Raw genomic sequence first — 115,343 nt, 5'->3', positions numbered from 1 at the left:
CATCGCGCTGACCCTTGTTCAGCGTGACCACATCCAGCGCGCCAATTTGGGTAACCCCGCGCGGCACGTCGATGATCAGCCCATTGATCTCGGTTTTTGGCGCACTGGGCATGAAGGCCGAGTTGATGGAGCGCTCTTCACCGCTGAACAAGCGGTCGCCGAGGCGAACTTCCTGAGTGGTGCGTTGCAGCGCCAGGGTAGCAACGTCGCCTTCGGTGGCCACAATTTCGCCACCGCCGATGTCGTCGGCATTGATCCCCAAAAATTCCTTAGTGTCAGGATCGGTATAGACCTTGCCCTGACGGAAGATGCCGTAAACCGGTTGAGCCAGATCGAAATGGCCGCGAGCGAAGATTCGGTCACCGGTGCCACTGAGTACGCGTTCGGCATCGCCGGCGACGATGTAAGGCGCCTTGTCGAAATCCTCGACCTTGTCGACGATGCGGTTGCTCAGCAGAAAGCTGTTGATCGATTGCAGTGGAATGCTCGGGATCGCATCGGCAACCGGGCTGCTGCGGATGCGTGGCGACAGCTTGATGGTGCCCCTGGAAGCGCCGCGGTTGAGGGTCAGACGCGGCTGCCCGTTGACATAGACCAACGACAGTGAGTCGCCGGGGTAGATGAGATTGGGGTTTTCGATCTGTGGATTGGCCTGCCAGAGCTCCGGCCATTTCCACGGCTCACGAAGGTATTTCCCGGATATGTCCCAGAGTGTGTCACCGGATACCACGGTGTATTGCTGTGGAAAACCTTCCCTGAGTTGCACTTGCCCGTGCGCAAAACCGGCCGAGGCCAGAAGGAGCAAGGCGAGTAGTGATTTCCTCATGCGGTGAATCCCTTTATTATGTGCATTCGCGTAGAACGCCAGAGCCCTCGTGGCTCGCTCCTGACCCTTTACCAAAAGAGAAGGAGCTACGTTTTACAACGGTAGCCTGCATCTTCGGACCCGCCAGGCCATCGACCCGACATTACCTCACATGTGCAGCAATTGAGCTTATGGCCATTTTAGACATCCTCGAATTCCCCGATTCGCGCCTGCGCACTATCGCCAAACCAGTGGCCGTAGTGGACGACGAAGTGCGCCAGTTGGTCGATGACATGTTTGAAACAATGTATGAAGCGCCAGGCATCGGCCTCGCCGCGACCCAGGTCAACGTGCACAAACGTATCGTCGTGATGGACCTCTCCGAAGACCGCAGCGAACCACGGGTGTTCATCAACCCCGAGTTCGAAACCCTGACCGACGAGATGGAGCAATACCAGGAAGGCTGCCTCTCGGTGCCGGGCTTCTACGAAAACGTCGATCGCCCACAGAAGGTCAAGATCAAGGCCCTGGACCGCGACGGCCAGCCTTACGAACTGATCGCCGAAGGCCTGCTCGCCGTGTGCATCCAGCATGAATGCGACCACCTGAATGGCAAATTGTTCGTCGACTACCTGTCCAATCTCAAACGCGACCGAATCAAGAAGAAACTGGAAAAGCTCCATCGCCAGAACGCTTGATGCCCTCCTTTCAAAGGCTTGCTGCGGCAAGCCTTTTTCTTTTGCGAGACCTTTTTAATGACTGAGCCACTGCGCATCGTCTTTGCCGGCACCCCGGAATTCGCCGCCGAACACCTCAAGGCCCTGCTCGACAGCCCTTACGAGATCGTCGCGGTCTACACCCAACCGGACCGTCCGGCGGGTCGCGGGCAAAAGTTGATGCCAAGTCCGGTCAAGCAGTTGGCTCTGGAAAACAACATCCCGGTGCTGCAACCGCCAACCCTGCGCAACGAAGACGCTCAGGCTGAATTGGCCGCGCTCAAGCCGGACTTGCTGGTCGTGGTTGCCTACGGCCTGATCCTGCCGCAAGTGGTGCTGGATATTCCGCGTTTGGGCTGCATCAACAGCCACGCCTCGCTGCTGCCACGCTGGCGCGGTGCGGCGCCGATCCAGCGCGCCGTTGAAGCGGGCGACAGCGAAAGCGGTGTGACCGTGATGCGCATGGAACTGGGCCTCGACACCGGGCCGATGCTGCTCAAAGTCACCACGCCGATTACCGCGGTAGATACTGGCGGCAGCCTCCACGACCGTCTGGCGGAAATGGGTCCGCCAGCGGTAATTCAGGCGATCGCCGGCCTCGCCGCGGGTACTTTGGAAGGCGAAGTCCAGGACGACAGCCTCGCCACTTATGCGCACAAATTGAACAAAGACGAAGCGCGCATCGACTGGAGCCGTCCGGCGGTTGAGCTGGAACGCCTGGTTCGCGCTTTCAACCCATGGCCGATCTGCCACAGCACGCTGAACGGCGAAGCCCTGAAGGTACTGGCCGCCAGCCTCGCCGAAGGGCAGGGCGCTCCCGGTGAAGTCCTCGGCGCCAGCAAGGACGGTTTGATCGTCGCCTGCGGTGAACAAGCCCTGTGTCTGACTCGTCTGCAATTGCCCGGCGGCAAGGCGCTGAACTTCAGCGACTTGTTCAACAGCCGTCGTGAGAAATTCGCCGTCGGCACCGTCCTCGGTCAAGCGGCGGACGCTCAATGAATCCACGTCTGGCCGCCGCCAAGGCACTTGCTGCTGTTCTTAACGGAAAAGCCTCACTCAACAGTTCCCTGCCAACACAAATGGACAAGGTCGAAGATCGCGACCGCGGCTTCACCCAGGACCTGGCGTTCGGCACCGCGCGTTGGCAGCCGCGTTTGTCGGCGTTGGCGGCCAAGTTGCTACAAAAGCCGTTCAAGGCAGCCGACGCCGATGTCGAAGCGCTGTTGCTGGTCGGTCTGTACCAGTTGCTCTACACACGGGTTCCGGCGCATGCCGCCATCGGTGAAACCGTGGGTTGCGCCGACAAGCTGAAAAAGCCCTGGGCCAAGGCCTTGCTCAATGCCGTGCTACGCCGCGCCCAGCGTGAAAGCGAAGCGCTGCTGGCCGAGCTGGAACACGATCCGGTGGTGCGCACTGCCCACCCGCGCTGGCTGCAAAAATCACTCAAGGCGTTCTGGCCTGAACAGTGGGAAGCCATTTGCGCGGCGAACAACGCGCATCCGCCGATGATCCTGCGGGTCAACCGTCGACATCACAGCCGCGATGCTTATCTCGCGTTGCTGACCGACGCTGGCATCGCCGCCACGCCGTGTGTTTACAGTCGGGACGGCATCATTCTCGACGCCGCTGCCGACGTGCGTAGTTTGCCGGGGTTCGCCGAAGGCTGGATCAGCGTGCAGGACGAAGCCGCGCAACTGGCCGCCGATCTGCTCGACCTGGCACCGGGCCAGCGGGTGCTGGACGCCTGCTGCGCACCGGGCGGCAAGACCTGCCACATTCTTGAAGCCGAGCCGGCACTCGCTGGCGTGGTGGCGGTGGACCTGGAAGCCAAGCGTCTGGTGCGAGTGCGGGAAAACCTCGCACGCCTGGGCCTGAGCGCCGAGCTGATCGCCGCCGACGGCCGCGATACCGCCACCTGGTGGGACGGCAAACCGTTCCAGCGCATTCTGCTGGACGCACCATGCTCGGCCACCGGTGTCATTCGTCGTCACCCGGACATCAAGCTGACTCGCCAACCAGACGACATCGCTGCTCTGGCGGTGCTTCAAGGCGAGCTGCTCGACGCCATGTGGATAACTCTGGAAGTAGGCGGTGTTCTGCTTTACGCCACCTGCTCGACGCTGCCGACCGAGAACACCGAAGTCATCGAGGCCTTCCTCGCTCGCACGCCGGGCGCCCGTGAACTGGACCTCGCGACTCAAGCCGGCATCAAGCAACCTCACGGTCGCCAATTGCTGGCACAGGACGGCGGCCATGACGGGTTCTACTACGCCAAGTTGATCAAGATCGCCGCCGCACGCGGTTAATGGGTTTTAAGGAGTGACTGGATGAAAATCATCATCCTCGGCGCAGGGCAGGTCGGCGGTTCGCTGGCAGAACACTTGGCCAGCGAGGCCAATGACATCACTGTGGTCGACACCGACGGCGAGCGCCTGCGCGACCTCGGCGATCGGCTGGACATCCGCACCGTGCAGGGCCGCGGCTCGTTGCCGACGGTGCTGCGTCAAGCCGGCGCGGACGACGCCGACATGCTGGTGGCGGTAACCAACAGCGACGAAACCAATATGGTGGCCTGCCAGGTTGCCCACACCCTGTTCCACACCCCGACCAAAATCGCCCGGGTTCGTGAAGCGGCGTACCTGACTCGTTCCGAGCTGTTCGACAACGAAGCCATTCCGGTGGACGTGCTGATCAGCCCGGAGCAAGTGGTCACCAATTACATCAAGCGCCTGATCCAGCATCCGGGCGCCTTGCAGGTAATCGACTTCGCCGAAGGCAAAGCCCAATTGGTGGCGGTCAAGGCGTATTACGGCGGCCCGCTGGTGGGTCAGCAACTGCGTCAGTTGCGTGAGCACATGCCGAATGTCGAAACCCGTGTGGCGGCGATTTTCCGGCGTGATCGGCCGATCCTGCCGCAAGGCGATACGGTGATCGAGGCCGACGATGAAGTCTTTTTCATCGCCGCCAAGGCGAATATTCGCGCCGTGATGAGCGAAATGCGCCGGCTCGACGAGAGCTACAAGCGCATCGTCATCGCTGGCGGCGGGCAGATCGGTGAACGTCTGGCCGAGGCCATCGAAAGCCGTTACCAAGTGAAGATCATCGAGATGAACCCGGCGCGCTGCCGTCATCTCTCGGACACCCTCGACAGCACCGTGGTGTTGCAGGGCAGTGCCTCCGACCGCGACTTGCTGATCGAGGAGAACATTGCCGACGCCGATATCTTCCTGGCCCTGACCAACGACGACGAAGCCAACATCATGTCTTCGCTACTGGCCAAGCGCCTGGGTGCGAAGAAGGTGATGACCATCATCAACAACCCGGCCTACGTCGACCTGATCCAGGGTGGCGACATCGACATCGCCATCAGCCCGCAATTGGCGACCATCGGCACCTTGCTGGCCCACGTGCGTCGCGGCGATATCGTCAGCGTGCACTCATTGCGCCGCGGCGCGGCGGAAGCCATCGAGGCGATTGCCCACGGTGATGAGAAGTCGAGCAAGGTGATCGGCAAGGCCATCGAGAACATCGGCCTGCCGCCGGGCACCACCATCGGCGCAATTATCCGCGACGAAGAAGTGATCATTGCCCACGACAACACGGTGATCGAAGCCGGCGACCACGTGATTCTGTTCCTTGTGGATAAAAAGCATATTCGGGATGTGGAAAAGCTGTTCCATGTGGGGTTGAGCTTCTTCTAACTGATCGTTCCCACGCTCTGCGTGGGAATGCCTCAACGGACGCTCCGCGTTCGGCTTCAGATGGGACGCGGAGCGTCCCGGGCTGCATTCCCACGCGAAGCGTGGGAACGATCACTGACTGAGGGGAAATACCAATGATCGAATCCCTGGAAAAAATGCTCGCCAAGGGTGTGGATAACTCATTGCTGCGCTTCGGCCTGGGCAAGGGTTATCTGGATCTTGGGGAATACGCGAAGGCCGCCGAGCATTTCCAGCGCTGCGTCGAATTCGATCCGAAATATTCGGCAGCGTGGAAGCTATTGGGCAAGGCGCATCTGGGGCTGAAGGATTTCGCGTCCGCACGTCAGGCGTGGGAACAGGGCCTGGACGCTGCTCGCGCCCATGGCGACAAGCAGGCCGAAAAGGAAATGACCGTGTTTCTGAAGAAGCTTGAGCGTCAGGCGCACTGATCTATCCACAGCCAGCATCAGTACCAGCGTTCTTCACCCGGCGGCCGCTTCTTGAAGCGCTTCATGCTCCACATGTACTGGCTCGGATACGCCCGCACATAGCGCTCGACCACCTGGCTCATGGCCGCGCAAGACGTTTCGGTATCGGTGCTGTACATGGCCTCTGGCGCGGCTTCGAGAATCACTTTGTAACCCGAACCGTCCGGCAATCGCAGGGCATGCAAGAACACGCCGACCGCTTTGCCGCCAGCCAGCATGTTCGGTACGAATTTACTGGTCAGCGCCTGAGTGGCGAAGAACGGCACGAAGATCCCGGCGGATTCGGCCGGTTCCGGGTCAGCGGGAATGCCCACTGCTCCCCCTTTACGCACTTCCTTGATGACGCTGAGGATGCCTTCCTTGGTGGAAGCGGCCACCCGGTTGCCCAATTGCACTCGCTGCTTGCGCAGCAAATCATCCACAGCCTTCAGCTTTGGCGGACGATAAAAAATGATCGGTTTGCACTGGTTGCAATAGAAGTGGTTCAACACTTCCCAGTTGCCCAGGTGACTGGTGATGCCGACGACACCTTTGCCGGAGGCGAGGGCGTCCTTCAATACGTCGAGCCCTTCGACTTCACGCACCAAGTCGATGGAGCGCTGGGCCGGCCAGATCCAGGCACAGGCGCTTTCGGTCAGGGATTTGCCGATGTCTTTCAGGCTCTGGCCGACCAGACGCTCACGCTCGGCCGGGTCCATGTCCGGGAAACACTTGGCGAGATTGATCCGCACCACATCGCGGGAACGGTTCGGGGTTTTCCACATGACCCAGCCGATGACCGAGCCCACGGCTTGTACTGCCCGCCACGGAAGCAAGGCAAACAGACGCAGAGCGCCTACCAGCAAGGCGCCTTTCAACTTATCCACAGGTCACTCCTGATCTTGTGCTGTGCGCGAGGCGGCTATTCTAACCGCCGTTCGCCAGCGCCGCGTAGCGATCGCAATCCCGGGTGTGGTCCATGACCATGCCCGAGGCCTGCATCAGTGCGTAACAAATAGTCGGACCGACGAACGTGAAGCCGGCCTTTTTCAGGCCTTTGCTCATCTCCACGGCGGTCGGCGTCACGGCCGGCACTTCGCTGCGATCCTTGAAATGATTGATCACAGGCTTGTCGTCGACGAAGGACCAGAGAAACGCCACTGGGTCCTCCAGCGCCAGCCAGGCCTCGGCATTGCGCCGGGCTGCATTGAGTTTGAGGCGATTGCGAATGATGCCCGGATCGAGCATCAATTCATCGATTTCGGCGTCGCTCATTTGCGCCACGCGCTGTACGTCGAAGCCGAACAGCACTTCGCGATATCGCTCACGTTTGCGCAACACGGTGATCCAGGAAAGGCCGGCCTGGAACCCTTCGAGCAAAAGCAACTCGAACAATCCCTGCGCATCGCGTAGCGGCGTGCCCCACTCCTGATCGTGATAAGCCATGTACAGCGGATCTTCGGAACACCAAAAGCAGCGTGGCATAAGGCTCCAGGGGGCGTGCGCAGGACCGAATCGGGTATACTCCCGCTCTTTAAATCGCAGCCCAAGAAACAGGTGAATTTCGTGAGCCAGCCTACGCCAGCCGTGCGTACCTTCCAAGACTTGATCCTCGCCCTCCAGCAATACTGGGCCGAGCAAGGTTGCGTGGTACTTCAGCCCTACGATATGGAAGTAGGCGCCGGGACTTTCCACACTGCCACGTTTCTGCGCGCCATTGGCCCGGAAACCTGGAACGCCGCTTATGTGCAGCCCAGTCGTCGCCCGACTGACGGCCGCTACGGCGAAAACCCGAACCGTCTGCAGCACTACTACCAGTTCCAGGTCGTGCTGAAGCCGAACCCGGACAACTTCCAGGAACTGTACCTGGGCTCCCTCAAGCACGTCGGCCTGGATCCGTTGGTTCATGACATTCGCTTCGTCGAAGACAACTGGGAATCGCCAACACTGGGCGCCTGGGGTCTGGGATGGGAAGTCTGGCTCAACGGCATGGAAGTGACGCAGTTCACTTACTTCCAGCAAGCGGGCGGCATCGAGTGCTACCCGGTGACCGGCGAGATCACTTATGGCCTCGAACGCCTGGCCATGTACCTGCAAGGCGTGGACTCGGTCTACGACCTGGTCTGGGCTGACGGCCCGTTCGGCAAAGTGACCTACGGCGACGTGTTCCACCAGAACGAAGTGGAGCAGTCGACCTACAACTTCGAACACGCCAACGTCGAGAAGCTGTTCGAACTGTTCGATTTCTACGAAAGTGAAGCCAAGCGCCTGATCGAACTCGACCAGCCGCTGCCATTGCCGAGCTACGAAATGGTGTTGAAGGCGTCCCATACCTTCAACCTGCTGGATGCGCGCCGGGCGATTTCGGTGACCGCGCGTCAGCAATACATTCTGCGTGTCCGCACCCTCGCGCGTTCCGTTGCGCAAGCCTATCTGCTGGCTCGCGCCAAGCTGGGCTTCCCGATGGCGACCCCGGACCTGCGTGACGAAGTGTTGGCTAAGCTGGAGGCTGCACAATGAGTGCTCTGGATTTTCTGGTTGAACTGGGCACCGAAGAGCTGCCACCCAAAGCCCTGAACACCCTGGCCGACGCGTTCCTGGCCGGTATCGACAAGGGCCTGCAAGCCGCTGGCCTGAACTACGAGACCAAAACCGTCTACGCCGCGCCACGTCGTCTGGCCGTGCTGATCACCGATCTGGCGACTCAGCAGCCGGATCGCAGCATCAACCTCGATGGCCCGCCATGTCAGGCCGCGTTCGATGCCGAAGGCAATCCGACTCAAGCGGCATTGGGCTTCGCCAAGAAGTGCGGCGTGGACCTGAGCGAAATCGATCGAAGCGGCCCGAAACTGCGTTACAGCCAGAGCATCGCCGGCAAACCGACCGCGAGCCTGCTGGCGACCATCGTCGAAGATTCCCTGAACGACCTGCCGATTCCCAAGCGCATGCGCTGGGGTGCTCGCAAGGAAGAATTCGTTCGTCCGACCCAATGGCTGGTGATGCTGCTCGGTGACCAGGTCATCGATTGCACCATCCTCGCCCAGAAAGCCGGTCGCGATTCCCGTGGTCACCGCTTCCATCACCCGCAAAGCGTGCGCATCACCTCGCCGGCCAACTACCTGACTGACCTGCGTGCCGCTTACGTACTGGCCGATGCCAATGAGCGTCGCGAGCTGATCAGCAAGCGCGTTGAAGAGCTGGCGACGATGCAGGAAGGGACGGCGATCGTGCCGCCAGCGCTGCTCGACGAAGTCGCCGCGCTGGTTGAATGGCCGGTGCCGCTGGTGTGCTCGTTCGAAGAGCGTTTCCTCGATGTGCCGCAAGAAGCCCTGATCACCACCATGCAGGACAACCAGAAGTACTTCTGCCTGCTGGATGCCGACGGCAAGTTGCTGCCACGTTTCATTACCGTGGCCAACATCGAAAGCAAAGACCCGCAGCAGATCATCGCCGGTAACGAGAAAGTGGTTCGTCCACGCCTGACCGACGCCGAGTTCTTCTTCAAGCAAGACAAGAAGCAGAAGCTCGAAGACTTCAACCTGCGTCTGCAGAACGTGGTGTTCCAGGAAAAACTCGGCAGCGTCTACGACAAGGCCGAGCGCGTTTCCAAACTCGCCGCGTTCATCGCTCAACGCATTGGCGGTAACGCCGCGTGGGCGTCCCGTGCAGGCCTGCTGTCCAAGTGCGACCTGGCGACCGAAATGGTCGGTGAGTTCCCGGAGATGCAAGGTGTCGCCGGTTACTACTACGCCCTCAACGACGGCGAGCCGGAAGAAGTCGCTCTGGCGCTGAACGAGCAGTACATGCCGCGCGGTGCCGGTGCTGAACTGCCGACCACCCTGACCGGTGCGGCCGTGGCCATCGCTGACAAGCTCGATACACTGGTGGGCATCTTCGGCATCGGCATGCTGCCAACCGGTAGCAAAGACCCGTATGCCCTGCGCCGTGCTGCACTCGGCGTGTTGCGCATCCTGATCGACAAGAAGCTCGACCTCGACCTGAATGACGCCGTGGCGTTTGCCGTGAATGCGTTCGGTACCAAGGTGAAGGCGGCCGGCCTCAACGATTCGGTGCTGGAGTTCATCTTCGACCGTCTGCGTGCACGTTACGAAGACGAAGGCGTGGATGTCGGGACTTACCTGTCGGTCCGTGCCCTTAAACCGGGTTCGGCGCTGGACTTCGATCAGCGCGTACAAGCGGTAGAAGCGTTCCGCAAATTGCCGGAAGCCGCTGCCCTGGCCGCGGTGAACAAGCGCGTTTCGAACTTGCTGAGCAAGGTCGAAGGCTCTGTTCCTTCAGTCGTTGAAGCCAAGTACTTCGACAATGCCAATGAGTTCTCCCTGTACTCGGCGATCCAGCAAGCTGACCAGGCTGTCCAGCCGATGGCTGCGGCGCGTCAGTACAGCGAATCGTTGGCACGTCTGGCTGCCTTGCGCGAGCCAGTGGATGCGTTCTTCGAAGCCGTGATGGTCAACGCTGAAGATGCCAAGGTCCGCGCCAACCGTTATGCGCTGCTGTCACGTCTGCGTGGGCTGTTCCTCGGCGTCGCCGACATTTCGCTGCTGGGTTGAGGGGCTGCTGTTGAAACTGCTGATTCTCGATCGGGACGGGGTGATCAATTACGACTCCGACGCTTACATCAAGTCGGTGCAGGAGTGGATTCCGCTCCCGGGTTCGATCGAAGCCATCGCGCAGTTGAGCAAGGCCGGCTGGACGGTAGCGGTGGCTACCAACCAGTCGGGCATCGCTCGCGGCTATTACGACATCGCCACCCTGGACGCCATGCATGAGCGCTTGCGCTCCCTGGTGGCGGAGCAGGGCGGTGAAGTCGGGCTGATCGTCTATTGCCCGCACGGGCCGGACGATGGTTGCGATTGCCGCAAACCAAAACCCGGGATGTTGAAAACCATCGCCGCGCATTACAACGTATCGCTGACCAATGTTTGGTTTGTCGGCGACACCCTTGGTGACCTGGAGGCCGCCAAAGCCGTCGATTCTCAGCCAGTTTTGGTAAAGACCGGGAAAGGCGAAAAGACTTTGGGCAAGACCCTACCGGCAGGCACCTTGATTTTTGACGATCTGGCGGCGATTGCCGCAGAACTTATCCACAATTAGAGTGCTTCGATTGTCCTGACCAGGGATTTGATCGGGAGTGCGCTTTATATAGACGGGCAGAGCCCGCAACGGTAAACGTCGCTATGTCGATACTGCAGGCCATCAGAACTTTCCTCTTTTATCTGTTGTTGGGCACCACCTCTTTACTCTGGTGCAGCCTGAGCTTTTTTATCGCGCCTTTTCTGTCGTTCAAGGCGCGTTATCGCTTCATCAACGTGTACTGGTGCCGCTGCGCACTGTGGCTGAGCAAAGTCTTTCTAGGTATCAGCTACGAAGTGAAGGGCGCCGAGAACGTGCCCGACCAGCCCTGCGTAATTCAGTCGAACCACCAGAGCACCTGGGAGACGTTCTTTCTATCCGCCTACTTTGAGCCATTGAGCCAGGTACTGAAGCGCGAGCTGCTCTACGTTCCGTTCTTCGGCTGGGCCATGGCCATGCTGCGACCCATCGCCATCGATCGCGACAATCCGAAAGCGGCACTCAAACATGTGGCGAAGAAGGGCGATGAATTGCTGAAAGACGGCGTCTGGGTCCTGATCTTCCCTGAGGGAACACGCGTTCCTTACGGCACCATCGGAAAGTTCTCTCGCGGTGGTACCGCTTTAGCCGTGAACGCCGCGCTTCCCGTGCTGCCGATTGCGCACAATGCTGGCAAGTTCTGGCCGAAAACCGGTTGGGCGAAGAAGCAGGGCGTGATTACCGTAATCATCGGCGCCCCCATGTATGCCGAGGGCAGCGGGCCGCGAGCGATTGCCGAGCTGAATGACCGGGTCCAAGCCTGGAACGAACAGATGCAACGTGAAATGGGTTCGCTGCCGGCCGCTCCTGCGGCCCCTTCTGCCAACGATCAAATCGCTGTCTGAGATTCTGTGGATAACCTGTGTACCGTTTTGTTGAAAAGCGTCTAATTTAGTTTTTAACTCTATGATTTATATAGATATTTTATAAACAATTAAAAAACCAAAAAAAGTGCATAAGTTTTTTTCGGATGTAAAAAAACCGGCTGATATAGCCGGTTTTTTTATGCCTTCGGTTCGGCAGCAATCACCGGGTTAACGGACGCAAATTTCGGTTAAAAAAAAGGCCAACGCTCAAGCGTTGGCCTTTTTCGTTTGGCAGGTTTGCTGGATCAGAAGTCCAGGTTGGAAACCGCCAGGGCGTTGCTTTCGATGAAGTCACGACGAGGCTCGACCGCATCACCCATCAGGGTGTTGAAGATCTGGTCCGCGCCAATGGCGTCTTCGATGGTCACTTTGAGCATCCGGCGCTGACTTGGGTCCATGGTGGTTTCCCACAGCTGATCCGGGTTCATCTCACCCAGACCTTTGTATCGCTGGATGGTGTGACGCTTGGTGCTTTCGGCCATCAGCCATTCAAGGGCTTCCTTGAACTCGGTGACCGGCTTCTTGCGCTCGCCACGCTGGATATACGCGCCGTCGTCCAGCAAGGTGCTCAGCTGAGCACCCAGAGAAACAACAGTCTTGTAATCGTTGCTGCCGAAGAAGTCGCGGTTGAAGGTGACGTAGTTCGACAAGCCGTGGGAGATCAGTTCGACCTCAGGCAACCAGACGTTACGTTCACGGTCTTCACGCAGGCTGGCTTTGTAAACCAGACCCGACTTCTCGACTGTGCGCAGACGAACTTCGTACTGGGCCATCCAATCCTGCATCGCTGCGTGATCGGAGAGTTGCTCCAGGCTAACGGCAGGCAGGTAGATGAAGTGCTCGGTCAGCTCCTGTGGGTACAGGCGCGACAGACGCTTGAGCGTCTTCATTACCAGACGGAAGTCATTCACCAGACGCTCGAGGGCCGGTCCGGAAATGCCCGGCGCTTCCTCGTTCAGGTGCAGGCTCGCATCTTCCAGGGCCGACTGCGTCATGTACTCTTCCATGGCGTCGTCGTCTTTGATGTATTGCTCTTGCTTGCCTTTCTTGACCTTGTACAGCGGAGGCTGGGCGATGTAGATGTAGCCGCGCTCGATCAGCTCCGGCAACTGACGGAAGAAGAAGGTCAGCAGCAGGGTACGGATGTGCGAACCGTCGACGTCAGCATCGGTCATGATGATGATGTTGTGGTAACGCAGCTTCGCGATGTTGTACTCATCGCGGCCAATGCCACAGCCCAGCGCGGTGATCAAGGTGCCCACTTCTTGCGAAGAGATCATCTTGTCGAAGCGCGCCTTCTCGACGTTCAGGATCTTGCCCTTGAGAGGCAGGATGGCCTGGGTCCGACGGTTGCGTCCCTGCTTGGCGGAGCCGCCAGCAGAGTCACCTTCCACGAGGTACAGTTCGGAAAGGGCAGGGTCTTTTTCCTGGCAGTCAGCCAGTTTGCCCGGCAGGCCGGCGATATCCAGCGCGCCTTTACGACGTGTCATCTCACGGGCTTTACGCGCCGCTTCACGAGCACGGGCCGCGTCGATCATCTTGCCGACGACCAGCTTGGCTTCGTTCGGGTTTTCCAGCAAGAAGTCAGAAAAGTACTTGCCCATTTCCTGTTCGACCGCGGTCTTCACTTCGGAAGAAACCAGCTTGTCTTTGGTCTGGGAGCTGAACTTTGGATCCGGCACTTTTACCGAGATAATCGCGGTCAGGCCTTCACGGGCATCGTCACCGGTGGTCGCGACTTTATGCTTCTTCGCCAGACCTTCGGCTTCGATGTAGGTGTTCAGGTTGCGCGTCAGCGCGGAACGGAAACCCACCAGGTGAGTACCGCCATCGCGCTGTGGAATGTTGTTGGTGAAGCACAACAGGTTCTCGTTGAAGCTGTCGTTCCACTGCAAGGCGATTTCCACGCCGATGCCGTCTTCGCGCTGGATATTGAAGTGGAACACCTGGTTGACCGGGGTCTTGTTGGTGTTCAGGTATTCAACGAACGCACGCAGGCCGCCCTCGTACTTGAACAACTCTTCCTTGCCGCTGCGCTCATCCTTGAGGACGATGCCGACACCGGAGTTGAGGAAGGACAGTTCACGAATCCGCTTGGCCAGGATGTCCCAGCTGAAATGGATGTTCTTGAAGGTCAGGTCGGACGGTTTGAAGTGGATCTGGGTGCCGGTGGTTTCACTCTCACCGACGATTTTCATCGGCTCTTTTGGAACACCGTGAATGTAGGTCTGTTCCCAGATTTTGCCGCTGCGGCGAACGGTCAAGACCAGTTCTTCGGACAGGGCGTTCACAACCGACACACCTACACCGTGCAGACCGCCGGATACTTTGTAGGAGTTGTCGTCGAATTTACCGCCGGCGTGCAGCACGGTCATGATGACCTCGGCTGCTGAGACGCCTTCTTCTTTGTGCACGTCTACCGGGATACCACGACCGTTGTCGCGAACGGTGATGGATTCGTCCGGGTGGATGATGATGCTGATGTCGTCGCAGTGGCCAGCGAGCGCTTCATCGATGGAGTTGTCGACTACCTCGAAGACCATGTGGTGCAGACCGCTGCCATCGTCGGTGTCACCAATGTACATACCGGGACGTTTGCGTACGGCATCCAGGCCTTTCAGCACTTTAATGCTCGTTGAGTCGTACGTATTTTCTTCGCTCAATGCCTTCACTCCCGATGGTCGTGGGTCTGGGTGATACGGCCCTGTTCCACGTGGAACAGAGCGACTGGCGTTTCCGTCTGCCAGCCTTCCCTCAATAATTCGTGATCTACACAGGTGATAAACACCTGGCAGCGTAAGTCTTCCAGCAAGCGGCAAAGCGCGCGACGGTGGTGCTCGTCCAGTTCGGACGGCAGGTCATCCACCAGATAAATACACTGGCCGCGTCGGGCCTGGCTGACCAAGTGCCCTTGGGCAATCCGCAATGCACAGACCACCAGCTTCTGCTGACCGCGAGACAAGATGTCCGCGGCATTGTGTGCGCCCAATCTAAGACGCAAATCAGCACGCTGTGGTCCGGCCTGGGTATGGCCCATTTGCTGATCCCGCTGAAGGGACCCGGCGAGCACTGCACTCAGCTCTCGGTCTTTGTCCCAACCTCGGTAATAGCTGAGCGTTAAGCCCTCGAGCTCAACCAGTTCGCTCAAGGTCTGTTCAAAGACTGGTTTCAAGGCTTTGATATAAGCGCGGCGGTATTCATCAATTTCAGCGCTGGCCTGGCACAGTTCCCTGTCCCAAACCGCTTGCGAAACGGCGTCAAGTGTACCATGCCGCAGCCAAGAGTTTCTCTGGCGCAGGGCCTTCTGCAAGCGCTGCCAGGTAGACATGAATCGTGGTTCCACGTGGAACACACCCCAGTCGAGAAACTGTCGGCGAATCTTGGGAGCGCCTTCCAACAAGCGGAAACTGTCGGGGTTGATTAGCTGCAGTGGCAGGATTTCCGCCAGTTGCGCTGCGCTCCGGGCGTTCTGCCCGTCGATGCGAATCTGGAACTCCCCTTGGCGGTCGCGAGAGATTCCCAAAGCACTGTGCCCACCCTCCGCCAGCTCCACCTGACCGAACACCGTACAGGCGAGCTGCTCGTATTGGATAACCGGTAACAGGCGGGTGCTACGAAACGAACGGGCAAGCCCCAGCAGGTGAATGGCTTCCAGAACACTGGTTTTGCCGCTGCCGTTGGCGCCGTAAAGAATGTTGATTCGGGGGGAGGGGGAGAAGGTCACCGGGTGCAGATTGCGCACCGCGGTGACCGAGACGCGACTTAAGGACATCTAGCTTCTGCTGAGCATGATTACAGACGCATCGGCATGACAACGTAGGCCGAGTCATCGTTGTCGGACTCTTGCACCAGCGCGCTGCTGTTGGAGTCGGACAGGATCAAACGAACCTGCTCAGTGGTCATCACGCCCAATACGTCGAGCAGATAACTCACGTTGAAGCCGATTTCCAGATTGCCGCCGTTGTACTCAACGCCGACTTCTTCTTCCGCTTCTTCCTGTTCCGGGTTGTTCGCCTGGATCTTTAGCTGACCATTGGCCAGTTGCAGACGAATGCCGCGGTACTTCTCGTTGGACAGAATCGCGGTACGGCTGAAGGCTTCACGCAGGGCCTGACGATCGCCGAGAACCAGCTTGTCGCCACCTTTGGGCAGAACACGCTCGTAATCCGGGAATTTGCCATCGACCAGTTTCGAGGTGAAGGTGAACTCGCCAGTGGTCGCACGAATGTGGTGTTGACCCAGGACGATGCTGACGATGCCGTCCGGCTCGGTCAGCAGGCGCGCCAATTCAAGGATACCTTTACGTGGCACGATGACCTGGTGACGGTCCGGTTGACCGATATCAGCCTTCATCGAGCACATGGCCAGACGGTGACCATCGGTGGCCACGGCGCGGATGATGCCTTCGGAAACTTCCAGCAGCATGCCGTTGAGGTAGTAGCGCACGTCCTGCTGGGCCATGGCGAAGCTGGTGCGTTCAATCAGGCGACGCAACTTGTTTTGCTCAAGGCTGCACGTCAACGAGCCAGGGCCTTCTTCCACCGTCGGGAAGTCATTGGCCGGCAGGGTCGACAGGGTGAAGCGGCTACGGCCGGCCTTCACCACAAGCTTCTGCTCGTCGACCTTGATGTCGATCAGCGCATCGTTGGGCAAGCTTTTGCAGATATCCATCAGCTTGCGCGCAGGCACAGTGATGGAACCTGGATCAGCAGGCTCTTCGAGTTGTACACGACCGACCAGCTCGACTTCCAGGTCGGTACCGGTCAGCGACAGTTGCTGGCCTTCGACAACCAGCAGCACGTTGGAGAGCACCGGCAAGGTCTGTCGGCGCTCGACGACGCCTGCGACCAGTTGCAGGGGTTTCAACAGGGCTTCGCGTTGAATGGTGAAATGCATGGTCTAGTCCCTTGCCTTAATAAGCTGCGCTGGTGTTCATCAAGTGGTCAGTGTACGCAGCAGGTTCTTGTAGTCCTCGCGGATGTCCGCGTCGGATTCCTTAAGTTCATTGATCTTGCGGCAGGCGTGCAAAACAGTCGTGTGGTCCCGGCCGCCAAACACATCGCCGATTTCCGGCAAGCTGTGGTTGGTCAGTTCTTTGGACAACGCCATGGCGACCTGACGCGGACGAGCGACCGAACGCGAACGACGTTTGGACAACAAGTCGGAGATCTTGATCTTGTAGTACTCGGCGACGGTGCGCTGAATGTTATCCACAGAGACCAGTTTGTCTTGCAGTGCCAACAGATCTTTCAGGGATTCGCGAATCAACTCGATGGTGATATCGCGGCCCATGAAGTGCGAGTGGGCGATCACGCGTTTGAGCGCGCCTTCCAGCTCACGGACGTTGGAACGAATACGCTGGGCAATAAAGAACGCCGCGTCATGGGGCAGATCGACTTTGGCCTGGTCGGCCTTTTTCATCAGGATCGCCACGCGGGTTTCCAGTTCCGGCGGCTCGACGGCTACCGTCAGGCCCCAGCCGAAGCGGGATTTGAGGCGCTCTTCAAGGCCTTCGATTTCTTTCGGGTAGCGGTCACTGGTAAGAATGACCTGCTGGCCACCTTCAAGCAGTGCGTTGAAGGTGTGGAAAAACTCTTCCTGGGAACGTTCCTTGCGGGCGAAGAACTGAATGTCATCGATCAGCAACGCATCCACCGAACGGTAGAAGCGCTTGAACTCGTTGATGGCGTTCAGCTGCAAGGCCTTGACCATGTCGGCCACGAAACGCTCGGAATGCAGGTACACAACCTTGGCATTCGGATTCTTCTTTAACAGGTGGTTACCCACAGCGTGCATCAAGTGGGTTTTACCCAAGCCGACGCCACCATAAAGGAAGAGCGGGTTGTAACCGTGCTTTGGATTGTCCGCCACTTGCCAGGCCGCAGCCCGGGCCAGTTGGTTGGACTTGCCCTCGACGAAGTTTTCGAAAGTGAAGGTGCGGTTCAGGTAGCTGGTGTGCTTGAGCGCGCCTTCGACTTGCACCGTACGCTGTTCGGCACGAATAGGAGCTTGTTGCGAACTGGCCCCGGCCATCGGGTCGAAGCTGTCGCGCGATGGCTCTTCATTAACCTCGGCAACTTTTTGTGTCGCACGCTTGGTCGGAGCGGCCTGGGATGGCGCCGGGGCGCTGACAGGTGCTTGAGCGGCTTGCGCCTGCGAAGCAGCGGCGGCCAGCGGAGCATTCGGGGCGGCACGTGGTGCCGAACTGCGTTTGCTACCTATTAATAAGGACAGCGCCGGCGCCAGGCCATTGCCATGCTCATCCAGAAGCTCAAGAACTCGGCCCAGATACTTTTCGTTGACCCAGTCGAGAACAAAACGATTCGGTGCGTAGACACGCAACTCGTCGCCTTCGGCTTCGACCTGTAGTGGACGGATCCAAGTGTTGAATTGTTGGGCAGGCAGCTCATCGCGCAAAAGCTCCACGCACTGCTGCCAAAGTTCCACTGACACGGATATCCCCTAAGTTGAAAGCCGGTGAGGCAAAAACAAGCGGCCATTGTAGCCGACCAGGCCCCGACTTATCCACACGAAGGTTGTTCACCTCCTAGGAAGAATCGGTGATTTATATGAAAAAAAGACGACCAGCGGTCTGTGCATAAGCTCTGTGGATAACCGGGTCTAAGGTCGTTGCACAACTGGGGGGGAAACTCGGTGGATAACCGCCTTGTGGATAAGTACCTCTTTCACACACAGCTTATCCGACAGTGCAGCACAGGGTTACCACTGTTTTCCACCGTAGTTGTCATTCTCTGTACATCACGGCTTTAAAGGGCTAATGGCAGTTATCCACAGATGATCGCGCCCCTAGCTTTTATAAGCTTTACAGAAAAGCTTTAAATACTTTCCTTCTTAATTTCTATATCTAGCCAAGGCGCTCGGCAGGAAAAACGCCTGGAGATCTATTTATAAGGAAACGCTGGTTGGAAATTGACCTAGAGGCTTGCTTTCTCTAGAATCCCCGGTCTCTTAAAACGGGGGCCATTCCGGCCCGTTGTGGACGAACCAGGTAACACGACAATGAAACGTACTTTCCAACCAAGCACTATCAAACGCGCTCGTACCCACGGTTTCCGTGCTCGCATGGCTACCAAGAACGGTCGTGCCGTCCTGTCGCGTCGTCGCGCCAAAGGTCGTGCGCGTCTGGCAGTTTGATAATCCGGCACTGGAGGTGAGTCAGGACTTCAGTCGGGAAAAGCGTCTGCTTACTCCCCGGCATTTCAAGGCAGTCTTTGACTCCCCTACCGGCAAGGTTCCGGGGAAAAATCTCCTGCTCCTTGCGCGCAACAACGATCTTGATCACCCCCGTCTCGGGCTGGTTATCGGGAAAAAGAGCGTAAAGCTCTCCGTCGAGCGCAATCGCCTCAAACGTCTGATGCGCGAATCGTTCCGTCTGAACCAGGACTCACTGGCCGGCTGGGACATCGTTATCGTCGCGCGCAAAGGTTTGGGTGACGTAGAAAACCCCGAATTGATTCAGCATTTCGGCAAACTCTGGAAGCGTCTGGCACGCAGCACGCCGGTACCAGCAGTCAAAACCGAAACTGTAGGGGTAGACAGTCCCGATGCGTAAACTGGCACTCGTTCCGATCCAGTTTTATCGCTATGCCATTAGTCCTCTGATGGCCAGTCACTGTCGTTTCTACCCCAGTTGTTCCTGCTACGCGTATGAAGCCATAGAAAATCATGGTCTTCTGCGCGGTGGCTGGCTGGCCTTTCGTCGTTTAGGTCGCTGTCATCCGTGGAATCCCGGTGGTTATGACCCGGTTCCATCTATCCCTACCTCCCGTTCTTCTTCGATGGCCGAGTAATCATGGATATCAAACGCACGATCCTGATCGTCGCCCTGGCAATCGTGTCCTACGTTATGGTTCTTAAATGGAACCAGGACTATGGCCAGGCTGCCCTGCCGACTCAGAATGTTGCTTCCAGTACTACCGCACCGGGCCTACCGGACACGGCGACTGGCAATAAAGCTTCTGTCAGTGACGACATTCCCCGCGCCCCAAGCGATACCAGTGCAACTGCACCTGCTGAAACACCAGTAGCTGCAAGCAAAGACCTCATCCAGATCAAAACGGATGTGCTCAACCTGGCAATCGATCCACAAGGTGGTGATGTTGCGCAGTTGACGCTGCCGCTGTATCCACGTCGCCAGGACCATCCGGAAATTCCATTCCAGTTGTTCGATAACGGCAACGAGCGGACTTATCTGGCTCAAAGCGGTTTGATCGGCACCAACGGTCCGGACGCAAGCCCGGCCGGTCGCCCGGTTTACTCCTCGGAGAAGAAGATTTATCAACTGGCTGACGGTCAGGACCAATTGGTCGCAGACCTGAAGTTCAGCAAGGACGGCGTCAACTACATCAAGCGTTTCACCGTGAAACGTGGCCTGTATGACGTAACCGTTTCCTACCTGATCGACAACCAGAGCGCGCAGCCCTGGTCTGGTGCGATGTTCGCGCAACTCAAGCGTGACGCCAGCGGCGATCCTTCCTCGACCACCGCCACCGGTACCGCGACTTACCTCGGTGCTGCCCTGTGGACAAGTAACGAGCCGTACAAGAAAGTGTCGATGAGCGACATGGACAAGGCTCAGCTCAAGGAAACCGTCACCGGTGGTTGGGTTGCCTGGTTGCAGCACTACTTCGTGACCGCATGGATTCCGGCCAAGGGCGAAAACAACATCGTCCAGACCCGTAAAGACAGCAAGGGCAACTACATCATCGGTTATACCGGCCCGGCAATGAGCGTTGCGCCAGGTGCAAAAGCCGAAACCAGTGCTGTTCTGTACGCGGGTCCGAAAAGTCAGGCTGTGCTGAAAGAGTTGTCCCCAGGTCTGGAACTGACCGTCGATTACGGCATTCTTTGGTTCATCGCCCAACCCATCTTCTGGTTGCTGGGACACATCCACGCAATCGTCGGTAACTGGGGCTGGTCGATCATCTTCCTGACCATGCTGATCAAAGGGATTTTCTTCCCGCTGTCGGCTGCCAGTTACAAATCCATGGCGCGCATGCGTGCAGTGGCACCGAAACTGGCCGCGCTGAAAGAGCAACATGGCGACGACCGGCAGAAAATGTCGCAATCCATGATGGAGCTGTACAAGAAAGAAAAGATCAATCCGCTGGGTGGTTGCTTGCCAATCCTCGTGCAGATGCCGGTTTTCCTTTCGCTGTACTGGGTTCTGCTGGAAAGCGTTGAAATGCGCCAAGCGCCGTTCATGCTGTGGATTACTGACCTGTCGATCAAGGATCCGTTCTTCATTCTGCCGATCATCATGGGCGTAACCATGTTCATCCAGCAGCAGTTGAACCCGACTCCTCCGGATCCGATGCAGGCGAAGGTCATGAAAATGATGCCAATCATCTTCACCTTCTTCTTCCTGTGGTTCCCGGCCGGTCTTGTTCTGTATTGGGTAGTGAACAACGTTTTGTCGATCGCCCAACAGTGGTACATCACGCGTAAGATCGAAGCGGCTACCAAAAAAGCCGAGGCGTAACTTACTCTGTGGATAACCACTCAAAACGCCCCCTAGTGGGGCGTTTTGCTATCTGTCACTTTTGTCTGGATACCGCTTTATGAGCGTTCCTCGTGAAACCATCGCAGCCGTCGCCACCGCTCAAGGTCGCGGCGGTGTGGGCATCGTCCGTATTTCCGGGCCGCTGGCAAGTATTGCGGCCAAGGCCTTCAGCGGTCGTGAACTCAAGCCAAGATTTGCCCACTACGGCCCGTTCCTCAGTGAGAACGATGAGGTGCTGGATCAAGGCATCGCCCTGTATTTTCCGGGCCCGAACTCATTTACCGGCGAAGATGTGCTGGAACTCCAGGGCCATGGCGGTCCCGTCGTTCTGGATATGCTGCTCAAGCGTTGCCTGGAACTGGGCTGTCGTCTGGCCCGGCCGGGTGAATTCAGCGAGCGCGCGTTCCTCAATGACAAGCTCGATCTGGCTCAGGCCGAGGCCATCGCCGACTTGATCGAGGCGAGTTCTGCACAAGCTGCACGAAATGCCCTGCGTTCATTGCAAGGTGCATTCTCCGAACGTGTGCATAACCTCACCGAGCAACTGATTGGCCTGCGCATCTATGTCGAAGCGGCGATCGACTTCCCGGAAGAAGAAATCGATTTCCTCGCCGATGGCCACGTACTGAGCATGCTCGACAAAGTGCGCGACGAATTATCCACAGTGCTGCGTGAAGCCGGGCAGGGTGCCTTGCTGCGAGACGGGATGACCGTGGTGATCGCCGGGCGGCCAAATGCCGGTAAATCCAGCCTGTTGAATGCACTGGCCGGTCGTGAAGCCGCTATCGTGACCGAGATTGCCGGCACTACCCGGGACATACTCCGTGAACATATCCACATCGATGGCATGCCGCTGCACGTGGTCGACACCGCAGGTCTTCGAGACACCGATGACCAGGTGGAAAAAATCGGCGTCGAACGGGCGTTGAAAGCAATCGGCGAGGCTGATCGAGTCCTTTTGGTGGTCGATGCCACCGCTCCTGAGGCTCTTGATCCGTTCGCGTTATGGCCTGAATTTCTGGAAATCCGTCCCGACCCGGCGAAAGTTACGCTAATCCGTAACAAGGCAGACCTCACGGGCGAAGCCATTGCCCTGGAAGTCAGCGAGGATGGCCATGTCACCATCAGCCTGAGTGCCAGGTCTGCAGGTGAAGGGTTGGAGTTGCTGCGGGACCACCTCAAGGCCTGCATGGGCTACGAACAGACCTCTGAAAGCAGCTTCAGTGCTCGCAGGCGTCACCTTGAAGCGTTGCGTCACGCCAGTGCTTCCCTTGAGCACGGCCGTGCGCAGCTGACCCTGGCGGGTGCCGGCGAACTGTTGGCCGAGGATTTGCGCCAGGCCCAACACGCTTTGGGTGAAATCACGGGTGCATTCAGCTCCGATGATCTGCTGGGGCGGATCTTTTCCAGCTTCTGTATCGGTAAATAAGACTCTCCGTTGTCCACAGACAGGCCATTCGTGCCTGTCTGTTCCCTCCTTTTCTTGAATTCTCTTCCAGTGCCGAGCCGATTCTTTCTGCTTGAGCGGATTTTCCGTGTCCTGGATTTGCTCATTTAGCAGTTTTCTGTGGATTAAGCCCTGTGAATAACTGCCACTAAGGGCAGTTGATAACAGGGCCTCAAAACTGAAGATAACCGCCCCTGTGGATAAGCACCCCTTTCATCCACAGGCTTAAACCGGTTATCCAAGGGCCTCATTGGTACATGACCACAGGGTTTTGAATCTCTGTACACATTGAATATAGAGGCTTGTAGAGATCTATCCACAGAAAGGTGGCTCAGTAGAAATAAACATAAAAACAAAGATTTAATAAATTTCTCTCTTTTTAATTTCTATAACCGCGACTTCTCCACAGCTGGTTAAATTTTGTGCAAAGGGTTCTTTAGGAAGGGCGAAGTCCCTATACTTGCCGACCAGGTCCAAAAACCTGAGACCAACCTATTCCGGATTACCTAACTGAAGCAGGCACGAGGTGCGTGGTGGATTTCCCTTCCCGTTTTGAAGTGATCGTCATCGGCGGCGGTCATGCCGGTACCGAGGCAGCACTGGCCTCAGCACGCATGGGTGCAAAAACCCTGTTGCTGACGCATAACGTGGAAACCCTCGGTGCCATGAGTTGCAACCCCGCTATCGGTGGGATCGGCAAAAGCCATCTGGTCAAGGAAATCGATGCCCTCGGCGGCGCGATGGCCATGGCTACCGATAAAGGTGGTATTCAGTTTCGCGTATTGAACAGCCGCAAAGGCCCGGCCGTGCGGGCAACCCGCGCTCAGGCTGATCGGGTTTTGTACAAAGCCGCTGTCCGCGAAATTCTCGAAAACCAGCCGAACCTGTGGATATTTCAACAGGCTGCCGACGACCTGATCGTCGAGCAGGAACAAGTGCGCGGTGTTGTCACCCAAATGGGCCTGCGTTTCTTCGCGGATTCCGTGGTGTTGACCACTGGCACCTTCCTCGGTGGACTTATCCACATCGGAATGCAGAATTTCTCCGGTGGCCGTGCCGGTGATCCGCCGTCGATCGCTCTGGCTCACCGTTTGCGTGAATTGCCATTGCGCGTCGGTCGCCTGAAAACCGGTACGCCGCCGCGTATCGACGGTCGTTCTGTGGATTTCTCGGTGATGACCGAGCAAGCCGGTGATACACCGATCCCGGTGATGTCGTTCATGGGTTCCAAAGAGCAGCATCCGAAACAGGTCAGCTGCTGGATTACCCACACCAACGCCCGCACCCACGAAATCATTGCCGCCAACCTGGATCGGTCGCCGATGTATTCCGATGCCGGGTTGATCGAAGGCATCGGTCCGCGGTACTGCCCGTCGATCGAAGACAAGATCCATCGCTTTGCCGACAAGGACAGCCATCAGGTCTTCATCGAACCGGAAGGCCTGACGACTAACGAGCTGTACCCGAACGGGATATCCACATCGCTGCCATTCGACGTGCAACTGCAGATCGTGCAATCGATTCGCGGCATGGAAAACGCGCACATCGTTCGTCCGGGTTACGCCATCGAATACGATTACTTTGACCCGCGTGACCTGAAGTACAACCTGGAAACCAAAGTCATCGGCGGTCTGTTCTTCGCCGGGCAAATCAACGGCACCACCGGTTACGAAGAAGCCGGCGCCCAGGGTTTGCTGGCCGGGGCCAACGCCGCACTGCGGGCTCAGGGCAAAGATGCCTGGTGTCCGCGTCGCGACGAAGCGTACATCGGCGTATTGGTCGACGACCTGATTACCCTGGGTACCCAGGAACCGTATCGGATGTTCACATCCCGCGCCGAATACCGCCTGATCCTGCGCGAAGACAACGCCGACCTGCGCTTGACCGAAAAAGGTCGCGAACTGGGTCTGGTGGATGACGCGCGTTGGGCTGCGTTCTGCACCAAACGCGAAAGCATCACGCTGGAAGAGCAACGCCTGAAAAGTACCTGGGTTCGCCCGGGCACCGAACAAGGCGATGCGATTTCCGAGAAGTTCGGCACGCCGCTGACCCACGAATACAACTTGCTCAACCTGCTGAGCCGTCCGGAAATCGACTACGCTGGTCTGATCGCCGTGACCGGTGGCGGCGCAGAAGATCCACAAGTCGCCGAGCAGGTCGAAATCAAGACCAAATACGCCGGCTACATCGATCGCCAGCAGGATGAAATCGCTCGTCTGCGGGCCAGCGAAGACACAAAACTGCCTGTGGATATCGATTACACGAATATTTCCGGTCTCTCCAAAGAGATCCAGAGCAAGCTCGGTGCGACCCGTCCAGAGACTTTGGGCCAGGCGTCGCGCATCCCGGGTGTGACGCCGGCAGCGATTTCGCTGTTGATGATTCATTTGAAAAAACGCGGCGCGGGCCGTCAGTTGGAGCAAAGCGCTTGAGTTCGTTGGTCACCTCGCAACACGCAGAAGAGTTATCCACAGGTGCTCGCCAGCTTGGTGTCACGCTGACAGAAACCCAGCATGCTCAGCTGCTGGGTTACCTGGCCCTGTTGATAAAATGGAACAAGGCTTACAACCTGACCGCCGTACGCGATCCGGATGAAATGGTTTCCCGTCACTTGCTCGATAGTTTGAGCGTGATGTCGTTCGTCGAAAACGGCCGCTGGCTGGATGTTGGCAGCGGTGGGGGCATGCCGGGTATTCCGCTGGCCATCCTGTTTCCAGAGTCCCAGGTGACTTGCCTGGACAGCAACGGCAAGAAAACCCGCTTCCTGACTCAGGTCAAACTCGAACTCAAACTGGATAACCTGCAAGTTATCCACAGTCGCGTCGAAGCTTTTCAACCTGCTCAGCCCTTCAACGGGATCATTTCCCGGGCCTTCAGCAGCATGGAGAATTTCAGCAACTGGACTCGCCACCTCGGCGACACCGAAACACGTTGGCTGGCAATGAAGGGCGTTCATCCCGCCGATGAGCTGGTAGCATTGCCGGCAGACTTCCACCTCGATAGCGAACACGCCCTGGCCGTACCCGGTTGCCAAGGCCAACGCCATCTGCTGATACTGCGCCGCACGGCATGATTGGGAACACAAGCAAGAATGGCTAAGGTATTCGCGATAGCGAACCAAAAGGGTGGTGTGGGCAAGACCACCACCTGCATCAACCTCGCAGCTTCCCTGGTCGCTACCAAGCGTCGGGTGCTGTTGATCGATCTCGATCCACAGGGCAACGCCACCATGGGTAGCGGTGTGGATAAACACGGCCTGGAAAACTCGGTCTACGACCTGCTGATCGGCGAGTGCGATCTGGCCCAGGCCATGCACTACTCCGAGCACGGTGGTTACCAACTGCTGCCGGCCAACCGCGACCTGACCGCGGCCGAAGTGGTTCTGCTGGAAATGCAGATGAAGGAAAGCCGCCTGCGCAGTGCGTTGGCACCGATCCGTGAAAACTACGATTACATTTTGATCGACTGTCCGCCGTCGTTGTCGATGCTCACACTGAACGCTTTGGTCGCCGCTGATGGGGTGATTATCCCCATGCAGTGCGAGTACTTCGCGCTCGAAGGCTTGAGCGACCTTGTGGATAACATCAAGCGTATCGCCGAGTTGCTGAACCCGAACCTGAAAGTCGAAGGCCTGTTGCGGACCATGTATGACCCGCGCCTGAGCCTGATGAACGATGTTTCGGCGCAGCTCAAGGAACATTTCGGCGAGCAGCTCTACGACACGGTGATTCCGCGCAACATCCGCCTGGCTGAAGCACCAAGCTATGGCATGCCGGCGCTGGCGTACGACAAATCATCCCGGGGCGCCATTGCCTATCTGGCATTGGCGGGCGAGATGGTTCGTCGTCAACGCAAAAACTCACGCACTGCCGCTGCTCAGGCAACTTAAGGAATCCCCATGGCCGTCAAGAAACGAGGTCTCGGACGTGGACTGGATGCACTGCTGAGCGGTCCGACTGTCAGCTCGCTGGAAGAACAAGCGGTGCAGGCCGATCAGCGTGAGCTGCAGCACCTGCCCCTGGACCTGATCCAGCGCGGCAAGTATCAGCCGCGCCGGGATATGGATCCTCAGGCGCTGGAAGAACTGGCACAGTCGATCAAGGCTCAAGGTGTGATGCAACCGATCGTGGTTCGTCCGATTGGCAGCGGTCGCTTTGAAATCATCGCCGGCGAACGCCGCTGGCGCGCCAGCCAGCAAGCGGGTCAGGAAACCATCCCGGCGATGGTTCGCGATGTGCCGGATGAAACCGCGATCGCCATGGCGCTGATCGAGAACATCCAGCGTGAAGACCTCAATCCGATCGAAGAAGCGGTTGCGTTGCAGCGTTTGCAGCAGGAATTCCAGCTGACTCAGCAACAAGTGGCCGAAGCCGTGGGCAAATCCCGCGTGACTGTGGCCAACCTGCTACGCTTGATCGCGTTGCCGGAAGTCATCAAAACCATGCTGTCCCACGGCGACCTGGAAATGGGTCATGCCCGTGCTTTGCTCGGTTTACCGGAAAATCAACAGGTTGAAGGGGCGCGACACGTTGTCGCACGGGGGCTGACCGTTCGCCAGACTGAAGCACTGGTTCGCCAGTGGTTGAGCGGTAAACAGGAACCTGCTGAACCGGTAAAGCCGGACCCGGATATCGCTCGACTCGAACAGCGTCTGGCTGAGCGCCTAGGCTCTGCGGTGCAGATTCGCCACGGAAAAAAGGGGAAGGGGCAGTTGGTGATCGGTTACAACTCCCTCGACGAGCTTCAAGGTGTACTTGCGCACATTCGCTGAAACATTTCCTCATGTAGCGTGCAGTCGGAAATACTACCTGACAGTTGAATAGGGGCAGAACCGCCCCTATACTCTGCGCGCATTTTGTCGGCACAAATTATGCCAAGTTATTGAATTCCGGCAGCCGATCATTGGGGAGCAAAAACGATGGAGAGCCGCACGCCAAACCGCTTGCCGTTCCATCGCCTGGCAGTTTTTCCGGTCCTACTGGCTCAATTTGTCGTTTTGGTACTGGCCGCTTTGGCGCTTTGGTACTGGCATGGAGTCGTAGCCGGGTACTCGGGACTCTGCGGAGGCCTGATAGCCTTGCTACCCAATGTTTATTTCGCTCACAGGGCATTTCGGTTTTCCGGCGCCCGAGCAGCTCAAGCCATCGTCCGGTCTTTTTATGCCGGCGAGGCGGGCAAACTGATTTTGACGGCAGTGCTCTTTGCATTGACGTTCGCAGGTGTGAAGCCATTGGCGCCGCTAGCTGTATTCGGCGTCTTCGTGTTGACCCAACTGGTCAGCTGGTTCGCGCCCCTGCTGATGAGAACAAGACTTTCGAGACCTTAGGGCGTTTGAGGCAACCATGGCAGAGACAACCGCTTCGGGCTATATCCAGCACCACTTGCAGAACCTGACCTTCGGTCAGCACCCAACTGGCGGGTGGGGTTTTGCCCACACCGCAGCAGAAGCCAAGGAAATGGGCTTCTGGGCTTTCCACGTCGATACTCTCGGCTGGTCGGTCGCGTTGGGTCTGATCTTCGTTCTTCTTTTCCGCATGGCGGCAAAGAAGGCGACTTCCGGTCAGCCTGGTGCTTTGCAGAACTTCGTTGAAGTATTGGTCGAATTCGTCGATGGCAGCGTGAAAGACAGCTTCCATGGCCGTAGCCCGGTGATTGCACCGTTGGCACTGACCATCTTCGTCTGGGTCTTCCTGATGAACGCCGTCGACCTGATCCCGGTCGACTGGATTCCTCAGCTGGCCATCCTGATCACTGGCGATTCGCACATTCCGTTCCGTGCCGTATCGACCACTGACCCGAACGCTACCCTGGGCATGGCCCTGTCGGTGTTCGCGTTGATCATTTTCTACAGCATCAAGGTCAAGGGCATCGGCGGCTTCATCGGCGAACTGACCCTGCACCCTTTCGGCAGCAAGAACATCTTCGTTCAAGCCCTGCTGATCCCGGTGAACTTCCTGCTGGAGTTCGTGACACTGATCGCCAAGCCAATCTCTCTGGCACTGCGTCTGTTCGGCAACATGTACGCCGGCGAACTGGTCTTCATTCTGATCGCTGTGATGTTCGGCAGTGGTCTGCTCTGGCTTAGCGGCCTGGGCGTAGTTCTGCAGTGGGCGTGGGCTGTGTTCCACATCCTGATCATCACCCTGCAGGCGTTTATCTTCATGATGCTGACCATCGTTTACTTGTCGATGGCGCACGAAGAGAACCATTAAGACCAGTCTCGACTAGTCTGATGTCCCACTCGGTCAAACGAGTGGATGCCCGAACAGGGCTATGAAACGATTTGTTTTACCGCTTTAAAATCTAAAAAACCTAAACCATACGACGTAAAAGTCGGGAGGAAAGATGGAAACTGTAGTTGGTCTAACCGCTATCGCTGTTGCACTGTTGATCGGCCTGGGCGCACTGGGTACCGCAATTGGTTTCGGCCTGTTGGGCGGCAAGTTCCTGGAAGGCGCAGCGCGTCAGCCAGAGATGGTTCCAATGCTGCAAGTCAAAATGTTCATCGTTGCCGGTCTGCTCGACGCCGTAACCATGATCGGTGTTGGTATCGCTCTGTTCTTCACCTTCGCGAACCCATTCGTTGGTCAACTCGCTGGCTGATTGCTCGAACCTTCGAGTAATTGGTGTGATGTGCAACGAACGAGCGAGGTGTTGGCGTGAACATTAATGCAACCCTGATTGGCCAGTCCGTTGCGTTCTTCATTTTTGTACTGTTTTGCATGAAGTTCGTGTGGCCTCCGGTCATCGCGGCTTTGCACGAACGTCAGAAGAAGATCGCGGATGGACTGGATGCTGCCAGCCGAGCAGCTCGCGACCTGGAGTTGGCCCAAGAGAAAGCGGGTCATCAACTGCGCGAAGCAAAAGCTCAGGCAGCTGAAATCATTGAGCAAGCCAAGAAACGCGGTAACCAGATCGTTGAAGAGGCTGTTGAAAAAGCCCGTATCGACGCTGACCGTGTGAAGGTTCAGGCTCAGGCCGAGATCGAGCAGGAACTGAACAGTGTCAAAGACGCGCTGCGTGCCCAATTGGGTGCTCTGGCCGTTGGCGGCGCCGAGAAGATCCTGGGTGCCACAATCGATCAAAACGCGCACGCGGAGCTGGTAAACAAACTGGCTGCTGAAATTTAAGCGAGGGCGATCATGGCAGAATTGACCACGTTGGCCCGACCTTACGCTAAGGCAGCCTTCGAGCACGCCCAGGCCCACCAGCAACTGGCCTCTTGGTCAGCCATGCTCGGCCTGGCTGCAGCAGTGTCGCAAGATGACACCATGCAGCGCGTGCTCAAGGCCCCGCGACTGACGAGCGCAGACAAGGCCGCCACGTTTATTGACGTGTGCGGCGACAAGTTTGATGTGAAGGTACAGAACTTCATTAACGTCGTTTCCGAAAACGACCGTCTCCCGCTGTTGCCGGAGATCGCCGCTCTGTTTGACCTGTACAAGGCCGAACAAGAGAAATCGGTAGACGTTGAAGTCACCAGTGCTTTTGCATTGAACCAAGAACAGCAAGACAAACTCGCCAAGGTTCTCAGTGCACGACTCAACCGGGAAGTGCGCCTGCAAGTCGAGGAAGACAAATCCCTTATTGGGGGCATTGTCATCCGCGCCGGCGACCTGGTAATCGATGGCTCGGTTCGCGGAAAACTCGCAAACCTTGCCGAAGCATTGAAATCTTGAGTTTGAAGGGGCAGCAGAGCAATGCAGCAACTCAATCCTTCCGAAATAAGTGAAATTATCAAGGGCCGCATCGACAAGCTCGATGTGACCTCCCAAGCCCGTAACGAAGGCACTGTCGTCAGCGTATCTGACGGTATCGTGCGGATTCACGGTCTGGCCGACGTCATGTACGGCGAGATGATCGAGTTTCCGGGCGGCGTCTTCGGTATGGCTCTCAACCTGGAGCAAGACTCCGTAGGTGCCGTTGTATTGGGCTCCTACCAGTCTCTGGCTGAAGGCATGAGCGCCAAGTGCACTGGCCGCATCCTCGAAGTTCCGGTTGGTAAGGAACTGCTGGGTCGCGTAGTCGACGCACTGGGTAACCCAGTTGACGGCAAAGGTCCGCTGAACAACACCGAGACCGATGCGGTCGAGAAAGTTGCTCCGGGCGTGATCTGGCGTAAGTCGGTAGACCAGCCTGTACAGACTGGCTACAAGGCTGTCGATGCCATGATCCCTGTCGGCCGTGGCCAGCGTGAGCTGATCATCGGTGACCGTCAGATCGGTAAAACCGCTCTGGCGATCGACGCGATCATCAACCAGAAAAACAGCGGCATTTTCTGCGTCTACGTAGCGATCGGTCAGAAACAATCGACCATCGCCAACGTGGTTCGCAAGTTGGAAGAAAACGGCGCACTGGCTAACACCATCGTCGTGGCTGCGAGCGCTTCGGAATCTGCAGCACTGCAGTTCCTGGCACCGTACTCCGGTTGCACCATGGGTGAATTCTTCCGCGACCGCGGTGAAGACGCACTGATCGTTTATGACGATCTGTCCAAGCAAGCAGTGGCTTACCGCCAGATTTCCCTGCTGCTGCGCCGTCCACCAGGCCGTGAAGCTTACCCAGGCGACGTGTTCTATCTCCACTCCCGTCTGCTGGAGCGCGCATCCCGCGTTTCGGAAGAGTACGTAGAGAAGTTCACCAACGGCGCAGTGACCGGCAAAACCGGTTCCCTGACCGCACTGCCGATCATCGAAACCCAGGCTGGCGACGTTTCCGCGTTCGTTCCGACCAACGTGATTTCCATCACCGACGGTCAGATCTTCCTGGAATCGGCCATGTTCAACTCCGGGATCCGTCCTGCTGTGAACGCCGGTGTTTCGGTATCCCGTGTGGGTGGTGCCGCTCAGACCAAGATCATCAAGAAGCTCTCCGGTGGTATCCGTACCGCTCTGGCTCAGTACCGTGAACTGGCGGCATTCGCCCAGTTCGCTTCTGACCTGGACGAAGCGACCCGTAAGCAACTTGAGCATGGTCAGCGCGTTACCGAGCTGATGAAGCAGAAGCAATACGCACCAATGTCGATCGCTGACATGGCGCTGTCGCTGTATGCCGCTGAGCGTGGGTTCCTGACTGACGTTGAAATCGCCAAGATCGGCAGCTTCGAACAAGCGCTGATTGCTTTCTTCAACCGCGATCACGCCGATTTGATGGCGAAGATCAACGTGAAGGGTGACTTCAATGACGAAATCGACGCTGGCATGAAAGCCGGTATCGAGAAGTTCAAGGCCACCCAAACCTGGTAAGCCGCAGCGGGAGCCGCAAGGCTCCCGCTTGCTAACCTGATAGGTGTTACATGGCAGGCGCAAAAGAGATTCGCAGTAAGATTGCGAGCATCAAAAGCACGCAAAAGATTACCAGCGCCATGGAAAAAGTGGCGGTCAGTAAAATGCGCAAGGCACAAATGCGCATGGCTGCTAGCCGTCCTTACGCGGAGCGCATCCGCCAGGTTATTGGTCATTTGGCCAACGCCAACCCGGAATATCGCCACCCCTTCATGATCGAGCGTGAAATCAAGCGCGTCGGTTATGTCGTAGTGAGCAGTGACCGTGGTCTGTGTGGTGGCTTGAACACCAACCTGTTCAAGGCCCTGGTCAAGGACATGGCGGTAAACCGCGAAAACGGCGTCGAGATCGACCTGTGTGTTGTTGGTAGCAAGGGTGCGGCTTTCTTCCGCAACTTCGGCGGCAACGTCGTTGCAGCTATCAGCCACCTGGGCGAAGAGCCGTCGATCAATGATCTGATTGGCAGCGTCAAGGTGATGCTGGATGCCTACCTGGACGGCCGTATTGATCGCCTGTCCGTGGTGTCCAACAAGTTCATCAACACCATGACGCAACAGCCTACTGTGGAGCAGTTGATTCCACTGGAGGCGACCGCGGATAAATCGCTCAAGCATCACTGGGACTATCTCTACGAACCGGATGCCAAAGAGCTGCTTGACGGCTTGATGGTCCGTTACGTCGAGTCGCAGGTCTACCAGGCGGTGGTCGAGAACAACGCGGCTGAACAAGCTGCGCGGATGATCGCGATGAAGAACGCTACCGACAACGCCGGTGATTTGATCAGCGATTTGCAGCTGGTCTACAACAAGGCGCGTCAGGCTGCGATCACCCAAGAGATCTCGGAAATCGTCGGCGGCGCTGCCGCGGTTTAACGGTTCAAATATTCAGAGGATCCAGCTATGAGTAGCGGACGTATCGTTCAAATCATCGGCGCCGTTATCGACGTGGAATTTCCACGCGACAGCGTACCGAGCATCTACAACGCGTTGTTGGTACAAAGCGCGGCCGGGACTACTCTCGAAGTTCAGCAACAGCTGGGCGACGGCGTGGTTCGTACCATTGCGATGGGTTCCACCGAAGGCTTGAAGCGCGGTCTGGAAGTCAAGGATTCTGGCGCAGCCATCTCCGTACCGGTCGGTAAAGCGACCCTGGGCCGGATCATGGACGTACTGGGCAATCCGATCGACGAAGCTGGCCCGATCGACACCGAAGAGCGCTGGGGCATTCACCGTCCTGCGCCAACCTTCGCTGAACAAGCGGGCGGCAACGACCTGCTGGAAACCGGCATCAAGGTTATCGACCTGGTTTGCCCGTTCGCCAAGGGTGGTAAAGTCGGTCTGTTCGGTGGTGCCGGTGTAGGCAAAACCGTAAACATGATGGAACTGATCCGTAACATCGCCATCGAGCACAGCGGTTATTCCGTGTTCGCCGGTGTGGGTGAGCGTACTCGTGAGGGTAACGACTTCTACCACGAGATGAAGGATTCCAACGTTCTGGACAAAGTGGCACTGGTTTACGGTCAGATGAACGAGCCGCCGGGTAACCGTCTGCGCGTAGCACTGACCGGCCTGACCATGGCCGAGAAGTTCCGTGACGAAGGTAACGACGTTCTGCTGTTCGTCGACAACATCTATCGTTACACCCTGGCCGGTACTGAAGTATCCGCACTGCTGGGCCGTATGCCTTCCGCAGTAGGTTACCAGCCGACCCTGGCCGAAGAGATGGGTACTCTGCAAGAGCGTATCACTTCGACCAAAAACGGTTCGATCACCTCGATCCAAGCGGTATACGTACCTGCGGATGACTTGACTGACCCGTCGCCAGCGACCACTTTCGCCCACTTGGACGCCACCGTCGTTCTGTCCCGTGACATCGCTTCCCTGGGTATCTACCCAGCGGTCGATCCACTCGACTCGACTTCGCGCCAGCTGGACCCGAACGTAATCGGCCAGGACCACTACGACACCGCTCGCGGCGTACAGTATGTTCTGCAGCGTTACAAGGAACTGAAGGACATCATTGCGATCCTGGGTATGGACGAGCTGTCGGAAGCCGACAAGCAGTTGGTAAACCGTGCTCGTAAGATCCAGCGTTTCTTGTCGCAGCCGTTCTTCGTGGCTGAAGTCTTCACCGGTGCTTCGGGTAAATACGTTTCCCTGAAAGACACCATTGCTGGCTTCAAAGGCATCCTCAACGGTGACTACGACCACCTGCCAGAACAAGCGTTCTACATGGTCGGCGGCATCGAAGAAGCGATCGAGAAAGCCAAGAAACTGTAATCCCGGCGCCCGGCAACGGGCGCTAATTTAGGTTGAGGCAATCAGATGGCTATGACAGTCCATTGCGATATCGTCAGCGCGGAAGGGGAAATCTTTTCCGGCCTGGTCGAGATGGTGGTTGCGCACGGTGCACTGGGTGATCTTGGTATCGCCCTGGGTCACGCGCCGCTGATCACTAATCTCAAGCCGGGTCCTATCCGCCTGATCAAGCAGGGCGGGGAAGAGGAGGTGTATTACATCTCCGGCGGTTTCCTCGAGGTTCAGCCGAACATGGTCAAGGTACTTGCCGACACTGTGCAACGTGCTGCCGACCTGGACGAAGCCTCCGCTCAGGAAGCCGTTAAGGCTGCCGAGAAGGCCTTGCATGAACGAGGTGCAGAATTCGATTACGGTTCTGCTGCCGCACGTCTGGCCGAGGCTGCAGCTCAGCTGCGCACCGTCCAGCAGATCCGCAAGAAGTTCGGCCACTAATAGGCCACCGCTTGTTGTGCGATTGATTAAAAAGGGTAGCCTCGGCTACCCTTTTTTCTTTTTAGAATTCAAAACCTGGTCGCAGCCGCTGACCACCCAGGATTGGTAGCCAGTCATGTCTTTAGAAATCGTTATTCTCGCTGCTGGTCAAGGCACTCGCATGCGTTCGGCACTGCCGAAAGTGCTGCATCCGATTGCCGGCAACTCGATGCTAGGCCATGTTATCCACAGCGCCCGGCAACTTGATCCACAACGCATCCACGTGGTGATCGGCCATGGCGCCGATGCCGTGCGCGAGCGTCTGGCCGCTGATGATCTGAATTTCGTCCTGCAGGACAAACAGCTTGGGACTGGCCACGCCGTTGCTCAAGCGGTGCCTTTCATTGAGTCCGACACCGTCCTGATTCTTTATGGCGACGTGCCATTGATCGAAGTCGAGACCCTGCAACGTCTGCTCAAGCAAGTAGCGCCGCAGCAATTGGGTTTGTTGACAGTAGAACTGGATGATCCGACGGGCTATGGCCGCATTGTCCGCAACGCTGACGGCAAAGTGACGGCCATCGTCGAGCAGAAAGACGCCAACGAAACCGAACGTGCGATCACTGAAGGCAACACCGGCATTCTGGCCCTGCCGTTCGCGCAATTGGCTGGCTGGATGAGCCGTCTTTCGAACAACAACGCTCAGGGCGAGTACTACCTGACCGACGTGATCGAGATGGCAGTCAGTGACGGTCTGGTGGTGGCCACCGAGCAACCGCATGACGCCATGGAAGTGCAGGGCGCCAACGACCGCAAGCAGCTTTCCGAGCTTGAGCGCCACTATCAACTGCGCGCTGGTCGTCGGTTGATGGCTGAGGGCGTGACCCTGCGTGATCCTGCTCGTTTCGATGTACGCGGTGAAATCACCGTCGGCCGCGACGTGCTGATCGACATCAACGTGATCCTCGAAGGCAAGGTCGTTATCGAGGATGACGTGGTGATCGGCCCGAACTGCGTAATCAAGGACAGCACCTTGCGCAAAGGTGTGGTGATCAAGGCTAACAGCCACATCGATGGCGCGGTGCTCGGTGAAGGCAGCGACGCCGGCCCGTTCGCGCGTTTGCGTCCAGGTACTGTGCTGGAAGCTCGTGCCCATGTGGGTAACTTTGTCGAGTTGAAAAACGCTCACCTGGGCGAAGGTGCCAAGGCCGGTCATCTGACCTATCTGGGCGATGCAGAGATTGGCGCGCGTACCAACATCGGTGCGGGCACCATCACCTGCAACTACGACGGTGCCAATAAGTGGAAAACCGTGCTGGGTGAAGATGTGTTCATCGGTTCCAACAACTCGTTGGTTGCGCCTGTGGATATCTCTTCGGGTGCGACCACGGCGGCGGGTTCGACCATTACGCAGAATGTGGATAACTTGCAGTTGGCCGTGGGTCGTGCACGGCAGAAGAATATCGATGGTTGGAAAAGACCGGAGAAGATTAAGAAAAGCTGAGTTATCCACATATTTGTGACCTGCTTAAGTTATTCACAGGCAGCACCATCGAATTCGCGGGCAAGCCCGCTCCCACATGGATCTCGCAAAACCTGTGGGAGAGGGCTTGCCCGCGATGCTTTTATCCGCAGGTCTTTTTATCGCCCCGCGCTTGACGTTGTTTCGCCAATAGGTTTTGATTGCTTCCGCTATCTTTCGAATCGAAACTTAAGCCATGTCGAAACGCAATACACCTCAACGCCGTCACAACATCCTCGCCTTGCTCAATGAGCAGGGCGAAGTCAGTGTGGATGAGCTGGCCAAGCGCTTCGAAACGTCGGAAGTCACGATCCGCAAAGATCTCGCCGCGCTTGAGAGCAACGGTTTGCTGCTGCGCCGTTATGGCGGAGCGATCACCTTGCCTCAAGAACTCGTAGCCGACCTCGGTCAGCCGATATCCAAATACAAGCAAGCCATCGCTCGCGCCGCCGTTGGGCGGATTCGCGAGCATGCGCGGATCATCATCGACAGCGGCAGCACCACGGCGGCGATGATTCCGGAACTCGGCCAGCAGCCGGGCCTGGTCGTGATGACCAACTCCCTGCACGTCGCTAATGCCTTGTGCGAACTTGAGCATGAGCCGGTCCTGTTGATGACCGGCGGCACTTGGGACCCGCACTCCGAGTCTTTTCAGGGGCAGGTGGCCGAGCAGGTACTACGCTCATACGATTTCGACCAGTTGTTCATCGGTGCCGATGGCATCGACCTGGTTCGCGGCACCACCACCTTCAACGAACTGCTTGGGCTGAGCCGGGTCATGGCAGAAGTCGCCCGGGAAGTGGTTGTCATGGTGGAGGCCGACAAGATCGGCCGCAAGATTCCCAACCTGGAGCTGCCCTGGAGCAGCGTCCATACCCTTATAACCGATGATCGCCTGCCGCTCGAGGCACGGGATCAGATACAGGCCCGCGGAATCAACTTGATCCTCGCGGCTGTCAGTCAGGAGAAATAGCATGTGTGGAATTGTCGGCGCAGTCGCAGAACGTAACATTACCGCCATCCTGCTCGAAGGCTTGAAACGCCTGGAATACCGTGGCTATGACAGTGCAGGGGTGGCGATCTACACCAATGACGAACAGCTTGTGCGCCTGCGTCGCCCGGGCAAGGTCAGTGAATTGGAACTGGCGCTGGCTGAAGAGCCGCTGGTCGGCCGCCTGGGTATTGCCCACACCCGCTGGGCCACCCACGGTGCGCCGTGCGAGCGCAACGCTCACCCGCATTTTTCCGATGATCTGGCGGTGGTGCACAACGGCATCATCGAGAACCACGACGCCCTGCGCGATCAACTGAAAGCCTTGGGTTACGTGTTCACCTCGGACACTGACACCGAAGTCATTGCTCACCTGTTGCACCACAAACTCAAGGATCTGCCGGATCTGACCGTGGCCCTGAAGGCTACTGTCAAAGAGTTGCACGGTGCTTACGGTCTGGCGGTGATCAGTGCTCGGCAACCGGATCGTCTGGTCGCCGCGCGTAGCGGCAGCCCGCTGGTCATCGGTTTGGGCATGGGTGAAAACTTCCTGGCTTCCGATCAGTTGGCCTTGCGTCAGGTCACTGATCGCTTCATGTACCTGGAAGAAGGCGATATCGCCGAAATTCGCCGCGACAGCGTGCAGATCTGGGACGTGAGCGGCCAAGTGGTCGAGCGTGAGTCGGTGCAGTACCGCGATGGCGCCGAAGCCGCTGAAAAAGGGGAATTCCGCCACTACATGCTCAAGGAAATTCATGAGCAACCGGTGGTGGTGCAGCGCACCCTGGAAGGTCGCATCAGCCACAATCAAGTGCTGGTGGAAGCGTTCGGTCCACAGGCAGCCGAGCTGTTCGCCAAAGTGCGTAACGTGCAGATTGTCGCGTGCGGTACCAGCTACCACGCCGGTATGGTTGCTCGTTACTGGCTCGAAGAACTGGCCGGCATCCCGTGCCAGGTCGAAGTCGCCAGCGAGTTCCGCTACCGCAAGGTAGTGGTACAGGCCGACACGTTATTCGTGACCATTTCCCAGTCCGGCGAAACCGCCGACACCCTGGCTGCACTGCGTAACGCCAAAGAGTTGGGTTATCTCGCGAGCCTGGCGATTTGCAACGTCGGCATCAGCTCATTGGTGCGTGAATCCGACCTGACTTTGCTGACCCAGGCCGGTCGCGAAATCGGTGTGGCTTCGACCAAAGCGTTCACCACTCAATTGGTCGGTCTGCTGTTGCTGACCTTGTCCCTGGGCCAGGTTCGCGGGACGTTGGCCAACGGCATCGAAGCCACGTTGGTCGAAGAGTTGCGTCGCCTGCCAACCCGCCTCGGCGAAGCCTTGGCCATGGACGGTACCGTCGAAAAAATCGCCGAGCTGTTCGCCGAGAAAAACCACACCCTGTTCCTCGGTCGTGGTGCGCAATTCCCGGTGGCAATGGAAGGGGCGCTCAAGCTCAAGGAAATCTCCTACATCCACGCCGAAGCCTATCCGGCCGGCGAGCTGAAACACGGCCCGTTGGCGCTTGTGGATAACGACATGCCAGTGGTCACCGTGGCACCAAACAACGAGCTGCTGGAGAAGTTGAAATCCAACCTCCAGGAAGTCCGCGCCCGTGGCGGCGAGCTGATTGTCTTCGCAGACGAACAAGCTGGCATGACCAATGGCGAAGGCACTCATGTTGTGCAAATGCCGCACATCCACGACATCCTGTCGCCGATCCTCTACACCATTCCGCTGCAGTTGCTCTCGTATTACGTTGCCGTGTTGAAAGGCACCGACGTTGACCAGCCGCGTAACCTGGCGAAGTCGGTGACGGTGGAATAAGTTATCCACAGGTGATGGAAACATTAAAAATCGCAGCCTTCGGTTGCGATTTTTTTTATCTGAATTGAGGACACGCCCATGGACCGATTCCAGGAAATGCAGGTCTTCGCTGCCGTCGCCCAAGACCAAGGCTTCTCGGCGGCGGCGCGGCGTTTGGGCCTGTCGGCTGCTAGCGTCACCCGTGCGGTAGCAGCGCTGGAGAAACGCATCGGCACGGTGCTGCTGACGCGAACTACCCGCAGTGTGCATTTGAGTGAGGCGGGTCAGCGTTACCTGGAAGACTGTCGGAGGATTCTCGCCGAGGTGCAGGAAGCCGAGGATTCGGCGGCGGGCAGTCATACCCAACCGCGTGGGCAACTGACGATTACTGCGCCGGTGTTGTTCGGTGAGCTGTTTGTCACGCCTGTAATGGTGAATTATCTGACGCAGTTTCCTGAAGTCAGCATCAATGGGTTGCTGGTCGATCGAGTGGTCAGCATGGTCGAGGAGGGCATCGATGTCGCTGTGCGTATAGGTGAGTTGCCCGACAGTAATCAGCATGCGATTCGCGTGGGTGAGGTTCGGCGGGTGATTTGCGGCTCGCCGGGGTTCCTGACGGCCCATGGTCGACCTCGACATCCTCAGGATCTGGCTCAGGTGCCGGTTGTTGCGACGTCTTCTATCGGTCAGTCGAGAACCTGGCCGTTCCTCGAAGGGGGAGAGCCGCTGACTGTTCGACCCACGCCGCGCCTGGTGGTGACGGCCAATCAGGCGGCGATTACGGCGGCGTGCCTGGGCTTGGGGCTGACCCGGGTTCTGTCTTATCAGGTCGCGAGCAAAGTCGCTTCCGGTGAGCTGGAAATCGTTCTGGCGGACTTCGAACTGCCGCCATTGCCTATCCATGTGGTCTATCAGGGCGGGCGCAAGGCCCCTGCGCGGATTCGCAGTTTTGTGGATTTTGCGGTGAGCGCGCTGCGTGAGCATCCGTCCTTGCAGGCGTGAGGGTTTATTTCATCAGATGAAATAATGGATTGCGTTGGCTGGTTATTCTGTTGTTTTGGGTGCGGGTGGAAGATAGCGCCCCATCGGTGCTGAACACTGTTCAACAGCGCCACCACCCAGCGGAGTCGACCATGCAAGCGATCAAACTCTACAACTTCCCACGTTCCGGCCACGCTCACCGCGTAGAGCTGATGCTGTCCCTGCTGCATTTGCCCACCGAGCTGGTATTTGTCGACTTGGCCAAGGGCGCGCACAAACAGCCGGACTTCCTCGCGCTCAATGCGTTTGGCCAGGTTCCGGTCATCGATGATCAAGGCGTGGTGCTGGCCGATTCCAACGCGATTCTGGTTTATCTGGCGCAAAAGTATGGCGACGGACGTTGGCTGCCAACCGATCCGGTCGGGGCGGCCAAGGTTCAGCGCTGGTTGTCGATTGCCGCAGGGCCGATTGCCTTTGGCCCCGCCAGGGCGAGGCTGATCACGGTGTTTGGGGCGGCTTACAACGCTGAAGAAGTGATCGCTTATTCCCACACCGTGCTCAAAGTGATCGATCAGGAACTGGCCGCAACGCCGTATCTGGCTGGCGCCGAGCCAACCATTGCCGACGTTTCTGCCTACAGCTATATCGCCCATGCGCCAGAAGGCAACGTGTCGCTGGAGGACTACGCGAACATCCGCGCCTGGCTGGCACGGATCGAAGCCTTGCCAGGGTTTGTCGGCATGCCGCGCACTGTGGTCGGTCTGCAAAAAACCGCCTGATGCTTACGGCCCGTCATTGTCGGGTTGTTCACACTGCGCCGATGGCGCAGGGGAGAAGTCGTTGTGGATCGTTCACCCTGGCACGCCGGCGAAAAACAATTGCAGGTTCATGTGGGCATTGCCGAGCGAATGGAGGTGCTCGGTCGTAAGGTGATTCGTCGCGAGATGCCGGATCAGCACCGCACGTTTTATGAGCAATTGCCGTTCATGCTGTACGGCGCGGTGGATGCCGACGGTAATCCCTGGGCCAGCATTCTTGAAGGGCCACCGGGTTTCGCTCACTCGCCAACGCCGGGTGCGCTGCAATTTAGCAGCCTGCCGGGGGCTGATGATCCGGCGCAATTAACGGACGGCTCGGCGATCGGCCTGCTGGGGATAGAACTGCACACCCGTCGCCGCAATCGTCTCAACGGCCGAGTCGGCGCGATGACGGCGAGCGGCTTCGATGTGGCGGTTGAACAGTCTTTCGGCAATTGCCCGCAATACATCCAATTGCGGCAGTTTCGCTCGGTGCCGTTGGCGGAGCCGTCGACTCGCATCGCGCAACGCCTCAACGGGCTGGATGAAGCGGCCAAATCCCTGATCGCGGGAGCCGATACATTCTTTGTCGCCAGTTATGTCGACGTTGATGGCCAGCGCTCGGTGGACGTTTCCCACCGCGGCGGCCAGGCCGGTTTCGTACAGGTAGAAGGCAATCGCCTGACCATTCCGGATTTCGCCGGCAACCTGTTTTTCAACACCTTGGGCAACCTGCTGCTCAATCCCCGGGCCGGTTTGCTGTTTATCGATTTCAATTCGGGAGACCTGCTGCACCTCAGCGGCCGCACCGAAGTCATTCTTGAAGGGCCGCAGGTCGAGGCGTTTCAAGGGGCCGAGCGCTTGTGGACATTCGAGGTGGAACGCGTTGTGCTTCGGCCCGCCGCGCTTGCTCTGCGCTGGCGCTTCGACGGCGTGTCACCCACCAGTTTGCTCACCGGCACCTGGGAGCAGGCCAACGCCCGTCTGCAAGCCCAGGCCTTGGGCGATCGTTGGCGGCCGCTGCGGGTGGCGCGCATTAAAGAGGAAAGCCACAACATCCGCTCGATCTATCTGGAACCTGCCGACGGCGCGGGGTTGCCAGTGTTTCAGGCCGGACAGCATTTGCCGCTGCGCTTCAACATTGCCGGCGAGGTGCACATCCGCACGTACAGCCTGTCGAGTGCGCCGTCCGATGATTTTTTCCGCATCAGTGTGAAGCGTGAAGGCTTGGTGTCTTCGCACCTGCATGAACAGGTGCGCGTCGGTGATCTGTTGGAGGCCCGTGCGCCTCAGGGGCATTTCACCGTGGCGCCCAATGAGCGTCGGCCGCTGGTGTTGTTGGCTGCCGGTGTCGGCATCACGCCGCTGCTGTCGATGCTGCGCGAGGTGGTTTACCAGGGCCTGCGCACCCGCCGCATCCGGCCGACCTGGTTTTTCCAGAGTTCGCGCACGTTGGCCGATCAAGTGTTTCGTCCTGAGCTGGATCGTTTGCTCGAGGACACAGGGGATGCGGTCAGGGTGTTGCGTCTGGTGAGTCAGCCGGAAGCCGGGGCCTTGGAGGGTGAGGATTTTGACCTGACAGGGCGGATCGACACCGGGCTGCTCAAGACCCTCCTTGAAGTGGAGGACTACGATCAGCTGGATTTTGTCCTATGCGGTCCGGGCAGTTTTACCCAAGGGCTGTACGACGGCCTGCGGGAACTGCACATCCGTGATGCAAGGATTCACGCCGAAACCTTCGGCCCCTCGACCTTGCGCCGAGTGCCGGACCCCGACTCGGTGGTCATCGAGCAACCGCCCGCTGCTACCACCTCGGTGCCGGTGGTGTTTCAGCGCTCGGCTAAAGAGGCGCGCTGGCAACCGGACGGTGGCAGTTTGCTGGAGTTGGCGGAAAGCCGTGGATTGCGCCCGGAATTCAGCTGTCGCGGCGGTTCCTGCGGGACCTGCAAGACCCGGCTGATCAGCGGGCAGGTGAATTATCCACAGCCGCCAGCCGAAGTGCCGGACGACGGACAGGTGCTGATTTGCTGTGCGATTCCGGCGCAGGGATCGCAACCTTTGGTATTGGATATTTGATGATTCAGCACCGGTGATCATTGCCCGCAAGCCACTGGCTAAGTAGGGTAGCGAGCAGAGCGAAAAAGGGCCTTGAGAGGCCCTTTCTGCATTTCAGGGATAAGACTTTTGATGGTTTTTTTCATTCGCATGATCGGTTTGCTGGCGATGATGGCGTTGCTCAGCGGTTGCGAACGACAGGACGCGCCACCGCTTGATCAGCAACTTTACGTCTGGCAACGGCAATGGACACCGGCCCACGAATCAGCGCTGAGGGACAGCCGCGCTGACTTTTCCACCCTGCGGGTGCTGGCCTTGCAGGCATTCCCCGAGGCGGGTTGGAGCCGGGCGCGGATTGACCCGGCGCTGCTCAAACGCGATGGGCGACCACTGATCGCGGTGATTCGTCTTGATGGCCAACTCAAGTCGCTGGATCGGGACGTAGTCACCGCGCAGATCCGGCAAGTCCTCGGCGATTGGCAAGGGCAGGGGTTGAATCTCTCCGGCGTGGAAATCGACCACGATGCCGGTAATGCTCGGCTACCGGCCTACCGCGAATTTCTTATGCACCTGCGCGCAGTTCTGCCTGCCTCTCTGCCGTTGAGCATTACCGCGTTGCCGGCCTGGCTCGACAGCCCCGAGTTGCCGGCATTGTTATCCACAGTCGACAGCAGCGTGTTGCAGGTACACGCGGTGAGCGATCCGCGTCTTGGCTTGTTCGACGCGGATCAGGCTAGGCAATGGACCAAGGCCTGGAGCCGCATCGCTGCCAAACCTTTCTATCTGGCGCTGCCGGCTTATGGCGTGGCGTTGTTTCCGGGAGAGGGCAGTGCGCCGGTAGTGGAAAGCGAAGTGCCGATAGAACGAGGCGGCAAGCGCCGGGAATTGCTGGCCGACCCGCAGCAACTGAGTCGGCTCGCGACCGAGTTCCGCAACGATCCGCCCGCTCATCTTGCAGGACTGATCTGGTTTCGTTTGCCGCTGGCGAGCGACCGCCGGGCCTGGAGCCTGACGACCCTGGGCGCCGTGGCGCGCGGCGATGCCCTCGACAGTCGACTGGCGTTGAAACTCTCGGTGCAGAACGATCTCTACGACATCAGCCTCAGCAATCAGGGCAACCTCGACAGCGCCTGGCCCGAACGCCTGACTCTCGCGGTGCAGGGCTGTGACGGTGCCGATGCGCTGGCCGGTTATGCATTGCAACAGCGGCCGGATCTGCTTACCTTCACCCGCCTGCGCGACGGTCGAATACCGGCGGGCGGGCAGCGCGCCATGGGTTGGGCTCGTTGCGCGCATATTGATCAAGGAGGTTCGAATGTTGACCCGTAACTGGCCCCGCCATCTGCTTTGCCTGAGCCTCAGCCTGCCGCTGGGTTCGGCACTGGCCTGTGGGCCGGATTTCCCGATGCGTCTGCTGGACAACCGCGGTCAGTCGCTGGCGGAACTGCCGGAAGGAAATTTCAGGTTTGAAATCAGTCGCCTCGGGCATGCGGTCGCCGGGCTGAAGAACGTCACCGAAACCGCCTATAACATGGAGGCGCCCGACTACGCAGAACAGCGGGATAAGGCTGAGCAATCCGGTTTGACGGCTGAGCAGCAAGCGCGGGTGAAACAGTTGCGCAGCCTGACCGATGCGCAGGAGGTCGAGAGTCAGGGCGCGAGCCTTCCGCCGGAGCTCAAGCTCTATCTGGCCGGCGCTGTGGCATTCAATGCCGGCGATCATGGACTGGCCGCCGAGTACTTCCAAAAGGTGCTGGCACTGCCGGCGGATCAACGGGTGTTGCGCAGCACGTGGGCGGCTTATTCGCTAGGTCGGGCGCTGTTTGCCATGAGTTCCGAAGCGGACGCTGGCCCTGACGTGTTGGCTCAATCGGCAAAGGCCTTCGAGCAGGCCCGTCAACTGAGCATCGACGGCTTCAGTGACCCTCTGGAGCTGGGCGTCGCCAGCCTCGGCGAAGAAGCCCGCGTCGCCCGCACGGCCGGCGACTGGAACCGCGCTATCGAACTTTATGCCACGCAAAACCTGCAGGGTTCGGCGGTGGGTTACACCTCGCTGAAACTGCTGGTAGCCGACCTCGCGGCACTGCCGGAGGATCAACTGGCCGTGTTGCTCGAGGGCAAACCAGTGCAGCAACTGGTGACCGCGTCGTTGATCAGCCGACTGGGCTGGTCATTCGGTGATCAACCGCCGAACGAATTGAAACTGATCAAACTGCTGCAAAACAGCACCCGCGGCAGCCTCGATAACGCGGATCGCCTGGCGGCGGTGAATTATCAACAGGGTGATTACGCCAGCGCCAAGGCGTTCCTCGAACACGCCGGTGATGGCGGACTGGCGTGGTGGCTGCGGGCCAAACTGGCCGTGCGCGATGGCGATAAAAACGCGGCTGCCGCGGCATACGCCAAGGCTGCCCAGGCCTTCCCGCAGAATGAGTCGTGGGGCGAGCGGCGCACGCCAGACTGGGACTTCGAAACACTTCAGCCCAAGTGCCGGGTCGAGGGTGAAAGCGCGATCCTGGCGTTGCAACGCGGGGATTACCTGCAAGCGTTCGATCAGCTTTATCGCAGTAAGGATATCTACTGGTTCGACGCCGCCACGGTCGCCGAGCGGGTGTTGACCGTCGATGAGCTCAAGCAATACGTCGACACTCAAGTGCCGGCACCGCCCCCTCTGACTCAGCAGGATCGCGACAACTATGTGCAGTTACCGGTGGCGGCGAAACTGCGCAATTTGCTCGGGCGGCGCTTACTGCGCGAAGAGCGGTACGACGAGGCACCGGCGTACTTCGAGAACGTCGAGTTGCAACACAAGGCTACGTGGTACGGGCAGTGGCGCCACGACGCCGAATCCAAATGGTGGCCGACCAAACGGGCATTCGCTTATTACCAAGCAGCGACACTGGCGCGTTTCGACGGAATGGAGTTGTTGGGCTACGAGCTGTCCCCGGATTACGCGACCTTCGGTGGTAATTACAGTCTCGAAAACAGCGAACTCAAGGTCGGTTCATTAGTGGCTGAAGGTGAAGTCAAACGTCAGCTGGCAAGCGCAGCCCTGCCCGATCAGCGCTACCACTATCGTTTTGTCGCCACCGCATTAGCCAGTCGCGCAGCGGACAATTTGCCGCATTCCAGTGCGGCCTTTGCGGCAGTGCTGTGTGATGCGGCGGGGTGGAACAGCAGCCTTGAAGAAGAAAGCGCCTTCTACCAACGCTATGTAAAAGAAGGGCCGTACGTGTATTGGGCAGTGAACTTCGGTCTCCATTGTCCCTATCCTGATTTCCAGAACGCTGACAAACGTTATGTAACCCAGGCATTGGACCCTGTTCGCTCGGCCTTGCGACCTTACAAAAAATGGCTGCAAGCGGGCGGCGTTGTTGTGTTTACAGCGGTAGCGCTGGTGCTGATCAATCGCCGCAAGCGCAAGGCGCTGGCGTAATCAGGCTTGTTGCACAAAGGTCAGCCGCACGGCGAAGCCGATCAACAAGCTGCCGAACAGCCACTGCTGCACGCGCTGGGCTGAAGGACTGCGTTGCAGCCAACGGCCCAGCGCTGCGCCGGTCAGTGCGTAAGCGCTGTCGAACAGCAAACCGACACCGACCAGCACTATCCCGAGGGTCGCAAATTGTGCGAGCACCGGTCCGGCGTGTGGATCGATGAATTGCGGCAGCAGCACCGAACAGAACAGCAAGGCTTTGGGGTTGAGCAGGTTAGTCAGCAAACCGCGCTGGATCGCTGCGCGCCAGCGAGGTTTCTCGGTGGTGGCGTCTGCTCCGCTCAAATTCGGCAGCATAGTGGTTCGCAGGCATTGAATGCCGATCCACAGCAGATAGGCGGCCCCGGCCAGGCGTACCACGTCGAACGTCCAGGGCGCAGCCTTGAATAGGGCCGCCAACCCCAACGCAGCCAACGCCACATGGCAACCACGGGCAATGCCCAGACCCACCGCAGTCGCCAGCGCCGCACTTTTGCCCTGACGAGCGCCGGTCTGCAACAGCAGGATCATGTCCGGGCCCGGCAACAGATAGACCACCGCCAGCGCCATGAAAAACACCCAGAGTCCTGCCACGTTGCACCCCCTTCGTTGTCGATTCGGTACGGCCAGTCTATGGCCGAAGGGCAGGGCAGGTGGTTGCGTAGTTCGCTTCTAAACTGCTTCGGGTTGGCATAACCTGCCACTCAATTGCAGTTAAACCATCAGGATCTGCCAAACCATGAAACTCGACGCCTACGACCGCAAGATTCTCGCAGCCCTGCAACGGGACGGTCGCCTGAGTAATGTGCAACTGGCTGACGAGATCGGCCTGTCCGCCTCGCCTTGCTTGCGCCGGGTACGGATGCTCGAAGAAGCCGGGGTCATACGCGGTTACCAGGCCAATCTGGATCGCGACGAAGTGGGGCTTGGGTTGACGGTGTTTGTCGGGGTCAAGGTCGAACGGCACAACGATGAACAGGCCGAAGCCTTTCGCCTGGCCGTGACCGCGTTGCCCGAGGTGATTTCGGCTTTTCTGGTGTCAGGGGAATCGGATTTTCTGCTGCAAGTGGTGGTGCCGGACCTGCGCGCCTATGACCGTTTCCTCACGGGGCGGTTGCTGAAGTTGCCGGGCGTGAGCGACATCCGCAGCAACTTTGCGATTCATACCGTGAAGACGCCGGGGGCGTTGCCGCTGGAACATTTACCCGCGAACTAAGATCGTTCCCACGCTCTGCGTGGGAATGCCTCAACGGACGCTCCGCGTTCGGCTTCGGAAGGGACGCGGAGCGCCCCGGGCTGCATTCCCACGCAGAGCGTGGGAACGATCAGCCGCCAACCTCCAGGCTTACATCTGCGTCGCCATCCCCTCCACATTCATCGCCGCCTGGCGCAAGGCCTCGGAGCGAGTCGGGTGTGGATGGCAGGTCAGGGCGATGTCTTCGGCAGAAGCGCTGAACTCCATGGCTACGCAATATTCACCAATCATTTCACTGACGCTTGGACCCACCAGGTGCACGCCGAGAATTTCGTCGGTGCGCTCATCGGCCAGCACTTTGGCGAAGCCTTCGGTTTCGTGATTGATCTTGGCCCGGCTGTTGGCGGTGAAGGGAAACTTGCCGACCTTGTAGGCGCGACCTTCGGCCTTGAGCTGTTCTTCGGTCTTGCCGACGCTAGCCAGCTCGGGTTTGGTGTAGATCACATTGGGGATCAGGTCGTAGTTGACCTCGGCCGCCTTGCCGACAATCTGCTCGATGCAGACCATGGCCTCGTCTTCGGCCTTGTGGGCGAGCATCGGCCCGGACGTGACGTCGCCAATCACCCAGACACCAGCCGCTTCAGTGCGATGGCGCTTGTTGGCGAGCATGCCGCGTTTATCCGTGGCGAGGCCAACGTTCTCCAGCCCCAGGCCTTGGGTGTAAGGCCGGCGTCCGATGGATACCAGCACGTAGTCCGCTTCAATCGTTTCGGCCGTGCCACCAGCCGCGGGCTCGACGCTGAGCTGAACGCCGGTCGCCGAGGGTGTGGCGCTGGTGACTTTGCAACTCAATTTGAAGTCGATGCCCTGCTTGCTCAACGAACGTTGCAGGGTTTTGCCGGCTTCACTGTCCACACCGGGGCAGATCCGGTCGAGAAACTCGATTACCGTCACCTGAGCGCCCAGACGCCGCCACACCGAACCCAGCTCCAGACCGATCACTCCAGCGCCGATCACCACCAGATGCTTGGGCACTTCAGCCAGCGACAGTGCGCCCGTCGAATCGAGGATGCGTTTGTTGTCGATGTCTACGCCGGGCAGGGGAGTGGGCTCGGAGCCGGTGGCGATGATGATGTTCTTCGCGGTCAGTTCGGTCTTGCCGCCCTGGTTGTCGGTCACCGTGACTTTGCCGGGCCCGTCGATGTGGCCCCAGCCCCTGATCCAGTGGACTTTGTTTTTGCGAAACAGAAACTCGATGCCCTTGGTCAACCCGGCAACGCTTTCATCCTTTTGTTTCATCATCTGCGCGAGGTTGAGTGTGGGTTTGACTTCGATCCCCAGGTTGGCGAATTCCGCGCCCATGGCAGCGTCGTAGAGTTCGGAAGCATGCAGCAACGCTTTTGACGGCATGCACCCGACGTTCAGGCAGGTGCCGCCGAGCGTGGCGCGTCCTTCTATGCAGGCTGCTCTGAGGCCCAACTGACCGGCGCGGATCGCCGCGTTATAACCGCCGGGGCCTCCGCCCAGAATCACGACGTCATAGATGCTCATGGTGTACTCCTGGAGTGAATCGGATCGGAATGGGTAACCGTAGTTCCTGGATAAAATTACGAACGTAATATGTGCGTTGCGCGGCAGTTCGGTCAAGGCTTCAGCCAAGCGACAGGTTGAGCGCTTTTAGATGCAGCATTTAAGAACGGAAATTTCACGGCTTTCGTTATATCGTAACGAATTGCGATATGAGCAACGATAACTGGGGTGGTATGCAAGTCGATCTCGATGTCGATGGGACGCAAGTAGCCGGGCTGCCGCGTTTCCAGCAGGCGGTTTTTCAAGGGCGGCGATTGCGTCAGTTCGCAATCGGTCTCGGCGCTCTGGCGGCAATTGGTTGGTTGCTGGCGTTTTTTGTTGGGTTGTTTGCGCCACAGTCCCTGTGGCCCGCGTTGCTGGTCAATCAGAGCGCCGGTTTGCTGGTGCTGGTCGCCGGTTTGCAATCGGCCTGGTGGGTGACGCAGTGGCGTGCGCGGGCATTGAACCCAGTGGTGCAGGTTGTCGTTGCTGACGAAGTCGTTGCCCCGGTAGGTTGGTACGAACGGCTGCTGGATCGGCTCAGCCAGCGATGGCTGCGAATGCTGGTGCAGATCGGCGCGCCGACACTGTGGCTCGCGGGTTGGTCGCTGTTGACGTTGGTGAGCATCGAACAGGTCTGGAACCTTGCACTGCCGCCGGCCGCACTGGGATTGTCGGCCAGTGTCGGTGCAGCGCTGTCCTTGTTGCTGGCTTTCGGTTTGTTGGTGTTGGAGCGACAACTGGCACAGGAAAACGCCGCCCAGTGGCCCGAAGCAGCGTCGCTGGCGCAGCTGACTCGAGTGGCGATCATTGGTCTGGTGCTCAGCGCTTTGTGCCTGTTGCTTGGGAGCGAAACCTCGGTCTGGCCGGTGCGTCTGGCGGTACTGATGGGTTTGCTACCAGGGTTGGTCGCCGCCGAGCTGCTGCTGCGCGCGATGCTGTCATTGTTCAGCCCGCAGCGCGAACAACTCGAACCGGCGTTGCTGGCGCGCAGCTTCGTCGCCGACATGCTGCGCTGGCCGCCGCAACCTTTGCTGGCATTGCAGCACGAATTGCACAATCGCTTCGGTATCGACCTGCGACAGATCTGGGCTTTCACCTACATGCGTCGGGCTTTTTTGCCGGTGCTGGCCGTGGTTTCGATAGTGGGCTGGTCACTTACCGGCATTCACGAAATCCCCATGCAAGGGCGGGGCATCTACGAGCGATTCGGCAAACCGGTGGAGGTGTTCGGTCCCGGTTTGCACGCAGGTTTGCCTTGGCCGTTGGGCCGAGTGTTGAGCGTCGAGAACGGTGTGGTCCACGAGTTGGCCACCAGTGTGGGCGACACACCGGCGCCGGTCGTGGCCGATCCCGCCGAAGGCCCGGCGCCCGCGATTGCCAATCGCTTGTGGGACGCGAGCCATGTGAATGACAAATCCCAGGTTATCGCCAGCAGTCGAGCCGACAAGCAGAGCTTCCAGATCGTCAACATGGACGTGCGTTTCGTCTACCGCATCGGCCTGAGCGATCAAGCGGCGTTGGCGGCGACCTACAACAGTGCCGATGTCCCGACGCTGATTCGCAGCACCGCCAGCCGGATTCTGGTCCACGATTTCGCCTCGCGTACCCTCGACGGTTTGCTCGGCGCGGACAGGGTCGGGCTCGCCGAAGAGATTGGCCGGGCGGTACAGGCTGACCTGCACAAACTCGACAGCGGCGTGGAAATTCTCGCCACCGTGGTCGAGGCGATTCATCCGCCGGCCGGTGCCGCCAATGCTTATCACGGCGTCCAGGCTGCGCAGATTGGCGCCCAGGCATTGATTTCCCGCGAGCGTGGGGCGGCGGCGCAAGCGACCAATCAGGCGCAATTGCAGGCCAGCATCGCTCGCGATCAAGCGACGGCCAGCGCACGTGAAATCAACGCCACCGCCCAAGCGGCTGACCTGAAATTCAGTGCCGAGCAAAAAGCCTACGCCAGCGCCGGCCAGGCCTTCGTGCTGGAGCAGTACTTGAGTCAACTGTCCCAGGGCTTGGCCAATGCCAGATTGCTGGTGCTCGATCATCGTCTGGGCGGCAGCGGTAATGCGCCGACCATCGACCTCCGTACATTCACGCTGCCGGCTGACCCTGCGCCGGCGCGTAAAACCGCTCAGCCAGGAGCTGCCAATTGAGCCAGTCGCACACTCACGATCACGATGACCACACTGGCCACGATCACGGTCATGGCGGACATCATCACGGCCATCACCACCACGGTGATCCCCAGGAAGCGGGCCCGTTCCCATGGCGGCGAATGGGCTGGGCAGCGTTGCTGGTGGCGTTCGCCATCGCGGCGGCGAGCCTGGTTCAAGTGCGTTCGGGGGAGGCCACGGTGATCACGCGTTTCGGTAATCCGTCGCGGGTATTGCTGGAACCAGGTCTTGGCTGGCGTTGGCCTGCTCCTTTTGAAGCGGCGATTCCTGTCGATCTGCGACTGCGCACGACTTCGAGTGGATTACAGGACGTCGGCACGCGGGACGGTTTGCGCATCATCGTTCAGGCTTATGTGGCCTGGCAGGTTCAGGGCGATCCGGACAACGTGCAACGTTTCATGCGCGCCGTACAGAATCAGCCGGACGAAGCCGCGCGGCAGATTCGCACGTTTGTGGGGTCGGCGCTGGAAACCACGGCCAGCAGTTTTGATCTGGCTAACCTGGTGAACACCGACGCCAACCAAGTACGCATCGCTGACTTTGAAGCGCAGTTGCGTCAGCAAATCGATCAGCAGCTGCTCACCACTTATGGCGTGCGGGTGCTGCAAGTCGGTATCGAACGTCTGACGTTGCCGTCGGTAACCCTCACTGCCACGGTTGATCGTATGCGTGCCGAGCGTGAAACAATCGCCACCGAACGCACGGCCATCGGCAAGCGCGAAGCGGCGCAAATCCGTTCTGCCGCCGAGCGTGATGCACGAATCGTACAAGCCGATGCGACGGTGAAAGCGGCCGATATTGAAGCGCAATCGCGCGTCGAAGCCGCACAAATTTACGGTCGTGCCTACGCCGGATCGCCACAGCTCTACAACCTGCTGCGCTCCCTCGACACACTAGGCACGATCGTCACGCCCGGCACAAAACTGATTCTGCGCACGGACGCCGCGCCGTTCCGGGTGTTGGTTGATGGTCCGCCGACCCTCGATAACAAGTCCGGGTCGCAGCCATGAAATTAGTTCCACGTGGAACAAACGAGTTAAGCAGTCCCTGGATTCAGGCGGGGCGATTGGCTTTTTTGGCCCTTTACGCCGTGACAGTGCTGGCCGCTTTGGTGTGGGCATTTTCCAATGTGCGGCAGATTGATCCGCAAAATCGCGCGGTGGTTTTGCACTTCGGCGCACTGGATCGCATCCAGAATGCGGGTCTGCTATTGGCCTGGCCCCGTCCGTTTGAGCAGGTGATTTTGTTGCCCGCAGCGGATCGAGTGATGGAGCGTCGGGTGGAAAACCTGTTGCGCACCGATGCAGCATTGCAGGCAGACCGAGTGGCGAGTTTCGCCACACCGATCAGCGATGCACTCGCCGGCTCCGGTTATTTGCTCACCGGTGACGCGGGCGTGGTGCAACTGGATGTGCGGGTTTTCTACAAAGTCACCGAGCCCTATGCCTTCGTCCTGCAAGGCGAACATGTGTTGCCGGCATTGGATCGATTGGTGACTCGCAGCGCGGTGACCCTCACTGCCGCACGAGATCTGGACACCATTCTGGTGGCGCGCCCAGAACTCATCGGCGCGGATAAACAGGCTGCCGAACGACGCGAACGTCTACGCGGTGATCTGGTGCAAGGCATCAATCGGCGCCTGGCTGACCTGACCGCGACCGGGCAGGGGTTAGGCATTGAAGTGGCACGAGTCGACGTGCAATCGAGTCTGCCCGGGCCCGCGGTCAACGCTTTCAACGCTGTTCTGACCGCCAGTCAACAAGCCGACAAAGCCGTGGCCAATGCTCGCACCGAAGCGGAGAAACTGACTCAGACCGCCAACGAACAAGCCGATCGCACGCTGCAAGTCGCTCACGCCCAAGCGAGCGAACGGCTGGCCAAAGCCTCGGCGGACACGGCCACGGTGTTGAGCCTGGCCAAGGCGCAACAACAAGGGACCGACCCGCAAATGCTGCTGCGCATCTATCGCGAGCGGATGCCGAAGATTCTCGGTCAGGCCGGTTCGGTGACCACGGTCAATCCGAAAGACGATTCCCGCCTGATCATTCAGGGAGCTGCACAATGACCACCCCAAACGCCGCCGCACCGAGCATGTTGTCCTCGGCTGAACAACGCAGCGCCGCCCGCCAGTTGACCTTGGCCATGCTCGCACTTGGCCTGCTCGCGCTCGGCCTGACCTGGCGCTGGTTGTCGCCGGAGCAGACGGGCGTCAGTCAATTGCTGCTGGGCTTTGCTTCGTTATTGGTCGCCGTGCCCGTGATGCGTTCAGCCTGGTACAGCCTGCGTTACCCGAGCCTGCACGGGATCACTGATCAGTTGATCGCCCTGGCGATGCTCGGGGCGTGGGCCACGGGTGATCTGCTGACCGCGGCGTTGCTGCCGATCATCATGATCTTCGGTCACGTGCTGGAAGAGCGCAGCGTGATCGGCTCGCAGGAGGCGATTCGCGCCCTCGGCAAACTGACGCGCAGCCACGCGCGCAAAGTTCAGGCCGATGGCTCTATCGTCGAAGTCGATAACGGCACACTCAAGGCGGGCGACCTGGTCGAGGTGCGCGCAGGTGATCGAGTGCCGGCGGATGGTCGGGTGTTGTCGGGTCAGGCGAGCCTGGACACCGCTTCGATTACTGGCGAATCGGTGCCGATGGAGGCGGGCGTCGGCATGCAAGTCTTCGGCGGCGCGATCAACCTCGACGGTCTGCTGCGCATCGAGGTGACTCGCACCGGCAATGAGTCGACCCTCGGCAAAGTCATCGCGCTGATGCAAAGTGCCGAGCGTTCCAAACCACCGATCACGCGTTTGCTGGAACGCTACGCCGGCAGCTACATGGTGCTGGTGTTGCTGCTGGCCGCCGTGACCTGGTTCGTCACTAACGATGCCCAGGCCATGCTCGCCGTGTTAGTGGCGGCCTGTCCTTGCGCACTGGTGTTGTCGGCACCCGCCACGGCGATTGCCGGGGTGGCGGTGGCCGCTCGGCACGGGATTCTGATTCGCAGCTCCGCGTTCCTCGAAGAGTTGGCAGACCTGACGTCACTGGTGGTCGACAAGACCGGAACCTTGACCTTTGGCACCTTGCGTTTGCAATCCATCGACAGTCCGCTCGAGGATCGCAGCCACGTCCTTAAACTCGCTGCCAGCCTCGGTTCAGCCAGCAGTCATCCGGTCAGCCGCGCGCTCGCCGGGTTGGTCACCCAGGAACATTTCCTGCTGCTCTCCGACATCCACGAGCGTCAGGGGTTGGGCGTGGTGGCGATGACGGAGCAGGGCGAGGCGGCGCTCGGTCGTCCGGAGTTATTCGCGCAATTGGGTATCGCCACTTCAAATGTCCCCGACCACGATGGCCCGATTGCCGGGCTGGCGCTCAACGGCGAATTCCTCGCCTGGCTGTTGCTGGCCGACAGCGTCAAACCCGAGGCTCGATTTGCCTTGAGCGAGCTACGTGAATTGGGGTTGGGCCGGCAGTTGCTGTTGACAGGTGATCGGCAAAGCGTCGCACACACCTTGGCGCGTAATGTCGGGATCAGCGACGTTGAAGCTCAAGCGTTGCCCGAGGACAAACTCAATCGCGTGCTGAAGGAAATCGGCAGCGGCTTCCGGCCGATGGTCGTGGGAGACGGGATCAACGATTCGCTGGCGCTCAAGGCCGGGGTGGTCGGCGTCGCCATGGGCGCAGGCGGGGCGGACATTGCGCTGGCTTCGGCCGACATCGTCCTGATCGGCAGCGACCTGCGTCGACTCGGCACGTGTGTGCGCTTGAGTCGCCAATGCCGGCACACCTTGCAGGTTAACGTGATCATCGGTCTGGGCTGGACGCTGGCGATTGTAGCCTTCGCCGCTTTCGGCTGGCTTGGCGCTGCGGGTGCGATGATTGCTGCGCTATTGCACAATTTCAGCACGCTGCTGGTGTTGGGGAACGCCGGGCGTTTACTGCGTTTTCAGGAACCCTTGCTCAAGCTTGAGGATGAGGATTGAGGCCGCCGGGTGAATGCTCTAAATAGCGCGATCCCGGGCGGTTTGAAGTTTTCAGAACTGTACGACGAATTCGTAGTCATCTACGTGAGGGCAATCACTTTTGTGAATTCGCGACGGTGGGTTCGAGCGTTACGAATCATGGAAAAGGGCGATCAATTCGTTAGCCAGCTATTTTTCAAGGATGGTCTACCCTCACATCAGACGGTCTGAAACTAGAGGGACTCTCCATGCTCGCGCACCTTCCTCCGGCCTTACAGAATCTGCAGCTACCGTTACGCCTGCGACTCTGGGACGGCCATGAATTCAATCTGGGGCCGACGCCCAGCGTCACTATTGTGGTCAAGGACCCACAAATGGTTACCCAGTTCACTCACCCAAGCCTGGACGCGCTCGGAGCGGCGTTTGTCGAAGGTAAACTTGAGCTGGAAGGCTCCATCAGTGACGTGATTCGCGTCTGCGATGAATGGAGCCAGGCGCTGGTGAGCGAGGACGACGACAGTCAGCCGGTGCGCACCGTTCACGACAAGGAAACCGACGCCAAGGCGATTTCCTACCACTACGACCTATCCAACGCGTTTTATCAGCTATGGCTCGACAGTGACATGGCGTATTCCTGCGCCTATTTCGAGACCGGCAGCGAAACGCTGGAACAAGCCCAGCAAGCCAAATTCCGCCACCTGTGCCGCAAGCTGCGGCTGCAACCGGGGGAATATCTGCTGGATGTCGGCTGCGGTTGGGGCGGGCTGGCACGCTATGCCGCCCGGGAGTTTGGCGCGAAGGTATTCGGGATCACGCTCAGTAAAGCGCAACTGGAACTCGCCCGTGAACGGGTGACCGCCGAAGGCCTGGACGACCTGATCGAACTGCAACTGTTGGACTACCGTGACCTGCCTCAGGACGGGCGCTTCGACAAAGTGGTCAGTGTCGGCATGTTCGAACACGTCGGCCACGCCAATCTGGCCAAGTATTGCAAGACCTTGTTCGGCGCGGTGAAGGAGGGTGGCCTGGTGATGAACCACGGGATCACCGCCAAACACATCGACGGTCGTCCGGTGGGGCGCGGTGCCGGCGAATTCATCGAGAAGTATGTGTTCCCTAATGGCGAGCTGCCGCACCTGTCGATGATCTCTGCCGAGATCAGCGAAGCAGGGCTGGAGATTGTCGACGTCGAAAGTCTGCGCCTGCATTACGCGCGTACGCTGGACCATTGGAGCGAACGCCTGGAAGACAATCTGGAAGCGGCTTCCAGGCTGGTGCCAGAGCAGGCGTTGCGGATCTGGCGGCTGTACCTGGCGGGATGCGCCTACGCATTCGCCAAGGGCTGGATCAATCTGCACCAGATTCTCGCGGTAAAAACCCACCCCGATGGCAGCCATGAACTGCCATGGACGCGAGACGATATCTACAACCCTTAAAGGATCGGGGAAATAAGCCGGGCGACCCGCATGCCGATTTGTTGCAGGCGGCGGGTCTCCCGGCTTTCTTCTTTGGCAATCTCGTGAGCCTGGGCGAAGTCATCGTTGAGCATCTGTTCTACTTCGGCGGCAAAGGCGCTGTCGACCGTCAACAACATCACTTCAAAATTCAGCCGGAACGAGCGGTTGTCCAGATTGGCACTGCCAATGGCGCTGATTTCGCTGTCGATCAACACCACTTTCTGATGCAGGAAGCCCGGCTCGTAGCGGAACACCCGCACACCGGCGCGCACGGCTTCGAAGGCATAAAGGCTGGAAGCGGCGTAGACGATTCGGTGGTCCGGTCGTGAGGGCAGGAGCAATCGCACATCGACACCGCGCAGAACAGCCAGCCGCAACGCAGCGAACACAGCTTCGTCAGGGATGAAATAGGGGCTGGTGATCCACACTCGTTCGGTGGCGGCGTGGATGGCTTCGACGAAGAATAACGAACAGGTTTCGTAGGAATCCGCCGGGCCGCTGGCGAGCAATTGGCAGAGCACGCCATCGTCCGGGTAAACGTCCGGCAGAATCAGCGGCGGCAATGAGCGGGCAGCCCAAAACCAGTCTTCGGCAAAGGATTCCTGCATGCAGGCCACCACTGGCCCGCGGACTTGCACATGGGTATCGCGCCACGGTGCCAGCGGAGGTTTCTCGCCCATGTATTCGTCGCCGACGTTGTGCCCACCGACGAAACCCAGAACGCCATCGACCACCACAATCTTGCGGTGGTTGCGGAAGTTGACCTGAAAACGATTGAGCCAGCCACTGCGGGTGGCAAAGGCTTTGACTTCGACGCCGGCATCGCGCAGTGGCTGCACGTAACTGTGAGGCAGGGAATGGCTGCCGATGCGGTCGTACAACAAATAAATCGCCACGCCTTCGGCGGCTTTCTTCAGCAGCAAGGTTTGCAGGCGTTGCCCGAGGCGATCGTCGTGGATGATGAAAAACTGAATCAGTACCGCTTCCTTCGCGTTGCTGATGGCTTCAAATATGGCGTTGAAGGTGGCCTGGCCATCGATCAACAAACGCACTTCGTTGTTCGCCAGGCACGGCATCCGTCCCAGTTTCGGCATGGCCCTCAAGGACGCGTAGGCACTTGAGGCGCGAGCGGTCAGCGCCTCTTCTACCCAAGGACGCCAGTTGAGTTCGGAGATCGCCTTGCGCATTTCTTCGTTGGCCTGGCGCCGGGCCTTGATGTAGCCATCGAAGGTGCTGCGGCCGAAGACCAGATAGGGGATGAGCGTGAGGTAGGGAATAAACACCAACGACAGGGCCCAGGCGATTGATCCCTGGGCGGTCCGGACGGTGAGCACGGCGTGGAGGGCAGCGACCAGGCCCAGCGTGTGAAGCAGTGCAATCATGTAGCCGAAAATATGCGGTCCAAAGTAATCCATGGGGCATGCCTTGCTCCTGAAGATTCAATGCTTAACAGACCATGTTCCGTGCAGAATGTCGCTATTTAATTGGCCCATGAACCGAAGCCACTGGCTGACGTCTAACGGCCACAACTGATCAGGAGTTACTCGATGAACGTTCGTCTGCTGGGTTTGGCCATGGCTGTTGGTTTGTCACTTCCTGTGGCCGCTCAGGCGCAGATGTTGCAGCCCGGTTTGTGGGAAATGACCACAAGCAACATGAAGGTCGATGACCAGAACCTCCCGGATTTGCAGCTGATCCTTGGCCAGATACAGAGCCAGATGACCCCTCAGCAGCGCGCGCAGCTCGAAAAACAGGGCATCACCATGGGCGGTAAAGGGATTCGGGCGTGCTTGACGCCGGAACAGGTAAAGACCGACGACATTCCGCTGACCGATCCGCAGTCGGGCTGCAAGCAGGAAATCACCGACCGCACCGGTAATCAGTGGAAATTCCGCTTCAGCTGTCCGAAAGCGCAGGGCGCTGGCGTCGCCACTTTCCTTAGCGATCGTGAGTTCACTACCAAGGTTAACGGCACGTTCAACGCTACCGGTATTCAGCAGAAGGGTAGCCTCGAAAGCCGCGCCGTGTGGTTGGGGCAGGATTGCGGGACCGTCAAGCCGAGAGCTTAAAAACTCGTCAGCAGGCCCGCGCCCTACACGACCGTGTGGGAGCGGGCCTGATTCAACCACTCACACACCGTCTCAACGCTCATCCTTCCGAAATCCTCTCCAGCGCGACTGCGCACACTGACAAACTTACCTACTTTTTCTTTCTCCCCGATCACCAGCAGATACGGCACGTGCCGACTGTGCTCGCGAATTTTTTGGCGGACTTTCTCGTGACGCAGGTCCGCACGGGCGCGCACGCCACTTCTGCGCAATGCCTCGGTTACCGACTGCGCGTAATCCGCCTGACGTTGGTCCATGCTGACGATCATGACGTGTGGCGGTGTCCGCCAGTTATCAAGCTCTTGTTGGCAGGACCAGCACGTACCGTAAATCCGTTGCGGCAACGTACTGCTGATGTGATCGAGGGTGAACGCTTGCAGCACTCTGGTCGCGGGAACATGCGGGTCGGCAGTCGTAGATTCGACGTTCCCCAGGCGGTACAGCGGCGTCTTTTCTTGACGGCGAATCGAGTGATTGGTCGCCGCCAGCGTCTGCATACGGGCTTCGATTAGTGGCAGGTCTGTTCGCGTTAAGGGTTGCTCGGCAGATAACTCATGAAAGAACCCGTCGCCCAGCGCCGTTCCTGCGTGCAATTGCACCTGGGGATGGAGTTGTTTCACGGCCATGGCCAGCATCAGTACACAGGAGCGTCGCAGGATCTCCAGCCCGTCGGGCTCTTGAGGCGTGACGATGCTGACCCGGGCATCGGCTTCGATCATGTATTCACAGTCCACCAGGATGCCGTCTACCCGGCCGGCCACCGCCGCTTTCGCCAGTCCCGGTCCGATACTTGCGGCGAGCTCGTACACCGACAGTGGCTGGTCGTATTCACGCAGTGAACCATCGCTCAGGGTAATGTGGATCATGACGGTGCTCCCGAGTGCTAGCGCATAAACCGTAGGGGTAAACCCTGGCAGTTGTCATTAAGACGTTGGTCGTGCCAGGCAATTTGCCCCGACACGATCGTGGTGCTGACGCTGTGGCGAAAACGCTGTCGGGCAAAAGGTGTCCAGCCGCATTGAGACAGGATCGGCTGCTGGGAAACGGCGACGCCGCCGGGTTCGGGTTTGATCATAACGAGGTCAGCCCAATAGCCTTCGCGCAGATAACCGCGGTCGGGAATGGCGAACAGATCGGCAACCCGGTGACTGGTTTTTGCGACGAGCGTAGTGATCGGCACAATCGCATCCGCGACCAATTCCAGCAGTGCGGGCAGGGCGTGCTGCACCAATGGCAAACCGGAAGGCGCCTGGCTGTACGGCCTCTGTTTTTCAGCCCAGGTGTGAGGCGCGTGATCGCTGCCTATCACGTCGAGGCGATGGCTCAGCAGTGCTTCACGCAAGGCATCGCGGTCGGCCTGGGTTTTTATCGCCGGGTTGCACTTGATCAGGTTGCCGAGGCTCGGGTAATCCCGATCATCGAACAACAAATGGTGCAGACAGACTTCGGCGGTGATGCGTTTCTGGGCCAGCGGCTTGTCTTCAAACAACGCCAGTTCGCGGGCAGTGGTCAGGTGCAGAACGTGCAGTCGGGTGCCGTGACGCCTGGCCAGGTCTACCGCCATTGAGGAGGAGCGAAAGCAGGCCTCGGCGTTACGGATCAGCGGGTGGGCCGCCGCTGGAAGGTGTTCGCCGAACAAGTCACGCAGGTTCGCGGCATTGGCGTCGATGCTGGGCGTGTGTTCGCAGTGGGCCAACAAAAGGGTCGGGACCTCGGCGAATAATCGCTCGAGAATCTGTGGGTCATCGACCAGCATGTTGCCGGTGGAGGCGCCCATGAACACTTTGACGCCCGCCACTTCACAAGGATTGAGCCTGGCGACGGTGTCGAGATTGTCGTTGCTCACGCCGAAATGAAAGCCGTAATTGGCGACGGAGTTAGTTGCCGCTCGGCGCTTTTTGTCGGCCAGTGCGCTGAGGGTCAGAGTCGCCGGATGGGTGTTGGGCATGTCCATGAAGCTGGTGATGCCACCGGCCACCGCAGCCCGGGATTCGCTGTAGAAGCTGCCCTTGTCCGGCGAGCCTGGATCGCGGAAATGCACTTGGTCGTCGATCATTCCGGGCAGCAGCCATTGCCCTTGTGCATCGATTTCCACGTCGGCGTTTTCGCCGTGGATGCTGCTGGCGATCTTCACGATTCGCCCGTTGCTGACCAACAGATCACCGTCAAACTCCCGGCCTTCGTTCACCAGCCGGGCATTGCGAATCAGCACACTGCTCATGGTCAGAACTCGTTCTGCAGGGCTTTGTAGCCGCGCACCAGATCGACGTTGGTGCGCGCCACGTCCTCGGAAAACTCCGAGGCGCTGACGCTCACCGGTGGGAACTGCGACAGATCTGTCTTCGGGCCGATGCGGGTGGTGGAGGGCACATAGAAGTCTTCGGGCAAGTCGCGACCGTCGACCACCGAGTTGTGCCGCACCACGCAACCGTCACCGACTACGCAGTTGAACAGCACGCTGTTGAACCCGATGAACACCCGGTCGCCAACCTTGCACGGACCATGAACGATCGAGCGGTGGGCAATGGAACTGAACTCGCCGATGGTCACTGCCGCACCGGACTTGGAGTGGATCACCACGCCATCCTGGATGTTCGAGTTGGCGCCGATGGTGATCGGCTCCATCTCGCCCGAGGCATCCACTTCGTCGGCCCGTATCACCGCGTAAGGGCCGACGAAGACGTTCTCGCCGATCACCACTTTGCCGCAGATGATGGCGGTTTTATCCACGTAGGCAGATTCCGCGATCACCGGCAAATCACCGGAAGGATTCTTGCGGATCATGGCTTGCTCAGCGCGTTGTACAGGATGTTGAGGTTGTACTCGAACAACCCGATGAAGGTGCTGGCCGGACCGGTCGCCGCGAGCGCATCGGAGTACAACGTGCCACCGATGTGCGCGCCGCTTTCATCGGCAATCTGCTTGAGCAGGCGGGCATCCTTGATGTTTTCCATGAACACCGCTTTGACCTTGGCCTGGCGAATCTGGGTGATCAGTGCAGCGACTTCGGCGGCTGACGGTTCACGTTCAGTGGACAGGCCTTGAGGTGCGATGAAGTCGATACCGTAAGCCTGACCGAGGTAACCGAAGGCGTCATGGGACGTCACGATTTTGCGATTGCCCGGTGGCAGCGAGCCGAGTTTGGCCTTGGCTTCGGCAAGCAGCGCGTAGACCTTTTTCAGGTAAGCCTGGCTGTTGCGTTCGTAGTCGGCTTTATTCGTCGGGTCGGCGGCGATCAGCGCCTTGGTGATGTTGCCGATATACAGCTCAGCGTTCGCCAGATTGTGCCAAGCGTGCGGGTCGGGAATCGTCTCGCCATCTTCATCCAGGGCGCGCGGGATGACGCCGTGGCTCGCGCTGATCAATGTCGCTTGGGTCTCGGTGCTGGTCACCAGGCGGTCCAGCCATGGCTCGAAACCCAAGCCGTTTTTGATGATGAGTTTGGCTTTGAGCAACGCCTTGGCGTCGTCCGGTGTCGGCTCGTACGTGTGAGCATCGGCATCAGGGCCGACCATGTTGGTGATCTGGATATGGTCGCCGCCGACTTGGTGGGTCATGTCGGCGAGGATGCTGAAACTGGTGACTACCTGAAGTTTTTCCGCCGCAGACAACGACATCGACAGCAGCAAACTGAACAGCACGAGTAAAGCGCGCATCGGGTAACACCTCATTGGGATGTGAACAAAGGCGGGCGGCGCAGCAAACCGTGCACCGGTCCGAACACCACGGACAGCAGATACAAACCGCCAGCCACCAGCACGATCGCCGGGCCACTGGGCAGCGAGAAGTAGAACGACAGCAACAGTCCGAGCCACACCGAGAGGCAGCCGAGCAGGGCGGCGATGGCGATTAATGTCGGCAAGCGACGACTCCAGAAGCGCGACGCGGCGGCGGGCAACATCATCAAACCGACCACCATCAGCGCGCCGATGGCTTGAAAACCGATCACCAGGTTCAGCACCACCAGGGTCAGAAATACGCCATGAGCCAAGGGGCCGAGTCGGCTGACGGTTTGCAGAAAGAGTGGATCGAGGGTGTCCAGCAACAGCGGTTTATAGATGAAGGCCATGGCGATCAGGCTGAATGCCGAGACCCACACCATACCGGTCAACGTCGGGCCATCGACCGCCAGCGCCGACCCAAACAACAGGTGCAACAGGTCCAGACGTTTACCGGCGATGCCGAGGATCAGCACACCGCAGGCCAGGGAAATCGGGTAGATCGCGGCGAGGCTGGCGTCTTCTCGCAGGCCGGTTCGACGGGTGATCCAGGCAGCGAGTCCGGCCATGCCCAGACCGGCACCGAGCCCGCCGACGGTCAGCGCCGGCAAACTCAATCCGGCAAACCAGAAGCCCAATGCCGCCCCCGGCAAAATGCCGTGGGCCACCGCGTCGCCGATCAGACTCATGCGTCGCAGGATCAAAAACACGCCCAACGGTGCGGTGCTGCATGCCAGAACCAATCCGCCGAGAAGCGCTCGCCGCATGAACACGAACTCGTGGAACGGTTGCCAAAGATGAGCGGCTGCGAGCATCAGGCCACCCGCGTGTGGGGTTGTTGGTGGATCAGATCAACGCTCGATCCGAGGACGCAGCCGGTGCTTTTGATCAGCAACGTTTGAGGAATGTGTTGGCGAACGGCGGTCAGGTCATGGCACACGATCAACTGGGTTCGGCCTTCGGCATGCCAGGCGTGAATGTGTTTCCAGAGCAGCGCTTGGCCCAGTTCATCGAGGGCGGCGTGGGGTTCGTCGAGCAATAGCAATGGTGCGTCGGCGAGACTCAAACGGGCGAGCAGGGCACGTTGTAATTCACCGCCGGACAAGGCCATCAATGGGCGTTGTTCCAGTCCGCTCAGACACCAGTTTTCCAGCACGGCTTTGAGGCGTTGTCTGCGTATCTCGGGAGTCTGCGTGCTACCCCAGAAACCGGCGGCGACTAACTCTTGCAAGCTGATGGGGAATTGCCGGTCCAGGTGTTGTTGCTGGGGCAGGAACGAGAGGCTTCCCTTGCGTGGAACATCCAGGATGACTTTGCCGGTCAGCGGTTTTTGCAAGCCTGCGATGACTTTCAGCAGGCTGCTTTTACCCGAACCATTGGCACCGATGACCGCGGTCAGGCTTCCTTTGGCCAGTTCGAAATCCACGGGCGGAGTCAGTGGCTGGCCGGGTGCACCCCAACGCAAGGCTTGGCAATGAATCATGCGGCCTCCCAATTCCAGCGGCTTTCGGCGACCGCATCGTGGGCGTGGAGGCTTTCCGCGTGGACGACTCGTATGTGGAAGGCGTTGATGCCGGGGGCGCGTTTCAAGGCCAGGTTCAAACGTCGTGCGGCGTCTTCGCAGAACATCAGGTTCTGACCGTTGGCCAGCGCGAAGGCTTGTTCATCGGCGCGTTTTACAGCGGTTTGCACGGCGGTGCCGAGAGCCGCTTCGGCGTCGTTGATGATCGCGATCAGCGGCAAGTCATCCAGATAGTCGTCCAGTCGAAGCCGCAATCTCGCAGTGCTCCGTTGGCTGTGAGGCGTTGCGACGATGCCTTTTGTCGAGCCAAGCCAAGACAAAACATCGGCATGTTGCAGCGGCTTGTTGGCGAAGTCATCGACGAATTGCTGCTGAATCAGCTGCCGGGAAAGCGCGGCCGAACACGGACAAGTCGAGGAATAAGGCACGTCGATTTTTAGTTCCACGTGGAACATCGCGTTTTTCAAACGAGCTTTGATGCTCACTGGATAAGTTTTCCAGCCGGCCAATGGGCTGACCAGCGCTGGTCTTTTGAGCAGTAAATCAGTGTGGATTTTTATGTACGCGCTGTTGGAGAGTCCTTCATGAGTCTTGAGAAAACGCTGTAACACTTGCCGCAACAAAGCGGGTGTCAGGTTTTCTTGCTCGAGCATTTCCAGCGCCAAGTACAGCCGCGACATATGAATCCCGCGCGCCTCGCCATCGTCGAGGCTAACGCCGGCGTCGGCCATTGCACTCAATCGTTGGCCATCGAACAAAACAGGAAGAGCAATGCCGCACATGCCTACCCAGTCGAGTGGCAGGGCTTGGCGTGAGGCCTGCGCGGCAACATCCGGCAGAGTCAGCGCATTCATGAGCAGGTCCGTCGTGAGAGTCAAACGCCAATGTTATGTTATTACATTGAAATCGACCACGCCTTTTTCATGAACAAGCTTTCATCATGCACAGACGTCACTTGTTCAACTTGATCCTGGCCAGCGTGCCCTTTGTCATCGTGGGCAAGAGGAGAGTGGCTTGATTGTGTTGTTATACTATAACATCAGGTAAGCCCGACACTGCGACCGGGCATCTCTGTGAGGAATACCTGATGCCCAATCGTCTCCCCGTAACCGTCCTGTCGGGCTTTCTCGGCGCTGGCAAAAGTACGCTGCTCAACTACGTGCTGCGCAATCGCGACAACCTGCGCGTCGCTGTGATCGTCAACGATATGAGCGAAATCAACATCGATGGCGGCGAGGTCCAGCGCGATGTCAGCCTGAATCGTGCCGAAGAAAAACTGGTGGAGATGAGCAATGGTTGCATCTGCTGCACCTTGCGCGAAGACTTGCTGGAAGAGGTGAGCAAACTCGCCAAGGAGGGTCGTTTTGATTATTTATTGATCGAGTCCACCGGTATTTCCGAGCCACTGCCCGTGGCGGAAACCTTCACTTTCCGCGATGAAGAAGGGCAGAGCCTGGCCGACATCGCCCGGCTCGACACCATGGTCACCGTGGTCGATGGCATGAACTTCCTGCTCGACTATCAGGCCGCCGAAAGCCTCGCATCCCGTGGTGAAACCTTGGGTGAAGAGGACGAACGCTCGATCACCGACCTGTTGATCGAGCAGATCGAATTCGCCGACGTGATTTTGATCAGCAAGATCGACTTGATCAGCAGCAGCGAACGCCAAGAGTTGATCGCGATCCTCGAACGGCTCAATGCCCAGGCCGAAATCATTCCGATGGTCATGGGTGAAGTGCCGCTGAAGAAAGTCCTCAATACCGGTCGTTTCGACTTCGAAAAGGCCGCCCAGGCACCGGGCTGGCTTAAGGAATTGCGTGGCGAACACGTGCCCGAAACCGAGGAATACGGCATCGCCTCGACAGCCTACCGAGCACGCCGACCGTTTCATCCGCAGCGCTTTTTCAGCTTCATCGACCGCCCGTGGGTGAACGGCAAACTGCTGCGCTCCAAGGGCTTCTTCTGGCTGGCCAGCAAGCACATGGACGCCGGTAGCTGGTCCCAGGCCGGCGGATTGATGCGCCATGGTTTCGCCGGGCGCTGGTGGCGTTTCGTGCCGAAAACCCAGTGGCCGCAGGACGAAGAAAGTACCGCCGGGATCATGGAAAACTGGACCGCAACCACTGGCGATTGCCGCCAGGAACTAGTGTTCATCGGCCAGAACATCGACTTCGCGCAACTCACCGACGAACTCGACAATTGCCTGCTGACCGACGATGAAATGGCCTTAGGCGTCGAGGGCTGGCGATTGCTGCCAGATCCATTTGGCCCGTGGCACGACGAGGAGGCCGCCTGATGTTGGCACCCAGCCTGAAACTGCGGCCGATCATTTATCAGGTTGAAGGTGAGGCGCCGCGAACGCTGGCCAAAATCCTGGATGACGGGGTAAACCTCGCCGTTTGGCAGCGCCAACTGCCGGCGCACATCGCTGATTTCGGGAGTTTGCTGCTGTCCCTGAACGATCCGCTGGCCGAGTCGCTGGTCCTGGAACTGCCCAGCGATGACACCGAACCCAATCTTCACGGATTGGCCTCAGGTTTCAGCGATCTCGAAGGTTACGAAGGTTTCATCGCCGACATCTCCTGGCTGGTCAGTGCATTCGCCTGTTTGCTGGGCGCCAAGCGTGTCGGCCTGCGCCTGCGGGTCCTGGACAAGGCCATGTGCCCGCGTTTCCATGTCGATCATGTGCCGGTGCGGATGATCACCACGTATTGCGGGATCGGCAGCCAGTGGCTGAAGGAGGGTGCGATGGATCGCCGACAACTGGGCAAGCCCGAAGCCGAACCCCAGGACGGGCCGCTGATCGAGCAGATCGCCAGCGGTGCAGTCGCGCTGCTCAAAGGCGAGAAATGGCATGGGAACGAAGGCTTCGGCCTTATTCACCGCTCGCCACAGCTTGCGTCCGGTGAGCGGCGGCTGATCCTGACGCTCGACTGGCTGGGCTAGCGGCTCACGGCTTGAGCCAGGTGCCCTGGCTCTGGGCTTCGCAAAACGGCTTCAAATACGCCGCATCCGTGGCTACGCCGTAATAGTGAATATCCTGCCGGTAAGGCATATTGGCGACTTGGGCGTTGCTGCACACGCCGAACGCGCCGGTGGGGCATTGATCGACGTACTGCACCTCGACTTTCTGGCCAGGAAGGTTCGGCTGGCAGAAACCGTCGGCGAACAGTTTTTCCGGGATGTTACGGTTTTGCTGGCAGACTTTCACGTCGAGTCGCGCAGCCGTGCTATGTACCACGCAAGCTTGGGCCAGCGCTTCACCTGAAGTGAGTGCCAGGAGCAACGACAATCCCATCAACCGCATCCTTACCTCCTCAGAAAATTTCGACCATGTTGCAGAACATTCCCACTCACGTCATTGCTGGCCCTTTGGGTGCCGGCAAGACCAGCCTGATCAAGCACCTGCTGGCGCAGCGGCCTGCGAATGAGCGCTGGGCGGTGCTGATCAACGAGTTCGGCCAGATCGGCCTCGACGCTGCGTTGTTGACCCGGGACGCCGATGGTATCGCACTGGGCGAAGTGGCCGGGGGCTGTTTGTGTTGCGTCAATGGTGCGCCGTTTCAGATCGGCCTCGGACGTTTGCTGCGCAAGGCGCGGCCGGATCGGCTGTTTATCGAGCCCTCTGGGCTTGGGCATCCGGCGCAATTGCTCAGGCAATTGAGTGAGGCGCCGTGGCAAGGTGTATTGGCTGTACAACCCTGCGTACTGGTGCTGGACGCCCGGGCACTTGCTGCCGGCAAACCGCTGCCGGTGACGCAACAGGAAGCACTGAGCCGCGCCGGTCTGTTGCTGATGAATAAAGCCGAAAATCTCGACGACGCCGATCGCCAGCGAATCGCTGCACAGTTGCCGGCACGCCCGTTGTACTGGACGCAGCAAGCCGCGTTGCCATTGAGTGAGTTACCTGGGCTTGGGGTTCAGGCTGTAGCGGGTGTGGATAACTTCGTTGCGCCCAAAGGATTGGCGCAGCTGCCGGCCATCTGGACCGAACTTGCGCTGCCAATTTGCTTGAGCCAGGAGCAGGAGGGCGGCTGGAGCGTGGGGTGGCGCTGGCATCCGAGTCAGACTTTCGATGCGACGCTCGTTGGTCGTTGGCTTGAAAGCCTTGCCTGGGGGCGGGCGAAGCTGGTTATCCACAGCGTCAACGGTTGGGTTTCGGTAAATGCGCTGGAAAATTCGATGCTGGATTGGCAGCCCAGCGAATGGCGGCGTGATTCGCGTATCGAGCTGATTTTCAGTGAGCCGCAGGATGTTGATTCATTGCAAAGCGATCTAGCCGACTGCCGGTCGAGCAAGACGTGAATCAAGGACGCCATTTAGTGTGTTCTTGCCGCCACTGGCTCATCTCGATCACCTCGGCGCGCGGTTTCACCACATCGTCTACCGCAGGCGTGTCGTCGAACGGCATCGGGTAGGGCGCCAGCTCAATCTGCGCACTGTGGGCACCGAACTGGGTGATGGTGCCGTTGTGACGGCTTTCACCGGTGACGGTGAATTCGAAGTTATACACACGGGCGAGGCGCCGCCGGCCGTTGGCGTCTTTAATGAACGCAATCTTCTTCAAGGCCACATTGCCGTCCAGCAGCTCGATTCCGAGCTTGGTGCAATGCAGCTTGACCCGCTCCAGCGCGCGCTCGCGCAAGCCGTGGTTGTGCCATAACCACGCGCCACCGGTGGCAAGCAGCATCAGGACGAAGATATTTCCAAGGGTCAGCATCAACACGTTGCTCCAACAAGATGGTGTCAGCTTAACTGCGTCGCCGGTCTGTCGTACAGGCTGCGTTTAGTCGCATACTGCGCGGCTTGAATTTCAATCGTTTGACGGAAAACCCACCGCATGAAACGTACGCCTCATCTGCTCGCCATCCAGTCCCACGTGGTGTTCGGCCACGCTGGCAACAGCGCCGCGGTTTTTCCGATGCAGCGGGTCGGGGTGAATGTCTGGCCGCTCAATACCGTGCAGTTCTCCAACCACACCCAGTACGGCCAATGGACCGGTGAAGTGCTGGCGCCGCATCAGATTCCCGACCTGGTCGAAGGCATCGCGGCGATTGGCGAGCTGGGCAACTGCGACGCCGTGTTGTCCGGCTATCTCGGCAGTGCTGCTCAGGGCCGGGCGATCCTGACGGGAGTGGCGCGGATCAAGTCGATGAATCCCAAGGCGCTGTATCTGTGTGACCCGGTGATGGGCCATCCGGAGAAGGGGTGCAGCGTGCCCGCCGAAGTCAGCGATTTTCTGCTGGAGGAAGCGGCTGCCGTGGCGGACTTCATGTGTCCGAACCAGCTGGAACTGGACAGCTTTTCGGGGCGCAAGCCGCAATCGTTGTTCGATTGCCTGGCCATGGCGCGAGCGCTGCTGGCTCGTGGTCCGAAGGCTGTGCTGGTCAAGCATCTGGACTATCCCGGAAAACCGGCGGATGTTTTCGAGATGTTGTTGGTGACGGCCGAAGACAGCTGGCATTTGCGCCGTCCGCTGCTGGCGTTCCCGCGTCAGCCGGTGGGCGTCGGGGACCTGACCTCCGGACTGTTTCTGGCTCGCGTACTGTTGGGCGATAGCCTGGTGGCGGCTTTCGAATTCGCCGCGTCGGCGGTGCATGAAGTGCTGCTGGAAACCCAGGCTTGCTCCAGCTATGAGCTGGAACTGGTACGGGCTCAGGACCGGATTGCCCATCCGCGGGTGCGGTTTGAAGCGACAGCGATAAGCCTTTAAAAGCTTCGCGGGCAAGCCTCGCGCCTACAGGTACGGTGAGAAATCTGTAGGAGCGAGGCTTGCCCGCGATGCGATCTAACGACCAAACATGTCAGGCGTCGCCCTTGATGTCCTGATAGCGCTTTTCCAGCTCCTGACGAATCTGCCGACGTTGCTGGGCCTGCATGAAGCGGCGTTTGTCTTCGCTGTTCTGCGGTTGCAGTGGCGGGACAGCAGCCGGTTTGCGGTCGTCATCCACGGCGACCATGGTGAAGAAGCAGCTGTTGGTGTGGCGCACCGAGCGCTCGCGGATGTTCTCGGTCACCACCTTGATGCCCACCTCCATGGAGGTGTTGCCGGTGTAGTTCACCGAGGCCAGAAAGGTCACCAGTTCGCCGACATGAATCGGCTCGCGGAAAATCACCTGGTCCACCGACAGTGTCACCACGTAGCGACCGGCATAACGGCTGGCGCACGCATAGGCCACTTCGTCGAGGTATTTGAGCAAGGTACCGCCGTGGACATTGCCAGAGAAGTTGGCCATGTCGGGGGTCATCAATACCGTCATCGACAGTTGTGCGTTTCCGGGTTCCATAGCGTTCTCACGGTTCAAGGCAGAATTTCGGGAGGGCGGCACCTCTGCGGGGGCCTTGTCAGCTTTTCAAACCAACCGTTATCGGGACGCCGGACGCGTGGCTGCCGTCACGCCCGGATCGATCTGTTTCCATATATTGCACCGCCTTTCTGCCAGAAGTCGCGGTGTTACCCTTCAAAAGCCCTTTCTCAAGGGTAATTCCCACGCGGAAAATGGTTTTCTACCTTGCCAGATCAGACCTTTCCCACGTCTGTCGATTGAGCAATGTCAGCCAAGGAGCCCCACACCATGCACGCCATCAGTTTCATTCAAGACCTGGCAGTGATTATGTTGATCGCGGGTGTGGTGACCGTGCTGTTTCATCGCTTCAAACAACCGGTGGTGCTCGGCTACATCGTCGCCGGCTTCATCATCGGCCCGCACACCCCACCGTTCAGCTTGATCCACGATGAAGACACCATCAAAACCCTCGCTGAACTCGGGGTGATTTTCCTGATGTTCTGTCTGGGCCTGGAGTTCAGCCTGCGCAAGTTGTTCAAGGTCGGCGCCACAGCATTCATTGCGGCGTTCCTGGAAATCGTACTGATGATCTGGATCGGCTACGAGATCGGTCGCTGGTTCGACTGGAACACCATGGACTCGCTGTTCCTCGGCGCGATCCTGGCGATTTCCTCAACCACCATCATCGTCAAGGCCCTCAACGATCTGAAGATGAAGAACGAGCGCTTCGCACAGCTGATTTTCGGCGTACTGATCGTTGAAGACATCCTTGGCATCGGCATCATCGCCTTGCTGTCGAGCATCGCGGTCAGCGGCACGGTCAGTTCCGGCGAAGTGTTTTCAACGGTCGGCAAGCTCTCGCTGTTCATGGTTGTCGCACTGGTCATCGGCATTCTGCTGGTGCCGCGATTGCTGGCTTACGTGGCGAAGTTCGACAGTAATGAAATGCTGCTGATCACGGTGTTAGGCCTGTGTTTCGGCTTCTGTTTGCTGGTGGTCAAACTTGAATACAGCATGGTGCTAGGCGCCTTCCTGATTGGCGCGATCATGGCTGAATCCCGGCAATTGCTGAAAATCGAGCGTTTGATCGAACCCGTTCGCGACCTGTTCAGTGCGATCTTTTTTGTCGCCATTGGGTTGATGCTCGATCCGATGATCCTGCTGCAATACGCGTGGCCGATTGCGGTGATCACCGTGGCCGTGGTGCTGGGCAAGATGTTTTCTTGTGGCCTTGGTGCCTTTATCGCTGGCAATGATGGACGCACCTCACTTCGAGTCGGGATGGGGCTTTCGCAGATTGGCGAATTTTCTTTCATCATCGCGGCGTTGGGCATGACGTTGCAGGTCACCAGCAACTTCCTTTACCCGGTCGCCGTTGCCGTCTCTGTGATCACCACATTGCTGACGCCTTACTTGATCCGCGCGGCTGATCCGCTGTCGATCAAGCTTGCCGCGGTGATGCCGAAGCGACTGGGCAGGGTATTGGGGATGTACGGCGAATGGCTGCGCAGCATCCAGCCCCAGGGCGAGGGCGCGCTGCTGGCGTCGATGATTCGGCGGATTCTGTTGCAGGTGGGCGTCAATCTGGCGCTGGTGATTGCGATCTTCTTCTCGGGTGCTTTTTTCGCCGAGCGCATGTCCGCTTACCTGCAAGACTGGATCAGCGACCCGAGCTGGCAGAAAGCGTTGATTTGGGGCGGGGCGTTGCTGTTGTCGCTGCCGTTCCTGATCGCCGCCTATCGCAAGCTCAAGGCGCTCTCGATGCTGTTGGCGGAGATGGGCGTGAAGCCGGAGATGGCCGGCCGCCATACGCAGCGTGTGCGTCGGGTGATCGCCGAAGTGATCCCGATCCTCTCGCTGCTGGTGATTTTTCTGCTGCTGGCAGCCTTGTCGGCCAGTATTCTGCCGACCAACAAGTTGCTGGTCCTGATCGTCGTCGTCGCGGCCGCTGTGGCGGCGCTGCTCTGGCGCTGGTTCATCCGCGTGCACACGCGGATGCAGGTGGCGTTGCTCGACACACTGGACAACCACAAGGATTCGTCCGGGCATTAACCCTGTAGCGCGTCAGGCGTCTCAGCTTTCCAGCCAGACGTCCCGCGCCCAGTGCCATACCGATTCCCAGGTTTCTTCGGCGATCAGCTCTTCTTCGGCCAACCACAGCACCACGGTGCCGTCTTCTTCGACCAGGTAGTAGTTGTCACCGTCCTGGCAGATCGGAATCATGCTGCGATCAACACCCGCATCCCAGGCATTGGCGGCAACGTCCGGCAGGTAGGTGTGGGATTGCGGGTCGGTAACGGTCACCGGCTCCAGGCTGCCGTAGACGACGTCGCTGACGGTCAGCAAAAACTCCCTGAAGACAAACGGAATGTCGATGAACAGCTGTTCTTCGATTTCCACCAGTTGATCTTCGTCGGGTAACTCCAAGGGGACCGGTACCGGTTCGTTGGCTTCACGCAGTTGTTCGATGATTTCTTCCACGTCCGGGATCCTCTTGCTTGATGGCGCGGTTTAGTTGGGGCGGTTTATACAGTAGCTCGCTATAGATGCAACCGCGAAATAGAAAACCCCAGCCGAGGCTGGGGTTTTTATTACAACATGCTTAACGCGGGAGGGGATCAGCCGTTCTGGCGGATACCGGCGACCAGCCAAGGCTGGTTCTCGCCCTGCGGACGTTCCATGTTCCAGCTTTCGCTGAACACTTCGCCCTGGTCGAAACGCGAGGTCTTCGACACACCGGTGAAGGTCAGGGTGGCGATGGTCTTGTCGGCCCGATCATCCACGCCGTCCAGTTGAACATTGAGGTTATCAATGTAGGTGGACTGGAAACCGTCGCCCAGATCGGCACGTTCGCGCTTGAGGAACTCCAGCAGTTGCGGAGTCACGAACTCGGCGATCTTGTCCATTTCGTTAGCGTCCCAGTGCTGCTGCAGGGACTGGAAGTGGTTGCGGGCCGCTTCAATGAAGTTGTTCTCATTGAACCAGGCCGGAGCATTGATTACCGGACGAGCGGCAACCGGTGCTGCCGAGCCGCCGAAGATCGAGCCCATGGCCGCTGGCTTCTGCTCGAACACTTCACGCTGCATCGGGGCGCCAGCTGGAGCCATGTGCTCCTGCTGCTTGCGACGCCGAGCGGCGATGAAACGGAAGACCAGGAAGGCGATGACCGCCATGATCAGGATGTCGAAGATCTGCATGCCCTGGAAGCCATCGCCCATGAACATGGAGGCCAGCAGGCCACCGGCCGCGATGCCGGCCAGAGGGCCGAGCCAGCGTGAAGCGCCGCCGGCCTTGGCGGCAGCGCCCGCGGCACCGGCCGCGCCCGCAGTGGCGGCAGCACCACCTGCGGCAGAAGAAGGAGCCATTTGGCTGGTCTGGTGAGTCGGCGCAGCGCCGGAGCTCTTGCCGCCACCAAAGCGCTTGGCGGCATTGGCGTCGAGGCTCATCGTCAGGCCAATGCACAACGCCATGGCGATGCTAAGAAAACGTTTCATAAAGGGAATTCCCATTTGTGGAAGGCACGCGCGCCATGTTGCACAGCTGGAGTGTTACTGGCTAGCGGCAGAGTGTTTCGGGCTTTTGCCTGACAGGTTGTGTTCAGCTTCAGTCAGCGCAATAAGACCTGTTAGTTTTGGTCTGTAGGACGAGTGGATTAGTTCTGTAGGAAAAGCGACAAGCGCCGCTGCACGATCAAACTGTGGGAGCGAGCCTGCTCGCGAATAGTTGCAGCGCGGAATAGCAGAAACACCGCGTCATCGTTCATCGCGAGCAGGCTCGCTCCCACAGAAATGTCCCTGACGGGTCGCTTTTAGATCGCTTCCAGCTTCGCGTAACCCAGCATCAGCCACTTGCTGCCTTCGCTGAAGTTCACCTGCACCCGAGCCTGGGCCCCGGCGCCTTCGAAGTTCAGGATCACACCGTCGCCAAACACCGAATGCCGTACGGTCTGGCCGAGGCTGAACCCGGTGTCCGGGATCTCGCTACCGCCAAACAGGCTGCTGGAGCTCTGCTGCTGGCCGCCGCCGAACGGACGGCTGACACTGTTGGACAGCCGCACTTCCTGGATCAGGCCTTTCGGCACTTCACGTACGAAACGCGACACCTTGTTGTAAGTCTCGCTGCCGTACAGGCGTCGGGTTTCCGCATAGGTCATCACCAGGTTCTGCATGGCCCGGGTGATTCCGACGTAGGCCAAACGGCGCTCCTCTTCAAGACGACCCGGTTCTTCAAGGCTCATCTTGTGCGGGAACAGGCCTTCTTCCATGCCCACCAGGAACACGTAAGGGAATTCCAGGCCCTTGGCACTGTGCAAGGTCATCAGCTGAATGCTGTCTTCATGCTCGTCTGCCTGAGTATCTCCGGCCTCCAGTGACGCGTGACCGAGGAACGCCGCCAGTGGCGACAGGTCTTCGTCTTCTTCAGCATTTTCGAAGTTGCGCGCGGCGCTGACCAGTTCCTCAAGGTTTTCTACCCGTGCCTGGCCTTTCTCGCCTTTTTCCGCTTCGTGATAGGCGATCAGCCCGGACTGCTCGATGACAGTCTGGGTCATCAGATGCAGCGGCATATCCATGCACTTGGCGGCGAGGTTCTCGATCAACTCGATGAATGCGCCCAGCGCGCCGGCCGCACGGCCGGTCAGGCCTTTGTTAGCCACCAGCAGGCGCATGGCTTCCCACATCGACACATCGCTGTGGCGGGCATGGTCGCGGATCGCTTCAACGGTTTTCTCGCCGATACCGCGGGCGGGAACGTTGATCACCCGCTCCAGCGCTGCATCGTTGCCGCGACCTTCCAGCAAGCGCAGGTAGGCCATGGCGTTTTTGATTTCTGCCCGTTCGAAGAAGCGCTGACCGCCGTAGATGCGGTACGGAATGCGCTCACGCAGCAAGGCTTCTTCCAAAACGCGTGATTGGGCGTTGGAACGGTACAAAATCGCGATATCGCTGCGGGCCAAGCCGGTTTTCAGCGCGCTTTCGATGGTTTCCACCACGTAGCGTGCTTCATCGTGTTCGTTGAACGCGGCGTATAGATTGATCGCTTCGCCTTCGCCGCCGTCGGTCCACAGCTCTTTGCCCATCCGTCCCGTGTTGTTGGCGATCAGGGCGTTGGCAGCCTTGAGAATCCCGGCAGTGGAGCGGTAGTTCTGCTCTAGACGAATGGTTTCGGCATCCGGGAAGTCGTCGGAATACTGATAAATGTTTTCGATTTTCGCGCCGCGCCAGCCGTAGATCGACTGATCGTCGTCGCCGACCACCATCAGGCTGTCGCCGCCCTTGGCCAGCAGCCGCAACCAGGCGTATTGCACGGCGTTGGTGTCCTGGAACTCGTCCACCAGAATGTGCCGGAAGCGTTTCTGATAATGGGCGAGCAGGCCCGGATGATCGCGCCACAGATCGAGGGCGCGCAGCAGCAGTTCGGAGAAGTCGATCACGCCAGCGCGCAGGCAAGCGGCCTCGTAGGCCTCATAAATGCTGCGCATGGTCGCCAGGAACAGGTCGCCGCTGGCTTGAATGTGTTGTGGACGCAGACCTTCGTCTTTCTGCCCGTTGATGAACCACTGGGCCTGACGGGCCGGCCAGCGCTGCTCGTCCAGGCCCAGCTCGCGGATCACCCGCTTGACCAGTCGTTGCTGGTCGTCGCTGTCGAGAATCTGGAACGTCTGGCTCAGGCCGGCTTCCTGCCAGTGCGCCCGCAACAAGCGGTGCGCCAGGCCGTGGAAGGTGCCGACCCACATGCCGGCCGGGTTGATACCCATCAGTTGCTCGATGCGGTGACGCATCTCCGCAGCGGCCTTATTGGTGAAGGTCACCGACAGGATTGAGTGGGGCGAGGCGTTTTCGACCTGGATCAACCAGGCGATACGGTGCACCAGCACTCGGGTTTTACCGGAACCAGCACCGGCCAGGACCAACTGACGACCCACGCGGGCAGCTACGGCCTGGCGTTGGGCATCGTTGAGGGAGTTCAGCAGAAGGGAGAGATCATCGCGCATCGGGGCATTCTAGGGGGCGGCGTCACACCGGGCAAACCCTGCATTGTTTTAGCCGATGAAAGATAAGTGCTGGACGACCGGTCAGTCACTGGCTGCAAGCGTTGGCGGGGCTCGCTTGGCTGCTTTTACACGGGGTCAGGCCGTCGATACTTTGGTCTATTTATGATCCGGGGCGGTTTGGCCGGGGCATTTGCTTGTGTATGCTCCGTCGACGTTTCGGGCTCATGCTCATCATTATAAGAACAAGAACATTGCCTATGACCCTCAGCACCGACCTGTCGGGCCCCGTTGTGGAACCCCGGGTTATCCGCAAACAGTACGCCATGGAAATGGCGGTCGAACGCACGCGTCTGCTTTATCAGGGCTCGTTGCTGCCCACGTTATTCATGTTGATCAACGGTCTGGTCTGCGCTGGCTTGCTTTGGAGCCCGCAGCGCTACTTCCTGGTCAGCGTCTGGCTGGTGTGGCTGTTGTCGCTGGTGGCGCTGCGGGTGATTCAGGTCGCGGCCTTCGATTCGGCGATACCCAACCGTCAGGCCCATCCGATCTGGCGCCGCATGTTTTTGCTGGGTTCGGCCATGACCGGCCTGACCTTGGCCGGCGCCGGCATTGCGTTGGTGCCCGCCGATAACTTCATGCAACAAGCCTGGGTGTTCGGCCTGATCGGCGCCGCCGCCCTTTCGGCCAGCGTTGCCTATGCGGTCAGTCTGCCGGCGTTCCTGTCCTTTACTTTGCCCTGTCTGTTGCCGGCCATTGGCTATCTGTTCTGGGGCGGCGATGAACAGAGTCAGGGCTGGGGCTGGTTCGGCCTGATTTTGCTCGGCGCATTAAGTGTGGTCGCCTGGCAGGTCAATCGGCTCATCAATAACGGTCTGTTACGGCGCTTCCAGAATCAGGCGCTGATCGAACACTTGCAGCAGGCTCAAAACTGCAGCGACCAGCTCAATCAAAAGCTGGCCAAGGAAATCGACCAGCGTCGTCGTGCCGAAGACGAGTTGCGGCAAATTCAGATCGAGCTGGAAAGCCGCGTCGCCCAGCGCAGCCTGGAACTGGATGCCGCCAACCAGGCCCTGAGCAAGAGTGAAGCGCGTCTCGCCCTGGCGTTGAAGGCCAGTGAATTGGGCTTGTGGGACTGGAACCTGCAAACCGACGAAGTTCATCACACCCAGCTTCAGGAGCTGTTTGGCCTGGAACCGGAACTCGTGACGGCAATGCTTCGCCACCTCAAGCCGCGGCTGCACCCCGATGACTTGCCGTCGCTCAAGCGCGCGCTGGTCGAGCATTTGAAAGGCCGCAGCGACGACTATCAGATTGAGTACCGCGTCCGCCACGGCGATGGCCATTGGGTCTGGATCGAGGACCGAGGTCGGGCGGTTGAGCGCGGCGAAAATGGCCGGGTGATCCGCATGGTCGGTACCCGTCGCGACATCAGCGTCAGCAAGGCTCTGGAAGAGCAACAACAACTGGCCGCAACGGTGTTCGAAGCGGCCAGTGAAGGCATCGTGATTTTCGATCCGAATTACGCGTTGATCGCGGTCAATCAGGCCTTCAGCCGGGTCACCGGCTATGACACTGACGACATGATCGGACGCAACGTGGTCGAGTTGCCGTGCAGCCGCGATGCCCGCCGACACTACGCTGCGATTCGTCAGGCGCTGGAGCAGCACGGCAGTTGGCAGGGCGAGTTGGTCGAAACCCGCAAGAATGGCGAGTTGTATCCGCAATGGTTGCAACTGAACGCGGTGCGCGATGCTCGGGGAAATGTGAGTCATATCGTAGGCTTCTTCGCCGATCTATCGGCCCGGCGCGAATCCGAGGAGCGCATGCGTTACCTGGCGCATTACGATGAATTGACGGGGCTGGCTAACCGTTCACTGTTCCGCGAACGGCTAAACGAGGCTCATCAGCGGGTGCGCCAGGGCGGCTACCGCAGCCTGGCGTTGCTGCACGTCAACCTGGATCGTTTCAAGCTGCTCAATGACAGTCTGGGTCATGAAATCGCCGACCAGCTCTTGCAGAAAATGGCCCGGCGGTTGGTCAATGCACTGCCTGAAGCAGACACCATCGCTCGTTTGTCCGGCGATGAGTTTGCCGTGTTGTTCAATGCCTACGGCAACCTGTCTAGCCTGGCGCGGGTGGCGACCCGACTGTCGTCCAAGCTGCGTTTGCCGATCACTGTCGAGGGCCATGAACTGGTGGTTAGCGCGTCCATGGGCATCAGTCTGTTGCCGGACAACGCGCGAGAAATCTCCGCGCTGGTTCATCAGTCCAACATGGCGATGCAGCATGCCAAGCACTTGGGCGGAAATAACTTCCAGTTTTACACCGACAGCCTGCAAGCCAGCACGCTGGAGCGTTTGCAGCTGGAAAACCAGCTGCGTAAGGCCATCGAAGAGAAGCAGTTGAAGGTGTTTTACCAACCGAAGCTGTGCCTCGCCACGGGGCGGTTGAATGCCGCCGAAGCGCTGGTGCGCTGGGATCATCCAACGATGGGCCGTGTGCCGCCAGGGGATTTTATTGGCCTGGCCGAGGAAACCGGGTTGATCGGCCCGATCGGCGAGTTCGTGTTGCGTCAGGCCTGCTGGCAAGCCTGCGAGTGGCAGCGTCAGGGGCTTGCGCCGATTCGGGTGTCGGTGAATCTGTCGGTGCATCAATTGCGTCAGGGTAAGTTGGTCAGCCTGGTGCGTCAGGTGCTGGAGGAAACCGGTCTGGCGCCGCACTACCTCGAACTGGAACTCACCGAAAGCCAGTTGCTGGACAGCGTCGAGCACATCATCGCGACCTTCCAGCAATTGCGTGATTTGGGGGTCAAGTTGGCGATTGATGACTTTGGCACCGGGTATTCGTCCCTGAGTTACCTCAAGCGCATCCCTGTGGATTACGTGAAGATCGATCAGGCATTTATCCGCGGTCTGGGGGAGGGTAGCGAGGATGCGGCGATCACCCGGGCAATCATTGCCATGGCGCACGGCTTGTCGCTCAAAGTGGTGGCCGAGGGTGTGGAGCGGGCAGAACAGTTGGAGTTTTTGAAAGCCGAGCACTGCGATGAAGTGCAGGGCTATTTGATTAGTCGCCCGGTCGAGGCCGATGGCCTGGCGGCGCTGTTGCGTGCGGACGCGAAACCCTTGTAAGGGCTACATGGAGCGCATGTGGCGTGAAATGGGGACATCGAGTTACGCATTGAGCAGGCAAAAAGCCGATTCATGTAGTATAACTACAAGCGTGCTACATCCCCGGCACCTGCCAATAACAAAGAGTCCAGCCCTTTGAATCTGCTGCAACACATCGCCCAGTCACGCCACCTCTTACGCAAGTCGGAGCTCAAGGTCGCCGACCACGTGCTGCTTGATCCTGCGGCGGTGATGCACAGCTCCATGGCCGACCTGGCCCACAACGTGGGCATCAGCGAGCCGACCATCGTGCGCTTCTGTCGCGCCATCGGTTGCTCCGGTTTCCAGGACTTGAAGCTGAAACTGGCACAGAGCCTGGCTGCCGGCGCGAGCTTCGGTCAGTTCGCGATTCATGAAGACGACTCGGTCGCTGACTACAGCCTGAAAATCTTCGACACCACCCTGCACACGCTGATGGAGGTTCGCGAGAAGCTTGATCCGGTGGAGTTGCAGCGTGCCGTGTCGTTGATGTCGCAGGCCCAGCGGGTCGAGTTCTATGGCTTTGGCGCGTCGGGCGCAGTGGCGGCCGATGCCCAGCATAAGTTCTTCCGTTTGCTGCTGACGGCGGCGGCGTATTCCGACCCGCACATGCAAGCGATGTCGGCGGTCACGTTGAAACCGACCGACGTGGCGATCTGTATTTCCCAGTCCGGGCGTTCCAAAGATTTGTTGATCACCGCCAATCTGGTGCGCGAAAGCGGCGCTTCGCTGATTACCTTGTGCCCGAGCCAGACACCGCTGGCCGAACTGTCGACCGTCAACCTGGCGATCGATGTGCACGAAGACACCGAGATCTATACGCCGCTGACCTCGCGCATCGCCCACCTGGTGGTGATCGACGTATTGGCAATGGGCGTGGCCATGGCGCGCGGGCCGAGCCTGGTCAATCACCTCAAGAGCGTCAAGCGCAGCCTGCGCAGTTTGCGGCTTTCGCCTAAATCGGTAAAAGCGCTGGACGACTGATTCTTCTGGAATTGTGGTGAGGGGCTTGCCCCCGTTGGGTCGCGCAGCGGCCCCAAAATCTTTGCGACTGCTGCGCAGCCTAACGGGGGCAAGCCCCCTCGCCACAGAACAACGTTCATCTCCCTGTAACCCGCCCGCCGCCAAACCGTCATCCCTCGCGCCTATCTTGAAACTCCCGTAAACGCCTTGGGAGACTCGAAATGGCCCAGCCCTACGAAGAACGCAACAGCGCCGTCAGAACCCGTCGTCAGCAGGAAGACCAGCGCCGCATGGAATTTCGCCGCGCTATCGAAGATCGCTGCGAACGTCGCCAACTGCTGGCTGAGATCGGTGATTTCCCTGAGCTGGAACTCAACTACTGGCAGGCGGCACCGGCAGCTTCCCGTCGAAGCGCTCAACCAGCGCGCTGATCTGCACCCGCTCACTGCGAATAAACGCAAGGAATGCGTGCGCCACTGGTGACAGCCGTTTTGCCTTGGCTTGCACCAGGCACCAGCTGCGGTACAACGGCAGCTCTTCGACTGGCAGCTCGACCAACCCGCCGGTCGCCAACTCAAGGTTCAGGGCGTGGCGCGTCAACAGCGCCACGCCCAGGCCCGCCACCACACATTCACGCTGTGCCTCAGCTGACGAGACTTCCTGGGTCTGGTTGAAGTGCACGCGCTTCTCTTTGAAGTATTCTTCGCAAGCCAGCCGCGTCCCGGAGCCGGATTCGCGCATCAGCAGTGTGTAGGGTTCAAGATCCTGCAAGCGCAGCGGGCCCATGTGGCACAGCGGATGATCCGGTGGCGCCACGGCAACGATCGGGTTGTTGAGGAATGGCAAGAACTCCAGCCCCATGTCCTGCGGCACCATGGACATGATCACCAGGTCGTCGCGGTTGTCCGACAGGCGTCGAATGACCTGTCCGCGATTGACCACCGTCAGTTGCAGGTTCACTTCCGGATGCTGGCGCTTGAACGCGGCAAACAGATGCGGCACGAAATACTTGGCGCTGGATTCCACCGCCAGCTTCAGCTGTCCTTGCAGCGATCCCTGCATGTCTGAAAGCTGCATATCGAGGTTTTCCAGCCGCCCGAAAATATCCCGGCTGGCGCGTTGGAGGGCTTCGGCTGCCTCGGTCATGTAGAGCTTTTTGCCGACGTAATCGAACAAAGGCTGGCCAATCAGCTCTTCAAGTTGACGAATCTGTAGGCTCACGGCAGGTTGTGTGAGAGACATTTCATCGGCTGCTCGGCTGTAGGACCGCAAATCACAGACTTCATTGAAGATCTGTAATTGACGCAATGTCATACGCATCAATGACTTACGCATTTTATTGGCTCTCTCCACGCAGGCTGATGGCTCAACTATAAGTCTTTACTTATGACTGACCCAATTATTAATCATTTTTGTTAATCCCTTGTGGGGGCTAGTGTGGGGCTGCGACTGAATCGAAACATTTGGTCACGCGTCGACCTGGTCTAGCAGGTCGTGGGTACCACCGGCTCAAGGGAACCTCCAAGTGATAAAAAAGATCCTGATCGCCAACCGTGGTGAGATTGCCGTACGAATCGTGCGTGCCTGCGCCGAGATGGGCATTCGCTCGGTCGCGATCTATTCCGACGCCGACCGCCATGCGCTGCATGTGAAGCGTGCGGACGAGGCCCACAGCATCGGTGCCGAGCCACTGGCCGGCTACCTGAATGCGCGCAAGCTGGTGAATCTGGCTGTGGAAACCGGTTGTGATGCGTTGCATCCCGGCTACGGCTTCCTGTCGGAAAACGCTGAACTGGCAGATATCTGCGCCGAACGCGGCATCAAGTTCATCGGTCCATCGGCTGAAGTGATTCGCCGCATGGGCGACAAGACTGAAGCCCGTCGCAGCATGATCAAGGCTGGCGTACCCGTTACCCCGGGCACCGAAGGCAACGTCGCGGATATCGCGGAAGCTTTGATCGAAGGCGATCGCATCGGTTATCCGGTGATGCTCAAGGCGACTTCCGGTGGCGGTGGCCGCGGTATCCGTCGCTGCGACAGCCGAGAAGAACTTGAACAAGCATTCCCGCGAGTTATTTCCGAAGCCACCAAGGCTTTCGGTTCGGCGGAAGTGTTCCTGGAAAAATGCATCGTCAATCCGAAGCACATCGAAGCGCAGATCCTCGGCGACAGCTTTGGCAACGTGGTGCATTTGTTCGAGCGTGACTGCTCGATCCAGCGTCGCAACCAGAAGCTCATCGAGATCGCCCCGAGCCCGCAACTGACCCCTGAACAGCGCGCCTACATCGGCGACCTGTCGGTGCGCGCAGCCAAGGCCGTGGGTTACGAGAACGCTGGCACCGTGGAGTTCCTGCTCGCCGAGGGCGAGGTGTACTTCATGGAGATGAATACCCGGGTGCAGGTGGAACACACCATCACCGAAGAAATCACCGGCATCGACATCGTTCGCGAGCAGATCCGCATCGCCTCCGGCCTGCCGCTTTCGGTGAAACAGGAAGACATCCAGCACCGCGGTTTCGCGCTGCAATTCCGGATCAACGCCGAAGACCCGAAAAACAACTTCCTGCCGAGCTTTGGCAAGATCACCCGTTACTACGCACCCGGCGGTCCCGGCGTGCGTACCGACACGGCGATCTACACCGGTTACACCATTCCACCGTTCTACGACTCCATGTGTCTGAAATTGGTGGTGTGGGCGCTGACTTGGGAAGAGGCGATGGACCGTGGCTTGCGCGCCCTCGACGACATGCGTCTGCAAGGGGTCAAGACCACCGCCGCGTACTACCAGGAAATCCTGCGCAACCCGGAATTCCGTAGCGGCCAGTTCAACACCAGCTTCGTTGAAAGCCATCCTGAACTGACCAACTACTCGATCAAGCGCAAACCCGAAGAGCTGGCCCTGGCCATCGCCGCCGCCATCGCCGCCCACGCAGGCCTGTGAGGAATAGAACAATGAGCAAGAAAATCCACGTTACCGACACAATCCTGCGCGACGCCCACCAATCGCTGCTCGCCACTCGCATGCGCACCGAAGACATGCTGCCGATTTGCGACAAGCTCGACAAAGTCGGCTACTGGTCGCTGGAATGCTGGGGCGGCGCGACCTTCGACGCCTGCGTCCGCTTCCTCAAGGAAGACCCGTGGGAGCGTCTGCGCCAACTGCGCGCGGCCTTGCCTAACACTCGCCTGCAAATGCTTCTGCGTGGCCAGAACCTGCTGGGCTACCGCCACTACAGCGACGACGTGGTCAGAGCCTTCGTCGCCAAGGCCGCGGTCAACGGCATCGACGTGTTCCGCATCTTCGATGCGATGAACGACGTGCGTAACCTGCGAGTCGCCATCGAAGCGGTGAAAGCAGCTGGCAAACACGCCCAGGGCACCATCGCCTACACCACCAGCCCGGTGCACACCATCGAGGCGTTCGTGGCGCAAGCCAAGCAAATGGAAGCCATGGGTTGCGACTCGGTGGCGATCAAGGACATGGCAGGCCTGCTGACTCCGTACGCTACCGGCGAACTGGTCAAGGCATTGAAATCCGAGCAATCGCTGCCCGTGTTCATTCACTCGCACGACACCGCTGGTTTGGCCGCGATGTGCCAACTCAAGGCCATCGAAAACGGTGCCGACCACATCGATACCGCGATCTCCAGCTTCGCCTCGGGCACCAGTCACCCAGGCACCGAGTCGATGGTCGCCGCCCTTAAAGGCAGCGAGTTCGACACCGGACTGAATCTGAAGCTGCTGCAAGAGATCGGTCTGTACTTCTACGCCGTGCGCAAAAAGTACCACCAGTTCGAAAGCGAGTTCACCGCTGTCGACACCCGTGTTCAAGTCAACCAGGTACCGGGCGGGATGATTTCCAACCTGGCCAACCAGTTGAAAGAGCAGGGCGCCCTGAACCGCATGAGCGAAGTGCTGGCGGAAATCCCGCGCGTGCGTGAAGACCTCGGCTTCCCGCCGCTGGTGACCCCGACCTCGCAGATCGTCGGCACCCAGGCGTTCTTCAACGTGCTTGCCGGTGAGCGCTACAAGACCATCACCAACGAAGTGAAGCTTTACCTGCAAGGCGGTTATGGCAAGGCGCCGGGCACCGTGAATGAAAAACTGCGTCGTCAGGCGATCGGCAGCGAAGACGTGATCGACGTGCGTCCGGCTGACCTGCTCAAGCCGGAAATGACCAAGCTGCGTGCCGAAATCGGCGCCGTGGCCAAGTCTGAAGAAGACGTGCTGACCTATGCCATGTTCCCGGACATCGGGCGCAAGTTCCTCGAAGAGCGTGCCGCCGGCACCCTGACTCCAGAAGTGCTGCTGCCGATTCCTGAAGCAGGCGGTGTGACCTCGGCCGGTGGCGAAGGCGTGCCGACCGAGTTCGTCATCGACGTCCACGGCGAAACTTACCGCGTCGACATCACCGGTGTGGGCGTCAAGGCTGAAGGCAAGCGTCACTTCTACCTGTCTATCGACGGCATGCCGGAAGAAGTGGTGTTCGAACCGCTCAACGAATTCGTCAGCGGCGGCAGCAGCAAGCGCAAGCAAGCCACTGCACCGGGCCACGTCAGCACCACCATGCCGGGCAACATCGTCGACGTGCTGGTCAAGGAAGGCGACACCGTGAAGGCCGGCCAGGCCGTGCTGATCAGCGAAGCGATGAAGATGGAAACCGAAGTCCAATCGGCCATCGCCGGCAAAGTCACCGCCATCCATGTGGCCAAGGGCGACCGGGTGAACCCGGGCGAAATCCTGATCGAGATCGAAGGCTGAGTTAACAGCCTCGATACACCGCTTTAAACCTCGGGGGGGCATGTGCTCCCCTTTTTTTCGCCCCGGGTTTTTGGCTGTCAGAAACTCATTCGCCACTGACCCGTGACGCCGTGGTTTCGGCTGTCGGTGCCGACCTCGCCAGTGAGGCCGACGCCCAGGGTATGTTGTGCTGATAACCCAAGGTCCAGCCCGGCATCGACCAGCAGACTGTCACGATCCAGCGACGCGCCGGAAACGCTGAAGTTTTTTCCGCCCGTCACCAATCGTTGGCGGGTATCGCTGTAGACGTCCCCATAAGTGTGTTTCCAGCCGGCACTGAACCGCGGCGTCAGTTGCATGCCGTTATCCAGCGTGTTGAGTTTCGCCAATCGCAGGCCGAATGTGCTGTTCAAATTGTTCTGCGTTTGACCCTGTACCTTCAGCGCCGCTGCGCCACCTTTTTCTGTGTAGGTGTCGCGCTGATAGCGTTGGTAACCCAGGCTGGCAAACGGTTCGATGCTGACGTTCGCCCGGCCCAGGTTGTAACCCAATTCTGCAAAGGCCTGCTGGGTGTTGGCAGCGTAACGGCCTTCGGGGCGGTCGCTGAAACCTTTGAAGGCAACCCGGCGTTTAGTGCTGCCGTCGTGGTTGCTATAGGTCGCGCCCAGGCGCAGGGACATTGGTCCGTTTTGCCGCAGGGCATAAGCGCCCAAATGCCAGCTGTCGAGATCGCCGTCGAGTCCTCGACTATCCAGGCGCGTCTCGGATTTACCGCTCATTACACCGATGCGCCATTCCTCATCGATGCCCCAATCCGCTCCCAGTACCAGGCCGTGGGTTGTGTGTTTCAGAGCATCGTAGTCGCGATCCAGCGTCCCACCGTGACCCAATGCTTGCAGCCAGACCCGGCCATTGTCTTCACTGCCGGCGGCCAGGCGTGGTGCATTGCGCTTGCTGGAATTGCTGTAGCTATTGGCGCTGTCCAGCTGACGCATGGCCGAGAGCATGCTGGCGCTGATTGGGTTGTCACTGTTCAGGGTCGCTTTTGCAAGGTTGGCGTTTTGGCCACCAGCCAGCTGTTCGATGGCAACAGATGCCGTTTGTTTGTCAGCGATGAGCAGGGCAGCGACAGCAGCGTTTGTTAGGCTGGATGCCTTTGGCACTGTGGCGACGGGATTGGTAACAGGAGGTTGAGTTGCGGCTGCGACGGGCTGGTCGGTGATGGGTGGCGAAGCGGCTGTGACGGGCTGTTCGGTGGTAAGCGGCGTTGCGGCTATCGAAGGTTTTTCAGCGGTAGTTGTTGGTGTGGTGACCTGAACGGATGTGTCGGGACTCGCAGGTGGATTCGGAGCTACAGCAACGGAGGATGCTTGAGGTATGTCCGTTGGCTCTTCAATGCTTTGGGCGACTTCCTTCCCGTTATCCGTGGTTGCGACATTTTCGATCGGCACATCGTTACGGAGGAGGATCAGGTCGACCTTCTTTTCTTGGTAATCGAGCTTGGGCGTTAAGAAGGCAAGGTTATTGATGACTTTCCCAAATTCCCCTTCGACTTTACTGGCAGCAAGGATGGTGTTTTCGCTGAGTAACGGGTAGTCACCCGGTGCTGCAACGATATTCAGTGTGGCGCCGCCGAGGTCGGCGGTGCCACCGACTAATATCGTTTCACTTTTACGGTCGGGATTGACCTCGTAGGTTAGCTCGGCAGTTTTGGAGAGATTCAAGTCACCTCTAACTTTCGGTGCTCCGTGCAAACCGTCGACAGAAAGCTTTCCGTTTACCGTCAGGGAACCCGTTACACCGTTGCCCGCAAAGGCACCTTTTTCATTGATAACTACGTCGCCTTCGATAGTTCCAGGATTGTTCAGGGTGCCGCCTGATTGCACGGTTGCGCTGCCGCCAATCCTTCCGTTGTTGACAAGCGTTCCTTGGGACAATGCCCCGCCCTGGATATCTCCGTTATTTATTAGCGTTGCTTTTGAACGTATCAAGACACCGGTATTGAAATCACCGGAACCATTCATGGTCCAAGTGCTTCGTTTGAGTTCCAGGCCTTCAAAACGACGACTCTCACCTAGCGTGCCACCGCTCGCGGTATCAAGTTGCAGGAAGTTGATGCCGCCACCACCGTCAATCAATCCTGCAAGGGCTCCGCGGCCAGACACAATGACCAGATCATCTCCATCGCCGAATTTTCGATCAATACCATCCGATGCTTTGCCAATGGTGTTTTTGTCGGTGGCGGGATCATTGATAAATGCGTCCATCGCCGCGATGAGCTGCTCTGGCGTTGCACCCGAAGGAATGGCGTCGAAGGATAGTTGCTGGGCAAGCGAAATTTGAGTGCAACCCAGCGTAAGCGCAACGGCCAGCGCCAGGTGTTTTGGTCGGAATTTGTGTTGAGCGGACATCGAGTACGGCCTCGTTTGAAAGGAGGCCAAACTCTAAGAGGCAGGCTATAGGTACTGATGTCAGCTGCTTCCCTCAGGCTTGCGGGGGTTGTCAGAAGGTTGTGTAGAAAATTGCCAGCCTCCTGAGGATGGTGGATTTTACCTGTTCTGGCTGACGCTTTTTCTTACAACAAATAGAGAAATGGTCGGCTATCGCAAACTCGGAAACTCATCTGCCTTTCACTAACTACGGCTCAAATACGCCTTCCCATAATGCCGCTCCATCCGCGCCTGAATCAGCTCCAGCCCAATCGACATCAGCCAGTAAATCACCGCTGCCGTCGTCAGCATCTCGATGTAGCGATAACTCGAGCGTCCATACGATTGCGCCAGAAACATCACCTCCCAAACCCCCATCACCGAGATCAGTGACGAGTCTTTGAGCATTGAGATGAATTGGTTGGTGGTTGGCGGGATGATGGTGCGCATGGCCTGGGGCAGGGTGACGCGCCAGAAGATCACGGTTTCACGCATGCCCAGCGCCAGGGATGCTTCGCGTTGGCCGTGGGGGACGCCGAGGATGCCTGCGCGGAAGATTTCGCTCAGGTACGCGCCGTAGTTGAGCGACAGGGCGATGATACCGGCGGCGATGGCGCCCGGGACGATGCCGAGTTGTGGCAAGCCGAGGTAGATCAGCAGGATCTGGATCAGCAGCGGTGTGCCACGGAAGAACGAGGCATAGAAGCTCGCAATACCGAAGGCCACAGCACTTTTCGACAGCCGCGCCAGGGCGGTGATGAAGCCCAGCAGCGAAGAGGTCACGATCGAGCACAGGCACAAAAACAACGTCAGTGCCGCGCCCTGCAGGAAGCCGTTGGGCGCCAGGTGCAGGCCGATCAGGTTCGGCAGTTTGTCGAGGATGATCGAGAACTTCAGGTCGAAGCTCAGGAAGAAACTGGCGAACAAGCCGAGCATCACTGCCCAGGTCAGGTACAGCCGCGTGCGGAAACCGAAGATCCGTTGCAGTCGCGACTCAGCCACCGGTTGCGGCGGCTGGGGAGGTGTTGGGAAAGAAGTCATTTACTGATGTCGGCGCCGATCCATTTTTGCGACAGCTTACTCAGGGTGCCGTCCTGTTTGAGCTGAGCGAAGACGTCACGCACTTTGGCGTCCCACTGGGCGTCGCCTTTTTCAATGGCCACCGAGTTCGGCTCCGAGTACAGCGGCTCGCCGGCGAGCTTGAAGCGTTTGTCTTCGGTCAGGCGCGGCTGGGCGGTGACAAGGTTGGTGAGGATCGCGTCCAGTCGAACGCCAGTGCCCAGGCCCAAGTCCTGGAATGCCACGTTGTCAGTGTCATACGGCGCAATCTGCACGTCCTCGAACGGGTACTGCAATTGCGTGTCTTCGGCGCCTTCGATCACCAGGTTCTTGTTCAGGTAGCTTTCGTAGCTGGAGGCGCTGGTGAGACCGACTTTCTTGCCGCTCAGGTCCTTGGCGCCGTGGATGCTGTCGTCCTTGGCGTTGACCACAATCACCGCTGGCGAGGCGTAGTATTCAACCGGGAAATCGAAGACTTCGGCGCGGGCCTTGCTCGGGGTCATGGAGCAGATGCAGATGTCGTAGCGCCCACTCCAGCGGCCGGCGGCGATCACGTCCCAGGACGGGGTTTCGAGGCGCAGTTTGACGCCCAGTTTGTCTGCCACGGCCTTGGCCACATCGACGTCGAATCCATCGAGCTGGTTCTGATCATTGAGGAACGAGAAGGGTGGATAGCTTTCCATCAACACGCCCACGAGCTCTTTCTTTTTTTCGACGCGATCCAGCGTGGCGCCGCCAAAGGCTTGGGTGGAGGCAGCCAGAATCGTCAGGCCCAGGGCCAGTAGCGGTTGGAATTTCACAGTCGATCCCTGATAAAAAAGAGGTTGTTATTAACCGGATGGTGCGTATTAAATAGTTATAAGAACGACTCCGATAGTGAGTTATTTTCATAAGCTTATGAGTGAAAAGCATATGGGCGCAGCAAGCACGGTAATTCTGGATGGCGGTATGGGTCGTGAGTTGCAGCGTCGAGGCGCGCCGTTCAGACAGCCCGAGTGGTCGGCGCTGGCCTTGAGCGAAGCGCCGCAAGCGGTAGAGGCAGTGCACACGGCTTATATCGAAAGCGGTGCGAACGTGATCACCAGCAATAGTTACGCGGTGGTGCCGTTTCACATTGGCGAAGAACGTTTTGCAGCAGAAGGGCAGGCGCTCGCGGCGTTGGCCGGTGAGCTGGCGCGGCGCGCTGTAGAAGCTTCAGGCAAAGCGGTGCGTGTGGCCGGCTCATTGCCGCCACTGTTTGGGTCCTACCGTCCGGACCTTTTCGATGCTGCCCGGGCGACTGAATTGTTGGCGCCGCTGGTGAAGGGGTTGGCGCCTCATGTCGATCTGTGGCTGGCGGAAACCCAGAGCTCGATCGTTGAAGCGCGAGCGATCCACGCCGGTCTGCCAACGGACGGCAAGCCGTTCTGGCTGTCGTTTACCCTGAAGGATGAAGACACGGACGAAGTGCCGCGTTTGCGTTCGGGTGAGCCGGTGGCTGAAGCCGCAGCCGTGGCGGCTGAGCTGGGCGTCGAGACGTTGCTGTTCAATTGCAGCCAGCCAGAGGTGATCGGTGCTGCGATTGATGCCGCGCGGGAAACCTTCGAGCGTCTGGGGGTGAAGATTCACATCGGCGCCAACGCTAATGCCTTCCCGCCGCAACCGAAAGAGGCCACGGCCAATGACGGTCTGGACCCGCTGCGCGAAGACCTCGATCCGCCGGGTTATTTGCAATGGGCGGCAGACTGGAAAGAACGCGGCGCCAGTCATTTGGGTGGTTGCTGCGGGATCGGGCCGGAGCATATTGCGGTGCTTGCCCAGAAATTGGCGTGAAGCCAATCGCGAGCAGGCTCGCTCCCACATTGGATTGGGGCTGGTCACAATTTTGTGGTCAACCCAAAACCCTGTGGGAGCGAGCCTGCTCGCGATGGCGTCCGTCCAGGCGCCGCTGATTTACCCGCGACACTCCGCCAGGGTTCTCACTTGCCCCGAATCCGTCTGGTTCTCATCGGACAGCCAGCGCTCAAACCCCGCCCCGATTGCCGGCCATTCCGAGTCCAGAATCGAATACCACGCCGTATCCCGGTTCTGCCCCTTGACCACCATGTGCTGGCGAAATATCCCTTCAAAACTGAACCCCAGCCGCTCGGCCGCGTATTTGGAGCGGGCGTTGCCGTTGTTGCACTTCCACTCCAGCCGCCGATAACCCAGCGCAAAGGATTCCTTGGCGAGCAAGTAAACCGCCTCGGTGCTTTTCGGCGAGCGCTGCATCGGCGCACCGAAAGTGACATGGCCGATCTCGATCCGGCCTTGTGAAGGAACAATCGACATCAAACTGAGGAGGCCTTGCACATCGCCGCTGGCACGGTCGATCACGCTGAAGAAATACGGATCGCTATTGGCCGCATGGTTGTTCAGCCAATCGTTGAACGCGCTGCGCTCCGGGAAAGGCCCGTAAGGCAAATAGTCCCAGAGTTTCGGGTCGGAACCCGGGCCTTGCAGGGCTTTCCACAAACCATCGGCATGACGTGCCGGATCGAGTTTTTCCAGGCGGATGAAACGCCCTTCGAGGGTTTGGACGGATGGCGCCGGAACGCCTTTCCAGTCGGCGAGTGAAATCGACATGCTGTTCTCCTTGAACCTTACAGGGCTTTGCGAAACTGGATGAAACCGGGGCGTTCGGCGATGCGCTCGTAGAGCTGGATCGCGGTGGCGTTGGTTTCGTGGGTCAGCCAGTGGACCTTGCAGCAACCGTCCTCTTTGGCTGTGGCGTAAACGTATTCGATCAACTGCCGGCCGACGCCAGTGCCGCGGGTTTCAGGCGTTACCAACAGGTCTTGCAGGTAGCAGGAGTTTTCGATGCTCCAGTTCGAGCGATGGTAGATGAAGTGCACCATGCCCACCGCTTTGCCGTCGGCCCAGGCCAGCGCGGCATGGGTCGGCTCGCTCGGGTCGAGCAGGCGCTGCCAGGTGCTTTGGGTGACGGGCTCAGGCAGTTCGGTGTTGTAGAAGCGCAGGTACGCTTGCCACAAGGGCAACCAGGCGGCGTGCTCGTCGGCGGTGACCTGGCGGATGTCGATCTGACTCATGTTCATTCCTTAACGCATCAAGTGGGCGAGGGCCTGGTCGTGCACATCAGGGCTGGCGGCAAGCCCCTCGCGCACTCCGGTGATGTCTGCGGCGTTGCGGTTCTGGCTGAGCTTGCGTTTGCCTTCCAGGCGCTGGATCGGCAAGGCAAAACCGACGATGGCCTTGAGCATCCCGTCAATGTAGTCAGCGGGGGCATCAGCGACTTTCCATGGATTGGCGCGACCCGCTTCATGACGATCGGTCAGTGCGCTGACCAGAGTGCGCAGGCGATCGGTGTCGGTGAACACTTCGGCCGTGCCGTATGCATGCACGGCAACGTAGTTCCAGGTCGGCACGACTTTGCCGTGCTCGGCCTTGCTCGGGTAAAACCCAGGGCTGATGTAAGCGTCGGCACCGGCAAAAATCACCAGGGCTTCGGCGCCGTTTTGCAGTTCCTTCCATTGCGGATTGGCCTTGGCGAAGTGTCCATAAAGGGTGCCATTCGGGCCTTGGTCCGAACTCAGCAGCAGCGGTAAATGGCTGGCTTGCAGACCTTGTTCCCCATAGGTGACCAACACCGCGAGGCGGGTGCCGAGTATCTGCTGGTGCAGTTCATGCAAATCATCGATGGCAAAGTTGCTGGGCGTGTACATGGAGATTTTCCTTGGCGAATGCCTGCATCCTAGGCAGGCTATTGGTCTGTTGTAAGAGCCATTAACGACCAATTTCATAGGTCCATTGCCATGACCCGCGAGCCACTGTCCTTGTCATTCAACCCGGCGGGTATCGAACTCGATCGCCGTCAGGGTTTGAGTCGTCAGCTCTATCAAGCCCTGCGGGTGCGAGTGCTCGACGGTCGGCTGGCCAGCGGTACGCGATTACCGGCCAGTCGCGATCTGGCGGCGGCGTTGTCGATTTCCCGAAACAGCGTGGTCCGGGCCTACGATCAGCTCTACGCCGAGGGCTTTATTGAAGGGCGTGTGGGTGACGGGACGTATGTCGCGCAATTGCCTCAATCAGTGTTGCCGGTGAAAAAACTATCCACAAAAGTGTCCACAGGGTTGTCAACAGGGTTATCCACAGCCTTATCCACAAATTGGCTGGATTTACCTGTGGTTTCATCCAGCAAAGTTATCCACAGCGGTGCGCTGGGGCGCGTGGAAAAGAACCATTTGGCCTTGCCGCCGAGTGGTCCGCCCCGAGCGTTTCGGGTCGGTGTTCCGGCGTTCGACCTGTTCCCGTTCGAGGTTTGGGCCAAGCTGAATGCGGCTTTCTGGCGTAAACCGGATCTGCAGCAGTTGTGTTACGGCGATCCGGCAGGCGACGCCCGTTTACGCGGTCTGATTGCCGCGTATTTGCGCAGCTCCCGGGGGATGCAGTGCACGGCTGAGCAAATAGTGATCACCAGTGGCGCACAGCAAGGGATTAGCCTTTGTGCACAGCTGCTGGTAGAGCCGGGCGATGGCGTCGCGATCGAGAATCCGGGGTATCGGGCGGCGGGTCATGCGTTCGCCGTGGCCGGTGCGCGATTGCACGGGGTGGCGGTGGACAGCGAGGGTATCGACTGCACCGAATTGAACGGGCTCAAGGATTGTCGTTTGGCCTATGTCACGCCGTCGCATCAATACCCGACCGGGGTGGTGATGAGTCTGGCGCGGCGGTTGGAGTTGTTGGCCTGGGCCGAGCGAACCGGGGGCTGGATCGTCGAGGATGATTACGATGGCGAATACCGTTACAGCGGCGCGCCACTGGCCCCGCTGGCTGCGCTTGATCGCCACGGGCGGGTGCTCTACGTCGGCACGTTCGGCAAAGTGGCTTTTCCGGCATTGCGCCTGGGCTATCTGGTGCTACCAGCGGCATTGGTGGACGCTTTCGCCCAGCGCCGCGCGGTCGATGTGCGCCATTCCGAGGTAAGCACCCAGGCCGTCATGGCCGAATTCATGGCGGCCGGGCATTTCCAGCGGCACATCCGCCGCATGCGCCGCGCCGCGTTGAGTCGTCGCAATACACTTCTGGCCAACTGGCCCTCGGACATTCCCGGAGTTGGCAGCCTGCCGAATGTCGCGGCAGGGCTGCACTTGACGGTGGCGGTCGACACTCAGGCCCGCGAGCGCGAACTGATTGAAGCCGCAGCCCGCGTCGATGTCGAGATCAACGGCCTGAGCAGTTACTGGCTACCGGATTCGAGCACTCCGGCGGATCAGCGAGCGGGGCTGGTGCTGGGTTTTGCGGCGGTGCCGGAGGCGGCCATCGAATCAGCGCTTGCGCGTTTGCGCAGTGCCTGGTGCCGGTAAAGGGCGCACTGGTGATTCGACGCAGTACGTAGTCGGCTGCAGGATCGTCTTTTCATCTCGCTGTGCAATGTCTTCGACGCTGACAGCGAGATGAACGGGAGAGCTGGTCTGTGGATGGTGCGTCAGGAAGTGCTCACCTTGGGAAGGAACAGCGAGCGGGCCAGCTGAGGGCTGATTCTGCTGCGATAGATCTCGATCGCTTCCTGGTTGCTGGTGCTTGCCCCTATATCGACACTGCCCAGCAGCCGTTGCTCGCGGGTTTTCAAATGAGCGGCGGTATAGGCCTGGACCTCGTCCTTGAGCTGGGCGTAGTGAAAGTGGGCGTACCAAAGCACGCGGGCGGTGGTGGCCTCCCGCACTTCGTATTCCTGCAGATAGTCCCGGCGCTGCCCTTTGAGTCGACGTCGGTCTCCCACGTGCACGATGTCGACTTCGCCTTTGCTGTGTAACCATTCGACGCGGGCGGCGGTAGGCGGTTGTCGTTTGGTCATCTCAAGCCGCAGGCGATGGCCTTCGGCATAGAGTCGGGTGGTTTGTGTGGCCAGTTGCGTCAATACCGGTTGTGCCTCGTTCGTATGATCCTGCGTGGCATTGCTTTGGATGAGCGCTGCGTTGATCGCTTTGGCGGCGTCTTCAAGGCGAGAGGCCTGCTGGTGGAACACTTCCTCTATTTCCACCGGAAGCTGCCAGGACTGTTTTGAGTCAGCTTCGGCACGTTGCATAAAGGCGGGCAGAGAATCCAGCAGCGATTGTCCTGCCGTTATGCGTGCCCCCGGGTCAGGCAGGCGCGATTTGGGAGCCTGCGGTTTCTTCGTCAACCGTTCGACCCAGACCCCAGGGCTCTTTTCGTGGAAAGTGGCAATCACCTTGCCGGTCACCGGGGCGGTGACGTCCACGAGGACCATTTTTCCGGGCGCGGTTTTACGGGTCTGGCCGATCACGGTGCCTTTGAAGCGCGTCGTGATGACTCTCTTGTTTGACGCCGATGAGGTGCGTGACGGGCCGGGTGCAGGCTCCAGGAGTCGCTGCTCGCGCAGCAAGTCCGCCAGATGCCCTACGGTCTGCTGATGGAACTCCTCGATACGGCCCTGCAGTCGCTCAAATTGCTTTTGCACGATCTGCTCCTGGTAGGTCGCTGTGAAGCTCTTGAGGCGCTGTTCGATGGCGGCGAACTGATCGACCAGACTGTTCAAGGCCTCGATCCGGTCACCCATGTTCAGCAGCTGCTCATCACCCATCAACTCCATTGCACTATTCACCGTCAGATCGGCATCTTCGACAATCTGCTCGATGGAAGCTTTGGCTGCGGACCGTTCGGGCGTTTCGCCAGATTTGAGGCACAGCTCGCGGGCCAGCGTGACCTGCAGGGACTTGAGGTCCGGGAGGTTGAATTTAGGCAGTGATTTTTGGTAATCGAGGAGCAACTGCTCAGCGTTTTTGCCCAGTCGTCTCAACTCCTGGAAGCGCAACTGAGCGAACTCGACCTTCTGAATAATCCCTTGGGTCAGGTCTGACATGGTTTCAAACGTCCCGGCGGGAGGAGGGGGGCCGCTTTTTTCTTCGGCATCGAGATGTTCCATGGTCAGCTTCAGGGCATCGACGAATGCCGGGTATTTCTCGTCGATCCAGGTTTGGTTGAAAAACAGTTGAGTTCCCAGCATTTCGATCATCGCAACACGATAGTTGGGCACATCCTCGACCAGATTGAGCGATTTTAATTTCTCGATCGTGGTTTCATATTCGACGGTGCGCTCCTCAAGTTTTTCGAGAAATGTTTGTCGAGCGGCAGCGATTGCCTCTGGGGGGGCGTCTTTCATGGTTATGTAGGCATCGTTAATACTTTTTCGTTTGTCCGCCATTTGCGCATCGAAGACGGCCAGATGAGTCTTGATCTCGGCGGTTTTGCTTGCGTTGGCTTTTTGTAATGCCTTGAGCCTGCTTTTCTTGCCGCCGCCCCGCAGGCGCAGCCTGATATCGATGACCCATTCGCCTTTGGAATTGCTGATCAACAAGGGGCCGTTGATGGAAGGTTGCTTGCGGGTATCAATGATCTGGACAACTTCATCGTCGTTCACGAAGACTTCGAACCATCGTTCGCCCACCGGGGCATAGTATTTGGACTGATGTTCATAGAGGTGTTTGTACAAGCCTTCGGTACTGGCCGCTCCGAGTCCTTGCGGTTTAGGGATTTTGTATCGGTCCAGGGTTGGCCCCAGCCCTGCGCTGTTGCTATTGAGCACGGTCGTGGGGTGAAGCGAGGTCTGGTGTTCAACCGGCAGATAATCGTCCGCAATATCAGGCAGTTGTATGCTGGCCGGGGTCTGGGCCGGAGGACTTTTCTGCGTGCCGGCAATAACGGGTTTTTCGGTCTGCGATACGCGGTCCCGCGCGGGTTGGCGGCGGGCAATCGCGTGGTGAGCCAGCACCATGCCCAGGGTCAGGAACAAGTCGGTCAGGGCGGACCATTGTGCCGTCGTATCCTGGTTTTCCCGGGCGTCGATGCCTTCTTGAAGATCGTCCAGAATCTGCCAGATCCACGCAGCCGTTCCGGCGGTTCGACCGAGAAACGGCAACACGGCGCTGAATATCATCCAGGCGTGTTGTTTGAAACTGGCCCAGCGGCTTTCGGCATTGGACACCGAATCCCGCTCGCCCTTCATGATCAGCGCGTTGGCGTTGGCCTTGAACAGTTTCATCAGGCGGTCATGCTCGATCACTTTCTGCCCGAACGACACCGGCCCGCTCATCTGCCGGGCAATGCTTGAGTCGACCAGCAGTTGTGACAACGTCCAGACCGAAGGCAATTCCCCCGGGAAGACATACTGCGAATAGTTGAACCGAACGTTGTCCGGCAACCATGCCAGGGTTGATGCCCGCAGCTCCTTGGAGTGTTTGATCGCATACAGCAGGTTGGCGGCCGTGGGGTACTGCGTCAGCGGTTGCTCAAGCAGTGGGCGATAGAGAATGCAGGGCCCCTTGGCCATGTCTCGTGGCCCGATCACAAACATGTTGGTGACTTCATCAGGGGTTTTGTTATTCCGCTGGCTGGGAATGAACGCCAGCGGACGGATGACGATCTCTTGCCCGTCGACCCACCGGTCGGCGTTCAGCACATTCATTGCCGCCACGACGTAGCGATAGCCCTTTTCGTCGATGCCATGTTCGCCGAGGATTTTGCTTTGCAATGCTTGCAGCGCCAGCTGAATACGCAAGTTACTGGCGTAGAGGCGTTGACGGCGCAGCGATTCCACCGGGTCATCCAGTAGCTTGCTCTTGACCCACGCGGGGTAGGTCGCACCGATATCGACAGCGCTGATGGCCTTCTTGACATAGTCGGGCGTCATCCACGTGGGCACCGCTGTGCCGTCTTTGTACTGCACCGACTGGTTGCCCAACGGAAGGGCGATGAGGTTGTCGAGTGCCAGTTCGGCAAGGCCCAGGCGTTTGGTCTCGCTCATGCCGGGAGCCGTGAATGTCCCCCATACCACTTGACTCTCAACAACGATCTCGACGTTCTCAAGCTTCATGCTGGCAACATCACTGTGGCTTTTGAGCATGTGGGCTCGAAGTGCATCCAGCGCGAATTTCTTGATCGGAGCAATATCGTCGTCGAAGGATTTTCCGTTGTTACGCAGTTGCAGCAGCGCCAGATCAAACAGGTGTCGGCTGTAGCAACCCAGATCGAATGGCGAAGCGTCGTTCAGCCATTCGGGGATCAGCCGCTGCACCTTTTCGAAGTGCGAAACCTGGGTGGTTTGAGTCCTGCCGCTCACCTCTGTTGCGGGATGGGTGAGGGCGGGAATCGCCGGCCTGCTGGTCCGTTTTGCAAACTCCAGGCTGGCAATGGCATCCGTCTGCAGAGCAATCAGTGCGACGGCCTGATGATCGAAAAAATTCCCGGCGGGTTCGAACAGGCGCCATTGGAGCGTGGCCTCGGGAGGCAGTTCTTCAACATACTTCGGCAAATCCTCGCCGAGCTTTTCCAGCGACTCATATGTCCCAAAGCCTGAAGCGATGGAGTGGGTCAGAATGATTGTGCGTGTCTCGACGGTACCGATCACGACGGTCAGATCCGTACGATTGAGGTGGCTGGACACTGCGCCATCGAGCCGGTCGAGGTCGATCAGGCAGACCCGAATCTTGTAGGTGTCATGGGGGGTACGCAACTTTGCATCGGGATAGTTGAAGACGTTGCGCGCAATGGCCAGCTGGTGCGTATCCCAGCCCTCAACCTTTTCAACATTCCAGACCTGGCGCAATGACTGCGACAACGTCTGCCAACGCAGGGTCGTGCCTTGGGCGGGCTGGTCCCAGTATTCGAGCTGTTGTTCCTGGTAAGCCACCAACAGGATGGGGGACAGTTTATTGATCAGGCGTCCTATCGCATCGATCTGGATCGGAAGGTGGATAGGCGTGGTCGCTCCGGGATTCAGGCTCAGGAAATGTTCACCGTCGAGATAGGTCACTGATCCGCCTGAGCCGGAGTGCCGCAGCAGCGTGTCCGTCAATGACTCGAATCTCAATGATCCGGGGTGGACAGTCCCGGCGATGATTTTCCAGGTCGGTGTGACGACCATCGCCATAGCGGGGTTAATGTCCAATTGTGGATACAGCTTTTTCAGGTCGTCTCGAAGAATACGAGTGGCCACCTCCCTGATAGAGGGGCCAGTAACCAGTTGGGTGAGCAGATCATTTGGATTGCTGGATGCCGGATCGGCTTCGACTGCATTCGTTTCGGTAGAAGACATGTGCATTCCTTTCTGAGGGGCTGGGACGTGCGCGCCAACGCGCCGGTCAGGTTCGGAAAGTAGCGGGGTGGGGGATCGGTCGGGCGGTACTTAAATATCGTCAGGTAAAAAAAAAGACCCGCACGGGGCGGGTCTTCAAGGGTGCGTAAATGATGGTTTGCTCAAGTCCCGGACTTGATCTTGGTCCAGGCCCGGGTCCTTGCCCGTTCGGCGTCACGGGGCAGCGGTTGCAGGGTGTACAGCGTGCTCATCGCCGCTTCGGTCGGGTACAGGTTCGGGTTGTTGCGGATCGCCGGGTCGACCAGTTCGGTGGCGTCCTTGTTCGGGTTCGGGTAGCCGACGAAGTCGCTGACAGGCGCAATCACTTGCGGCTGCAACAAGTAGTTGATGAAGGTGTAGGCGTCTTCCGGGTTCTTCGCGCCTTTCGGGATGGAGAGCATGTCGAACCAGATCGGCGCGCCTTCTTTGGGCAGGCGCATGTCGACGAGCACGCCGTTCTTGGCTTCCTTGGCGCGGTTGGCGGCCTGGGAGAAGCTGCCGGAGTAACCGACCGCGACGCAGATGTCACCGTTGGCAATGTCGGCCATGTACTTCGAGGAATGGAAGTAGGTGATGTACGGACGAATCTTCATCAACAGCGCTTCAGCCTTTTCGTAGTCCGCCGGTTTCTTGCTGTTGGGGTCCAGGCCGAGGTGTTGCAGCGCCAGTGGCAGGATCTCCGACGGCGAGTCGAGCAAAGCCACGCCGCACTGCTTGAGCTTGCTGATGTTCTCTTCCTTGAAGATCAGGTCCCAGCTGTCCACCGGTGCGTTGTCACCCAGCGCAGCCTTGATCTTGTCCGGGTTGAAGCCGATCAGGATGGTCCCGTACATGTACGGCACGGCAAATTTGTTGCCCGGATCGTTGGCTTCGATCAGCTTCATCAGCTTGGGATCGAGGTGGTTCCAGTTCGGCAGTTTGCTGCGATCCAGTGGCTGGAAAACGCCGGCCTCGATCTGCTTGGCGAGAAACACGTTGGACGGCACGACCACGTCATAACCGGAGTTGCCGGTCAGCAGCTTGGCCTCCAGCGCTTCGTTGGTGTCGAAGATGTCGTAGACCAGTTTGGTCTGGGGGTTCTGGGCCTTGAAATCTTCCAGCGCTTTGGGAGTGATGTAGTCGAACCAGTTGTAGACGCGTAACGTTCGCTCTTCAGCATGAACGGCGCCACTGAGCACGGTGGCACACAGGGCGGGCGCGATAAAACGCTTGAGACTGATCATTGTTCTAATTCCTCATTGGGCGCTTTCAAAACCTTCGAGAACGTTCACGGCATTGATGCCGATTTCTTCTACCGCGTAGCCGCCTTCCATCACGAACAGCGTCGGCTTGCCGAGGCCGGCGATGCGTGCGCCCATGGCCAGGTAATCCGGGCTGTCGAGCTTGAACTGGGAGATCGGATCGTCCTTGAATGTATCGACGCCCAGGGAAACGACGACGATATCGGCGCCGTACTTTTCGATCTCTTTGCAGGCTTGTTCCAGCGCGGCACTCCAGCTGTCCCAACCGCTCCCTGCCGGCAAAGGGTAGTTGAAGTTGAAGCCTTCGCCGGCGCCTTCACCCAGCTCATCTTCATAGCCGAGGAAGAACGGGAACTCGGCTTCCGGATGGCCATGGATCGAGGTAAACAGCACATCACTGCGCTCGTAGAAAATCGATTGAGTGCCGTTGCCGTGGTGGTAATCGACGTCGAGGATCGCGACCTTTTTATGGCCCTGGTCGAGGAAGGCTTGAGCGGCGATGGCGGCGTTGTTGAGGTAGCAATAACCGCCCATCAAATCGCTGGCGGCGTGGTGTCCCGGTGGACGGCACAAGGCGAAGGCACTGCGCGCGCCGCGTTGAATGGCGGCTTGGGCGGTCAGCGCGACTTGCGCCGCACTGTATGCCGCTTGCCAGGTGCCGGCGGTAATCGGTGCGCCGCCGTCGAAGCTGTAATAGCCGAGCTGGCCGTGCAGGCTGGTGGGGATGATCCGGCGCAGGGTGCGGGCCGGCCAGGTGTAGGGCAGCAAGTCGCCGTCAGTACCGAATTCGGTCCAGCGCGCCCAGGCACCTTTGAAGAAGTCGAGGTAGTCGCGGCTGTGGATGCGCGCGATCGGGTCGAGACCGAAATCCTGCGGCGCTTCGACCGGGCCGAGGTCGCGGTGCTGCACACGCTGCAGAACATGATCGGCTCGCGAAGGCATTTCGAAGCAGGGCATCAGTTGCCCGTCCATCAATTCACAACGGCCGTGGTGCAGGTGGTGATCGTGCGAGTAGATCGTCAGCATTTTCTTGTTCTCCGCAGGCTGATTCGGTTGAACACAGTCTTGCGGCGCGCGGCGTATGAGAGAACGGCAGGAAAGGCCAAAAGGGGATCGATATGGCCAAAAGAATTGACCGAAATTCGCCCCTTCCCTTATTGGCGCAAACCCTGGCCGATCGTTCCCATGCTTCGCGTGGGAATGCCTCTTGGGACGCTCCGCGTCCCGGTGACGCAGAGCGTCGCTGGCTGCATTCCCACGCAGAGCGTGGGAACGATCAGTCGTCAGGGTCTGAACTGGCTCGGCGCTACACCGCTCCAGCGCACGAACGCATGACGGAAGCTCGCGGTCTCGCTGAAGCCCAATGCCTCGGCGATTTGATAGATCGGCAGTTGGTCATCGCAGAGCATGCGTTTGGCCTGCTCGAACCGCAGTTCATCAAGCAATTCCTGATAACTGCAGCCCAGATCCTTCAGATGCCGACGCAAGGTGCGCGCCGAGCAATTCATCTGCTCGGCCAAACCTTCGAGGCCGGGCGCCGCATTCAACTGCGCGCCGAGTAACTGGCGGATTCGCCCCAGCCACACCTGGCGACCGGTGAACTCGGTGTTTTGTTTGCGGCAGCGTTCGGCCATGGCCTGATGGGTGATGGCGTCGGCCAGAGGCAAGGGTTGATCGAGCCAGCGTTTATCAAAGGCAAAGGCGTTGGACGTAGCGTCGAACTGCAAGGGGCAATCGAAACGTTCGGTGTAGCGTGCCTGATAGTCCGGTGCGGGGTATTCGAAGCGGGCGCCAAGCAGCGGCAACGGTTGGCCGAGCAGGTCTTCGCAAGTGACCTTCATCGAAACCAGGCAAAACTCGACATTGAAGGGCGCCAGCGCAGGGTTTTCCCGATAGTCGCCAGCGGTGAGCCAGATGCGCTCGTTATCTTCTTCCAGGCTCAATTCGAACAGTGTTCCCAATAGCGCCGGGTAATGCAGTGCCAGCCGCAAGGCGTCACCTAAAGTGGCGCTGGTGAGTAAGGCGTACCCGAGCATGCCGTAGGACGAAACGTGCATCCGGCGGCCCAATTCCAGGCCGATGTCACGCTTGAGCGCGACGGCGTTGGCGCAGACCTGCATCTCCTGGTTGGTGGTGATGCGCGTGTCCGCCCGGCTCAGATCCGCCGGGCTGATGCCGCTTCCAGCCAGCAAGGCTTCGCTGGACAAGCCCTCGGCCTTGAAGGTGTTGAGCACCAGGGAGACAGCGTTGAGGGTGGTGAGATGGGAATGCAGCATGGGGTGTTCCAGCCTTGGGATGGCTGAAACGCAGCAAGTTGTATGCCTGATGGAGATCCTGTGGGAGTGAGCCTGCTCGCGATGGCGGTGTGTCAGTCAGCATCGATGTTGGATGGACGACCGCTATCGCGAGCAGGCTCGCTCCCACAGGGTTTTGCAGGGTGTCAGCTGAGTTCGCCGCAGAGGTCGAGTTCTACAAGGCGCCGCACTTCAGCGTTATCCAGATTTGCAGCCAACAACGCATGCAACTTGCCGAACGCCGCTTCGCGCGTCATGCCTCCACCGGACAACACGCCGACACCGCGCAAGCGACTGCCAGCCTCGTAAACATCCAGCTCGACGCCACCTTCATGGCATTGGGTGACGGCTACAACGACAACACCCTTGTCCCGCGCCCGCTCCAGGCTGGCGAGAAACTCCGGGTTATCGCTGGGCCCGGTACCGCTGCCGTAGCACTCCAGCACCAGGCCTTGAATGCCGCTGTCGAGCAGGCCGTCCAGCATTTCGGCACCGATGCCCGGGAACAGCGGCAGCACCGCAACCTTCGTCAGCTGTTTAGCCTGGTTGTAATTCAACTGCGCTGGCACGGAAGTCGCTTTCACGCCGCCACCCTGGCGCTCAAGCCGCTTGAACGGATGACGACCGAAACTGCGCACCTTCGCGCAATGGGTCGGGTCCAGCTGCTCACCGTGGAAGTACAGATGAACGCCCGGCGCCAGGCCGTGACCCAAAGCAACCAACGCTCCACTGAGGTTTTCCCAGGCATCGCTGTCGGTTACGCCGGCCGGCAGCATGGAACCGGTGAACACCACGCGGGCATGCAGGCCGAGCAATTGAAAACTCATGGCCGCCGCGCTGTAGGCGAGGGTGTCGGTGCCATGCAGGATCAGCACGCTGTCGCAACCCTGGACATCGACGGCATCGACCACCGCTTCACGCAGTTGCTGCCAGTAAACCGGGGTCATGTTGGCGCTGTCGATCAGCGGCGACATCTCGCGAAAGCGCCATTGCGGCACGACCAGGTCAGGCTGGCTGTGCAGATACTCGCGCATCCGGGCTTCGAAACCGGACGCCGGGGCCAGGCCGTGGGCGCTGGCTTGCATGCCGATGGTGCCGCCGGTGTAGAGCACCATGACGTGCTGGGCGGCAGGGTAGGTCGAGGAATTCATGGAGACGCTCCGAGAACAATGACATTCCTAATGTGGGAGCGAGCCTGCTCGCGAAAGGGCCGGAACATTCAACATCAATGTTGACTGTCAAACCGCTATCGCGAGCAGGCTCGCTCCCACAGGGGATACCGCACTTTAACCGATCAGCGTTGCGCTGCGGGTACGCCTTGCGGCTGGGCTTGAGCCCCGGTGGTGGCGGCTGGCGGATTGGCTGGCCAGGCTTTCAGATCCAGGTCCAGGTCCGGGAACTTGCTCGAATCGAACACCGGGGTCTTGATGCCGGCAGCTCGCTGGTCATCGTAGTCACGCAGGATGCGCATGCCGACCTTGAACAGCAGGAACAACGCGATCAGGTTCACGAATGCCAGCATCGTCATGGTGATGTCGGCGAAGGCGAACACGGTGCCGAGGTTTTCGATGGCACCCCAGAAGATCAATACCAGTACCAGTGCGCGGTAACCGATCAGCGCCTTGCGGTTTTCACCCAGCATGAAGCGCAGGTTGTTCTCGCCCAGGTAGTAGTTGTAGAGGATCGAGGTGAACACGAACAACGACAGAGCCACCGAAATGAAGACCCGGCCCCAGTCACCGACCACGGCGGCCAGGGAGTTCTGGGTCAGGGCAATGCCATCGCCTTCGAAGCCCGGGGTGTAGAAGCCCGACAGCAGGATCAGCAACGCGGTGCAGGTGCAGATCACGAAAGTGTCGAGGAACACGCTGAACGCCTGAACCACACCTTGCGATACCGGGTGCTCGACCGAGGCCACAGCGGCCACGTTCGGCGCACTGCCCAGGCCTGCTTCGTTGGCGAACACGCCGCGCTTCACGCCCATGACGATGGCGCTGCCGATCAGGCCGCCGAAGGCTTGATCCAGACCGAAGGCGCTTTTGACGATGGTCATCAACATGCCCGGAACGTGGTCGAACTGCAGCACGATCACGTAGAGGGTCACGCCGATGTACGCCAGGGTTTTCACCGGCACCAGCAGGTCAGCGACCTTGGCGATCCGCTTGATACCGCCGATGAACACCAGACCCAGCAACACCGCCAGTGCCAGCCCGGTGTAAGTGGTGTCGAAGCCGAACGCGTTGTTCAGCGAGTGGGTCACGGCATGGGCTTGCAGGCCGTTGAAGGCGAAGCCGAAGGTGATCAGCAGCAGGAACGCCATGATCATGCCCAACCAGCGTTTCTGCAGGCCATGCTGGATGTAAAAGGACGGGCCGCCACGATACTGGCCTTCGGAGTCGCAGCGCTTGTAAAGCTGGCCGAGGGAGCATTCGAAGAAGCTGCTGGACATGCCGACCAGCGCGGTCACCCACATCCAGAACACGGCACCGGGGCCACCCAGGGTCACGGCGATACCGACACCGGCGATGTTACCTGCACCGACGCGGCCGGCGAGGCTGAGCATCAGGGCCTGGAACGAACTGAGCTGGCCAGCGCTGCTTTTGAGGCTGTCGCGGAACACCGCGAACATGTGGAAGAAATGGCGGAACTGAACGAAACGCGAGCGGATCGTGAAGTAGCTACCGAGCCCGACAATGAGCACGATCAGTACTTTCCCTGAGAGGAAGTCGTTAATGACTTCGAGCATGGATTATTCCTCGCTGTTTTTTGTGTAGGCAAATGCTGTGCGGTCAGAAATATCGCGTTACACCGGATTGCACGCGGCAAAACAGGTGAGGCGAAGGTTCGTCCCGATTTCATATTGCGGGTTTGTTATTAGTTCGGGTTTCGCATGGGTTTGGGCCTCGTTACCGACGACCGCTCACGCGAAGAGGGGCGGCACTATACCTATGAGTGTGCCGTCCGTCTGCACGGTTGTGGTGCAAGCGATGAATCGAAGCCTTTGAAACACCTGACTTTTTTGAGCCAGGCTCTTGTAGGAGTGAGCCTGATCGCGATGAACGATAACGCGGTGTAACTGAGATACCGCGGTGTCTGCATCGCGAGCAGGCTCACTCCCACAGAAGACAGAAGTCCTTTCAAAAGTTAAAAAAAAGGGCTTGGGGAACAAATCCCCAAGCCCTCAAAAGGTGAGAGGTGTCTAGTCCCTCGACCTGGTGAGCGGTGCTACAAGTAACGCGTCGGATCAGGCTTTAAGCGGAACCAGACGCGGAGCAATCATGTTTTCCGGGCGCAGGATGTCGGCGAGCATTTCGTCGTCGAGCAAGCCTTCTTCGCGCACCAGTTCCAGCACGCCGCGGCCGCTTTCGAGGGCGATACGGGCGATACGGGTAGCGTTTTCATAGCCGATGTACGGGTTCAGCGCGGTGACCAGGCCGATCGAGTGTTCGACCAGTTCACGGCAGCGCTCTTCGTTGGCGGTGATGCCGACGATGCAGTGTTCGCGAAGCATGTCCATGGCGCGTTGCAGCAGGCGGATCGAGTCGAAGATCTTGAACGCGATCAGCGGCTCCATCACGTTCAGTTGCAACTGGCCGCCTTCGGCTGCGATGGTCAGCGCCAGGTCGTTGCCGATGATCTGGAACGCCACCTGGTTGACCGCTTCCGGGATTACCGGGTTGACCTTGCCGGGCATGATCGAGCTGCCTGGCTGACGCGCTGGCAGGTTGATTTCGTTGATGCCGGTGCGTGGGCCGCTGGACAGCAGGCGCAGGTCGTTGCAGATCTTCGACAGCTTCACAGCGGTGCGCTTGAGCATGCCGGAGAACAGCACGAAGGCGCCCATGTCGGAGGTGGCTTCGATCAGGTCGGCAGCCGGAACCAGCGGTTGTCCGCTGATCAGCGCCAGACGCTCAACGGCCAGGTGCTGGTAGCGCGGGTCGGCGTTGATGCCGGTACCGATCGCGGTGCCGCCCAGGTTCACTTCGGTCAGCAGTTCCGGGGCCAGCGTCTTCAGACGGGCCAGGTCTTCGCCCAGCGTGGTGGCGAATGCGCGGAATTCCTGGCCGAGGGTCATCGGCACGGCGTCTTGCAGTTGGGTACGGCCCATTTTCAGGACGTGAGCGAACTCTTGGCCCTTGGCGGCGAACGCCTGGATCAGGCTGTCGAGGCTGGCCAGCAGCGCGTCGTGACCCAGCAGCAGACCCAGACGGATCGCGGTCGGGTAGGCGTCGTTGGTCGACTGCGCCATGTTCACGTCGTTGTTCGGGTGCAGGTATTGGTATTCGCCCTTCTGGTGACCCATGGCCTCCAGCGCGATGTTGGCGATGACTTCGTTGGCATTCATGTTGGTTGAAGTGCCGGCGCCGCCTTGAATCATGTCCACGACGAACTCTTCGTGGAAATCGCCGCGGATCAAACGTGCACAGGCTTCGCTGATGGCAGCGTGCTTGGCTTCGCTCAGGTGACCCAACTCGCGGTTGGCGTCAGCGGCGGCTTGTTTAACCATCGCCAGGCCGACAACCAGCTTCGGGTAATGCGAAATCGGAACGCCGGAGAGACGGAAGTTGTTCACCGCTCGCAGGGTCTGGATGCCGTAATACGCTTGAGCAGGTACTTCGAGTACGCCAAGCAGGTCTTTTTCTGTGCGGAAAGATGCAGCGGAGGACATGATAGAAATCATCTCGATATGGACCCGGTCTGTGCCGGAACGCTGCAAATGCTAGGCTTGTGGAGAATTTTGGGCCAATGCTGTTAAACACTAGCCTATGCACATTCGGCATAATGCCCATGTGACGCCGTGTCTGCGGCGAGCGTGTGACCTAAATTGGTGCGTGTCCGGGAGGCCGTGATGAACCTTGAAAGTAAATGGCTGGAGGACTTTAGTGCCCTGGCTGCCACCCGCAGCTTCTCCCAGGCTGCCGAACGACGCTTCGTGACTCAGCCGGCATTCAGCCGACGGATCCGCAGCCTTGAAGCCGCGTTGGGGCTGACCCTGGTCAATCGCTCGCGCACGCCGATCGAACTGACGGCGGCGGGGCAGCTGTTTCTGGTCACCGCGCGGACGGTGGTCGAGCAGCTCGGTGAAGTGCTGCGTCACCTTCATCACCTGGAAGGCGGGCAGGGCGAGGTGATGCAGGTCGCCGCCGCTCACTCCCTGGCGCTGGGTTTCTTCCCGCGCTGGATCGCGCAGTTGCGTAACGAAGGCCTGAACATCGCGACGCGCCTGGTGGCGACCAACGTCGGCGATGCCGTGCATGCATTGCGCGAAGGCGGTTGTGACTTGATGCTGGCGTTCTACGACCCGGATGCCGCGATGCAGATGGACCCGGAAATTTTTCCATCGCTGCACCTTGGCAACACCGAAATGCTCCCGGTCTGCGCGGCGGACGCCGACGGCAAGCCACTGTTCGATCTGGAAGGCGAAGGCAGTGTGCCGCTGCTCGCCTACAGCGCCGGCGCATTTCTCGGGCGTTCGGTGAACATGCTGCTGCGCCAGCGCGCGCTGCGCTTCACCACCATTTACGAGACGGCCATGGCCGACAGTCTTAAAAGCATGGCGCTGGAGGGGTTGGGCATTGCCTGGGTGCCGCGGCTCAGCGTGCGCGCCGAACTGGCTCGGGGTGAACTGGTGGTATGCGGCGGCCCGCAATGGCATGTGCCGCTGGAGATTCGCTTGTACCGCTGCGCGCTGGTGCGCAAGGCGAACGTGCGATTGCTGTGGCGCAAACTGGAAGGCGGCGCAGCGCAGAGTTCTTGAACATGTCGACTAACCCTGTGGGAGTGAGCCTGCTCGCGATAGCGGACTAATATTCAACGCAAATGTCGACCGGGCCGACGCCATCGCGAGCAGGCTCGCTCCCACAGGGAATGATGTTGTATTGACTGACTCTGAAGTCAATAAAACCGGCGCTTTGCGTCGTATGACAGATGGTCGTCTCGGGGGCTGTTTATCTGCCTCATTGAGGTATACTGCGCGGCCTTCGGCCGGTTCGTCCGGCCATAATTCGTACAATCAAGCCACGCATATTGCGTGGCTTGTTGTTTTTTGACGCGCCTGCGGGCGCCCAGAGAGAAGAGGCACGACGATGAGCGCACTGGTTGGCGTGATCATGGGCTCCAAGTCCGATTGGTCCACCCTTAGCCACACCGCCGATATGCTGGAAAAGCTCGGCATTCCTTACGAGGTGAAAGTGGTCTCTGCCCACCGCACCCCGGACCTGCTCTTCCAGTACGCCGAAGAGGCTGAGGCGCGTGGCATCGAGGTGATCATCGCCGGTGCCGGCGGCGCGGCCCACTTGCCAGGCATGTGTGCGGCCAAGACCCACCTGCCGGTACTGGGTGTGCCGGTGCAGTCGTCGATGCTCTCGGGCGTCGATTCGCTGCTGTCTATCGTGCAGATGCCCGCGGGCATTCCGGTTGCCACCCTGGCCATCGGCAAGGCCGGCGCGATCAACGCAGCGCTGCTCTCGGCGAGCATTCTCGGCGCCAAGCACCCGCACTTCCACGCGGTGCTGAAAAAATTCCGCGCTGAACAGACAGACAGCGTCCTGGAAAATCCAGACCCACGCATCGCCTGAGGTTGTTGACGATGAAGATCGGTGTAATCGGTGGCGGCCAGTTGGGTCGCATGTTGGCGCTGGCGGGTACTCCGCTGGGCATGAACTTCGCTTTCCTGGACCCCGCGCCGGATGCTTGTGCAGCCGCGTTGGGCGAACACCTGCGGGCCGATTACGGCGATCAGGATCACCTGCGTCAGCTGGCCGATGAAGTCGATCTGGTGACCTTCGAGTTCGAAAGCGTCCCGGCTGAAACCGTCGCGTTCCTCTCGCAATTCGTCCCGGTGTATCCGAGCGCCGAAGCCCTGCGCATCGCTCGTGATCGCTGGTTCGAGAAGAGCATGTTCAAGGACCTGGGGATTCCCACCCCGGCGTTCGCCGACATTCAATCGCAAGCCGACCTGGACGCTGCCGTAGCTTCCATCGGTCTGCCGGCCGTGCTGAAAACCCGCACCCTGGGTTACGACGGCAAGGGCCAGAAAGTCCTGCGCAAGCCTGAAGATGTGGCCGGTACGTTCGCCGAACTGGGCAGCGTGGCTTGCCTGCTGGAAGGCTTCGTGCCGTTTACCGGCGAAGTCTCGCTGATTGCCGTGCGTGCCCGCGATGGCGAAACCAGGTTCTATCCGCTGGTTCACAACACCCACGACAGCGGCATCCTCAAGTTGTCCGTGGCCAGCACCGACCACCCGCTGCAAGCCTTGGCGGAAGACTATTCCAGCCGTGTGCTCAAGCAGCTGAATTACGTTGGCGTGATGGCGTTCGAGTTCTTTGAAGTCGACGGTGGCCTCAAGGCCAACGAGATCGCCCCGCGTGTGCACAACTCGGGTCACTGGACCACGGAAGGCGCCGAGTGCAGCCAGTTCGAAAACCACCTGCGGGCCGTTGCCGGTCTGCCGCTGGGTTCGACGGCCAAGGTCGGCGAGAGCGCGATGCTCAACTTCATCGGCAAAGTGCCGGAGACCGAGAAAGTCCTGGCCATCGCCGATTGCCATCTGCATCACTATGGCAAGGCGTTCAAGGTCGGTCGCAAGGTCGGCCACGCCAACCTGCGTTGTGCAGACCGCGAAACACTGGCCGCGCAGATCCTCAAGGTCGAAGCCCTTATCGCCGAGTAAACAGTTTCATGTGGCAGCGGTGGAACCATTCAGGGGCCGCCGTTCTCTCATGGCAGGATGCCAAAGTCTGTCTAGGCTTGGACGTAGCACTTAATCAGAGGGAAATGCCATGGGAATTATCGGAACCATCTTTATCGGCTTGATCGTCGGCCTGCTGGCGCGGTTCCTGAAGCCGGGCGATGACAAAATGGGCTGGATCATGACCATCCTGCTCGGTATTGGCGGTTCGCTGGCGGCCACTTATGGCGGCCAGGCTCTGGGCATCTATCATGCGGGCGAAGGTGCAGGCTTCATCGGTGCGCTGGTTGGCGCGGTGGTGTTGCTGGTGATCTACGGTTTGATCAAAAAGAACTGATTCAAAGCGACAAAGCCCCCTCTGCGCTGCAGGCAGAGCGGGCTAGAATGCTCGGCGTTGCACTGTCCTCTCCTTTGCCGAGCACCTTCATGCGCCGTCTTCTGCTGACTTTCCTTTTACTGGGCTCGGGCCTCGCCCATGCCGGCGAACTGCCGGAAACCGACTGGCTCGACCTGATGCCCAAGTCGGACCAGAAAGCCCTCGAGGCCATGCCTGAAATCGACCACAACTCCCCCGAAGCCAATGGCACCTTTACCGAAAAGGGTGGCATGAAGCAGAGCAAGGGCTTGCCGGCGGTGATGTATTCGAGCAAAACCGTGGCGTCGATGAACGACAAGCACATCCGCATCGGCGGTTATCCGGTGCCGCTGGAGTCCGACGCCCAGGGCCGCAGCACGCTGTTCTTCCTCGTGCCGTATCCGGGCGCCTGCATCCACGTGCCGCCACCGCCACCTAATCAATTGGTGCTGGTGCGTTATCCCAAAGGTTTGAAGCTGAACGACATCTACACACCGCTGTGGGTGACCGGCACGCTGAAGATCGAGCAGGTCAACAACGACCTGGCTGACGCAGCGTATGCGCTGGATGCGGCGAAAGTGCGGGTGGTACAGGAATCAGATCTCTAGCAGCCAACCAAAATAACTGTGGGAGCCAGCCTGCTGGCGATAGCGGTCCGTCAGATACTTTCAATTTGACTGACATGACGCCATCGCCAGCAGGCTGGCTCCCACATTTCGTATTGCGGTGTTGCTTAGAGAGGTTTGCTGCCGATGCTGACACCCAGGGTATGACTCGCACCCGGCGCCAGCGTCACCACATCATCCATCACGTTCGCCGTTTCAATGCACAGCATGCGCTGCCAGCCATCGTCGGCCATGTCACTGAACGCTGCGGCGCGTTCAATCCACGGATTCCAGATCACCGCCGAGCGTGAACCGCTGCTGGTCAGTTCGATGCGCCGTTCCCAGGCCGGATCGACAATGCTCAGCTTCGCCGGGGTATTGAGATAGATACGGTCGGTCTCGCCGACAAAACGCAGATCGCCGGTCTGGGTGACGGTTTTCCAGTCGTCCAGGGTTTCGATGTAACTCAAGCCATCCAGCCCTTCGACATGTACTTCGCGTACATCGCTGACCGCGAAATAGCTGTGCAGCGCCTGGCTGATGGTGACGCTGTCAGCACCCTGGTTATGGCTGGTCAGGCTGATATGCAGTTGCTCGTCCAAACGGATGCTCAGCTTTAAATCCACCTGATGCGGCCAGCCCGGGAAGCCGTCTTCGGGGTAGGGCAGAAGGAATTCCACCTTCAGGCTTTCGCCTTCGGTTTCGATGCCGCCCAGTTCCCAGTCCATTGTCCGGACAAAGCCGTGAGCGGTTGGCGCTTCATTGCCGACGCGCATGGCCTGAACGCTCTGCGGGTTGCGCGGCAGATTGCCGAACCATGGCCAGCACACCGGAACCCCGGCGCGGATGCTCTTGCCAGTCTTGAACACGGCCTCGTCGTTGAGCCAGATCAACGGCGGTTCCCCGGCCACTTGATAACTGAGGATGTGTGCGCCCTGCTGGGCAACCAGCAATTCGGCCTGACCGTGGCGGATGCGCCAGCAGTTCAGTTCATCCAGTTTCACGGCTTCAACGTTGGGCGTGCTCATGGGGCAACTCTCGATCAGGAACAATGACTGCAATGGACCGCAGAAAGGCCGCAGTGTTTAACGAGCTCTTGGCGGAACCGAACGGGTGCGACCGCTGCCGTCGATCGCGACGAATACAAACACGGCTTCAGTCACCTTACGCCATTCGCTGGACAGCGGATCGTCACTCCAGACCTCGACCATCATCTGAATCGAGCTGCGGCCGATTTCCAACGCCTGGGTATAAAAGGAAAGCTGAGCGCCCACCGCTACCGGAACCAGAAACGCCATGCGGTCGATCGCAACCGTAGCCACGCGGCCACCGGCGACTTTGCTGGCCATTGCGGTGCCGGCCAAATCCATCTGCGACACCAGCCAACCGCCGAAAATATCGCCGAAGCCGTTGGTTTCGCGGGGAAGCGCGGTAATTTGCAGGGCCAGGTCGCCTTGCGGGATTGGATCTTCTTGTTCGAGCTCTATCATGCCGGGGGTGCCTCTGACCCGTGACTCTCATAAGTACTTCAGGTGAATAGCCGTCTCAAGGAAAAACGATTCAGCCCCGAACATACTACGTTCGTCACGTTTTTCGTAAGGCGCCTAAAGGGAAACTCTGCGAAATCGACTGGTAGAGCCAGCAGCGTCTTCGCACAGCAACCCTTGCAAGCTGTCGCAAGATTGCGAGTATATCGATCGGTAGACTCCGAGACGACCGTCCGGTTCTCATTTCGACCGTCAAATACGCACCTCTATGTGCTTTTTCGAACAATTTGCTATCGTGCCGGACCTGCCCAAGCCTCAGCCAGCGTTGTTGGGGTTGCAGATCCGACTATAAGAGAAGCCTTGCCATGACCACAGCGCCCTCGAGCATCGCGCAGCCCACTCAATCCGCACGTCCGCTGACCCGCAGCGATTACAAGACGTTGTCACTGTCTGCCCTGGGCGGTGCGCTGGAGTTTTACGACTTCATCATCTTCGTGTTCTTCGCCACGGTGGTCGGCAAGCTGTTCTTCCCGGCCGACATGCCCGAGTGGCTGCGCTTGATGCAGACCTTCGGGATCTTTGCCGCCGGCTACCTGGCGCGGCCGCTGGGCGGCATCGTCATGGCGCACTTCGGCGACCTGCTGGGACGCAAGAAGATGTTCACCCTGAGCATTTTCATGATGGCGGTGCCGACCCTGATCATGGGCCTGCTACCGACTTACGCGCAGATCGGCATGTGGGCGCCGATCCTGTTGCTGCTGATGCGGGTGATTCAAGGTGCTGCGATTGGCGGTGAAGTGCCGGGCGCGTGGGTATTCGTTTCCGAACACGTGCCGCAGCGGCACATTGGCTACGCCTGCGGCACCCTGACCTGCGGCCTGACGGCCGGTATCCTGCTGGGCTCGCTGGTCGCCACCGCGATCAACAGCATTTACACCCCGGTCGAAGTCTCGGATTACGCTTGGCGGATTCCGTTCCTGCTGGGTGGCGTATTCGGCCTGTTCTCGGTTTACCTGCGTCGCTGGTTGCACGAGACGCCAGTATTCGCCGAGTTGCAACTGCGCAAGGCTCTGGCAGAAGAAGTGCCGCTGCGGGCCGTGTTGCGCGACCATCGCGGGGCGATCCTGATTTCCATGCTGCTGACCTGGCTGCTGTCCGCCGGCATCATCGTGGTCATCCTGATGACCCCGACCGTGCTGCAGACCGTCTACCACTTCTCGCCAACCACCGCGTTACAGGCCAACAGCCTGGCGATCGTATTTCTGAGCCTGGGCTGTGTCGCCTCCGGTGTACTGGCGGACCGCTTCGGCGCGGGTCGTGTCTTCGTGTTCGGCAGTGCTGCGTTGCTGATCAGTTCGTGGACCTTCTACCACAGCCTGTTCAACCACCCGGACTGGCTGTTCCCGATGTACGCCTTGACCGGCTTGCTGGTCGGCACCATCGGTGCGGTGCCGTATGTGATGGTCAAAGCATTTCCGGCGGTGGTGCGTTTCAGCGGGCTGTCGTTCTCCTACAACCTGGCCTACGCCATCTTCGGCGGCCTGACCCCGATGGTTGTCACCTTGCTGCTCAAGGAAAGCCCGATGGGGCCTGCCTATTACGTAGCGATCATCTGCGGTGTCGGGGTTCTGGTGGGCGCGTATCTCTGGAAGAAAGGTCGCTGAACACGTAACCGATCGTTCCCATGCTCCGCGTGGGAATGCATCCCGTGACGCTCCGCGTCACCTCTCACAGCGGACGCAGAGCGTCCATGGCGGCATTCCCACGCAGAGCATGGGAACGATCTGTCGCTACATGCTGGCCTTTCATCTAATTGTCATATTTCAGCCATAGAGTGTTCACACGGCCTGCTGATACTTGGCCCCGACTTAACACACCTATCTGCTAGGAGTAAGGCATGAAACTGAAGCGTTTGATGGCGGCAATGACTTTTGTCGCTGCTGGCGTTGCGACTGCCAACGCGGTTGCCGCTGTTGACCCTGCTATCCCGAGCTACACCAAGACCACTGGTGTGTCGGGCAACCTGTCCAGCGTCGGCTCCGATACCCTGGCCAACCTCATGACCCTGTGGGCTGAGAACTACAAAAAAGAATACCCGAACGTAAATATCCAGATTCAGGCTGCCGGTTCTTCTACCGCGCCACCTGCGTTGACTGAAGGCACCGCTAACCTGGGCCCGATGAGCCGCAAGATGAAGGACAACGAACTTCAGGCCTTCGAAACCAAATACGGCTACAAGCCAACCGCAATCCCGGTTGCCGTGGATGCCCTGGCGGTCTTCGTTCATAAAGACAACCCGATCCAGCACATGACCATGGAGCAAGTCGACGCGATCTTCTCCTCGACGCGTCTGTGCGGCGCCAAAGCCGACGTGAAAACCTGGGGCGACCTGGGTGTGACCGGCGACCTGGCCAACAAGCCGGTTCAACTGTTTGGTCGTAACTCGGTATCCGGCACTTATGGCTACTTCAAGGAAGAAGCCCTGTGCAAAGGCGACTACAAGCCTAACGTCAACGAACAACCAGGCTCGGCTTCGGTCGTGCAGTCGATCAGCTCCTCGCTGAATGGCGTGGGTTACTCGGGCATCGGTTACAAGACCGCCAGCGTGAAGACTGTAGCTCTGGCCAAGAAAGGCAGCACCGAGTTCGTTGAAGACACCGAAGAAAACGCCCTGAACGGCAAGTACCCGCTGTCGCGTTTCCTCTACGTTTACGTCAACAAAGCCCCGAACAAGCCTCTGGCCCCGCTGGAAGCCGAGTTCGTGAAGCTGATTCTGTCCAAACAGGGTCAGGAAGTGGTTGTGAAAGACGGCTACATCCCGCTGCCAGCCAAGGTTGCTGCAAAAGCACTGGCTGACCTGGGTCTGCAAGAAGGTAACAACGTAGCAAAAAAGTAAAACCCTGAGCCCGGGGTAACCCCGGACTCTGTAGGAGCTGTCGAGGGA

General features: G+C 59.1%; 100 protein-coding genes (1 of these 100 running past the window's edge). 61 read left to right on the top strand and 39 right to left on the bottom strand.

Translation table 11 applies throughout. The features are described 5' to 3' along the window. Window positions 1-826, bottom strand: partial view of a LysM peptidoglycan-binding domain-containing protein gene (locus tag ACQ4OB_RS11915; RefSeq protein ID WP_074872239.1) — the 5' portion only. The gene continues 200 nt to the left of window position 1, outside the view; 826 of the gene's 1,026 nt are visible here — the first part of the coding sequence; it begins with the start codon at window positions 824-826; the stop codon falls past the left edge of the window. 170 nt (window positions 827-996) lie between these two features. On the opposite strand from ACQ4OB_RS11915, the gene def reads away from it, so the two are divergent. From def to ACQ4OB_RS11890, 5 genes are all read left to right on the top strand, one after another. Then, window positions 997-1,503, top strand: coding sequence for a peptide deformylase (gene def / locus ACQ4OB_RS11910; RefSeq protein WP_046056612.1), 507 nt, complete (start codon window positions 997-999; stop codon window positions 1,501-1,503). A gap of 57 nt (window positions 1,504-1,560) precedes the next feature. Then, the gene (gene fmt, locus ACQ4OB_RS11905; protein WP_074872235.1) at window positions 1,561-2,520 is read left to right on the top strand and encodes a methionyl-tRNA formyltransferase; all 960 of its coding nucleotides are present in this window, start codon (window positions 1,561-1,563) and stop codon (window positions 2,518-2,520) included. After that, window positions 2,517-3,827: a 16S rRNA (cytosine(967)-C(5))-methyltransferase RsmB gene (rsmB, locus tag ACQ4OB_RS11900; protein WP_430955735.1), complete on the top strand. Its 1,311-nt coding sequence runs from the start codon at window positions 2,517-2,519 to the stop codon at window positions 3,825-3,827. The genes fmt and rsmB overlap by 4 nt, the downstream gene beginning before the upstream one ends. A gap of 21 nt (window positions 3,828-3,848) precedes the next feature. Next, window positions 3,849-5,222 (top strand): Trk system potassium transporter TrkA, encoded by a 1,374-nt coding sequence (gene trkA / locus ACQ4OB_RS11895; protein WP_074872232.1) that lies wholly within the window; start codon window positions 3,849-3,851, stop codon window positions 5,220-5,222. 134 nt (window positions 5,223-5,356) lie between these two features. Beyond that, window positions 5,357-5,671, top strand: a complete 315-nt coding sequence (locus tag ACQ4OB_RS11890; protein WP_074872230.1) for a tetratricopeptide repeat protein — start codon at window positions 5,357-5,359, stop codon at window positions 5,669-5,671. Between the two features lie 17 nt (window positions 5,672-5,688). Here ACQ4OB_RS11890 and ACQ4OB_RS11885 read toward each other — a convergent pair whose 3' ends face one another. Together ACQ4OB_RS11885 and tag are read right to left on the bottom strand one after the other, a co-directional pair. Continuing rightward, a complete protein-coding gene (locus ACQ4OB_RS11885) occupies window positions 5,689-6,576 on the bottom strand; it encodes a lysophospholipid acyltransferase (protein ID WP_074872229.1) in 888 nt (295 codons plus the stop codon). 40 nt (window positions 6,577-6,616) lie between these two features. Beyond that, window positions 6,617-7,174 carry a DNA-3-methyladenine glycosylase I gene (gene tag, locus ACQ4OB_RS11880; protein ID WP_430955734.1) on the bottom strand — a complete coding sequence of 186 codons (558 nt, stop codon included), beginning with the start codon at window positions 7,172-7,174 and terminating at the stop codon, window positions 6,617-6,619. An 81-nt stretch (window positions 7,175-7,255) separates the two neighbouring features. Between tag and glyQ the strand changes: the two genes are divergently transcribed. The 4 genes from glyQ (at window position 7,256) to ACQ4OB_RS11860 (ending at window position 11,667) form a co-directional block, all read left to right on the top strand. After that, on the top strand, window positions 7,256-8,209 hold the full coding sequence (gene glyQ, locus ACQ4OB_RS11875; protein WP_003213601.1) for a glycine--tRNA ligase subunit alpha: 954 nt from the start codon (window positions 7,256-7,258) through the stop codon (window positions 8,207-8,209). Beyond that, window positions 8,206-10,260 (top strand): glycine--tRNA ligase subunit beta, encoded by a 2,055-nt coding sequence (glyS, locus tag ACQ4OB_RS11870; protein ID WP_074872226.1) that lies wholly within the window; start codon window positions 8,206-8,208, stop codon window positions 10,258-10,260. Before glyQ ends, glyS begins: the two co-directional genes overlap by 4 nt. Window positions 10,261-10,264: 4 nt before the next feature. Next, on the top strand, window positions 10,265-10,804 hold the full coding sequence (gmhB, locus tag ACQ4OB_RS11865) for a D-glycero-beta-D-manno-heptose 1,7-bisphosphate 7-phosphatase (RefSeq protein WP_162842868.1): 540 nt from the start codon (window positions 10,265-10,267) through the stop codon (window positions 10,802-10,804). Window positions 10,805-10,887: 83 nt separating this feature from the next. Then, entirely contained in the window at window positions 10,888-11,667 is a 780-nt protein-coding gene (locus tag ACQ4OB_RS11860) for a lysophospholipid acyltransferase family protein (protein WP_074872222.1), read from the top strand. Between the two features lie 266 nt (window positions 11,668-11,933). Here ACQ4OB_RS11860 and gyrB read toward each other — a convergent pair whose 3' ends face one another. The 4 genes from gyrB to dnaA are packed head-to-tail and all read right to left on the bottom strand — an operon-like array spanning window position 11,934 to window position 18,141. Continuing rightward, a complete protein-coding gene (gene gyrB / locus ACQ4OB_RS11855; RefSeq protein WP_074872220.1) occupies window positions 11,934-14,351 on the bottom strand; it encodes a DNA topoisomerase (ATP-hydrolyzing) subunit B in 2,418 nt (805 codons plus the stop codon). 5 nt (window positions 14,352-14,356) lie between these two features. Further along, window positions 14,357-15,460 carry a DNA replication/repair protein RecF gene (gene recF / locus ACQ4OB_RS11850; protein ID WP_007969883.1) on the bottom strand — a complete coding sequence of 368 codons (1,104 nt, stop codon included), beginning with the start codon at window positions 15,458-15,460 and terminating at the stop codon, window positions 14,357-14,359. Window positions 15,461-15,480: 20 nt separating this feature from the next. After that, window positions 15,481-16,584: a DNA polymerase III subunit beta gene (gene dnaN / locus ACQ4OB_RS11845; protein WP_074872219.1), complete on the bottom strand. Its 1,104-nt coding sequence runs from the start codon at window positions 16,582-16,584 to the stop codon at window positions 15,481-15,483. Between the two features lie 39 nt (window positions 16,585-16,623). After that, on the bottom strand, window positions 16,624-18,141 hold the full coding sequence (dnaA, locus tag ACQ4OB_RS11840) for a chromosomal replication initiator protein DnaA (protein WP_074872217.1): 1,518 nt from the start codon (window positions 18,139-18,141) through the stop codon (window positions 16,624-16,626). Window positions 18,142-18,708: 567 nt separating this feature from the next. On the opposite strand from dnaA, the gene rpmH reads away from it, so the two are divergent. The 26 genes from rpmH (at window position 18,709) to ACQ4OB_RS11710 (ending at window position 46,248) form a co-directional block, all read left to right on the top strand. Beyond that, window positions 18,709-18,843: a 50S ribosomal protein L34 gene (gene rpmH / locus ACQ4OB_RS11835; RefSeq protein ID WP_003213577.1), complete on the top strand. Its 135-nt coding sequence runs from the start codon at window positions 18,709-18,711 to the stop codon at window positions 18,841-18,843. Window positions 18,844-18,859: 16 nt separating this feature from the next. Next, a complete protein-coding gene (gene rnpA, locus ACQ4OB_RS11830; protein ID WP_031319201.1) occupies window positions 18,860-19,261 on the top strand; it encodes a ribonuclease P protein component in 402 nt (133 codons plus the stop codon). Then, window positions 19,254-19,499, top strand: a complete 246-nt coding sequence (gene yidD / locus ACQ4OB_RS11825; RefSeq protein ID WP_074872215.1) for a membrane protein insertion efficiency factor YidD — start codon at window positions 19,254-19,256, stop codon at window positions 19,497-19,499. The genes rnpA and yidD overlap by 8 nt, the downstream gene beginning before the upstream one ends. Window positions 19,500-19,501: 2 nt before the next feature. Beyond that, window positions 19,502-21,190 carry a membrane protein insertase YidC gene (gene yidC, locus ACQ4OB_RS11820; protein WP_102614484.1) on the top strand — a complete coding sequence of 563 codons (1,689 nt, stop codon included), beginning with the start codon at window positions 19,502-19,504 and terminating at the stop codon, window positions 21,188-21,190. A gap of 79 nt (window positions 21,191-21,269) precedes the next feature. After that, entirely contained in the window at window positions 21,270-22,640 is a 1,371-nt protein-coding gene (gene mnmE / locus ACQ4OB_RS11815) for a tRNA uridine-5-carboxymethylaminomethyl(34) synthesis GTPase MnmE (protein WP_430955733.1), read from the top strand. 551 nt (window positions 22,641-23,191) lie between these two features. Further along, window positions 23,192-25,090 (top strand): tRNA uridine-5-carboxymethylaminomethyl(34) synthesis enzyme MnmG, encoded by a 1,899-nt coding sequence (gene mnmG, locus ACQ4OB_RS11810; RefSeq protein ID WP_008155707.1) that lies wholly within the window; start codon window positions 23,192-23,194, stop codon window positions 25,088-25,090. Continuing rightward, entirely contained in the window at window positions 25,087-25,731 is a 645-nt protein-coding gene (rsmG, locus tag ACQ4OB_RS11805; protein ID WP_008155708.1) for a 16S rRNA (guanine(527)-N(7))-methyltransferase RsmG, read from the top strand. Before mnmG ends, rsmG begins: the two co-directional genes overlap by 4 nt. Window positions 25,732-25,749: 18 nt before the next feature. Beyond that, window positions 25,750-26,547, top strand: coding sequence for a ParA family protein (locus ACQ4OB_RS11800; RefSeq protein WP_008155709.1), 798 nt, complete (start codon window positions 25,750-25,752; stop codon window positions 26,545-26,547). Window positions 26,548-26,556: 9 nt separating this feature from the next. Continuing rightward, entirely contained in the window at window positions 26,557-27,429 is an 873-nt protein-coding gene (locus ACQ4OB_RS11795; protein WP_008027541.1) for a ParB/RepB/Spo0J family partition protein, read from the top strand. A gap of 147 nt (window positions 27,430-27,576) precedes the next feature. After that, window positions 27,577-27,984: a F0F1 ATP synthase subunit I gene (locus ACQ4OB_RS11790; protein ID WP_007948092.1), complete on the top strand. Its 408-nt coding sequence runs from the start codon at window positions 27,577-27,579 to the stop codon at window positions 27,982-27,984. 16 nt (window positions 27,985-28,000) lie between these two features. Beyond that, complete coding sequence (atpB, locus tag ACQ4OB_RS11785) at window positions 28,001-28,870, top strand: F0F1 ATP synthase subunit A (RefSeq protein ID WP_074872208.1); 870 nt, start codon at window positions 28,001-28,003, stop codon at window positions 28,868-28,870. 133 nt (window positions 28,871-29,003) lie between these two features. Then, window positions 29,004-29,261 (top strand): F0F1 ATP synthase subunit C, encoded by a 258-nt coding sequence (gene atpE, locus ACQ4OB_RS11780; RefSeq protein WP_002555987.1) that lies wholly within the window; start codon window positions 29,004-29,006, stop codon window positions 29,259-29,261. A 56-nt stretch (window positions 29,262-29,317) separates the two neighbouring features. After that, window positions 29,318-29,788 carry a F0F1 ATP synthase subunit B gene (locus ACQ4OB_RS11775; protein WP_008155711.1) on the top strand — a complete coding sequence of 157 codons (471 nt, stop codon included), beginning with the start codon at window positions 29,318-29,320 and terminating at the stop codon, window positions 29,786-29,788. A gap of 12 nt (window positions 29,789-29,800) precedes the next feature. Continuing rightward, on the top strand, window positions 29,801-30,337 hold the full coding sequence (locus ACQ4OB_RS11770) for a F0F1 ATP synthase subunit delta (RefSeq protein WP_074872206.1): 537 nt from the start codon (window positions 29,801-29,803) through the stop codon (window positions 30,335-30,337). Between the two features lie 21 nt (window positions 30,338-30,358). After that, window positions 30,359-31,903 carry a F0F1 ATP synthase subunit alpha gene (atpA, locus tag ACQ4OB_RS11765; RefSeq protein WP_008155713.1) on the top strand — a complete coding sequence of 515 codons (1,545 nt, stop codon included), beginning with the start codon at window positions 30,359-30,361 and terminating at the stop codon, window positions 31,901-31,903. 50 nt (window positions 31,904-31,953) lie between these two features. Then, window positions 31,954-32,814 (top strand): F0F1 ATP synthase subunit gamma, encoded by an 861-nt coding sequence (atpG, locus tag ACQ4OB_RS11760; RefSeq protein ID WP_074872204.1) that lies wholly within the window; start codon window positions 31,954-31,956, stop codon window positions 32,812-32,814. 27 nt (window positions 32,815-32,841) lie between these two features. Further along, window positions 32,842-34,221, top strand: a complete 1,380-nt coding sequence (gene atpD / locus ACQ4OB_RS11755; protein ID WP_033059678.1) for a F0F1 ATP synthase subunit beta — start codon at window positions 32,842-32,844, stop codon at window positions 34,219-34,221. 45 nt (window positions 34,222-34,266) lie between these two features. Next, entirely contained in the window at window positions 34,267-34,692 is a 426-nt protein-coding gene (locus ACQ4OB_RS11750; protein ID WP_010465460.1) for a F0F1 ATP synthase subunit epsilon, read from the top strand. 115 nt (window positions 34,693-34,807) lie between these two features. Then, window positions 34,808-36,175, top strand: a complete 1,368-nt coding sequence (gene glmU / locus ACQ4OB_RS11745; protein WP_102614486.1) for a bifunctional UDP-N-acetylglucosamine diphosphorylase/glucosamine-1-phosphate N-acetyltransferase GlmU — start codon at window positions 34,808-34,810, stop codon at window positions 36,173-36,175. 214 nt (window positions 36,176-36,389) lie between these two features. Then, on the top strand, window positions 36,390-37,166 hold the full coding sequence (locus ACQ4OB_RS11740; RefSeq protein WP_102614487.1) for a DeoR/GlpR family DNA-binding transcription regulator: 777 nt from the start codon (window positions 36,390-36,392) through the stop codon (window positions 37,164-37,166). A 1-nt stretch (window position 37,167) separates the two neighbouring features. Then, window positions 37,168-39,000: a glutamine--fructose-6-phosphate transaminase (isomerizing) gene (gene glmS, locus ACQ4OB_RS11735; RefSeq protein ID WP_102614488.1), complete on the top strand. Its 1,833-nt coding sequence runs from the start codon at window positions 37,168-37,170 to the stop codon at window positions 38,998-39,000. A 78-nt stretch (window positions 39,001-39,078) separates the two neighbouring features. Then, the gene (locus ACQ4OB_RS11730) at window positions 39,079-39,981 is read left to right on the top strand and encodes a LysR family transcriptional regulator (RefSeq protein WP_102614489.1); all 903 of its coding nucleotides are present in this window, start codon (window positions 39,079-39,081) and stop codon (window positions 39,979-39,981) included. Window positions 39,982-40,112: 131 nt separating this feature from the next. After that, window positions 40,113-40,739 (top strand): glutathione S-transferase family protein, encoded by a 627-nt coding sequence (locus ACQ4OB_RS11725; protein WP_430955732.1) that lies wholly within the window; start codon window positions 40,113-40,115, stop codon window positions 40,737-40,739. 63 nt (window positions 40,740-40,802) lie between these two features. After that, window positions 40,803-42,833, top strand: a complete 2,031-nt coding sequence (locus ACQ4OB_RS11720; RefSeq protein ID WP_430955731.1) for a pyridoxamine 5'-phosphate oxidase family protein — start codon at window positions 40,803-40,805, stop codon at window positions 42,831-42,833. 111 nt (window positions 42,834-42,944) lie between these two features. Further along, window positions 42,945-44,141 carry a DUF3142 domain-containing protein gene (locus tag ACQ4OB_RS11715; RefSeq protein WP_430955730.1) on the top strand — a complete coding sequence of 399 codons (1,197 nt, stop codon included), beginning with the start codon at window positions 42,945-42,947 and terminating at the stop codon, window positions 44,139-44,141. After that, window positions 44,128-46,248, top strand: coding sequence for a hypothetical protein (locus ACQ4OB_RS11710; protein WP_430955729.1), 2,121 nt, complete (start codon window positions 44,128-44,130; stop codon window positions 46,246-46,248). Before ACQ4OB_RS11715 ends, ACQ4OB_RS11710 begins: the two co-directional genes overlap by 14 nt. On the opposite strand, the gene ACQ4OB_RS11705 is transcribed toward ACQ4OB_RS11710, so the two are convergent. Continuing rightward, window positions 46,249-46,878 carry a LysE family translocator gene (locus tag ACQ4OB_RS11705; protein WP_430955728.1) on the bottom strand — a complete coding sequence of 210 codons (630 nt, stop codon included), beginning with the start codon at window positions 46,876-46,878 and terminating at the stop codon, window positions 46,249-46,251. A 145-nt stretch (window positions 46,879-47,023) separates the two neighbouring features. Between ACQ4OB_RS11705 and ACQ4OB_RS11700 the strand changes: the two genes are divergently transcribed. Then, complete coding sequence (locus ACQ4OB_RS11700) at window positions 47,024-47,500, top strand: Lrp/AsnC family transcriptional regulator (protein ID WP_074872185.1); 477 nt, start codon at window positions 47,024-47,026, stop codon at window positions 47,498-47,500. 129 nt (window positions 47,501-47,629) lie between these two features. On the opposite strand, the gene lpdA is transcribed toward ACQ4OB_RS11700, so the two are convergent. After that, window positions 47,630-49,030 (bottom strand): dihydrolipoyl dehydrogenase, encoded by a 1,401-nt coding sequence (lpdA, locus tag ACQ4OB_RS11695; protein ID WP_074872183.1) that lies wholly within the window; start codon window positions 49,028-49,030, stop codon window positions 47,630-47,632. 212 nt (window positions 49,031-49,242) lie between these two features. On the opposite strand from lpdA, the gene hflK (ACQ4OB_RS11690) reads away from it, so the two are divergent. From hflK (ACQ4OB_RS11690) to cfaB, 5 genes are all read left to right on the top strand, one after another. Beyond that, entirely contained in the window at window positions 49,243-51,201 is a 1,959-nt protein-coding gene (hflK, locus tag ACQ4OB_RS11690) for a protease modulator HflK (protein WP_430955759.1), read from the top strand. Next, window positions 51,198-52,232 (top strand): protease modulator HflC, encoded by a 1,035-nt coding sequence (gene hflC, locus ACQ4OB_RS11685; protein ID WP_074872182.1) that lies wholly within the window; start codon window positions 51,198-51,200, stop codon window positions 52,230-52,232. The genes hflK (ACQ4OB_RS11690) and hflC overlap by 4 nt, the downstream gene beginning before the upstream one ends. After that, window positions 52,229-53,287, top strand: coding sequence for a protease modulator HflK (gene hflK / locus ACQ4OB_RS11680; protein WP_074872180.1), 1,059 nt, complete (start codon window positions 52,229-52,231; stop codon window positions 53,285-53,287). Before hflC ends, hflK (ACQ4OB_RS11680) begins: the two co-directional genes overlap by 4 nt. Continuing rightward, the gene (locus ACQ4OB_RS11675) at window positions 53,284-55,194 is read left to right on the top strand and encodes a cation-translocating P-type ATPase (protein ID WP_430955727.1); all 1,911 of its coding nucleotides are present in this window, start codon (window positions 53,284-53,286) and stop codon (window positions 55,192-55,194) included. The genes hflK (ACQ4OB_RS11680) and ACQ4OB_RS11675 overlap by 4 nt, the downstream gene beginning before the upstream one ends. 227 nt (window positions 55,195-55,421) lie before the next feature. Beyond that, the gene (gene cfaB / locus ACQ4OB_RS11670) at window positions 55,422-56,609 is read left to right on the top strand and encodes a C17 cyclopropane fatty acid synthase CfaB (protein ID WP_430955726.1); all 1,188 of its coding nucleotides are present in this window, start codon (window positions 55,422-55,424) and stop codon (window positions 56,607-56,609) included. On the opposite strand, the gene cls is transcribed toward cfaB, so the two are convergent. Beyond that, complete coding sequence (gene cls, locus ACQ4OB_RS11665) at window positions 56,606-58,045, bottom strand: cardiolipin synthase (RefSeq protein ID WP_430955725.1); 1,440 nt, start codon at window positions 58,043-58,045, stop codon at window positions 56,606-56,608. The two genes, cfaB and cls, sit on opposite strands and share 4 nt — an antisense overlap. Before the next feature lie 132 nt (window positions 58,046-58,177). Between cls and ACQ4OB_RS11660 the strand changes: the two genes are divergently transcribed. Next, a complete protein-coding gene (locus ACQ4OB_RS11660; protein WP_074872171.1) occupies window positions 58,178-58,699 on the top strand; it encodes a DUF3617 domain-containing protein in 522 nt (173 codons plus the stop codon). Window positions 58,700-58,722: 23 nt separating this feature from the next. Here the strand turns inward: ACQ4OB_RS11660 and ACQ4OB_RS11655 are convergent, their stop codons facing one another. Genes ACQ4OB_RS11655 through folE2 form a run of 7 tightly spaced genes read right to left on the bottom strand, consistent with a single transcriptional unit; the run spans window position 58,723 to window position 64,833 of the window. Beyond that, complete coding sequence (locus ACQ4OB_RS11655) at window positions 58,723-59,604, bottom strand: His/Gly/Thr/Pro-type tRNA ligase C-terminal domain-containing protein (RefSeq protein ID WP_074872169.1); 882 nt, start codon at window positions 59,602-59,604, stop codon at window positions 58,723-58,725. A gap of 17 nt (window positions 59,605-59,621) precedes the next feature. After that, the gene (locus ACQ4OB_RS11650; protein ID WP_430955724.1) at window positions 59,622-60,959 is read right to left on the bottom strand and encodes a dihydroorotase; all 1,338 of its coding nucleotides are present in this window, start codon (window positions 60,957-60,959) and stop codon (window positions 59,622-59,624) included. Window positions 60,960-60,961: 2 nt separating this feature from the next. Further along, window positions 60,962-61,522, bottom strand: coding sequence for a DapH/DapD/GlmU-related protein (locus ACQ4OB_RS11645; protein ID WP_046044954.1), 561 nt, complete (start codon window positions 61,520-61,522; stop codon window positions 60,962-60,964). Then, complete coding sequence (locus tag ACQ4OB_RS11640) at window positions 61,519-62,394, bottom strand: metal ABC transporter substrate-binding protein (protein WP_430955723.1); 876 nt, start codon at window positions 62,392-62,394, stop codon at window positions 61,519-61,521. Before ACQ4OB_RS11640 ends, ACQ4OB_RS11645 begins: the two co-directional genes overlap by 4 nt. A gap of 11 nt (window positions 62,395-62,405) precedes the next feature. Further along, on the bottom strand, window positions 62,406-63,272 hold the full coding sequence (locus tag ACQ4OB_RS11635; protein WP_102614500.1) for a metal ABC transporter permease: 867 nt from the start codon (window positions 63,270-63,272) through the stop codon (window positions 62,406-62,408). Further along, the gene (locus ACQ4OB_RS11630; RefSeq protein WP_430955722.1) at window positions 63,272-63,940 is read right to left on the bottom strand and encodes a metal ABC transporter ATP-binding protein; all 669 of its coding nucleotides are present in this window, start codon (window positions 63,938-63,940) and stop codon (window positions 63,272-63,274) included. The genes ACQ4OB_RS11635 and ACQ4OB_RS11630 overlap by 1 nt, the downstream gene beginning before the upstream one ends. Next, window positions 63,937-64,833, bottom strand: a complete 897-nt coding sequence (folE2, locus tag ACQ4OB_RS11625) for a GTP cyclohydrolase FolE2 (protein WP_430955721.1) — start codon at window positions 64,831-64,833, stop codon at window positions 63,937-63,939. The genes ACQ4OB_RS11630 and folE2 overlap by 4 nt, the downstream gene beginning before the upstream one ends. A 233-nt stretch (window positions 64,834-65,066) precedes the next feature. Between folE2 and zigA the strand changes: the two genes are divergently transcribed. Then, window positions 65,067-66,275, top strand: a complete 1,209-nt coding sequence (gene zigA / locus ACQ4OB_RS11620) for a zinc metallochaperone GTPase ZigA (RefSeq protein WP_430955720.1) — start codon at window positions 65,067-65,069, stop codon at window positions 66,273-66,275. Beyond that, window positions 66,275-66,925: a DUF1826 domain-containing protein gene (locus tag ACQ4OB_RS11615; protein ID WP_430955719.1), complete on the top strand. Its 651-nt coding sequence runs from the start codon at window positions 66,275-66,277 to the stop codon at window positions 66,923-66,925. Before zigA ends, ACQ4OB_RS11615 begins: the two co-directional genes overlap by 1 nt. Before the next feature lie 4 nt (window positions 66,926-66,929). Here the strand turns inward: ACQ4OB_RS11615 and ACQ4OB_RS11610 are convergent, their stop codons facing one another. Further along, window positions 66,930-67,286: a hypothetical protein gene (locus ACQ4OB_RS11610; RefSeq protein WP_008156668.1), complete on the bottom strand. Its 357-nt coding sequence runs from the start codon at window positions 67,284-67,286 to the stop codon at window positions 66,930-66,932. Between the two features lie 26 nt (window positions 67,287-67,312). Between ACQ4OB_RS11610 and ACQ4OB_RS11605 the strand changes: the two genes are divergently transcribed. After that, window positions 67,313-68,284 (top strand): CobW family GTP-binding protein, encoded by a 972-nt coding sequence (locus ACQ4OB_RS11605; protein WP_430955718.1) that lies wholly within the window; start codon window positions 67,313-67,315, stop codon window positions 68,282-68,284. Between the two features lies 1 nt (window position 68,285). Here the strand turns inward: ACQ4OB_RS11605 and ACQ4OB_RS11600 are convergent, their stop codons facing one another. Further along, complete coding sequence (locus tag ACQ4OB_RS11600; RefSeq protein ID WP_074872152.1) at window positions 68,286-68,699, bottom strand: DUF3301 domain-containing protein; 414 nt, start codon at window positions 68,697-68,699, stop codon at window positions 68,286-68,288. A 120-nt stretch (window positions 68,700-68,819) separates the two neighbouring features. Here ACQ4OB_RS11600 and pdxY point away from each other — a divergent pair, with 120 nt between their 5' ends. Next, complete coding sequence (pdxY, locus tag ACQ4OB_RS11595; protein WP_074872150.1) at window positions 68,820-69,692, top strand: pyridoxal kinase PdxY; 873 nt, start codon at window positions 68,820-68,822, stop codon at window positions 69,690-69,692. A 91-nt stretch (window positions 69,693-69,783) separates the two neighbouring features. Here pdxY and ACQ4OB_RS11590 read toward each other — a convergent pair whose 3' ends face one another. Beyond that, on the bottom strand, window positions 69,784-70,266 hold the full coding sequence (locus ACQ4OB_RS11590) for an acyl-CoA thioesterase (RefSeq protein WP_074872148.1): 483 nt from the start codon (window positions 70,264-70,266) through the stop codon (window positions 69,784-69,786). A 288-nt stretch (window positions 70,267-70,554) separates the two neighbouring features. Here ACQ4OB_RS11590 and ACQ4OB_RS11585 point away from each other — a divergent pair, with 288 nt between their 5' ends. Then, on the top strand, window positions 70,555-72,318 hold the full coding sequence (locus ACQ4OB_RS11585) for a cation:proton antiporter (protein ID WP_074872144.1): 1,764 nt from the start codon (window positions 70,555-70,557) through the stop codon (window positions 72,316-72,318). Window positions 72,319-72,339: 21 nt separating this feature from the next. Here ACQ4OB_RS11585 and ACQ4OB_RS11580 read toward each other — a convergent pair whose 3' ends face one another. From ACQ4OB_RS11580 to uvrD, 3 genes are all read right to left on the bottom strand, one after another. Beyond that, on the bottom strand, window positions 72,340-72,747 hold the full coding sequence (locus tag ACQ4OB_RS11580; protein WP_008156656.1) for an SMI1/KNR4 family protein: 408 nt from the start codon (window positions 72,745-72,747) through the stop codon (window positions 72,340-72,342). Window positions 72,748-72,884: 137 nt separating this feature from the next. Beyond that, a complete protein-coding gene (locus ACQ4OB_RS11575; RefSeq protein WP_102614507.1) occupies window positions 72,885-73,760 on the bottom strand; it encodes a Tim44 domain-containing protein in 876 nt (291 codons plus the stop codon). A 314-nt stretch (window positions 73,761-74,074) separates the two neighbouring features. Then, window positions 74,075-76,258, bottom strand: coding sequence for a DNA helicase II (gene uvrD, locus ACQ4OB_RS11570; RefSeq protein WP_074872141.1), 2,184 nt, complete (start codon window positions 76,256-76,258; stop codon window positions 74,075-74,077). A gap of 257 nt (window positions 76,259-76,515) precedes the next feature. Here uvrD and ACQ4OB_RS11565 point away from each other — a divergent pair, with 257 nt between their 5' ends. The 3 genes from ACQ4OB_RS11565 to ACQ4OB_RS11555 all read left to right on the top strand — a co-directional run bounded on the left by ACQ4OB_RS11565 (window position 76,516) and on the right by ACQ4OB_RS11555 (window position 80,801). Next, on the top strand, window positions 76,516-79,389 hold the full coding sequence (locus ACQ4OB_RS11565; RefSeq protein ID WP_430955717.1) for an EAL domain-containing protein: 2,874 nt from the start codon (window positions 76,516-76,518) through the stop codon (window positions 79,387-79,389). A gap of 135 nt (window positions 79,390-79,524) precedes the next feature. Then, on the top strand, window positions 79,525-80,391 hold the full coding sequence (gene hexR, locus ACQ4OB_RS11560) for a transcriptional regulator HexR (protein WP_008156648.1): 867 nt from the start codon (window positions 79,525-79,527) through the stop codon (window positions 80,389-80,391). 200 nt (window positions 80,392-80,591) lie between these two features. Continuing rightward, window positions 80,592-80,801, top strand: a complete 210-nt coding sequence (locus ACQ4OB_RS11555; protein WP_076029232.1) for a PA3496 family putative envelope integrity protein — start codon at window positions 80,592-80,594, stop codon at window positions 80,799-80,801. Here the strand turns inward: ACQ4OB_RS11555 and ACQ4OB_RS11550 are convergent. Further along, window positions 80,743-81,705: a LysR family transcriptional regulator gene (locus tag ACQ4OB_RS11550; RefSeq protein WP_074872135.1), complete on the bottom strand. Its 963-nt coding sequence runs from the start codon at window positions 81,703-81,705 to the stop codon at window positions 80,743-80,745. The genes ACQ4OB_RS11555 and ACQ4OB_RS11550 overlap by 59 nt on opposite strands. A gap of 190 nt (window positions 81,706-81,895) precedes the next feature. Here ACQ4OB_RS11550 and ACQ4OB_RS11545 point away from each other — a divergent pair, with 190 nt between their 5' ends. Beyond that, window positions 81,896-83,311: an acetyl-CoA carboxylase biotin carboxylase subunit gene (locus ACQ4OB_RS11545; protein WP_008156643.1), complete on the top strand. Its 1,416-nt coding sequence runs from the start codon at window positions 81,896-81,898 to the stop codon at window positions 83,309-83,311. 11 nt (window positions 83,312-83,322) lie between these two features. Continuing rightward, on the top strand, window positions 83,323-85,131 hold the full coding sequence (oadA, locus tag ACQ4OB_RS11540; protein WP_430955716.1) for a sodium-extruding oxaloacetate decarboxylase subunit alpha: 1,809 nt from the start codon (window positions 83,323-83,325) through the stop codon (window positions 85,129-85,131). A gap of 77 nt (window positions 85,132-85,208) precedes the next feature. On the opposite strand, the gene ACQ4OB_RS11535 is transcribed toward oadA, so the two are convergent. The 3 genes from ACQ4OB_RS11535 to ACQ4OB_RS11525 all read right to left on the bottom strand — a co-directional run bounded on the left by ACQ4OB_RS11535 (window position 85,209) and on the right by ACQ4OB_RS11525 (window position 89,398). Continuing rightward, entirely contained in the window at window positions 85,209-87,521 is a 2,313-nt protein-coding gene (locus ACQ4OB_RS11535; RefSeq protein WP_430955715.1) for an autotransporter outer membrane beta-barrel domain-containing protein, read from the bottom strand. Between the two features lie 222 nt (window positions 87,522-87,743). Then, window positions 87,744-88,580 (bottom strand): amino acid ABC transporter permease, encoded by an 837-nt coding sequence (locus tag ACQ4OB_RS11530; RefSeq protein ID WP_074872130.1) that lies wholly within the window; start codon window positions 88,578-88,580, stop codon window positions 87,744-87,746. Continuing rightward, entirely contained in the window at window positions 88,577-89,398 is an 822-nt protein-coding gene (locus ACQ4OB_RS11525) for an ABC transporter substrate-binding protein (RefSeq protein WP_074872128.1), read from the bottom strand. The genes ACQ4OB_RS11530 and ACQ4OB_RS11525 overlap by 4 nt, the downstream gene beginning before the upstream one ends. A gap of 112 nt (window positions 89,399-89,510) precedes the next feature. Between ACQ4OB_RS11525 and ACQ4OB_RS11520 the strand changes: the two genes are divergently transcribed. Then, entirely contained in the window at window positions 89,511-90,410 is a 900-nt protein-coding gene (locus tag ACQ4OB_RS11520; RefSeq protein ID WP_430955714.1) for a homocysteine S-methyltransferase family protein, read from the top strand. 120 nt (window positions 90,411-90,530) lie between these two features. Here the strand turns inward: ACQ4OB_RS11520 and ACQ4OB_RS11515 are convergent, their stop codons facing one another. From ACQ4OB_RS11515 to ACQ4OB_RS11505, 3 genes are read right to left on the bottom strand one after another with little or no spacing between them, the layout of a single operon-like run. Beyond that, on the bottom strand, window positions 90,531-91,202 hold the full coding sequence (locus ACQ4OB_RS11515; protein WP_430955713.1) for a GNAT family N-acetyltransferase: 672 nt from the start codon (window positions 91,200-91,202) through the stop codon (window positions 90,531-90,533). Between the two features lie 17 nt (window positions 91,203-91,219). After that, the gene (locus ACQ4OB_RS11510; RefSeq protein ID WP_102614513.1) at window positions 91,220-91,666 is read right to left on the bottom strand and encodes a GNAT family N-acetyltransferase; all 447 of its coding nucleotides are present in this window, start codon (window positions 91,664-91,666) and stop codon (window positions 91,220-91,222) included. A gap of 9 nt (window positions 91,667-91,675) precedes the next feature. Then, complete coding sequence (locus ACQ4OB_RS11505; RefSeq protein WP_074872122.1) at window positions 91,676-92,299, bottom strand: FMN-binding negative transcriptional regulator; 624 nt, start codon at window positions 92,297-92,299, stop codon at window positions 91,676-91,678. A 90-nt stretch (window positions 92,300-92,389) separates the two neighbouring features. Here ACQ4OB_RS11505 and ACQ4OB_RS11500 point away from each other — a divergent pair, with 90 nt between their 5' ends. Next, window positions 92,390-93,940: a PLP-dependent aminotransferase family protein gene (locus tag ACQ4OB_RS11500; RefSeq protein WP_430955712.1), complete on the top strand. Its 1,551-nt coding sequence runs from the start codon at window positions 92,390-92,392 to the stop codon at window positions 93,938-93,940. A gap of 122 nt (window positions 93,941-94,062) precedes the next feature. On the opposite strand, the gene ACQ4OB_RS11495 is transcribed toward ACQ4OB_RS11500, so the two are convergent. From ACQ4OB_RS11495 to aspA, 7 genes are all read right to left on the bottom strand, one after another. Then, the gene (locus ACQ4OB_RS11495) at window positions 94,063-98,688 is read right to left on the bottom strand and encodes a dermonecrotic toxin domain-containing protein (protein ID WP_430955711.1); all 4,626 of its coding nucleotides are present in this window, start codon (window positions 98,686-98,688) and stop codon (window positions 94,063-94,065) included. 161 nt (window positions 98,689-98,849) lie between these two features. Beyond that, window positions 98,850-99,950: a polyamine ABC transporter substrate-binding protein gene (locus tag ACQ4OB_RS11490; protein ID WP_074872116.1), complete on the bottom strand. Its 1,101-nt coding sequence runs from the start codon at window positions 99,948-99,950 to the stop codon at window positions 98,850-98,852. Between the two features lie 12 nt (window positions 99,951-99,962). Beyond that, on the bottom strand, window positions 99,963-100,994 hold the full coding sequence (locus ACQ4OB_RS11485; RefSeq protein ID WP_076029243.1) for a histone deacetylase family protein: 1,032 nt from the start codon (window positions 100,992-100,994) through the stop codon (window positions 99,963-99,965). 257 nt (window positions 100,995-101,251) lie between these two features. Next, window positions 101,252-102,244 (bottom strand): AraC family transcriptional regulator, encoded by a 993-nt coding sequence (locus ACQ4OB_RS11480; protein WP_074872112.1) that lies wholly within the window; start codon window positions 102,242-102,244, stop codon window positions 101,252-101,254. Window positions 102,245-102,408: 164 nt separating this feature from the next. After that, entirely contained in the window at window positions 102,409-103,413 is a 1,005-nt protein-coding gene (locus ACQ4OB_RS11475; RefSeq protein ID WP_430955710.1) for an asparaginase, read from the bottom strand. A 143-nt stretch (window positions 103,414-103,556) separates the two neighbouring features. After that, entirely contained in the window at window positions 103,557-105,008 is a 1,452-nt protein-coding gene (locus tag ACQ4OB_RS11470) for an alanine/glycine:cation symporter family protein (protein ID WP_430955709.1), read from the bottom strand. Window positions 105,009-105,506: 498 nt separating this feature from the next. After that, window positions 105,507-106,931 carry an aspartate ammonia-lyase gene (gene aspA, locus ACQ4OB_RS11465; RefSeq protein WP_008150027.1) on the bottom strand — a complete coding sequence of 475 codons (1,425 nt, stop codon included), beginning with the start codon at window positions 106,929-106,931 and terminating at the stop codon, window positions 105,507-105,509. 180 nt (window positions 106,932-107,111) lie between these two features. On the opposite strand from aspA, the gene ACQ4OB_RS11460 reads away from it, so the two are divergent. From ACQ4OB_RS11460 to ACQ4OB_RS11440, 5 genes are all read left to right on the top strand, one after another. Further along, window positions 107,112-108,020 (top strand): LysR substrate-binding domain-containing protein, encoded by a 909-nt coding sequence (locus ACQ4OB_RS11460; RefSeq protein ID WP_074872107.1) that lies wholly within the window; start codon window positions 107,112-107,114, stop codon window positions 108,018-108,020. A 328-nt stretch (window positions 108,021-108,348) separates the two neighbouring features. Further along, a complete protein-coding gene (gene purE / locus ACQ4OB_RS11455; RefSeq protein ID WP_074872105.1) occupies window positions 108,349-108,840 on the top strand; it encodes a 5-(carboxyamino)imidazole ribonucleotide mutase in 492 nt (163 codons plus the stop codon). A gap of 11 nt (window positions 108,841-108,851) precedes the next feature. Continuing rightward, on the top strand, window positions 108,852-109,934 hold the full coding sequence (locus ACQ4OB_RS11450) for a 5-(carboxyamino)imidazole ribonucleotide synthase (RefSeq protein WP_074872103.1): 1,083 nt from the start codon (window positions 108,852-108,854) through the stop codon (window positions 109,932-109,934). A 109-nt stretch (window positions 109,935-110,043) separates the two neighbouring features. Then, window positions 110,044-110,289 (top strand): GlsB/YeaQ/YmgE family stress response membrane protein, encoded by a 246-nt coding sequence (locus ACQ4OB_RS11445; protein ID WP_074872101.1) that lies wholly within the window; start codon window positions 110,044-110,046, stop codon window positions 110,287-110,289. Window positions 110,290-110,378: 89 nt separating this feature from the next. Continuing rightward, complete coding sequence (locus ACQ4OB_RS11440; protein ID WP_074880413.1) at window positions 110,379-110,915, top strand: DUF3299 domain-containing protein; 537 nt, start codon at window positions 110,379-110,381, stop codon at window positions 110,913-110,915. Between the two features lie 125 nt (window positions 110,916-111,040). Here ACQ4OB_RS11440 and ACQ4OB_RS11435 read toward each other — a convergent pair whose 3' ends face one another. Further along, window positions 111,041-111,940 carry a D-hexose-6-phosphate mutarotase gene (locus ACQ4OB_RS11435; RefSeq protein WP_430955708.1) on the bottom strand — a complete coding sequence of 300 codons (900 nt, stop codon included), beginning with the start codon at window positions 111,938-111,940 and terminating at the stop codon, window positions 111,041-111,043. A 57-nt stretch (window positions 111,941-111,997) separates the two neighbouring features. Further along, window positions 111,998-112,402: an acyl-CoA thioesterase gene (locus ACQ4OB_RS11430; RefSeq protein WP_003177184.1), complete on the bottom strand. Its 405-nt coding sequence runs from the start codon at window positions 112,400-112,402 to the stop codon at window positions 111,998-112,000. 362 nt (window positions 112,403-112,764) lie between these two features. On the opposite strand from ACQ4OB_RS11430, the gene ACQ4OB_RS11425 reads away from it, so the two are divergent. Together ACQ4OB_RS11425 and ACQ4OB_RS11420 are read left to right on the top strand one after the other, a co-directional pair. After that, window positions 112,765-114,063 (top strand): MFS transporter, encoded by a 1,299-nt coding sequence (locus tag ACQ4OB_RS11425; protein ID WP_076029248.1) that lies wholly within the window; start codon window positions 112,765-112,767, stop codon window positions 114,061-114,063. Window positions 114,064-114,296: 233 nt separating this feature from the next. Next, a complete protein-coding gene (locus tag ACQ4OB_RS11420; protein ID WP_074872095.1) occupies window positions 114,297-115,295 on the top strand; it encodes a phosphate ABC transporter substrate-binding protein PstS in 999 nt (332 codons plus the stop codon). Window positions 115,296-115,343: the final 48 nt, after the last annotated feature.

This window comes from Pseudomonas sp. ES4, from assembly GCF_050586665.1.
Taxonomy (GTDB): Bacteria; Pseudomonadota; Gammaproteobacteria; order Pseudomonadales; family Pseudomonadaceae; genus Aquipseudomonas; species Aquipseudomonas frederiksbergensis.
Note: the sequence above shows the minus strand (reverse complement) of the source record. Positions and strands in the feature narration are given on the sequence as shown.

Excerpts from the sequence above, each read along its gene's own strand:
- ACQ4OB_RS11790 (WP_007948092.1), top strand. The coding sequence starts at position 27,577 with ATGGAGAGCCGCACGCCAAACCGCTTGCCGTTCCATCGCCTGGCAGTT.
- def (WP_046056612.1), top strand. The coding sequence starts at position 997 with ATGGCCATTTTAGACATCCTCGAATTCCCCGATTCGCGCCTGCGCACT.
- yidC (WP_102614484.1), top strand. The coding sequence starts at position 19,502 with ATGGATATCAAACGCACGATCCTGATCGTCGCCCTGGCAATCGTGTCC.
- ACQ4OB_RS11470 (WP_430955709.1), bottom strand. The coding sequence starts at position 105,008 with ATGCTCGAAGTCATTAACGACTTCCTCTCAGGGAAAGTACTGATCGTG.
- hflK (WP_074872180.1), top strand. The coding sequence starts at position 52,229 with ATGAAATTAGTTCCACGTGGAACAAACGAGTTAAGCAGTCCCTGGATT.
- ACQ4OB_RS11510 (WP_102614513.1), bottom strand. The coding sequence starts at position 91,666 with ATGAGTCAGATCGACATCCGCCAGGTCACCGCCGACGAGCACGCCGCC.
- ACQ4OB_RS11860 (WP_074872222.1), top strand. The coding sequence starts at position 10,888 with ATGTCGATACTGCAGGCCATCAGAACTTTCCTCTTTTATCTGTTGTTG.
- ACQ4OB_RS11420 (WP_074872095.1), top strand. The coding sequence starts at position 114,297 with ATGAAACTGAAGCGTTTGATGGCGGCAATGACTTTTGTCGCTGCTGGC.
- hflK (WP_430955759.1), top strand. The coding sequence starts at position 49,243 with ATGCAAGTCGATCTCGATGTCGATGGGACGCAAGTAGCCGGGCTGCCG.
- atpD (WP_033059678.1), top strand. The coding sequence starts at position 32,842 with ATGAGTAGCGGACGTATCGTTCAAATCATCGGCGCCGTTATCGACGTG.
- ACQ4OB_RS11490 (WP_074872116.1), bottom strand. The coding sequence starts at position 99,950 with ATGATCAGTCTCAAGCGTTTTATCGCGCCCGCCCTGTGTGCCACCGTG.
- lpdA (WP_074872183.1), bottom strand. The coding sequence starts at position 49,030 with ATGAGCATCTATGACGTCGTGATTCTGGGCGGAGGCCCCGGCGGTTAT.
- ACQ4OB_RS11485 (WP_076029243.1), bottom strand. The coding sequence starts at position 100,994 with ATGCTGACGATCTACTCGCACGATCACCACCTGCACCACGGCCGTTGT.
- ACQ4OB_RS11675 (WP_430955727.1), top strand. The coding sequence starts at position 53,284 with ATGACCACCCCAAACGCCGCCGCACCGAGCATGTTGTCCTCGGCTGAA.
- glmU (WP_102614486.1), top strand. The coding sequence starts at position 34,808 with ATGTCTTTAGAAATCGTTATTCTCGCTGCTGGTCAAGGCACTCGCATG.
- ACQ4OB_RS11700 (WP_074872185.1), top strand. The coding sequence starts at position 47,024 with ATGAAACTCGACGCCTACGACCGCAAGATTCTCGCAGCCCTGCAACGG.
- ACQ4OB_RS11610 (WP_008156668.1), bottom strand. The coding sequence starts at position 67,286 with ATGCGGTTGATGGGATTGTCGTTGCTCCTGGCACTCACTTCAGGTGAA.
- ACQ4OB_RS11475 (WP_430955710.1), bottom strand. The coding sequence starts at position 103,413 with ATGAATTCCTCGACCTACCCTGCCGCCCAGCACGTCATGGTGCTCTAC.
- ACQ4OB_RS11650 (WP_430955724.1), bottom strand. The coding sequence starts at position 60,959 with ATGAGCAGTGTGCTGATTCGCAATGCCCGGCTGGTGAACGAAGGCCGG.
- ACQ4OB_RS11555 (WP_076029232.1), top strand. The coding sequence starts at position 80,592 with ATGGCCCAGCCCTACGAAGAACGCAACAGCGCCGTCAGAACCCGTCGT.
- cfaB (WP_430955726.1), top strand. The coding sequence starts at position 55,422 with ATGCTCGCGCACCTTCCTCCGGCCTTACAGAATCTGCAGCTACCGTTA.
- ACQ4OB_RS11730 (WP_102614489.1), top strand. The coding sequence starts at position 39,079 with ATGGACCGATTCCAGGAAATGCAGGTCTTCGCTGCCGTCGCCCAAGAC.
- ACQ4OB_RS11725 (WP_430955732.1), top strand. The coding sequence starts at position 40,113 with ATGCAAGCGATCAAACTCTACAACTTCCCACGTTCCGGCCACGCTCAC.
- ACQ4OB_RS11890 (WP_074872230.1), top strand. The coding sequence starts at position 5,357 with ATGATCGAATCCCTGGAAAAAATGCTCGCCAAGGGTGTGGATAACTCA.
- ACQ4OB_RS11645 (WP_046044954.1), bottom strand. The coding sequence starts at position 61,522 with ATGATCCGCAAGAATCCTTCCGGTGATTTGCCGGTGATCGCGGAATCT.
- cls (WP_430955725.1), bottom strand. The coding sequence starts at position 58,045 with ATGGATTACTTTGGACCGCATATTTTCGGCTACATGATTGCACTGCTT.
- ACQ4OB_RS11715 (WP_430955730.1), top strand. The coding sequence starts at position 42,945 with ATGGTTTTTTTCATTCGCATGATCGGTTTGCTGGCGATGATGGCGTTG.
- ACQ4OB_RS11740 (WP_102614487.1), top strand. The coding sequence starts at position 36,390 with ATGTCGAAACGCAATACACCTCAACGCCGTCACAACATCCTCGCCTTG.
- ACQ4OB_RS11575 (WP_102614507.1), bottom strand. The coding sequence starts at position 73,760 with ATGAAACGTTTTCTTAGCATCGCCATGGCGTTGTGCATTGGCCTGACG.
- ACQ4OB_RS11565 (WP_430955717.1), top strand. The coding sequence starts at position 76,516 with ATGACCCTCAGCACCGACCTGTCGGGCCCCGTTGTGGAACCCCGGGTT.
- ACQ4OB_RS11660 (WP_074872171.1), top strand. The coding sequence starts at position 58,178 with ATGAACGTTCGTCTGCTGGGTTTGGCCATGGCTGTTGGTTTGTCACTT.
- ACQ4OB_RS11535 (WP_430955715.1), bottom strand. The coding sequence starts at position 87,521 with ATGTCCGCTCAACACAAATTCCGACCAAAACACCTGGCGCTGGCCGTT.
- ACQ4OB_RS11750 (WP_010465460.1), top strand. The coding sequence starts at position 34,267 with ATGGCTATGACAGTCCATTGCGATATCGTCAGCGCGGAAGGGGAAATC.
- ACQ4OB_RS11550 (WP_074872135.1), bottom strand. The coding sequence starts at position 81,705 with ATGCGTAAGTCATTGATGCGTATGACATTGCGTCAATTACAGATCTTC.
- fmt (WP_074872235.1), top strand. The coding sequence starts at position 1,561 with ATGACTGAGCCACTGCGCATCGTCTTTGCCGGCACCCCGGAATTCGCC.
- zigA (WP_430955720.1), top strand. The coding sequence starts at position 65,067 with ATGCCCAATCGTCTCCCCGTAACCGTCCTGTCGGGCTTTCTCGGCGCT.
- dnaN (WP_074872219.1), bottom strand. The coding sequence starts at position 16,584 with ATGCATTTCACCATTCAACGCGAAGCCCTGTTGAAACCCCTGCAACTG.
- glyS (WP_074872226.1), top strand. The coding sequence starts at position 8,206 with ATGAGTGCTCTGGATTTTCTGGTTGAACTGGGCACCGAAGAGCTGCCA.
- trkA (WP_074872232.1), top strand. The coding sequence starts at position 3,849 with ATGAAAATCATCATCCTCGGCGCAGGGCAGGTCGGCGGTTCGCTGGCA.
- ACQ4OB_RS11425 (WP_076029248.1), top strand. The coding sequence starts at position 112,765 with ATGACCACAGCGCCCTCGAGCATCGCGCAGCCCACTCAATCCGCACGT.
- ACQ4OB_RS11430 (WP_003177184.1), bottom strand. The coding sequence starts at position 112,402 with ATGATAGAGCTCGAACAAGAAGATCCAATCCCGCAAGGCGACCTGGCC.
- ACQ4OB_RS11640 (WP_430955723.1), bottom strand. The coding sequence starts at position 62,394 with ATGCGCGCTTTACTCGTGCTGTTCAGTTTGCTGCTGTCGATGTCGTTG.
- ACQ4OB_RS11630 (WP_430955722.1), bottom strand. The coding sequence starts at position 63,940 with ATGATTCATTGCCAAGCCTTGCGTTGGGGTGCACCCGGCCAGCCACTG.
- recF (WP_007969883.1), bottom strand. The coding sequence starts at position 15,460 with ATGTCCTTAAGTCGCGTCTCGGTCACCGCGGTGCGCAATCTGCACCCG.
- atpA (WP_008155713.1), top strand. The coding sequence starts at position 30,359 with ATGCAGCAACTCAATCCTTCCGAAATAAGTGAAATTATCAAGGGCCGC.
- tag (WP_430955734.1), bottom strand. The coding sequence starts at position 7,174 with ATGCCACGCTGCTTTTGGTGTTCCGAAGATCCGCTGTACATGGCTTAT.
- ACQ4OB_RS11445 (WP_074872101.1), top strand. The coding sequence starts at position 110,044 with ATGGGAATTATCGGAACCATCTTTATCGGCTTGATCGTCGGCCTGCTG.
- ACQ4OB_RS11800 (WP_008155709.1), top strand. The coding sequence starts at position 25,750 with ATGGCTAAGGTATTCGCGATAGCGAACCAAAAGGGTGGTGTGGGCAAG.
- ACQ4OB_RS11480 (WP_074872112.1), bottom strand. The coding sequence starts at position 102,244 with ATGCTGCATTCCCATCTCACCACCCTCAACGCTGTCTCCCTGGTGCTC.
- ACQ4OB_RS11585 (WP_074872144.1), top strand. The coding sequence starts at position 70,555 with ATGCACGCCATCAGTTTCATTCAAGACCTGGCAGTGATTATGTTGATC.
- purE (WP_074872105.1), top strand. The coding sequence starts at position 108,349 with ATGAGCGCACTGGTTGGCGTGATCATGGGCTCCAAGTCCGATTGGTCC.
- ACQ4OB_RS11655 (WP_074872169.1), bottom strand. The coding sequence starts at position 59,604 with ATGATCCACATTACCCTGAGCGATGGTTCACTGCGTGAATACGACCAG.
- yidD (WP_074872215.1), top strand. The coding sequence starts at position 19,254 with ATGCGTAAACTGGCACTCGTTCCGATCCAGTTTTATCGCTATGCCATT.
- ACQ4OB_RS11530 (WP_074872130.1), bottom strand. The coding sequence starts at position 88,580 with ATGACTTCTTTCCCAACACCTCCCCAGCCGCCGCAACCGGTGGCTGAG.
- glmS (WP_102614488.1), top strand. The coding sequence starts at position 37,168 with ATGTGTGGAATTGTCGGCGCAGTCGCAGAACGTAACATTACCGCCATC.
- ACQ4OB_RS11515 (WP_430955713.1), bottom strand. The coding sequence starts at position 91,202 with ATGTCGATTTCACTCGCCGACTGGAAAGGCGTTCCGGCGCCATCCGTC.
- ACQ4OB_RS11450 (WP_074872103.1), top strand. The coding sequence starts at position 108,852 with ATGAAGATCGGTGTAATCGGTGGCGGCCAGTTGGGTCGCATGTTGGCG.
- folE2 (WP_430955721.1), bottom strand. The coding sequence starts at position 64,833 with ATGAATGCGCTGACTCTGCCGGATGTTGCCGCGCAGGCCTCACGCCAA.
- ACQ4OB_RS11615 (WP_430955719.1), top strand. The coding sequence starts at position 66,275 with ATGTTGGCACCCAGCCTGAAACTGCGGCCGATCATTTATCAGGTTGAA.
- ACQ4OB_RS11505 (WP_074872122.1), bottom strand. The coding sequence starts at position 92,299 with ATGTACACGCCCAGCAACTTTGCCATCGATGATTTGCATGAACTGCAC.
- ACQ4OB_RS11770 (WP_074872206.1), top strand. The coding sequence starts at position 29,801 with ATGGCAGAATTGACCACGTTGGCCCGACCTTACGCTAAGGCAGCCTTC.
- ACQ4OB_RS11590 (WP_074872148.1), bottom strand. The coding sequence starts at position 70,266 with ATGGAACCCGGAAACGCACAACTGTCGATGACGGTATTGATGACCCCC.
- ACQ4OB_RS11495 (WP_430955711.1), bottom strand. The coding sequence starts at position 98,688 with ATGTCTTCTACCGAAACGAATGCAGTCGAAGCCGATCCGGCATCCAGC.
- ACQ4OB_RS11600 (WP_074872152.1), bottom strand. The coding sequence starts at position 68,699 with ATGCTGACCCTTGGAAATATCTTCGTCCTGATGCTGCTTGCCACCGGT.
- ACQ4OB_RS11795 (WP_008027541.1), top strand. The coding sequence starts at position 26,557 with ATGGCCGTCAAGAAACGAGGTCTCGGACGTGGACTGGATGCACTGCTG.
- atpG (WP_074872204.1), top strand. The coding sequence starts at position 31,954 with ATGGCAGGCGCAAAAGAGATTCGCAGTAAGATTGCGAGCATCAAAAGC.
- ACQ4OB_RS11500 (WP_430955712.1), top strand. The coding sequence starts at position 92,390 with ATGACCCGCGAGCCACTGTCCTTGTCATTCAACCCGGCGGGTATCGAA.
- atpE (WP_002555987.1), top strand. The coding sequence starts at position 29,004 with ATGGAAACTGTAGTTGGTCTAACCGCTATCGCTGTTGCACTGTTGATC.
- ACQ4OB_RS11460 (WP_074872107.1), top strand. The coding sequence starts at position 107,112 with ATGAACCTTGAAAGTAAATGGCTGGAGGACTTTAGTGCCCTGGCTGCC.
- ACQ4OB_RS11605 (WP_430955718.1), top strand. The coding sequence starts at position 67,313 with ATGTTGCAGAACATTCCCACTCACGTCATTGCTGGCCCTTTGGGTGCC.
- uvrD (WP_074872141.1), bottom strand. The coding sequence starts at position 76,258 with ATGCGCGATGATCTCTCCCTTCTGCTGAACTCCCTCAACGATGCCCAA.
- oadA (WP_430955716.1), top strand. The coding sequence starts at position 83,323 with ATGAGCAAGAAAATCCACGTTACCGACACAATCCTGCGCGACGCCCAC.
- mnmE (WP_430955733.1), top strand. The coding sequence starts at position 21,270 with ATGAGCGTTCCTCGTGAAACCATCGCAGCCGTCGCCACCGCTCAAGGT.
- rsmB (WP_430955735.1), top strand. The coding sequence starts at position 2,517 with ATGAATCCACGTCTGGCCGCCGCCAAGGCACTTGCTGCTGTTCTTAAC.
- rpmH (WP_003213577.1), top strand. The coding sequence starts at position 18,709 with ATGAAACGTACTTTCCAACCAAGCACTATCAAACGCGCTCGTACCCAC.
- ACQ4OB_RS11710 (WP_430955729.1), top strand. The coding sequence starts at position 44,128 with ATGTTGACCCGTAACTGGCCCCGCCATCTGCTTTGCCTGAGCCTCAGC.
- ACQ4OB_RS11435 (WP_430955708.1), bottom strand. The coding sequence starts at position 111,940 with ATGAGCACGCCCAACGTTGAAGCCGTGAAACTGGATGAACTGAACTGC.
- atpB (WP_074872208.1), top strand. The coding sequence starts at position 28,001 with ATGGCAGAGACAACCGCTTCGGGCTATATCCAGCACCACTTGCAGAAC.
- aspA (WP_008150027.1), bottom strand. The coding sequence starts at position 106,931 with ATGTCCTCCGCTGCATCTTTCCGCACAGAAAAAGACCTGCTTGGCGTA.
- ACQ4OB_RS11440 (WP_074880413.1), top strand. The coding sequence starts at position 110,379 with ATGCGCCGTCTTCTGCTGACTTTCCTTTTACTGGGCTCGGGCCTCGCC.
- ACQ4OB_RS11635 (WP_102614500.1), bottom strand. The coding sequence starts at position 63,272 with ATGCTCGCAGCCGCTCATCTTTGGCAACCGTTCCACGAGTTCGTGTTC.
- pdxY (WP_074872150.1), top strand. The coding sequence starts at position 68,820 with ATGAAACGTACGCCTCATCTGCTCGCCATCCAGTCCCACGTGGTGTTC.
- ACQ4OB_RS11520 (WP_430955714.1), top strand. The coding sequence starts at position 89,511 with ATGGGCGCAGCAAGCACGGTAATTCTGGATGGCGGTATGGGTCGTGAG.